The 114,133-nt window shown below is 50.4% G+C and carries 119 protein-coding genes, 11 tRNA genes and 2 pseudogenes; 44 read left to right on the plus strand and 88 right to left on the minus strand.

The window, feature by feature from the left end:
- The first annotated feature begins 295 nt into the window (after positions 1-295).
- Positions 296-1,018: a Crp/Fnr family transcriptional regulator gene (locus T458_RS44560; RefSeq protein ID WP_023557580.1), complete on the plus strand. Its 723-nt coding sequence runs from the start codon at positions 296-298 to the stop codon at positions 1,016-1,018.
- Here T458_RS44560 and T458_RS56090 read toward each other — a convergent pair.
- The 12 genes from T458_RS56090 to T458_RS44615 form a co-directional block, all read right to left on the minus strand.
- On the minus strand, positions 999-1,475 hold the full coding sequence (locus T458_RS56090; protein ID WP_023557581.1) for a DUF3830 family protein: 477 nt from the start codon (positions 1,473-1,475) through the stop codon (positions 999-1,001). The two genes, T458_RS44560 and T458_RS56090, sit on opposite strands and share 20 nt — an antisense overlap.
- Before the next feature lie 17 nt (positions 1,476-1,492).
- Positions 1,493-2,635, minus strand: a complete 1,143-nt coding sequence (locus T458_RS44570) for an NAD(P)/FAD-dependent oxidoreductase (protein WP_023558579.1) — start codon at positions 2,633-2,635, stop codon at positions 1,493-1,495.
- Between the two features lie 24 nt (positions 2,636-2,659).
- Positions 2,660-3,628: an ABC transporter ATP-binding protein gene (locus T458_RS0128985; RefSeq protein ID WP_031305943.1), complete on the minus strand. Its 969-nt coding sequence runs from the start codon at positions 3,626-3,628 to the stop codon at positions 2,660-2,662.
- 15 nt (positions 3,629-3,643) lie between these two features.
- Complete coding sequence (locus tag T458_RS44575; RefSeq protein ID WP_171819406.1) at positions 3,644-4,621, minus strand: ABC transporter ATP-binding protein; 978 nt, start codon at positions 4,619-4,621, stop codon at positions 3,644-3,646.
- Between the two features lie 27 nt (positions 4,622-4,648).
- Entirely contained in the window at positions 4,649-5,710 is a 1,062-nt protein-coding gene (locus T458_RS44580; RefSeq protein WP_171819390.1) for a M24 family metallopeptidase, read from the minus strand.
- A gap of 68 nt (positions 5,711-5,778) precedes the next feature.
- Complete coding sequence (locus tag T458_RS44585; protein ID WP_023557584.1) at positions 5,779-7,467, minus strand: peptide-binding protein; 1,689 nt, start codon at positions 7,465-7,467, stop codon at positions 5,779-5,781.
- Positions 7,468-7,479: 12 nt separating this feature from the next.
- A complete protein-coding gene (gene opp4C / locus T458_RS44590) occupies positions 7,480-8,406 on the minus strand; it encodes an oligopeptide ABC transporter permease (protein WP_023557585.1) in 927 nt (308 codons plus the stop codon).
- Between the two features lie 12 nt (positions 8,407-8,418).
- The gene (locus tag T458_RS44595; protein WP_023557586.1) at positions 8,419-9,381 is read right to left on the minus strand and encodes an ABC transporter permease; all 963 of its coding nucleotides are present in this window, start codon (positions 9,379-9,381) and stop codon (positions 8,419-8,421) included.
- Between the two features lie 31 nt (positions 9,382-9,412).
- Positions 9,413-10,588, minus strand: coding sequence for a M24 family metallopeptidase (locus tag T458_RS44600; RefSeq protein ID WP_023557587.1), 1,176 nt, complete (start codon positions 10,586-10,588; stop codon positions 9,413-9,415).
- A 13-nt stretch (positions 10,589-10,601) separates the two neighbouring features.
- Entirely contained in the window at positions 10,602-11,885 is a 1,284-nt protein-coding gene (locus tag T458_RS44605; protein WP_023557588.1) for a M20/M25/M40 family metallo-hydrolase, read from the minus strand.
- A 9-nt stretch (positions 11,886-11,894) separates the two neighbouring features.
- Complete coding sequence (locus tag T458_RS44610; RefSeq protein WP_023557589.1) at positions 11,895-13,097, minus strand: M24 family metallopeptidase; 1,203 nt, start codon at positions 13,095-13,097, stop codon at positions 11,895-11,897.
- Between the two features lie 4 nt (positions 13,098-13,101).
- Complete coding sequence (locus T458_RS44615) at positions 13,102-14,454, minus strand: M20/M25/M40 family metallo-hydrolase (protein WP_023557590.1); 1,353 nt, start codon at positions 14,452-14,454, stop codon at positions 13,102-13,104.
- 315 nt (positions 14,455-14,769) lie between these two features.
- Between T458_RS44615 and T458_RS44620 the strand changes: the two genes are divergently transcribed.
- The 4 genes from T458_RS44620 to T458_RS56965 all read left to right on the plus strand — a co-directional run bounded on the left by T458_RS44620 (position 14,770) and on the right by T458_RS56965 (position 16,889).
- Positions 14,770-14,913: a CDGSH iron-sulfur domain-containing protein gene (locus T458_RS44620; RefSeq protein ID WP_429848137.1), complete on the plus strand. Its 144-nt coding sequence runs from the start codon at positions 14,770-14,772 to the stop codon at positions 14,911-14,913.
- A gap of 49 nt (positions 14,914-14,962) precedes the next feature.
- On the plus strand, positions 14,963-15,181 hold the full coding sequence (locus tag T458_RS44625; protein ID WP_023557592.1) for a hypothetical protein: 219 nt from the start codon (positions 14,963-14,965) through the stop codon (positions 15,179-15,181).
- 1,076 nt (positions 15,182-16,257) lie between these two features.
- The gene (locus T458_RS56560; RefSeq protein ID WP_144083863.1) at positions 16,258-16,533 is read left to right on the plus strand and encodes a hypothetical protein; all 276 of its coding nucleotides are present in this window, start codon (positions 16,258-16,260) and stop codon (positions 16,531-16,533) included.
- 152 nt (positions 16,534-16,685) lie between these two features.
- Positions 16,686-16,889 (plus strand): hypothetical protein, encoded by a 204-nt coding sequence (locus tag T458_RS56965; RefSeq protein ID WP_144083895.1) that lies wholly within the window; start codon positions 16,686-16,688, stop codon positions 16,887-16,889.
- 253 nt (positions 16,890-17,142) lie between these two features.
- Here the strand turns inward: T458_RS56965 and T458_RS44640 are convergent, their stop codons facing one another.
- From T458_RS44640 to T458_RS44655, 3 genes are all read right to left on the minus strand, one after another.
- Positions 17,143-17,655 (minus strand): hypothetical protein, encoded by a 513-nt coding sequence (locus tag T458_RS44640; protein WP_023557595.1) that lies wholly within the window; start codon positions 17,653-17,655, stop codon positions 17,143-17,145.
- Between the two features lie 683 nt (positions 17,656-18,338).
- Positions 18,339-20,219, minus strand: a complete 1,881-nt coding sequence (locus T458_RS44650; RefSeq protein ID WP_023557597.1) for an FtsX-like permease family protein — start codon at positions 20,217-20,219, stop codon at positions 18,339-18,341.
- Positions 20,220-20,231: 12 nt separating this feature from the next.
- Positions 20,232-20,999 (minus strand): ABC transporter ATP-binding protein, encoded by a 768-nt coding sequence (locus tag T458_RS44655; protein ID WP_023557598.1) that lies wholly within the window; start codon positions 20,997-20,999, stop codon positions 20,232-20,234.
- A 281-nt stretch (positions 21,000-21,280) separates the two neighbouring features.
- Here T458_RS44655 and T458_RS44665 point away from each other — a divergent pair, with 281 nt between their 5' ends.
- From T458_RS44665 to T458_RS44675, 3 genes are all read left to right on the plus strand, one after another.
- Entirely contained in the window at positions 21,281-21,673 is a 393-nt protein-coding gene (locus tag T458_RS44665) for a hypothetical protein (protein ID WP_023557600.1), read from the plus strand.
- Between the two features lie 117 nt (positions 21,674-21,790).
- Positions 21,791-22,192, plus strand: a complete 402-nt coding sequence (locus tag T458_RS44670; RefSeq protein ID WP_023557601.1) for a YkvA family protein — start codon at positions 21,791-21,793, stop codon at positions 22,190-22,192.
- A gap of 81 nt (positions 22,193-22,273) precedes the next feature.
- The gene (locus T458_RS44675) at positions 22,274-22,513 is read left to right on the plus strand and encodes a hypothetical protein (RefSeq protein ID WP_023557602.1); all 240 of its coding nucleotides are present in this window, start codon (positions 22,274-22,276) and stop codon (positions 22,511-22,513) included.
- Positions 22,514-22,597: 84 nt separating this feature from the next.
- Here the strand turns inward: T458_RS44675 and T458_RS44680 are convergent, their stop codons facing one another.
- Together T458_RS44680 and T458_RS44685 are read right to left on the minus strand one after the other, a co-directional pair.
- Positions 22,598-22,840, minus strand: coding sequence for a YbaK/EbsC family protein (locus T458_RS44680; RefSeq protein ID WP_023557603.1), 243 nt, complete (start codon positions 22,838-22,840; stop codon positions 22,598-22,600).
- A 46-nt stretch (positions 22,841-22,886) separates the two neighbouring features.
- Positions 22,887-23,471: an AAA family ATPase gene (locus T458_RS44685; protein WP_023557604.1), complete on the minus strand. Its 585-nt coding sequence runs from the start codon at positions 23,469-23,471 to the stop codon at positions 22,887-22,889.
- A 31-nt stretch (positions 23,472-23,502) separates the two neighbouring features.
- Here T458_RS44685 and T458_RS57920 point away from each other — a divergent pair, with 31 nt between their 5' ends.
- The 6 genes from T458_RS57920 (at position 23,503) to lepB (T458_RS0128995) (ending at position 27,855) form a co-directional block, all read left to right on the plus strand.
- A complete protein-coding gene (locus T458_RS57920; protein WP_023557606.1) occupies positions 23,503-23,850 on the plus strand; it encodes a tetratricopeptide repeat protein in 348 nt (115 codons plus the stop codon).
- Positions 23,851-24,291: 441 nt separating this feature from the next.
- Positions 24,292-24,732, plus strand: coding sequence for a hypothetical protein (locus T458_RS44700; RefSeq protein ID WP_023557608.1), 441 nt, complete (start codon positions 24,292-24,294; stop codon positions 24,730-24,732).
- Positions 24,733-24,795: 63 nt separating this feature from the next.
- Positions 24,796-25,041: a signal peptidase I gene (lepB, locus tag T458_RS57925; protein ID WP_051410083.1), complete on the plus strand. Its 246-nt coding sequence runs from the start codon at positions 24,796-24,798 to the stop codon at positions 25,039-25,041.
- A gap of 124 nt (positions 25,042-25,165) precedes the next feature.
- Positions 25,166-26,716 (plus strand): IS21 family transposase, encoded by a 1,551-nt coding sequence (istA, locus tag T458_RS44710; protein ID WP_144083896.1) that lies wholly within the window; start codon positions 25,166-25,168, stop codon positions 26,714-26,716.
- Positions 26,717-26,718: 2 nt separating this feature from the next.
- Positions 26,719-27,486 (plus strand): IS21-like element helper ATPase IstB, encoded by a 768-nt coding sequence (gene istB / locus T458_RS44715; RefSeq protein WP_023554153.1) that lies wholly within the window; start codon positions 26,719-26,721, stop codon positions 27,484-27,486.
- A 24-nt stretch (positions 27,487-27,510) separates the two neighbouring features.
- On the plus strand, positions 27,511-27,855 hold the full coding sequence (gene lepB / locus T458_RS0128995) for a signal peptidase I (protein ID WP_023557611.1): 345 nt from the start codon (positions 27,511-27,513) through the stop codon (positions 27,853-27,855).
- Positions 27,856-27,955: 100 nt separating this feature from the next.
- Here lepB (T458_RS0128995) and T458_RS44720 read toward each other — a convergent pair whose 3' ends face one another.
- Entirely contained in the window at positions 27,956-29,173 is a 1,218-nt protein-coding gene (locus T458_RS44720) for an IS256 family transposase (RefSeq protein WP_023555140.1), read from the minus strand.
- 149 nt (positions 29,174-29,322) lie between these two features.
- On the minus strand, positions 29,323-29,700 hold the full coding sequence (locus T458_RS44725) for an ASCH domain-containing protein (RefSeq protein WP_023557612.1): 378 nt from the start codon (positions 29,698-29,700) through the stop codon (positions 29,323-29,325).
- Between the two features lie 200 nt (positions 29,701-29,900).
- Here T458_RS44725 and T458_RS44730 point away from each other — a divergent pair, with 200 nt between their 5' ends.
- From T458_RS44730 to T458_RS44740, 4 genes and pseudogenes are all read left to right on the plus strand, one after another.
- Positions 29,901-30,233, plus strand: coding sequence for a transposase (locus T458_RS44730; protein WP_023555126.1), 333 nt, complete (start codon positions 29,901-29,903; stop codon positions 30,231-30,233).
- A complete protein-coding gene (locus T458_RS44735) occupies positions 30,224-31,153 on the plus strand; it encodes an IS3 family transposase (protein WP_023555125.1) in 930 nt (309 codons plus the stop codon). The genes T458_RS44730 and T458_RS44735 overlap by 10 nt, the downstream gene beginning before the upstream one ends.
- A 632-nt stretch (positions 31,154-31,785) precedes the next feature.
- Positions 31,786-32,031: pseudogene (locus tag T458_RS57930) on the plus strand (helix-turn-helix domain-containing protein); the annotation flags it as partial.
- A gap of 242 nt (positions 32,032-32,273) precedes the next feature.
- Positions 32,274-33,368 carry a site-specific integrase gene (locus T458_RS44740; RefSeq protein WP_144083864.1) on the plus strand — a complete coding sequence of 365 codons (1,095 nt, stop codon included), beginning with the start codon at positions 32,274-32,276 and terminating at the stop codon, positions 33,366-33,368.
- 131 nt (positions 33,369-33,499) lie between these two features.
- Here the strand turns inward: T458_RS44740 and T458_RS44745 are convergent, their stop codons facing one another.
- The 4 genes from T458_RS44745 to T458_RS0129005 form a co-directional block, all read right to left on the minus strand.
- Positions 33,500-34,114 (minus strand): hypothetical protein, encoded by a 615-nt coding sequence (locus T458_RS44745; RefSeq protein WP_023557614.1) that lies wholly within the window; start codon positions 34,112-34,114, stop codon positions 33,500-33,502.
- Positions 34,115-34,248: 134 nt separating this feature from the next.
- Positions 34,249-34,324: transfer RNA gene (locus T458_RS44750), tRNA-Val, on the minus strand.
- Positions 34,325-34,368: 44 nt separating this feature from the next.
- Positions 34,369-34,445 (minus strand) — tRNA-Ile (locus T458_RS44755).
- Between the two features lie 297 nt (positions 34,446-34,742).
- A complete protein-coding gene (locus T458_RS0129005; protein ID WP_031305952.1) occupies positions 34,743-35,333 on the minus strand; it encodes a phosphatidylglycerophosphatase A family protein in 591 nt (196 codons plus the stop codon).
- Between the two features lie 205 nt (positions 35,334-35,538).
- Between T458_RS0129005 and T458_RS44760 the strand changes: the two genes are divergently transcribed.
- Entirely contained in the window at positions 35,539-36,243 is a 705-nt protein-coding gene (locus tag T458_RS44760; protein WP_023557615.1) for an alpha/beta hydrolase, read from the plus strand.
- A 2-nt stretch (positions 36,244-36,245) separates the two neighbouring features.
- Here T458_RS44760 and T458_RS57255 read toward each other — a convergent pair whose 3' ends face one another.
- A complete protein-coding gene (locus tag T458_RS57255; RefSeq protein WP_171819383.1) occupies positions 36,246-36,416 on the minus strand; it encodes a hypothetical protein in 171 nt (56 codons plus the stop codon).
- A gap of 135 nt (positions 36,417-36,551) precedes the next feature.
- Here T458_RS57255 and T458_RS44765 point away from each other — a divergent pair, with 135 nt between their 5' ends.
- Positions 36,552-37,058, plus strand: coding sequence for a 2'-5' RNA ligase family protein (locus tag T458_RS44765; RefSeq protein ID WP_023557618.1), 507 nt, complete (start codon positions 36,552-36,554; stop codon positions 37,056-37,058).
- A 76-nt stretch (positions 37,059-37,134) separates the two neighbouring features.
- Positions 37,135-37,581 (plus strand): GNAT family N-acetyltransferase, encoded by a 447-nt coding sequence (locus T458_RS44770; RefSeq protein ID WP_023557619.1) that lies wholly within the window; start codon positions 37,135-37,137, stop codon positions 37,579-37,581.
- A gap of 80 nt (positions 37,582-37,661) precedes the next feature.
- On the opposite strand, the gene T458_RS44775 is transcribed toward T458_RS44770, so the two are convergent.
- Positions 37,662-38,507, minus strand: coding sequence for a PHP domain-containing protein (locus T458_RS44775; protein ID WP_023557620.1), 846 nt, complete (start codon positions 38,505-38,507; stop codon positions 37,662-37,664).
- A 105-nt stretch (positions 38,508-38,612) separates the two neighbouring features.
- Here T458_RS44775 and T458_RS44780 point away from each other — a divergent pair, with 105 nt between their 5' ends.
- On the plus strand, positions 38,613-38,975 hold the full coding sequence (locus T458_RS44780; protein WP_023557622.1) for a hypothetical protein: 363 nt from the start codon (positions 38,613-38,615) through the stop codon (positions 38,973-38,975).
- Here T458_RS44780 and T458_RS44785 read toward each other — a convergent pair.
- Entirely contained in the window at positions 38,945-39,892 is a 948-nt protein-coding gene (locus tag T458_RS44785) for an MBL fold metallo-hydrolase (protein WP_031305954.1), read from the minus strand. The two genes, T458_RS44780 and T458_RS44785, sit on opposite strands and share 31 nt — an antisense overlap.
- A gap of 31 nt (positions 39,893-39,923) precedes the next feature.
- Positions 39,924-40,652, minus strand: a complete 729-nt coding sequence (locus T458_RS0129015; RefSeq protein ID WP_084567997.1) for a YitT family protein — start codon at positions 40,650-40,652, stop codon at positions 39,924-39,926.
- A gap of 199 nt (positions 40,653-40,851) precedes the next feature.
- Between T458_RS0129015 and T458_RS44790 the strand changes: the two are divergent.
- Positions 40,852-42,025: pseudogene (locus T458_RS44790) on the plus strand (hemolysin family protein); the annotation flags it as partial.
- 81 nt (positions 42,026-42,106) lie between these two features.
- Positions 42,107-44,440: a UvrD-helicase domain-containing protein gene (locus T458_RS44795; RefSeq protein WP_031305958.1), complete on the plus strand. Its 2,334-nt coding sequence runs from the start codon at positions 42,107-42,109 to the stop codon at positions 44,438-44,440.
- A gap of 131 nt (positions 44,441-44,571) precedes the next feature.
- On the opposite strand, the gene fabI is transcribed toward T458_RS44795, so the two are convergent.
- From fabI to T458_RS44805, 3 genes are all read right to left on the minus strand, one after another.
- The gene (gene fabI, locus T458_RS44800; protein ID WP_023557626.1) at positions 44,572-45,345 is read right to left on the minus strand and encodes an enoyl-ACP reductase FabI; all 774 of its coding nucleotides are present in this window, start codon (positions 45,343-45,345) and stop codon (positions 44,572-44,574) included.
- Positions 45,346-45,441: 96 nt separating this feature from the next.
- Positions 45,442-45,591, minus strand: coding sequence for a hypothetical protein (locus T458_RS57260; RefSeq protein ID WP_023557627.1), 150 nt, complete (start codon positions 45,589-45,591; stop codon positions 45,442-45,444).
- A 75-nt stretch (positions 45,592-45,666) separates the two neighbouring features.
- Positions 45,667-46,389 (minus strand): ZIP family metal transporter, encoded by a 723-nt coding sequence (locus T458_RS44805; RefSeq protein ID WP_023557628.1) that lies wholly within the window; start codon positions 46,387-46,389, stop codon positions 45,667-45,669.
- 230 nt (positions 46,390-46,619) lie between these two features.
- Here T458_RS44805 and T458_RS44810 point away from each other — a divergent pair, with 230 nt between their 5' ends.
- The 6 genes from T458_RS44810 to T458_RS44835 all read left to right on the plus strand — a co-directional run bounded on the left by T458_RS44810 (position 46,620) and on the right by T458_RS44835 (position 51,101).
- A complete protein-coding gene (locus tag T458_RS44810; protein WP_023557629.1) occupies positions 46,620-47,240 on the plus strand; it encodes a MerR family transcriptional regulator in 621 nt (206 codons plus the stop codon).
- Positions 47,241-47,375: 135 nt separating this feature from the next.
- The gene (locus T458_RS44815; RefSeq protein ID WP_023557630.1) at positions 47,376-47,897 is read left to right on the plus strand and encodes a hypothetical protein; all 522 of its coding nucleotides are present in this window, start codon (positions 47,376-47,378) and stop codon (positions 47,895-47,897) included.
- Between the two features lie 169 nt (positions 47,898-48,066).
- Positions 48,067-49,491: a MocR-like pyridoxine biosynthesis transcription factor PdxR gene (locus T458_RS44820; RefSeq protein ID WP_023557631.1), complete on the plus strand. Its 1,425-nt coding sequence runs from the start codon at positions 48,067-48,069 to the stop codon at positions 49,489-49,491.
- The gene (locus T458_RS44825) at positions 49,488-50,234 is read left to right on the plus strand and encodes an AzlC family ABC transporter permease (protein WP_023557632.1); all 747 of its coding nucleotides are present in this window, start codon (positions 49,488-49,490) and stop codon (positions 50,232-50,234) included. Before T458_RS44820 ends, T458_RS44825 begins: the two co-directional genes overlap by 4 nt.
- The gene (locus tag T458_RS44830; RefSeq protein ID WP_023557633.1) at positions 50,231-50,539 is read left to right on the plus strand and encodes an AzlD domain-containing protein; all 309 of its coding nucleotides are present in this window, start codon (positions 50,231-50,233) and stop codon (positions 50,537-50,539) included. The genes T458_RS44825 and T458_RS44830 overlap by 4 nt, the downstream gene beginning before the upstream one ends.
- Before the next feature lie 82 nt (positions 50,540-50,621).
- The gene (locus T458_RS44835; RefSeq protein WP_023557634.1) at positions 50,622-51,101 is read left to right on the plus strand and encodes a chemotaxis protein CheW; all 480 of its coding nucleotides are present in this window, start codon (positions 50,622-50,624) and stop codon (positions 51,099-51,101) included.
- A 44-nt stretch (positions 51,102-51,145) separates the two neighbouring features.
- Here T458_RS44835 and T458_RS44840 read toward each other — a convergent pair whose 3' ends face one another.
- From T458_RS44840 to T458_RS44865, 6 genes are all read right to left on the minus strand, one after another.
- Positions 51,146-51,814 (minus strand): hypothetical protein, encoded by a 669-nt coding sequence (locus tag T458_RS44840; protein WP_023557635.1) that lies wholly within the window; start codon positions 51,812-51,814, stop codon positions 51,146-51,148.
- Positions 51,815-51,863: 49 nt separating this feature from the next.
- A complete protein-coding gene (gene thpR, locus T458_RS44845) occupies positions 51,864-52,460 on the minus strand; it encodes an RNA 2',3'-cyclic phosphodiesterase (RefSeq protein WP_023557636.1) in 597 nt (198 codons plus the stop codon).
- A 113-nt stretch (positions 52,461-52,573) separates the two neighbouring features.
- On the minus strand, positions 52,574-53,623 hold the full coding sequence (locus tag T458_RS44850) for a hypothetical protein (RefSeq protein WP_023557637.1): 1,050 nt from the start codon (positions 53,621-53,623) through the stop codon (positions 52,574-52,576).
- Positions 53,624-53,626: 3 nt separating this feature from the next.
- The gene (gene surE / locus T458_RS44855; RefSeq protein ID WP_023557638.1) at positions 53,627-54,424 is read right to left on the minus strand and encodes a 5'/3'-nucleotidase SurE; all 798 of its coding nucleotides are present in this window, start codon (positions 54,422-54,424) and stop codon (positions 53,627-53,629) included.
- 146 nt (positions 54,425-54,570) lie between these two features.
- The gene (locus T458_RS44860; protein WP_023557639.1) at positions 54,571-54,996 is read right to left on the minus strand and encodes a tellurite resistance TerB family protein; all 426 of its coding nucleotides are present in this window, start codon (positions 54,994-54,996) and stop codon (positions 54,571-54,573) included.
- Positions 54,997-55,117: 121 nt separating this feature from the next.
- Complete coding sequence (locus T458_RS44865; protein WP_023557640.1) at positions 55,118-56,878, minus strand: SgrR family transcriptional regulator; 1,761 nt, start codon at positions 56,876-56,878, stop codon at positions 55,118-55,120.
- Positions 56,879-57,013: 135 nt separating this feature from the next.
- On the opposite strand from T458_RS44865, the gene T458_RS44870 reads away from it, so the two are divergent.
- Positions 57,014-58,225, plus strand: coding sequence for an MDR family MFS transporter (locus T458_RS44870; RefSeq protein WP_023557641.1), 1,212 nt, complete (start codon positions 57,014-57,016; stop codon positions 58,223-58,225).
- 11 nt (positions 58,226-58,236) lie between these two features.
- Here T458_RS44870 and T458_RS44875 read toward each other — a convergent pair whose 3' ends face one another.
- The 3 genes from T458_RS44875 to T458_RS44885 are packed head-to-tail and all read right to left on the minus strand — an operon-like array spanning position 58,237 to position 61,024.
- The gene (locus T458_RS44875; protein WP_023557642.1) at positions 58,237-59,034 is read right to left on the minus strand and encodes an ABC transporter ATP-binding protein; all 798 of its coding nucleotides are present in this window, start codon (positions 59,032-59,034) and stop codon (positions 58,237-58,239) included.
- Positions 59,027-59,959 (minus strand): ABC transporter permease, encoded by a 933-nt coding sequence (locus T458_RS44880; RefSeq protein ID WP_023557643.1) that lies wholly within the window; start codon positions 59,957-59,959, stop codon positions 59,027-59,029. The genes T458_RS44875 and T458_RS44880 overlap by 8 nt, the downstream gene beginning before the upstream one ends.
- Before the next feature lie 21 nt (positions 59,960-59,980).
- A complete protein-coding gene (locus T458_RS44885) occupies positions 59,981-61,024 on the minus strand; it encodes an ABC transporter substrate-binding protein (RefSeq protein WP_023557644.1) in 1,044 nt (347 codons plus the stop codon).
- A gap of 87 nt (positions 61,025-61,111) precedes the next feature.
- Between T458_RS44885 and T458_RS44895 the strand changes: the two genes are divergently transcribed.
- A protein-coding gene (locus T458_RS44895; RefSeq protein WP_144083815.1) for an IS3 family transposase occupies positions 61,112-62,262 on the plus strand; the annotation gives its coding sequence in 2 pieces (ribosomal slippage) (positions 61,112-61,373 and positions 61,373-62,262; 1,152 coding nt in all).
- A 160-nt stretch (positions 62,263-62,422) separates the two neighbouring features.
- Here T458_RS44895 and T458_RS44900 read toward each other — a convergent pair.
- Together T458_RS44900 and T458_RS44905 are read right to left on the minus strand one after the other, a co-directional pair.
- Positions 62,423-63,460 (minus strand): ABC transporter substrate-binding protein, encoded by a 1,038-nt coding sequence (locus T458_RS44900; protein WP_031305961.1) that lies wholly within the window; start codon positions 63,458-63,460, stop codon positions 62,423-62,425.
- Between the two features lie 114 nt (positions 63,461-63,574).
- The gene (locus T458_RS44905; RefSeq protein WP_023557646.1) at positions 63,575-64,903 is read right to left on the minus strand and encodes a hemolysin family protein; all 1,329 of its coding nucleotides are present in this window, start codon (positions 64,901-64,903) and stop codon (positions 63,575-63,577) included.
- Between the two features lie 138 nt (positions 64,904-65,041).
- Here T458_RS44905 and T458_RS44910 point away from each other — a divergent pair, with 138 nt between their 5' ends.
- From T458_RS44910 to T458_RS44920, 3 genes are read left to right on the plus strand one after another with little or no spacing between them, the layout of a single operon-like run.
- A complete protein-coding gene (locus T458_RS44910) occupies positions 65,042-66,727 on the plus strand; it encodes a DNA repair helicase XPB (protein WP_023557647.1) in 1,686 nt (561 codons plus the stop codon).
- Between the two features lie 52 nt (positions 66,728-66,779).
- Positions 66,780-67,349: an RNA polymerase sigma factor gene (locus T458_RS44915; protein WP_023557648.1), complete on the plus strand. Its 570-nt coding sequence runs from the start codon at positions 66,780-66,782 to the stop codon at positions 67,347-67,349.
- Positions 67,330-68,772, plus strand: a complete 1,443-nt coding sequence (locus tag T458_RS44920; protein ID WP_023557649.1) for a hypothetical protein — start codon at positions 67,330-67,332, stop codon at positions 68,770-68,772. The genes T458_RS44915 and T458_RS44920 overlap by 20 nt, the downstream gene beginning before the upstream one ends.
- Positions 68,773-68,853: 81 nt before the next feature.
- Here T458_RS44920 and T458_RS44925 read toward each other — a convergent pair whose 3' ends face one another.
- The 3 genes from T458_RS44925 to T458_RS44935 all read right to left on the minus strand — a co-directional run bounded on the left by T458_RS44925 (position 68,854) and on the right by T458_RS44935 (position 71,289).
- Complete coding sequence (locus T458_RS44925; RefSeq protein WP_252989855.1) at positions 68,854-69,276, minus strand: small multi-drug export protein; 423 nt, start codon at positions 69,274-69,276, stop codon at positions 68,854-68,856.
- An 89-nt stretch (positions 69,277-69,365) separates the two neighbouring features.
- The gene (locus T458_RS44930; protein WP_023557651.1) at positions 69,366-70,361 is read right to left on the minus strand and encodes an ABC transporter permease; all 996 of its coding nucleotides are present in this window, start codon (positions 70,359-70,361) and stop codon (positions 69,366-69,368) included.
- Positions 70,351-71,289: an ABC transporter ATP-binding protein gene (locus T458_RS44935; protein ID WP_023557652.1), complete on the minus strand. Its 939-nt coding sequence runs from the start codon at positions 71,287-71,289 to the stop codon at positions 70,351-70,353. Before T458_RS44935 ends, T458_RS44930 begins: the two co-directional genes overlap by 11 nt.
- 134 nt (positions 71,290-71,423) lie before the next feature.
- Here T458_RS44935 and T458_RS44940 point away from each other — a divergent pair, with 134 nt between their 5' ends.
- Positions 71,424-72,212: an SGNH/GDSL hydrolase family protein gene (locus tag T458_RS44940; RefSeq protein WP_023557653.1), complete on the plus strand. Its 789-nt coding sequence runs from the start codon at positions 71,424-71,426 to the stop codon at positions 72,210-72,212.
- Here T458_RS44940 and T458_RS44945 read toward each other — a convergent pair.
- From T458_RS44945 to T458_RS44975, 7 genes are all read right to left on the minus strand, one after another.
- A complete protein-coding gene (locus T458_RS44945; protein ID WP_023557654.1) occupies positions 72,204-73,439 on the minus strand; it encodes an MDR family MFS transporter in 1,236 nt (411 codons plus the stop codon). The genes T458_RS44940 and T458_RS44945 overlap by 9 nt on opposite strands.
- Positions 73,440-73,559: 120 nt before the next feature.
- Complete coding sequence (locus T458_RS44950; RefSeq protein WP_023557655.1) at positions 73,560-74,405, minus strand: YtnP family quorum-quenching lactonase; 846 nt, start codon at positions 74,403-74,405, stop codon at positions 73,560-73,562.
- Positions 74,406-74,497: 92 nt separating this feature from the next.
- On the minus strand, positions 74,498-74,794 hold the full coding sequence (locus T458_RS44955) for a hypothetical protein (RefSeq protein WP_023557656.1): 297 nt from the start codon (positions 74,792-74,794) through the stop codon (positions 74,498-74,500).
- A gap of 98 nt (positions 74,795-74,892) precedes the next feature.
- Positions 74,893-76,896, minus strand: coding sequence for an FAD-dependent oxidoreductase (locus T458_RS44960; protein WP_031305965.1), 2,004 nt, complete (start codon positions 76,894-76,896; stop codon positions 74,893-74,895).
- A gap of 193 nt (positions 76,897-77,089) precedes the next feature.
- Positions 77,090-77,626, minus strand: a complete 537-nt coding sequence (locus tag T458_RS44965) for a hypothetical protein (protein ID WP_023557658.1) — start codon at positions 77,624-77,626, stop codon at positions 77,090-77,092.
- Between the two features lie 17 nt (positions 77,627-77,643).
- Complete coding sequence (locus T458_RS44970) at positions 77,644-77,955, minus strand: hypothetical protein (RefSeq protein ID WP_023557659.1); 312 nt, start codon at positions 77,953-77,955, stop codon at positions 77,644-77,646.
- 130 nt (positions 77,956-78,085) lie between these two features.
- On the minus strand, positions 78,086-79,534 hold the full coding sequence (locus tag T458_RS44975; RefSeq protein ID WP_023557660.1) for an LCP family glycopolymer transferase: 1,449 nt from the start codon (positions 79,532-79,534) through the stop codon (positions 78,086-78,088).
- A gap of 326 nt (positions 79,535-79,860) precedes the next feature.
- Between T458_RS44975 and T458_RS44980 the strand changes: the two genes are divergently transcribed.
- Complete coding sequence (locus tag T458_RS44980) at positions 79,861-81,075, plus strand: MFS transporter (RefSeq protein WP_023557661.1); 1,215 nt, start codon at positions 79,861-79,863, stop codon at positions 81,073-81,075.
- 188 nt (positions 81,076-81,263) lie between these two features.
- The gene (locus T458_RS44985; RefSeq protein WP_023557662.1) at positions 81,264-82,466 is read left to right on the plus strand and encodes a macrolide family glycosyltransferase; all 1,203 of its coding nucleotides are present in this window, start codon (positions 81,264-81,266) and stop codon (positions 82,464-82,466) included.
- Between the two features lie 69 nt (positions 82,467-82,535).
- Here T458_RS44985 and T458_RS44990 read toward each other — a convergent pair whose 3' ends face one another.
- The 8 genes from T458_RS44990 to nadE all read right to left on the minus strand — a co-directional run bounded on the left by T458_RS44990 (position 82,536) and on the right by nadE (position 89,451).
- Complete coding sequence (locus T458_RS44990) at positions 82,536-84,605, minus strand: YecA family protein (RefSeq protein WP_023557663.1); 2,070 nt, start codon at positions 84,603-84,605, stop codon at positions 82,536-82,538.
- Between the two features lie 81 nt (positions 84,606-84,686).
- The gene (locus T458_RS44995; RefSeq protein ID WP_023557664.1) at positions 84,687-84,959 is read right to left on the minus strand and encodes a hypothetical protein; all 273 of its coding nucleotides are present in this window, start codon (positions 84,957-84,959) and stop codon (positions 84,687-84,689) included.
- Entirely contained in the window at positions 84,956-85,912 is a 957-nt protein-coding gene (locus T458_RS45000) for a hypothetical protein (protein WP_023557665.1), read from the minus strand. Before T458_RS45000 ends, T458_RS44995 begins: the two co-directional genes overlap by 4 nt.
- A 190-nt stretch (positions 85,913-86,102) precedes the next feature.
- A complete protein-coding gene (locus T458_RS45005) occupies positions 86,103-87,047 on the minus strand; it encodes a 3'-5' exoribonuclease YhaM family protein (protein ID WP_031305968.1) in 945 nt (314 codons plus the stop codon).
- A 22-nt stretch (positions 87,048-87,069) separates the two neighbouring features.
- On the minus strand, positions 87,070-87,585 hold the full coding sequence (locus T458_RS45010) for a YkvA family protein (RefSeq protein WP_023557667.1): 516 nt from the start codon (positions 87,583-87,585) through the stop codon (positions 87,070-87,072).
- Positions 87,582-88,208, minus strand: coding sequence for a DedA family protein (locus tag T458_RS45015; RefSeq protein ID WP_023557668.1), 627 nt, complete (start codon positions 88,206-88,208; stop codon positions 87,582-87,584). The genes T458_RS45010 and T458_RS45015 overlap by 4 nt, the downstream gene beginning before the upstream one ends.
- 171 nt (positions 88,209-88,379) lie before the next feature.
- A complete protein-coding gene (locus tag T458_RS45020; RefSeq protein WP_023557669.1) occupies positions 88,380-88,601 on the minus strand; it encodes a hypothetical protein in 222 nt (73 codons plus the stop codon).
- 97 nt (positions 88,602-88,698) lie between these two features.
- Entirely contained in the window at positions 88,699-89,451 is a 753-nt protein-coding gene (nadE, locus tag T458_RS45025; RefSeq protein WP_023557670.1) for an NAD(+) synthase, read from the minus strand.
- Positions 89,452-89,583: 132 nt separating this feature from the next.
- On the opposite strand from nadE, the gene map reads away from it, so the two are divergent.
- A complete protein-coding gene (map, locus tag T458_RS45030; RefSeq protein WP_023557671.1) occupies positions 89,584-90,330 on the plus strand; it encodes a type I methionyl aminopeptidase in 747 nt (248 codons plus the stop codon).
- A gap of 170 nt (positions 90,331-90,500) precedes the next feature.
- Positions 90,501-91,541 (plus strand): LLM class flavin-dependent oxidoreductase, encoded by a 1,041-nt coding sequence (locus T458_RS45035; RefSeq protein WP_031305969.1) that lies wholly within the window; start codon positions 90,501-90,503, stop codon positions 91,539-91,541.
- 57 nt (positions 91,542-91,598) lie between these two features.
- Here T458_RS45035 and T458_RS57265 read toward each other — a convergent pair whose 3' ends face one another.
- The 3 genes from T458_RS57265 to T458_RS45045 all read right to left on the minus strand — a co-directional run bounded on the left by T458_RS57265 (position 91,599) and on the right by T458_RS45045 (position 92,667).
- A complete protein-coding gene (locus T458_RS57265; RefSeq protein ID WP_023557673.1) occupies positions 91,599-91,772 on the minus strand; it encodes a hypothetical protein in 174 nt (57 codons plus the stop codon).
- 97 nt (positions 91,773-91,869) lie between these two features.
- A complete protein-coding gene (locus T458_RS45040) occupies positions 91,870-92,298 on the minus strand; it encodes an NUDIX domain-containing protein (protein ID WP_023557674.1) in 429 nt (142 codons plus the stop codon).
- Between the two features lie 12 nt (positions 92,299-92,310).
- Complete coding sequence (locus T458_RS45045) at positions 92,311-92,667, minus strand: PspC domain-containing protein (RefSeq protein WP_023557675.1); 357 nt, start codon at positions 92,665-92,667, stop codon at positions 92,311-92,313.
- A gap of 126 nt (positions 92,668-92,793) precedes the next feature.
- Between T458_RS45045 and T458_RS45050 the strand changes: the two genes are divergently transcribed.
- Entirely contained in the window at positions 92,794-93,084 is a 291-nt protein-coding gene (locus T458_RS45050) for a hypothetical protein (RefSeq protein ID WP_252989839.1), read from the plus strand.
- Between the two features lie 16 nt (positions 93,085-93,100).
- On the opposite strand, the gene T458_RS45055 is transcribed toward T458_RS45050, so the two are convergent.
- From T458_RS45055 to T458_RS45095, 9 genes are all read right to left on the minus strand, one after another.
- A complete protein-coding gene (locus T458_RS45055) occupies positions 93,101-93,727 on the minus strand; it encodes a flavin reductase family protein (RefSeq protein WP_023557677.1) in 627 nt (208 codons plus the stop codon).
- An 18-nt stretch (positions 93,728-93,745) separates the two neighbouring features.
- The gene (locus T458_RS45060; RefSeq protein ID WP_023557678.1) at positions 93,746-94,906 is read right to left on the minus strand and encodes a homogentisate 1,2-dioxygenase; all 1,161 of its coding nucleotides are present in this window, start codon (positions 94,904-94,906) and stop codon (positions 93,746-93,748) included.
- A gap of 21 nt (positions 94,907-94,927) precedes the next feature.
- On the minus strand, positions 94,928-95,860 hold the full coding sequence (locus tag T458_RS45065) for a fumarylacetoacetate hydrolase family protein (RefSeq protein WP_023557679.1): 933 nt from the start codon (positions 95,858-95,860) through the stop codon (positions 94,928-94,930).
- A 296-nt stretch (positions 95,861-96,156) separates the two neighbouring features.
- Complete coding sequence (locus T458_RS45070) at positions 96,157-97,053, minus strand: RluA family pseudouridine synthase (protein WP_023557680.1); 897 nt, start codon at positions 97,051-97,053, stop codon at positions 96,157-96,159.
- Between the two features lie 138 nt (positions 97,054-97,191).
- On the minus strand, positions 97,192-97,617 hold the full coding sequence (locus tag T458_RS45075; protein ID WP_252989840.1) for a hypothetical protein: 426 nt from the start codon (positions 97,615-97,617) through the stop codon (positions 97,192-97,194).
- A 144-nt stretch (positions 97,618-97,761) separates the two neighbouring features.
- Positions 97,762-98,454, minus strand: a complete 693-nt coding sequence (locus T458_RS45080) for an MBL fold metallo-hydrolase (RefSeq protein WP_023557682.1) — start codon at positions 98,452-98,454, stop codon at positions 97,762-97,764.
- A 33-nt stretch (positions 98,455-98,487) separates the two neighbouring features.
- Positions 98,488-99,240: a class I SAM-dependent methyltransferase gene (locus T458_RS45085; protein WP_023557683.1), complete on the minus strand. Its 753-nt coding sequence runs from the start codon at positions 99,238-99,240 to the stop codon at positions 98,488-98,490.
- A 90-nt stretch (positions 99,241-99,330) separates the two neighbouring features.
- A complete protein-coding gene (gene tpx / locus T458_RS45090) occupies positions 99,331-99,852 on the minus strand; it encodes a thiol peroxidase (protein ID WP_023557684.1) in 522 nt (173 codons plus the stop codon).
- 87 nt (positions 99,853-99,939) lie between these two features.
- Positions 99,940-100,473, minus strand: a complete 534-nt coding sequence (locus T458_RS45095; protein WP_023557685.1) for a hypothetical protein — start codon at positions 100,471-100,473, stop codon at positions 99,940-99,942.
- Between the two features lie 221 nt (positions 100,474-100,694).
- On the opposite strand from T458_RS45095, the gene pyc reads away from it, so the two are divergent.
- Positions 100,695-104,141, plus strand: a complete 3,447-nt coding sequence (pyc, locus tag T458_RS45100; RefSeq protein ID WP_023557686.1) for a pyruvate carboxylase — start codon at positions 100,695-100,697, stop codon at positions 104,139-104,141.
- 51 nt (positions 104,142-104,192) lie between these two features.
- A complete protein-coding gene (gene fliD, locus T458_RS45105; protein WP_023557687.1) occupies positions 104,193-105,452 on the plus strand; it encodes a flagellar filament capping protein FliD in 1,260 nt (419 codons plus the stop codon).
- Positions 105,453-105,529: 77 nt separating this feature from the next.
- Here fliD and ytfJ read toward each other — a convergent pair whose 3' ends face one another.
- From ytfJ to T458_RS45145, 8 genes are all read right to left on the minus strand, one after another.
- The gene (gene ytfJ, locus T458_RS45110) at positions 105,530-105,988 is read right to left on the minus strand and encodes a GerW family sporulation protein (RefSeq protein ID WP_023557688.1); all 459 of its coding nucleotides are present in this window, start codon (positions 105,986-105,988) and stop codon (positions 105,530-105,532) included.
- Positions 105,989-106,073: 85 nt separating this feature from the next.
- Positions 106,074-106,736 (minus strand): DUF2953 domain-containing protein, encoded by a 663-nt coding sequence (locus T458_RS45115; protein WP_023557689.1) that lies wholly within the window; start codon positions 106,734-106,736, stop codon positions 106,074-106,076.
- Positions 106,737-106,810: 74 nt separating this feature from the next.
- A complete protein-coding gene (locus T458_RS45120) occupies positions 106,811-107,779 on the minus strand; it encodes an S-layer homology domain-containing protein (protein ID WP_023557690.1) in 969 nt (322 codons plus the stop codon).
- A gap of 164 nt (positions 107,780-107,943) precedes the next feature.
- Positions 107,944-108,594: a spore cortex-lytic enzyme gene (gene sleB / locus T458_RS45125; RefSeq protein ID WP_023557691.1), complete on the minus strand. Its 651-nt coding sequence runs from the start codon at positions 108,592-108,594 to the stop codon at positions 107,944-107,946.
- 164 nt (positions 108,595-108,758) lie between these two features.
- Positions 108,759-108,962, minus strand: a complete 204-nt coding sequence (locus T458_RS45130; RefSeq protein ID WP_023557692.1) for an alpha/beta-type small acid-soluble spore protein — start codon at positions 108,960-108,962, stop codon at positions 108,759-108,761.
- A gap of 97 nt (positions 108,963-109,059) precedes the next feature.
- Positions 109,060-110,187: an MGDG synthase family glycosyltransferase gene (locus tag T458_RS45135; protein WP_023557693.1), complete on the minus strand. Its 1,128-nt coding sequence runs from the start codon at positions 110,185-110,187 to the stop codon at positions 109,060-109,062.
- Positions 110,187-110,774 (minus strand): YkoP family protein, encoded by a 588-nt coding sequence (locus tag T458_RS45140; protein WP_023557694.1) that lies wholly within the window; start codon positions 110,772-110,774, stop codon positions 110,187-110,189. The genes T458_RS45135 and T458_RS45140 overlap by 1 nt, the downstream gene beginning before the upstream one ends.
- Before the next feature lie 67 nt (positions 110,775-110,841).
- Positions 110,842-111,492, minus strand: coding sequence for a TerC family protein (locus tag T458_RS45145; RefSeq protein ID WP_023557695.1), 651 nt, complete (start codon positions 111,490-111,492; stop codon positions 110,842-110,844).
- Positions 111,493-111,700: 208 nt separating this feature from the next.
- Here T458_RS45145 and T458_RS45150 point away from each other — a divergent pair, with 208 nt between their 5' ends.
- Entirely contained in the window at positions 111,701-112,870 is a 1,170-nt protein-coding gene (locus T458_RS45150; RefSeq protein ID WP_031305972.1) for a sensor histidine kinase, read from the plus strand.
- A 304-nt stretch (positions 112,871-113,174) separates the two neighbouring features.
- On the opposite strand, the gene T458_RS45155 is transcribed toward T458_RS45150, so the two are convergent.
- The 9 genes from T458_RS45155 to T458_RS45195 all read right to left on the minus strand — a co-directional run bounded on the left by T458_RS45155 (position 113,175) and on the right by T458_RS45195 (position 114,095).
- Positions 113,175-113,248, minus strand: a tRNA-Gly gene (locus T458_RS45155).
- A gap of 13 nt (positions 113,249-113,261) precedes the next feature.
- Positions 113,262-113,349 (minus strand) — tRNA-Leu (locus T458_RS45160).
- 26 nt (positions 113,350-113,375) lie between these two features.
- Positions 113,376-113,452, minus strand: a tRNA-Pro gene (locus T458_RS45165).
- A gap of 29 nt (positions 113,453-113,481) precedes the next feature.
- A tRNA-Arg gene (locus T458_RS45170) sits at positions 113,482-113,555 on the minus strand.
- 6 nt (positions 113,556-113,561) lie between these two features.
- A tRNA-Gly gene (locus tag T458_RS45175) sits at positions 113,562-113,637 on the minus strand.
- A 54-nt stretch (positions 113,638-113,691) separates the two neighbouring features.
- Positions 113,692-113,778 (minus strand) — tRNA-Leu (locus tag T458_RS45180).
- Between the two features lie 64 nt (positions 113,779-113,842).
- Positions 113,843-113,918: transfer RNA gene (locus tag T458_RS45185), tRNA-Lys, on the minus strand.
- An 8-nt stretch (positions 113,919-113,926) separates the two neighbouring features.
- Positions 113,927-114,011 (minus strand) — tRNA-Tyr (locus T458_RS45190).
- Between the two features lie 8 nt (positions 114,012-114,019).
- Positions 114,020-114,095 (minus strand) — tRNA-Thr (locus tag T458_RS45195).
- Positions 114,096-114,133 lie beyond the last annotated feature (38 nt).

Genomic DNA, 114,133 nt, shown 5'->3' on the forward strand with positions numbered 1-114,133 from the left:
ATGAAGTTCGTGTTCCTCAGGCCGGAGGTTTGCCGCAGACTTCCTTCAGATTCCACCTCGCGGTGGACACCCTTGTCGTAAGCTAGTGGCTACTGTTGCCTTCGCCATTCGGGACTTTCACCCTAGAGACAACGCCCATGCCGGGCACACCACGGGAAAAAACCTCTTGGTGCCAAGAGGTTTTTGTCGTTTATTCCATTTCAAAGGGGCACTATCCCCTGTCGTTTCCAGCCTATGATATAATCCTTTTTAACAACCCTACTTTCACAATTTTCGAACAGCAGAGGTGGATACATTGCTAGAGTCCATCAGAGAAGTTTATCAGGCAACCCCGTGGCTGGAGAATCTGCCCGATCAATGGGAGCTTTTGAAGGAAGCCGGGACCCCGATAGATTGTAAAAAGGACACGATCATTTTCGAACAGGATGACGAGGCCGAGCACGTGTATCTCATCGCAAGCGGCCGGGTATGCCTGTATGCCACCACGCCAGCAGGCGAGGAGAAGGCATTAGCCTTTATCGGAAAAAACGGCTTGATCGGAGAGTACGACTCGCTTGGCAACCTGTCCCATGCCACCAGCGCCATCACGGTTTCCAAAACGGTTCTCTACAAAATCAGCACCGGCCGATTCAGGGAATTGCTGAAGCAAAACTTCCATTTGGTGGAGCAGCTGCTTCATTTTGAAAGCCGCAAATACCGCATGCTATGCGCGCAGTCCTTGCAGCTAAGCTACAGGAAGGCTCCGCACCGGATCTGTGCCACTCTCATCCAGTTGGCGCTCAATTACGGCACGCCATTGGAGCAGGATTCGATCCAGATCGCCACGACCTTTACCCATCAGGAGATGGCGAATCTGGTCGGCACGACGAGAGTCACCGTCATCAACACCCTCAAGTGGCTGGAGCGGCACCACATTTTGGAGAAGCAAAACAAATACTATGTGATAACCGATCTTCGCCGTCTTGAATCGCTTGTTCAGGATGAGACCTGGAAGCTCACTAAGCACGCTGAAGGATGATCGTCTGCTGGCCTTCCTGGATCGCCTTGGCACCCATGAGCGCAAAGGCTTCGAGATCTTCCTGGCGAATGGCTGCAAAACGGTTGCCTGGCACCCAGCCCATCGGGAAAAAGGTTCGGCAGTCCTGCCCATAAAAGCATCCCAAATCATAGATCGGTGCGGGGATGCCGTTCCAGGCATAGGGCGGCATGTACGTAAACAAGAGATCGCCGACCGCCGGAAAGCAGGTTTGATTTTCGGGTGCGACCTCATGCAACGGGGTTGTGTCGCAGCGCTCCTGTGGAAGCTGGATGGAAAGCTCTTTTCCCGTGTACATGGCATGCTTGCAGGATACCTGCAGAGGCGTTTCGAGAATCTCCCAAATCGCCTTGCACGTAATCGGTGCTTTTTCCGTCAACAGGTCTGCCCAAATCTCGATCTGATGATGGGGAAAAGACAGCTTAATCTGATTGGACATGTTCTCTCTCCCTTCCATTAGACCACCCTCGGCTCTGGAATCAGCGCATTTTGGCGGAAACGGTTAAAGTGAAGCGGCGAAATATCAACAGACGTCTTGTTTCCGATGATCGTATCCGCGATGGTCTCTCCGATGGCAGGGGCCATCATAAAGCCGTGTCCGCTCATCCCGATCGCTTGGTAGTACCCTGCCACTTCGTCCACCCCTCCAAGAATCGCCTGATGGTCTGGGGTACTGTCGTAGGTGCCGTCCACATGTGTGCGGAATTCTACTTGTTCCAAGGGCGGGAACAGCTCCATGCCTACTTCGGCGGCTTTCATCTGATAATCGAAGCTATTGTACGGCGGCTTCATATCACTGCCCAAATAGCTGAGATAGATCGTTCCGTCTGTCAATTGCTTGGCTGCGAAACCGCGCTCAAAAGAGATCAGCAGCGGCTCCAAAATCCGCTCCTCGATCCGATTGGTGTACAAAATCCGGCGAACCTCCGGCTGGATCGGAATCTCCACTCCGATGGTTGCGGCCAATTCTTTGGAGCCTAGTCCCGCGGCATTGACGACGAAGCTGCAATCAATCCTGCCCCGCCCCGTCTGCACACCCGCCACTCGATTGTTCTCCACCAGGATTTGCGGAACCTCGTCGAGAATAAACCGGACGCCTCGCCGTTTGGCCGCTGCCGCAAAGCTGGTCGTCACATGGTAGGCATCGTCAGCAAATCCATCCGTCGGGCAATAAGAAGCGGAAAGGAAGGTGTCCGTATTGACCCCCGGCACAATCTCTTTCACTTCATCCCGAGTGATAAATTTGGTGGGGATGCCCAGCCTGTTTTGCAGCTCCAGGCTCGGCTGATAGTTTTTGGCCGCCTGCTCGCTGTGAAACAGATACAGGTATCCCACCTGGCGGAACTTGATTTCATATTCCGGTTCCAGCTCGTCGTTGATCCGCTGATAAAACTCAGTCGATGCTTTGGCCATCAGACAGTTGATTTCGGTTCCCCACTGCTGCCGTACGCCCCCGGGACAAATGCCTGTGATCCCGGAAGAGATTCCCCCCTTGTCGATCACCACAATATCGGAATATCCTTTTTTTGACAAAAAATAAGCAATGGAGCAACCGATCACTCCTGCACCCACGATCACGATTTCCGCTTTTTCTCGCATGATTCTGCCTCCCTTTCCTCGTAATTATCGTAAATGACATGCGACGAGATGCCCGTTCCTCACCTCTTTTTGAGGAGGCTGAACTTCCTTGCAGATCGCTTGCGCTTCCGGACATCTGGAATAAAACCGGCAGCCCTGCGGCGGATCTACCGGACTGGTCAAATCGCCTTTCAACAGGATTCGCTCCCGCTTGATTTCCGGGCTGGACGACGGGATCGCGCTGATCAAAGCCCGCGAATACGGATGCTGCGGATTTTGAAAAAACTCTTCCTTGTCGGCCAACTCGACGATTTGCCCCAGGTACATCACGGCGATCCGATTGGAGATATGCTTGACCACACTCAAATTGTGGGTGATAAACAGATAGGTAAGCCCGTACTTTTCCTGCAAATCCTGAAACAGATTCAACACCTGCGCCTGAACAGAGACGTCGAGTGCCGATACCGCTTCGTCCATTACCACCAGCTTGGGTCTGACAGCCAAGGCCCGGGCAATCCCGATGCGCTGGCGTTGACCGCCGGAGAATTGATGGGGGAAATGGTTCAGAAAATGCTTCCCCAAGCCCACCTCGTAGAGCAGCTCTTCCATGAACGCTTCCCGCTCTTTTTCGCCTACCACCTGATGCAGCTTGATCGCTTCACCGATGATGCTGCGAATCGTCAGCCTGGGATTGAGCGAGGCATAGGGGTCCTGAAACACGATTTGCATGTCTTTTCGCTTTTCTTTGAGCGCTGCTTTATTCAAGCGATACAAATCTTGTCCTTCCAGCAACACCTCGCCCTGCGTCGCTTCGATCAAGCGGAGGATTGCTCTGCCTGTCGTCGATTTCCCGCAACCGGATTCGCCTACGAGTCCCAGCACTTCTCCCCTGGGGATGGAAAAGCTGACGTTATCCACCGCTTTCAAATAGCTGTTCGTCTTCGAAAACAAGCCCTTTTTTACGGGGAACCATTTGACGAGATTTTTCACCTCGAGAATGTTATCTTTGTGCATCAGTAGGTTCCCTCCTTATCTGGGTGACGGTTCCCAACGTTCCGTGTATTTCCAGCAGCTGACCTGACTTCCTTGGTAGTCCAGCAGCGGCGGCGCTTCCTCTACGCACAAGGGCTGCTTTTCATCGCATCTCGTACAAAAGCGGCACCCTTTTGGCATCTGCTGCAGGGTAGGTACGACACCCTTGATGACCTCCAGGCGCTCCCTGGTCTGCTCCAGAGTAGGAATCGAATTCATCAGTCCACGCGAGTAGAGATGCAGCGGTTCGCGGAAAAATTGCTTGACCTCCGCGTACTCTACCACCTGGCCCGCGTACATGACCGCCACATGGTCCGCTGTCTCCGCAATGACGCCCAAATCGTGGGTAATCAGCAAAATAGACGTCTGCAGCCGATCCTTCAGATCGCCCATCAAATCGAGAATCTGCGCCTGCGTCGTCACATCCAAGGCTGTAGTCGGTTCATCTGCAATCAACAAATCGGGCTGACAGGCCAAGGCCATCGCAATCATCACCCGCTGCCTCATCCCGCCGGAGAGCTGATGAGGATAGTCGTTCACTCTCTTCTCCGGGGCTGGGATTCCCACCAGCCGCAGCATCTCAATTGTCTTCGCCCGCGCCGTTTTTTTGTCTGCCTTTTGGTGCAGTCGGAGCACCTCCATGATTTGTTCCCCCACCGAATAGACAGGGTTTAACGAGGTCATCGGTTCCTGAAAAATCATCGAGATTTCATTGCCGCGAATCGCGCGCATCTGATCTTCGCCAAGTGCCAGCAGATTCTTGCCTTTGAACAGGATCTCGCCGCTGACTGCCCTGCCCGGGGAAGGGATCAGATTCATGACCGATAGGGAGGTTAAGCTCTTGCCGCTCCCCGACTCCCCGACTACCCCCAATGTCTCCCCTTTTTTCAATGAGAGACTGACTTTGTCCAATGCAGGAAGAAATCCATCTTCCGTGTCAAAGCCCGTACTCAGCTCTTTTATTTCCAGCAACATTTCGCTCAAGCCTACTCACCTGCTTCCTTACAGCCTGATGATGCGGGGAGATCGCGTCAGCACCCGGCATCCATCTGCCGTTGCCACGACCATATCTTCGATTCTCACGCCGCCCACGTTCGGCACATATACGCCTGGTTCCACTGTAAACAGCATCCCTGGTTCAATCCGGGCTTGGTTGTTCATCACCACACGCGGATATTCGTGAATATCCAGGCCCACTCCATGCCCGAGCCCACGCAAGCTATAGGACTCGAGATCAGCCGCCAAAAACACATCGCGCGCCAGTTTATCCACTTCGTGACACGTAGAGCCTGGCTTGATCCCCGCCACCGCTTCCTCCAACGCCTGATGCACGCAATCAAAGATTTTCTGCAACGGCGACTCCAGCTCGCCAACGATGATCGTGCGGGTGATATCCGATCGATATCCCTTCCAGGTAGCGCCAAAGTCGATTACGATCACATCATTTTCCTCGATCTTCCGGTCTGAGGGCTTGGCATGAGGAAGGGCAGAATGGGTGCCCGATGCGACGATGGTATCGAACGCAGGAGCTTCACTGCCGAGCCTTCTCATGAGGATTTCCAGTTCAATGGCGATTTCGCGTTCGCTCACACCGGGCCGGATGCTTGGCAGAAGCTTTTCCAAAGCATCCTCGGCAATTTTCAGAGACGCTTGGATGCAAGCTATCTCGCTCTCTTCTTTGACGGAACGAAGCCCGATGCAGACATCCACGAAAGGCACCCACTCCACACTGCGATTTCCTTCGCGCAAGGCTGTGATCTGGAAGTCCGTGATCTCCTTGGACTCGTAGCCGATTGTGGCAGCCCCCAGTTGGCCGATCGCTTCTGCTAATGTCGAGAACGGGTCCAATCCGTGGACGATGACCTCCCATCCCGGGGCTTCCTGCCTAGCTTGTTCCGAATAACGTTGATCGGTGACGAGCACAGCTTTCGTCGACGTTATCAAAAGATAGCCGTTGCTCCCGGTAAAGCCCGAAAAATAGGAAAGATTCTTGATCGATTGGACGAAAAATGCATCCACGCCCTTTTCCCGGATAAAATCACGGATTTTTTCCAATCTTTTCATGTTCATCTTCTTTCTGTGAAAAGGTAGTAGATCTCCCTCCCACTCCATCGGGAGGGAGACTTTCCTGCTTACTGAGTGACAGCCCAATCCTTCGCATTGAACGTAGGGCCGCGGAAATCAGGATCAAAACCAACCAATCGCTTGTTGGCCACATAAGGGGCTTCCTGCTCATAGAGAGGAATCCAGATCTCGTCCTCAGCCAGCTTTTTGCCCACTTCCCAGAAGAGGCCCTTCCGTTTTTCCATATCGACTTCGGCTACCTGCTGCTCCAAAAGCTGATCTACCTTGGGATCGGAATAGCTCACGAAATTGTAGCCGTTCGGCGGCATGTATTTGCTGCCGAAGTAGCTGCGATACTCATCCGGGTCCGCTTCTACACCGAAGCCGAGAATGTAGGCATGGTAGTCGTCAGCTGTTACCTTGCGCTGCGTGCCGTCTGCATTTTTCGGCAGCAGCTTGGTGACCAGAGTAGGGAAATCAAGCGCGCGCAGCTCCATATTCACGCCAATCTTCTCAAAATACTGTTTGATCAGAGCAGCCGTTTTTTCCCGTTCGGTTTTTCCGGTCGGCACTTCCAGCGTAAACGTCAGCTCTTTGCCGCCCTTTTCATAGATGCCTTTTCCGTTCTTCGCATATCCCGCTTCCTGGAGCAGCGCTTCCGCTTTCGCCGGATCATACGGATACTGAGGCACATCTGGATTATGGGACCAGTGATTCATGGGGAAGACGTCGAACGAAACCTTGCCGTATTCCCCTAAAATCGAGCCTACAATCGACTGCTTGTCGATCGCGTAAGCCAAGGCTTGCCGCACTTTTTTGTCCTGGAAATGCTCATTCAGCGCATTGAAGCCGATGTAGTACATGCTCAATTGATTGGCGACCTTCAGCTCTGCGTAATCAAGGGATTGGATGCTCGGAATCTCGGCGATCGGCACCGGGGCCACATCCACCTCCCGATTAATGAAAGCAGCAAGCATGGTATTGGTATCGCCGAAGCGTGCGACGATTTTGTCGAGCTTGGGCGCTCCCTTGAAGTACTCTTTGTTGGCTTTCAGCTCAATGTACTGCCCCGATTCCCATTTGACGAACTGGAACGGACCGGTGCCCACTGGATTGCGGTTGAAGTCGTGCTTCGCCCACTCCTTCGGCGAGACGTCTTTCAAGAGATGCTCCGGCACGATCCCGATAAACAGTCCCGAGAGAAACGGCGCGAATTTTTCCATTGTGGTAAAGGAAATCGTGTGATCATCGATGACTTTGATCCCCGTCACTTCCTGCGCTTTGCCCTCATGCACCTCTTCCGCTCCTACTACCGGAGACACCCGCCAGTAACCGCCTGCATCATACTCGGGCTTCGCCAGCGAAGAAAAGGTAAAGGCGACATCCTTCGCCGTGAAGGGGGTTCCATCATGCCACTTTACGTTCTTTTGCAGGTGAAAGGTATACGTATTGCCGTCTTCGGACACATCCCACTTCTCAGCGAGGCTTCCGACCATTTTCAATTCCTTGTCCGGAATGACCAGGGAATCGAAAATCATGTGCGTGACAAACGTATCGGACGATGTGGCCCAGATATGAGGATTAAGATTGCCCGGCTCGCTTTCCGAAGCGATGGTCAGACTTCCGCCTTCTGTTGGCGCAGCAGTCTCAGTCGGACTGGAAGGAGTCTGCGGCTGTGTACTGGATGAGGAAGAGCAGCCGGTCACCACGGCCAAGGCAGCCGCAAGGAGAAGAGCTAGAAAAGATCCTTTTTTCACCTGAAATACCTCCTAATTTTTTGTCTTTGGATCAAGTGCATCGCGCAGACCGTCTCCGACCAGATTGATCGAGAGAATCGTCAGCAGAATGGCGATTCCCGGCGGCGCCCAAATCCACGGTTTAAATTGAAGCACCATGATCGACGTCGCATCCTGCAGCATGTTCCCCCAGCTCGGGATCGGCTGCTGTACGCCTACACCCAAAAAGCTCAAGGCTGATTCCGTCAGGATGGCTTCCGCCGTTTGCAGCGTCGCCTGAACCGTGATCGGTGCCATGATATTTGGCAATACGTGTTTAAACACGATCACCAGATTGTTTTGTCCCAGTGCCCGAACCGCTTCGACATACTCCATCTCCCGGATCCGCAGCACCTCTCCCCGCACCAGCCGCGTCATCGTCGTCCAGCTGACCAGACCGATAATGATCATGACGTTGTAGATGCTCGGCGTCAGCATGGTAGAGACCGAGATCACGAGGAAGAGAACCGGAAAACAGATCACGATATCGGTAATGCGCATGATGATCGCGTCCACCCATTTTCCGTAGTACCCCGCCAGCAAGCCGAGGAGAACGCCGATGCAGGTAGAGATGGCGACCGCCACCAGCGCGACGCTCAAGGAAATCCGCCCTCCATAGATCAGCCGGCTGACGATATCCCGTCCCAGACTGTCCGTCCCGAGCCAATGCTCCCCGGACGGAGGCGCCATTACATTCAGCATCCCTGCCTGATTTTTTACCGATGAGTAGGGATCATAGGGAGATATCAACGGTGCGAACACGGCGGCCAGTACGAGCAGACAGAGGATGACGGCCCCGACCATCGCCAATTTGTTCTTTTTGAATCGCTTCCAGGCTTCTGCGACGATGCTGTCTTTTTTCAGGGAAGAGAGGGGCTCGGGTACGGCAGGGTTGCTTGCAAGATCTGCATGTTGGCTCATTTTCATCTCCCCTTACGAATATCGAATCCGCGGATCAGCCCACGCGTAGGAAATATCCGCGATCAAGTTCCCAAGCAGCACCAGAATCGAGGTGAACAGATTCAAGGCCATAATCACCGGATACTCGCGTCCTACGATAGCGGAGATCCCCAAGCTCCCCATGCCCGGCCAGTTAAAAATATGCTCCGTGATATAGGCGCCGCCAAACAGGAACGGAATCGAAAGGCCAAAAATGGTGATAACGGGAATAAGTGCGTTGCGCAGGGCGTGCTTGAAGATGACCACACGCTTGCTCAGACCTTTGGCATGTGCTGTCCGGATAAAATCCAGCGAGAAGACCTCCAGCAGGCTGGATCTGGTGAACCGCATGACGACGGCAACGGTAGGCAGCGCCAGAACCGCGGCCGGCAACATGATGTGTCTGGCGTAGTCGATGAACAAAGCAATCCCGGTCAAGTCTTTTCCGATCGTTTTCATACCCGAGGTTGGGAACCACCCCAGTTTCAGCGCAAAAAGGAAAATCAGGCCCAAGCCGAAGAAAAACGACGGGATTGAAATGCCCACCAGAGAAACGACCGTCAATACATAATCAGGCGTTTTGTTGCGATGCAGAGCCGAATAGACCCCTAGTGGAATCCCGATGACAAAGCTGAGCAAAAATGCCGTACAGGTAAGGAGAAGCGTCGCAGGCAATCGCTCCATAATCAATTGCGTCACTGGCTGTCCCGTCTTGATCGTGTAGCCGAGGTTTCCTTGCAAAATTTCTTTGAGCCAGTTGAAATACTGGTAGATGACCGGCTTGTTGAAGCCCAGCTCTTCTTGCACCTTTTGCATCTCGCTCAGCGGGATTTTCGGGTTGATCATGGTTTGCATGGGATTCCCCGGCGCCAGTTGCATGATGAAAAAGGTAAGCAGCGTAATCCCGATAATGATGGGAACGGCCTGCAGCAGCCGACGAATAATATAGCTAGCCACGTAAAATCACCGCCTTCTTCTTTTTGTCTGTTTAGGATGAAATCAGGATCAACTCATCCTGCCGTCCGGAGAGATATTCGATGCCTGCTTCGGTGACCAGGACATTTTCCTCCACGATGAAAGTCGGCCCGTCTTCCGGCAAAATGGTAGGCTCCAGCGTGAATACCATGCCAGGCTCGACTAACCCGTATGGCGCATTCCCGTAACGCTCCCATCTCGGTCCGAGCAATGTCCCTCCGTCATGGACATCCCGCCCGATCTGATGCCCAGTAGCGTGCGTGATCTCCGGCATCCCTCTTTTCAGCAGCAGATTGCGGGCGACCAGATCCACTTCATAGCCCTGGACACCTGGCTTCAGCGCATTCCCTGCTGCCGTGATCGCCGCGTGCGCTGCATCAAAGGCAGCCTGGATGTGCGCGGGGGCTTTGGTTTCTCCCGGCTTGAGGAAGTACACCGTCCGTGCGATATCGGAGACATAACCGTCGAAATCCACCGAAAAATCCATGATGAGCAAATCTCCGGGAACGACGATGGCTTCTCCCGGCGGGCGGTGAGCGATCCGCTCTTTCATCACGATCGGCATGGACAGGGTGCGGTCTACGCCATTGACGACCTCCCGCTTCTCCATTTCCTTGACGAAAAGCTGTCCGATCTCGATTTCCGACATTCCTGCCCGCAATTGCGCAAAGACCACGTCGTAAATCTCCTGCGTGATGACGATCGCTTGCTTGATTCGATCGATCTCCAACGGCGTCTTGATGCTGCGCAGCTTTTCCAGGAACGATTCAGAAGAGACGAATTCACCGGAAAAACAATCCTTCAGCACTTCCCGCAGCCAGCGGTAGCGCCCGGTCGTCAAACCGTCCGCCAGATTTTCCTTGCGCGAGTAATTCAGCGCGATCGTTTTGGGCTGATGCTTTGTCACGAAGGCTTGAAGAGTTTCTCCCAATTCCGTTGGGTATTTGAACACCTGATCAAACAGATTGGACTCCTCGATATCCTGCGCATCAATGCCGCTGCACATCGCGTACTTTTTGCCGTTCTTGCTGATGAGAAATGCCGCCGGCCCTACCGACTTCACGCCTGTGATCAATGGCAGGCACGGGTCGCTGCCCTCGCTGGTCAGAATCAGCCACAGGTCGATATTGCTGTCCTGCAAATAGCGTACAGCTTGGTCCATTTTTTGCTGGTTGATGACATATTTCATCTCCATTCCCCCCTTACGAATCCAAACAGATTTGTCGCAACGTTTCGGCAATCACCTTCGTGCCAAATAACAGGGAGCTGACTGGAATCGCTTCATTATGGTTGTGTACCTTTCGCAACACGTCAGCGAAGGGCAGCTGCGGCAGAAGCGGGGAAAAACCGTACACATCAGACCCTCTCGCCCCCAAAAAGCGTCCGTCAGTTCTGCCCAGTGCGAGTATCGGCAGCAGTGTAGCTTCCGGATCATGCTCACGCAATTGAGATGCAAATGCATTTACGAACTCCGAGTCCTCCAAGCTGCTCTCAAAGCCTGGTTCAAAGCTGTCGATCTGATAGCTGATGCCGAACTGCGTACACCATTCCTCAAGCAGCGCTTCCACCTCCGCCTGGCTGACATGGGGCAAAAGGCGGAATTCGATCTGCGCCTGGGCTTTGTAGGCAATGACATTGATCCGCTCTCCTCCTGCCACGGCATTGACGGTGACGCTGTTGCGCAGCACGTAATGGCGCAAATCCTTCAAGGTTGCATCCATTTCAGCTGTCCCGAGAATATCCAAAAAGCGCTTGCCCACTCCTACCATCTCTTCCGGGAACGAATAGGCGGTGGCGTGCTCGATCGCTCTGGCCAGTTTTTCGATGGCCTGCTCCTCTGGAGGACAAGATGCATGGCCGCCTTGCCCGGTGGCAAACAGCGTCGCTTTGCAAACGCCCTTTTCACCCGCTGTGATGAGCATGTAGTCTTTGTTGCCAGCCGTCAGATAGAAGCCCCCGCCTTCGTTTATCACCCATCCAGCAGGAAACCACTCAGGGTGTTGCCGGACGAGGTATTCCATGCCTTTTCGGCTGCCCTGTTCTTCATCGGCAGTGGCGATCAGATAGACATCCCGGTTCAAAGCCTTGCCCCTGGAAGCTCGCTTCAGCAGGATGAACGCCATCAGTTCCATCGTTACGAGATTTTTCGTATCCAGCGCTCCCCTTCCGTAGATCCAGCCGTCTTCTTCGACAGCGGCAAAAGGGGGATGAATCCACTGGTCCAGGCTTGCCGGCACCACATCCAAATGGCTGATCAGCAGCAGCGGGGGTTCTGGGCCGCCCTGTATTTTGGCGAGTAGATTGCCTCGTCCCGGCTCGCTCTCCACGATCTCGCTTTCGATTCCCTCAGCACTCAGTACCTTCGCGAGATAGCGCGCGCCTTCTGTCTCATTTCCGGCAGGAGCCGATGTGTTGATTCGGATCAGCTCTTTGAAGTGCTGCACCGTTTCCCTTTCCAAGTCGTGTGTCCACTCGATCGAAGACATGGCATCCTCCTATGATCCGCAAGCGATGGTGACCAGCTCCAGCTGCCTTTTGCTCAACACTTTCGCTCCCTGCTCGGTAATCAGTACGTTCTCCTCTACGAGAATGCAGGGCAGACCATCGTCTTGAATCACCGTAGGCTCGATGGCGTAAATCTCTCCGACCTGTACCGTCCCTTCGACAGCTGGCCTCGGCGGTGTGCGTCGCGGCCCCAGGATGGTCCCTCCGTCGTGCGTTTCTCTGCCGACCTGATGTCCTGTGGAGTGGCGAATGGTCGGGTAGCCAGCCGCTTCGATTCTCTGGCGTGCTGCGGCATCGACCTCCCAGCCCTGTACGCCCGGCCGGATGAATTGAATCGCTTGTGTAATCGCGTCAATGGCGGTGTCAAAGGCACGCTGGATCTCTTCCGGCGCTTTGGTCTCGTCTGGCTTGAGCAAATACACGGTCCTGGCGATATCCGATACGTAATCGTTGTACTTGAGCGAGAAATCGATGATTACGATATCTCCCGGAATCGTCTTGTGATCACCCGGCTTGCGGTGGGCCAGCCCATTCCGAACCGTACATACCAGCGGCGGATCATGCGGATTGCCCAAACCGTTGGAGAGGCCGCGCTTTTTCATCCCCTGCACGAACAGCTCGCCGATCTCGATTTCCGTCATGCCGCATTTGATTTGAGAGAATACTTCCTCGTAAATCTCGATGGTGTAATCCACCGCTTTTTGAATGCAGGCGATCTCTGCAGGAGATTTCACGCTGCGCAGCTCTTTTAGGATCGCTTCACTCGATACTTCCATTGCCTGCAAGCGCTCTTTGCCTACAAGCTCCTCCAGCCACAGGTATAAGCCAAACGTCAAGCCGTCGCACAGATGATCGTGATGAGAAATATTGAGCGCCAATTTTTGAGGGGACAGCTTTTCCAGCTCCTGCAAAAAGACCTCATCCAGGCTGGAATAATAAGGAATTACCTCAGCGAACAATCCCGTTCCCTCGTAGTTTCCTTTATCGCTCACCGTCGCTATGACCTTATGCTGACCATTGCGATTGATAAAGATGGCTGCTGTATGAAACGAACGGATGCCAAACAGCAGCGGCATGCTTGGGTCTGAGCCTTCTCTCGTCAGAACCAGCCAGGAATCCACCCCCGCCTTTTCCAGCAGGGCTGCGGCGTGGTCCAACTTTTCTTTGGCGATCTGATAGGTTCCCTGTACCACTTGATTACTCCCCTCTCGTCATGTATTGGCTGATTGATTCGTATAAAATCCTGATTCCAAAAAGCAGCGAGTCCAGCGGGATGCGCTCATTTACCCCATGCACCAGCGGAAGCACCTTTTCAAACGTGACATCGGGAAGCATCGGAGAGAAGCCGAATACACGGGAGCGATAAGGCAAGAGATGACGACCGTCACTGCTGCCAGTGGCGATGAAAGGCACTACTTTGCTGCCCTCGATCTGCGCTCGTACTCGCTGATCAAACAACTCGAACAACGGGCTTTCAAAATCCGTTTCGTACCCTTGAGAAAAGCTTTCGATCTGCCAGGAAACAGGCAGGTCTTCTACCAGCTGGGCCAGCTTCTCCTCCACCATCTCTCTTGTCACCCCGGGCAGCAGGCGGCAATCTACACAGATGACGGCCTCTCCTTGTGGCTGTCGGGCCAGCCTGCCCCCCTTCCAGATGGTCGGTGCCATCGTATTTTCGGTCATGGCGCGCAAGACATTTGCCATAAAGGGGCTTACATACGGCTGCAGAAGACGTAATTTTTCTGCAATCGGCGCTGAGATTGCCTCTTCTAGCTCGCAGCTTTGCAGCAATTGATCCAGGAGATAGACCGTGGTCTTCGGCGGTTCCGCCTCCCAGCGAAATTGCGTGATGCGTTGCACCAACTGGGCTGCGGCATGCATGGGTCGGTTGTCTACATAGTAAGGCGTCGATTGACTGTTTGCCACGTGGAAGGTAATTTGGCAGATTCCCTTTTGCCCGGTTTCGCACAAGTAGTGGGGAATGTCATTAACCAGGATTGGAAAACCGCCCCCTTCGCTGATCACATGCTTGTTGCGAAAGAGTTCGCCATGCGTATTCAACAATTCCAGGAGGCCATAGGTGCTGCCGCTTTCTTCGTCTGCAGTGGCGACGAGCAGAATGTCTTTTGCGAACGCGCGATTCTCCCGCTTTAACAGGATGAGCGCCATCAGCTCCATGATGGTCAACTGCTTGGTGTCGATCGTTCCCCGTCCCCAGAGGACATCATCTACAATCTCGCCGGAAAAGGGCCCATGCTCCCAATCCTCTGCGTCTGCCCCGACCACATCCAGGTGAGAGAGCAGAATCAGAGAGCTGCTAGCTGGGGCTTCCAAGGCCTGCGCCACAGGCTGTTGGTAGGAGATAAGAAGATTGGCCCTCCCCTCTGCCGTTTCCTTGATCTCGGTGTGAAGACCGTTCTCGCGGGCGAGTTTTGCCAGATAACGAGCTGCTTCCAACTCATTGCCCGGGGGATTCGTCGTATCGATTTGGATGAGCTTCTGCAGGTAGCTGGCTGCTTCGGCTTTTATGAGGTTCCATTGGATGGACATGGAATCATTCCTTTGTTGTTGGTGGTGCTTGAGCCTGATTTTCATTTCGTTTCTCGAATGTTTGAATTTTTCACAATCTTACCACGAGGTGAAAAAAGGGATGGGTAAAATATTTTACATATATGAAAAGTCTTTTTAGGGGGCTTGTCCAAAAAATGGCAGTAAACTTTTCTCTCGTGGGGAAATATTCTTTCCTAACGCCCTTCCGCACCTAATAAATTGGTAATGATAATAACGAAGGAGGGATACATGGTGGATCAGGAAAAGGTAACGATCAAAATCAACGACAATGGTTCGATTCGCATTACCGGTCCTGTGGATTTAGTGGACGGAGTCGGGGACAAGTATGAGGTGGGAGCATCGTTTTCACTCTGTCGCTGTGGTCAGTCCGAGAAAAAGCCTTTCTGTGATGGGACGCATAAGAAAATCGGGTTTGAGAGCTCGCCTCGGGCGAAATAGGCTTTTCGCGGATAATGGGGCAACCTATCATGGTAAAGGAGGGATATTGATGGTTCATTCAGAAGAGCCGAATAAACGAAGCGAAACAAACGAGGACTTGCAAGCAAGCAGTGACTACGCAGAAGCCTTAGAACAGTCCGGCACAGCTGAAGCAAGTGATGAATTTGGACCTGACATTGGCATTCCTTCGAATTACGAAGCGAATCAAGTTGGGCAAAAGAAGAGTATGTCTGGGTTTGAAGTCAGTAAACATATTGGCAGGTTATAATCCTCGGGTTTCGAGGATTTTTTTATGCATGCGTTTTCCTTTCGTCTTGAGCAGGTATTTTCACTTTCATGTGCAATTTTAATCGTTACCAAAAATGTAGTAGGTGATTCAATTGGCAAGAGTCCCGCCGATTCTAATTTTCTTCCTGAATTTCGTGACAGGTATCCCTGCTGTTTTCGTGTTTATCTTTTCGGGTTTGCTTATCTTTGGATTCGGGCCAATTACATTATCCCACGTGAAAGAACCGCCGATGCCCCCTTATGATTCTGCATCACAACCGATTGAGTCGCAACTAATGGGAATTTTGATTGTACTCTTGTACTGCTGTTTTATTATTTTGGGGAACAAGTGGCTGCTTTCTGACTCCCCGTATACATTTGAATACCGTTTGATTGCATACCTTGGTCTCTTCATCGGGATTTTTGTTGGTTTTAGCTTGGTTGATTAGATTTTGTTAAAGCATAGACGCAGGTTCTCTCCTAACCAGCCACGAATGACACGCCAAGGTAGATTACCCCGTTTCATAAGCCCGAAGACTAGGTAGGAATAGCCTATACTTAAAAAACTGGCTTACCTCCCTTCTTTGCTCTGCTGGAATTCCCTAGAGCATCCAGTTTGCTGAATTGGTTTAATGGTGTTGAAGATATGGAAATTTTAATTCACTAACCAGTTGTATTCTTGATTTGGTCTTGGGCTATTTAACATTTCTAATTCTCGCTGAGTCATTCATTACTACCCTTTTGGATTATTTTGGTTCTTATTAACAAGTTTATCATTTCTAAAAGAATAAAATAAAAACGCACCGTAAAGGTGCACTTTGAACTGTGACCCACAAGATGGACACTTAAAAAAGTGACCCTTTTGTGGGTCATTTGTGTTTTAATCTACCTAATTAGAAAAGAGCGGGGGAAAAATTTATGGGCAAAAAAAGGGGAAGTTCAAAGGTTTTTTCGGAGCATGAAATCAAGCAGCTGGAATCGAATCCAAATGTCTAAAATGTAACGCATAAAAGTATTACTTATGCTCCAGCATTCAAACTAGCTGCGGTTCAAGCATATCTGAGCGGACAAACGCCTATGGAAATCTTTCGTAGCGCAGGTTTTGACGTAGATATCATTGGTCAAGAGAAACCAAAACATTGTTTAAAACGTTGGCGCAAGACTTATACAACTCTTGGAGAGACAGGGCTCCTAGAGGAACAACGAGGGAAAGGGAGTACAGGCAGACCATTAGGAGAAGGGCTATCTACTGCGGAAAAGCTAAAGCGTGCTGAAGCGCGCATCAAGCTGTTAGAGGCGGGGAATGATCTTCTAAAAAAGCTCGAAAAGCAGAAGATGCAGAGGAAACATTGACGCCCTCCGAGAGCTATCAAATGATCAACCAGACGATTCGTCATCACAATCTGAAACGTCTAACACGTTATCTTATGTAAGAATTACCCTGGCTTACTTCCGAAGAGGATCGCCAACTCCGTGAGGAGGCAGATGAACACGACTTCCGACTTATCAAAGACCACTTTGATGCTCTCCGTGAAAAAGCAGGAGCACTAGTGATTAAATTGCGGCTCGAACGTATAGGGATTATTATGAACCATAAAAAGATTCGTCGTTTAATGCGTAAATATACAGCTACGATTCGACGAGCCAATCCTTATCTCAAAATGGCGAAAGCTATATACGAGAGCACCAGACATGCCCTAATCTGTTAAATCGCCAGTTTGACCAAGGGAAACCAGAGAAATTACTGCTCACGGATCTTATATGCACTACGGTAATGGTCAATGCGTCTACCTCCCGGGAGTCAAAGATGGGGCAATTAAACAGATTCTAGCCCACTATCTTTCCTCTTCCTTGGAGCTGTCATTGGTGGATCGTACTCCAGAACATCTCCTTATATGACTTGATGGTAATATCTTCTTCTGTTATAAAATAAATCATTACAACATTCTTTTGTTTATAAATTTAAAACTGCTCTTCAAGTAACTTTTGACCATTTTCATCAAATAATACTATTTTTTCAAGTGTTGAAATATTATCATTACTTTGCAACACAATCATCGCCTTATTAATATCTTCCGATTCTATAATCTCATTGTTTGTAAAGAGAAGTTGAATTTTTTTAGTCTTTTTCAACAAAACTTTCTCATGAATAATCAAGATGACATAAGCTGGTTTTTCATTAAACATTACCGAAATGGGGCCATTGTTCAGTCTGCTCGCCATCTCGGAATGAGTGCTCTTTAAATCCCCATTTTCATTTGTCCATAAAATAAAATAACCTTCTACTGTTGGTGTCTCATAAACAACCATTGTATAATTTTCAAATTGTTTAGTTTCAAGAGGAGTGATTCCATGATCTATTATAAATTCATCCACTTGTTTTTGAGTAGGTCTAAAATATTGGTTTTCCTTGCTATTAGAACACCCATGTAATATTACAATGGTAATCAAAATACTTATAATTATAAATTTCATTTTAACCTCTTCCTTCGACTACCTTACTACCATAAGATTATCTCTACATTACCTTGCCATGTCTTTCATAATCAAGGTCTATAGTATTTTTCAATAATATTTCTTTAGTATCCATTCCAGTCATTTCCTTCTCTCTTTCAAATTGAATTGCTGTTGTAATGGCTAGGGGATACTTCATTTCTCTAATGGTGATCGGATTACTTGTCCTCAGTTATTATTCTCACTGGGTCACATAAAATTACGCTCGACAAGCCCCCTATGAACGGTTTTAATCATGCATGGAAGGACATTTCCGATGGGTACTTTTCACATAGACAGGGCAGTTCGTCCGAGATAAATAAATAAACCGTGTGTTTTGCTAATCAAATACAAATGTTGTAAAATGATCAAAAACTCAATGGTGGAAATCTAATGAGAAAATTGGAAAAATTTATTATTTATTTTTTTAGCTTTATTTTCTTTCCAGCAGGATTAATTATTTGGCTCGTCTCCATGTTTAACCAAAACCAGGAATTTAAAAGTGTTGGAAGAAAAGCCTTATATTTTGCTGCTGCCTCTTTTTGCCTCCAGCTTCTGATCGGTGTCCTTAATTTTATTGTGTACACCAATATTAAATTAGCCTAGTCCTGATTTAGCACCAGCTAAAAAAAGAAAAACCGTCAGGGCAAAACCCTGACGGTTTTTCACGATTCTTTTGGCAAAACGATTCCGCGATAAAGCTGGACGGTGATGTAGTAGTAAATCGCATAGATCACGAGGAAAATCAAGGTTGGCACCCAGATGTTCACGTAAGGGTCGAGCAGAATAAACGAAAACATTTGCATGCCTACCAGGACGTGCGTTAGCCCTACCAAAGCCGGGAAGATGAAAACAAGGAAAAGTTCCTTGTAAATGGAGCCTACCAGCAGCGATTGACGCACACCAATTTTTCTCAGCATACTGTACCGGTCTTTGTCGCGAGTAGCGCCGGACAATATTTTGAACATCAGGCAACTCGCCATCATTGCCAGAAAGGCAATTCCCAAAAAGAAGCCCATGAACATGGTGCCGCTGGTAAAGGCGTACACCCCTTCGTACGTGCTGTATTTGGTAGACAGATATACTTCCCGTTCTTCATCCTGATGCGCTGTTTTGATCCACTGTTCTTGCCGCTGATCCATGGCTTTTAGTTCTGGTTTGTATTTCAAATAATCATCTACTTGGGCAAGCAGCACCTGATGCTCGCTTCCAGAAATCCCCTCATAAGTTGCCCGATCCACGATTTGGACAACTTTCCCTCTCAGCATATCATAGCTGATGATAATATCGCTGGAAATGGCTTGATCCCATTCTTCCGGAACCGCCTCCAAGTTCGGATTCTCATCCGGACGGTCATACATGATGTACGCAGGATGAGGAAGCGGCTCTGTTACTCTTTTTGGCTTGTTTTCAGACGAATAGTTCTCGATGCTGTTGGTCGATATCAATGGCGGATGTGCAAGCAGATCATCCTTTGTGAAGTAGAGCCCTTTCTCGTCCATCTTGTAGCGGTACGTATTCTGCTCGATCACCGTCATTTTGTTCAGCGCCTGATAATCCTCTTCTGCCGGATCATGCAGGGTGATGTCATAGACGTGCTGCGCACTGGAAATCAGATCTACGTTCTGCTGGAAAGCCAATCCCCCTGCCATCGCCCCGACACCGAGTGCTATCAGCATCGCGACCGTGCCAAGCACTTTGGTCAGGTTGTTCACGCGAAAACGAAGCTGGGCAAAGGTAAACGCATTTAATTGACGATCGTTGAGCTTCTGGTTTTTCTTCAGCGCCTGTACAAACACAGGCAGCAGCGACATGAAAATCAGGTACGTTCCGATCGTGGTGGCAAAGGCTCCAACCATCAATCCAAGCACCTGGAGGGCCAAGATCTCAATGAGTGCGAAATAGCCTACAGCGATTAGGAACACTCCGATCAGAGCAACGATAATAGCGCCGATTCCTCTGCGTTTGATTCTATCGTTTTGCTGCTCGGCTCGAATGAGATCCAGTTCTGTTGCCCGTGCCAAGCGGATGGCGTTGATGGTAGAGGTGATCAGGAACAGCACCAGGAAAAATCCCCAGGTCATCCAGAGCGCCGGCACATAAAAAGGGTGATACCCCTCTGGAGAAATCTCCAATAGATTCATCAGCAATTTGCCGATCCCGCTGGACAGAACGACGCCGACGACACTTCCGATACATAAGGAAGCAATCCCCATCATCAATGTATCCCAGAACAGGATCTGGCTGATCTTCCCTTTCTTGGCCCCTAGCACCATGTACATGCCGAGCTCTTTGCGGCGCAGCGACAACAGGAAAGAGTTGGCGTAAATAATATAGAACACGGTGATGAACGCAAGCAGAAATGCCCCAACGTTGAACACGATCTGAATGGATGAAATCACCGAGTTGCCTTTAGTGAAATCCGAATTGAGGGCGAGCGTTTGGAACATATAGAAAATCGAAATAGAGATGACCAGGCCCACCAATAGAACCAGGTAATCCTTCATCATCTTTCGCATACTGGACAACGATAGCTTGAAAAGCATGAAACGTACCTCCTAGTGCACATCTTGTGATGCACCCAGCTCGGCCAGTACATCCAGAATTTGTTTGAAAAAGGATTGACGATCCCCAGTCCTTTGAATCTCGCTATACAGCTTTCCGTCCTGAATGAACAGGATTCGCTTGCAATAACTGGCGGAAAATGCGTCATGCGTCACCATCATGATGGATACCTGATGATTTTCGTTCAGGTCCGTCATCGTTTCGAGCAAGCTTTTGGCATTTTTGGAATCCAACGCGCCAGTCGGCTCATCTGCCAGCAAAATGGCTGGATCATGCACCAACGCACGTGCAGCTGCGGCCCGTTGCTTTTGTCCCCCGGATATTTGCACCGGATACTTTTGTAAAATCTCATCGATTCCGAGTGTTTGTGCCACCCTGTTCACCTTGTTACCGATCTCTTTGGAAGGTACACCCTGGAGAGAAAGTGGCAGCGCGATGTTCTCATAAACCGTCAAGTTTTCCAGCAGGTTGAAGTCCTGAAAAATAAAACCCAGCTTTTGAGAGCGAAAATCCGCCAGTTGGTTCTGTTTCATCTGGGTAATGTTTGTTCCAGCGATTTCAATCAAGCCTTCCGTTGGCCGATCCAGTGTGGAAATGACGTTCAGCAAGGTCGTTTTCCCCGAACCGGACGGTCCCATGATTCCGACGAATTCTCCTTTTCCGATCGTCAGCGATACACCTTTTAGTGCATGCGACTGACTCTCCCCTTTTTTTCCGTATATTTTTTGAACGTTTTTCACATCTAGTACGGACGCACTCATTGATAATCCTCCATTCTATTTCCATGCATTTGACTGTGGTTCTCGTAACGCCTCGTTATTACTGTAACGAAGTTCCAATTCAGTAGCCATTGATCTTCCTTACAGTTTGCTTTCGGTTTTGTAAGGAAAGAAAAAAATAGAAAAGCCATCAGGTGTAATCCTGACGGCTCATCCACACTTATCCTCCATTGCTAGTCAATATACCATTTCATCAAAATTGTAGTAATGCCCTTGTCCCCCTTCAATCTTCCTGCATATTTTGTAAAAGGAGGTGGATAAATATGGCAACAAACCGACCAATTTTTATTGGAGCAAATAGTATTGCCAGGATCGGAGACCGTTTTTTTCTGATTGTTGAGGTTGAAGCAAAAGTACCTGGCGTTGAGATTGACCCGGTATTTGCGGTCCGTATCACCCGTGAACAAGCGCGTAGACTCAGAAATGCAGGTGTGATGCGGACCATTATTCAAAACACACGCCCGCAACCTCGGCCAGGCCTCGATGTTGAATTTAAAGGCGTGCTGTCCGCTAATGGACGTTTTTTCTCAGTCTTTGACGTTGAAAACGCAACCGATATTTCCGTCCTTGTCAGAATCAACAGAGAGCAAGCGCGCAGGCTTATCCGTAATGGAGCACGGATCATCAGAGTTGTCAGAAGACCTTTTACGAATTGACCAAAAGGATGTTAACGTTGACCTGCCAAGATCTTCTCGATCTTGCTGCAGGTTTTTTTATGCAGTTGAATTGAATGCTGCTATACCGTCTGTTACATTACTCTGGAGGTGATTGATTTGAGTGAAGCATCGGCCTTTCAAGTGATAAAAGATAAAGCCAGGAAATTAAAAGTAGAGGCATATGTCTTATATTTCGCCTATAAGGACTCCAGGGTTTCTTGGTATGCCAAACTCTTCGCTATTCTCGTGGTTGCCTATGCTTTCAGCCCGATCGATTTGATACCTGACTTTATCCCGATTCTGGGTTACGTAGATGACATCATTATCGTTCCACTGGGTATATGGTTCGCCCTGAAGCTTATACCGAAAGAGGTGATTCATGATTGCCGAGAAAAAGCTCAAGCGCTTCTCGAGAAAGGCAAGCCGAAGAATTGGATCATGGGTGCAATCTTCATTATCATTTGGATACTCCTGGGCATATGGGTCAGTTGGTACCTCTATACATGGCTTTTTACATAATGGGTGATCTATTTGACTCGTATCCCTACTTTCTTGTCCCGCTCCGATGTGATATGTTCTGACAAAGGAGTGGTTTTTGGTATGGAAAAGCCGGCATACAATAAATCTTTCTATTACACGGTGCCAGAAAGAAATGTCAGTTACATAAAAGACTCGCTAGACATTATGTACATTCCATATTGGATCGAGCAATCTTCCGATACATTGGAACTCGACGAAGGTGTAGTTGCGTTTGTCTTCCCGGACTTACATGGGCGTGTGTACAACTACATAGTCGAGCTTTTTGACGGTCATGGCCGTGAGCTGCCCTACCCCGAGTAGGGGTAGCCCTTAGGATTCCGCTTCCGCTCCCGCTAACCATTAAAAAAACCTCACCGATATAGATGAGGTCAAAGGAGTAAAGTTCTATTTTCTTACGCGAACAACAGTCCCTTGATTAACTTTTAGTAGCTCGTCGACTCTTATTCTCACTAATGAATAAGGTGAGCCTCCGCCCGTATATACAAAATCTAATTCGGTAACTTTTGGGTCAACTACAGCTTCGGCAGCCTCTTCGACGGAATGACAAGACTTGTCCAGACTGAGATGTTCTGCTTTGATATTATTCGAGGCTATATAATCTTTTAATTTCCATTCGAAGTTTTCCATTGTGCTCCCGCTTTCCCTTGGCTTATCTGCTATGTAGGTACGCAATTTAGTCGAAGAAACGAATTTGCTTTATCTGCGTGGTGAGACGATCCTTTATCTTTCTAATCCTCCCTCTATGATCCGGCTGAAGAGTGATAGATAACTTCGAAGCGATTGTTTCTACTACAGCTCCAACCTCCAAGTTATCTGTATCAAGATGATGTCGAAAAACATCGTTAGATAGACCTTCTATACATCGATCGATCTGTTGTGCCGCCCAAGAATTTCTTCCTTCTCCTCTTGTACGTAATCTTTTCAGTAAAACGTCCTTTGAAGCACATAACGTGAAATGGTGAACAGTGACTCCTTCATTCCTGAGCTTGCCCACAATTTCACTGAAGTACTGAGGTTGAACCAGGGTCATCGGTACAATAATGGTGCCGTTGTATTCACTGTTTATGTATTTCAGCATCGAGTAATTCATCTCGCGCCACATCGTGTAATCTTGAAAATCACCTTTGGAAACTTCTTTTGGGATGTTCTTTCTGATATAAAAACCTGCATTTTCGGGATCAAACACAAATGAATGTGGAAGTCTTCTGTGCAATTCAAACGATGTCTGCGTTTTCCCGGAACCAAAAGAGAACTCCAAAATCCTCTATGAATGTGCATCCATTCATGACATGCTCGGCCTGGAAAGAGAGGCTGTTCCCTTTTATGAGAAGGCCATAGCTTTACACACTCTCGAAACAGAAGATCTTCGTGGAGCATATCTGGGACTGGGAAGCACATATCGTTGTATAGGTGAGATTGAGAAATCCATAGCCCTTCTCTGCCAGGGGATATCCTTATTTCCTGACGACTATTCCCTGAAAGTTTTTTTAGCACTTGCGAAATATAACGCAAAGGATTTTGAAGGGTCCGTTCAAATCCTGTTAGACAGCCTAGTAGAAACCTCTAGCTGTAAACATATCCAAAAATACAGCCGTGCGATCCGCTTCTATCGTGACCATTTAGATGAGAAATGGTGATGGAGAAACCACACGATTGATTTTCCAATGATTTGTTAGAATCACCCTATCCGTAAGTAAAGAAGGTTTCCTAAAATGACAAAACAACCTATTTGGGCATGGATCGTAATCGGAATAACGGGCCTGTTCATTCTAAAGTATGGCCTTGCCGTGTTAGCCCTTCCTATCCTCCCCATCCTTTTAGCTGGGTTCGCCACTGATTCCCCTGGCACTCCAGGTTATGTGCCGATTGTAGTCATGATTGTCAGTTACCTCATATTGTTAGGATGGTTATTGCTGCTTATATTCGCAATCCGGTCTGTTGTCAGAGCTAACAAAAAGTAAACGTACTTCGGCATTTATTGCGATTCCTTCACCGTTCAGAACGTCCAACATCGCTTGTTTTTCCTCCTTACATGTTGATTGCATGACCCAATTGGGAATGATTTGGAGGGGTAGGGTTTGAATAAATGGTTGCCACTTGGATTGCTCGTCGTTTTTATCTTCATTTTTTTCACATGGCTGACTCTTCCAACTCCAACAGAAGAGATTGATCTGCAAGATTTCCTTCACACCGATTTTTCCGGGATTAACAAAATGGAAGTCCGTTTCGGTGATGGTAATCGTATGGCAATCGAAGAAGCTTCAACCATCAACACGATTGTAGCTACGTTAAAAGGGATAAGATTGAAAAAGCTACACTCACAATCACCTGAATCTGTTGGTTATTTATACTATATGGATATATCCAGCGATTCCCAAACTGTTCGGTATAGCAAATTCGTTCATGATGAACATGCGACATACCAATCAATTGGCCCCAAATCTAAAGAACTCGATGAACTCATCGTAAAAATGGGTCGAGAAAAAATACCAGGACTATTATCTGGAATCGAGTTTTAGGAACTAGTCACTATTTTAAAGCAACCTTCCATTAGCTTGGAAAAAAACGATAAGGTGATACGAATGAAAACAATCTTCCTCCTGTTATCTGTCTTTTTTGCAAGTCTTGCTTCTGTCCAGCCTGAACATTCCAAGAGTGTCTTTATTTCTGAAGGTGAGAGTATGGCGCCTACCTTGAAAAATAATGATCGTTTTCTTGTTGACAAAACCTACTACGATTCTCATCCTATCCAGCGTGGAGATGTCGTTGTTATTCAGTTAGCAAACAATCGACAGTTCGTGAAAAGGGTCATTGCGTGTAACTGCTAAACTAAATTCAACAGTATCCGCCAAATAGAAATGAACACTTTTTTCTTTCACTTGGTAACCCAGTTAAGCTATGATTACTTGTTCAACATAGCTTGGCTGGGGGATGGGAAAGGTGGAAAAATTACTGTTGTATCTTCAGGTTCATCAATTAAAAGAGCAAGGATTTAAGGTGGCAGCCATCGCAAGGAAATTGGATCTGTCGAGGAACACGGTCTATAAATATCTAGATATGACTTTTGAGGAGGCATCAGATTGGGTCAATTCCCTTGGTAACAGAAGCAAAAAGTTGAATCCCTACCGGGATAGGATTCTCAGTTGGTTACATGAACATCCAGATCTGTCTTCTTCTCAGGTCGAGGACTGGTTAAAGGAGAAATATCCTTCCATTAAGATTGGAGGAAGCACAGTTCGATCCTATGTTAGTGAGCTAAGGGAAATATACCATATTCCGAAAATTGTACATATTCGTGATCACGAAGCAGTGGAGGAGTTGCCAATGGGCCAACAGGCTCAAGTGGATTGGGGAGAAGTCACGGTTAAAAATATGGAAAAAAAGGACGTGAGATTATACTTCATCACTTTTGTTCTCTCCCACTCCCGTTTCAAGTATGTAGAGTGGCAAAGCAGACCCTTTACCACAAGGGATGCAATCAGATGCCATGAAAACGCATTCGTATTTTTCGGAGGAATGCCAGAGGAATTGGTTTATGACCAAGATCACCTGATCACCGTAAGTGAAAATGCAGGAGACATTATCCTGACGAGTGAATTTCAGTCTTATAAGCAAGAACGTGGATTTCGCCTTTATTTATGCCGCAAGGCAGATCCGCAAAGTAAGGGCAAGATAGAAAACGTAGTGAAATTCGTGAAAAGAAACTTTGCCAAACACAGGGTTTTCTCCAATATCGATGCATGGAACGAACGGTCTCTGGCCTGGCTATCACGGACAGGCAATTACAATGTGCACCATACAACAAAAAAGAGACCGGTTGAAGTGCACGCCCTCGAAAAGCAACACTTGAAGCCAGTCTCTCCCCTGCTCTCTTTCGAGAGCAACCGTGGATCCAGTATAACAAGAACTGTCCATAAGGACAATGTGATTAAATATAAATCCAATCGGTACTCCCTTCCTTTAGGGACATACCGTCCAAGGGGAGAGAATCAAGTATTTATCGAGATTCATGAAGAGGAACTGATTGTCAGAGCAACTCCGCAAGGAGAAGTTCTTGCACGACATCGGCTTTGCCACGGAAAAGGAGAGCTTATAAAAAGTAGACAGCACTCACGTGATCGATCTAAAGGGATTCATGCTTATAAGGAGACCATTATCCGCCAATTTCACGATCAAGAAAAAGCAATGCTGTTTATTCATGAGATAAGCGTTCGGTATCCGAGGTATGTACGTGATCATTTGCAAATCGTTCAATATGCCATCACCCATTTCCAACCTGATATTGAGGAAGCCTTGGATGTATGTGTAAAAGACCATTTATGGAGTGCAAATGACCTCCGGGATGTTGCACAGCACCTTTCCCGACTAAAAGATACCAAGCCCTCCTCAGAACCTCGTTTCGATCAAGCAATACCAAGCAACTTCCGCAACCTCTCCGCATTACAAGCCACTTCACCAACGAGGGAAATGGATAAATATTTAAAAATACTAGGGGGCATTTGACGTTGAACAGCACCGTACAGACCATGCAAAATTACTTCCGCCATCTTCGGATGGCGGAGACAGCCAATGAACTGCCTGAATTCCTTCGTAAAGCTGAAAAATTCTCTTGGACCTATCAGGAATTTCTAGAAGAACTCTTAACCTATGAATTGAAACGGAGAGAAGCAAAAAATGCGGAGAGGAGATTGAAATGGGCCAAGTTTCCCTATCAAAAGACCTTGGATGAATTTCAGATCGATGAGCAAAAGTCAATCAGTTCCCGCCAAATCAAACAGTTGAAGGAACTGAATTGGCTAGAACAACAGTACAATCTGATCCTTCTTGGTCCTCCAGGAGTGGGCAAAACCCACATTGCAATTGGACTTGGGTTAGAAGCGATACAAAAGGGTTTTCAAGTTACCTTTTCAACCATGGGAGAGTTGATCCATCTATTGAAAACCCAAGAGTACCTCACAAAATCACAAACGCAGCTTAAAAGAATAAACGAATCCGATTTGGTCATTATTGATGATCTCATGTATATGGCAATGGATCAAAGGGAGGCAAACCTATTTTTCCACCTCATAAACAACCTGTATGAACGAAGTTCAATCATATTAACATCCAACAAAGGACCCGAACAGTGGGGAGAATTAATAGGTGATCAAGGAATTACGACGGCTATATTAGATCGATTGCTTCACAGAGTGGAAGTGATCCAACTAAACGAAGACAGCTACAGAATCAAATACAGGAGCTCTATTTTCGGAGAAAAAAGTGTTCAATCTTAATGAGCAAAAAGTGTTCAAAACTACTTGACGGTTACAATTGCGTTGCCGGGAGAGACAATTGAATATAAAGATGATGTTCTCTACATCAATAAGGAAGCGGTTGACGAACCTTACCTAATCACAGCAAAAAATGAAAGCCAAAAAGAAAATCTCTATCTGACTGAGGATTTCGGCCCTATAACCATCCCCGAAGAAACCATCTTCGTTTTAGGTGATAATCGTCAAAATAGTTTAGACAGCAGAATGATCGGTCCAATTCCTATCGATCAAATAGTTGGCAAGATGAGGGATTGTAAATTATTTTGTGTAAATGGGTTTTTAAGAAATAAAAAGTCACATCGAAGGCTTTACATGGAGGGGCGGGCATGATAGGCTCGTTTGCCATGCGATGCATGTTTTTACAGGGATCGCCCAATCGCAAGATCTCATGCCCGCAGAGGCTCCATGTCAAGCCGGCTCAACCGATGGATCAGGCGGACAGTTCCGCTTGCAATCTGTCTCCAAAATGGATAGCAAGCTGCGATATACATTCTTTCCAACTCCTGACTGGCATAGTCCACTTCTTCGAAGCCTCAATCGTTGCAAGATAGATGATCTTCCGTAGGGCGTCGTCGGTTGGATAGGCAGTTTTCGTTTTGGTTACTTTGCGGAGTTGACGGTGGTATCCCTCAATAATATTTGTGGTATAGATCATCTTACGAATTTCAGCAGGATAGTTAAAATAGGCGGTCAACTCAATCCAGTTATTTTCCCAGGAGCGAATGATAATGGGATATTTTTTCTCCCATCTCTCTTTAAACGTAGCGAAAGCCACCTCGGCTTCTTCTAATGTAAGAGCTTGATAGACTTTCTTTAAGTCTGCCAAGACTAGCTTCTCTTCTTTGAAGGGAACATATTTCATTGAATTACGTATCTGGTGGATGACGCATAGTTGAATCTGGGTTCTCGGGAACGCAGCATTAATTGCCTCTGAAAATCCTGAGAGTCCGTCCTTACACGCGATCAGGATATCTTCTACCCCGCGACTTTTCAACTCCGTACACACATTTAGCCAAAAGCTAGCACTCTCGTGCTCGCCAATCCAGATACCCAAAATGTCCTTATGTCCTGATACTGTAATGCCTAGAACGCTGTATGCTGCTTTATTGATGATCCGATTATCCTGGCGAACTTTAAAATGAATAGCGTCAAGGAATACAATGGGATAAACGCGGTCAAGAGGCCTACATTGCCATTCCGCCACCATTGGCATGATCTTATCCGTTACTTTACTGACCATCGCCGCTGACACTTCAATCCCATATAAATCCTTCATGTGTTCCTCGATGTCTCGCGTAGACATTCCTTTCGCATAGAGAGCAATGATTTGCTCTTCTAAACCATTTGCGGTAGTCTCGTGTTTTTTCACAATATGAGGTTCAAATTCGCCGTTGCGATCGCGAGGCACACGAAGTTCTGTGTTACCAAACTTCGTTTTCACTGTCTTTTTGCTGTAGCCATTTCGACTATTTCCTGTATGGTCACCGTCGGAACTATGCTTGTTGTAGCCTAAGTGATCATCCATTTCGGCTTCAAACAACTGCTGGATCGTGTCACGAAACAGGTCCTTCAGCATCACATGGACGTCCTCGATGGTGCGGCAATCCTTTGCTAATTCTTTGATCGTAAGATCTCTTTTGTCTTGCATAAATGATCATCTCCTTAATGGAAAGTTTAACCATTTACACAAAACTTTTTACGCTCTCCAAGATGACTAACACGTTACCCGCAAATTAATCTGGTCTATATGCATCCACGCTCCGTTTAAAGAGCGTGGATTTTCGTTCCTAATACGAATCACTTTATAAGTCGAAAATGCTCTACAACAATCATTGTGTGGTCGTTTAATTCTACCCCGTCCTTTTTCAGATCATCTTCCCATGCAAAGATATGATCCTTGCGAAAATCTTCATAAGATGAACAGTTTTCGCCTCTTACCGTTTCATCATCAATTTGACCAAATGGAAGTTCATATTTTTTTGTTATTTCAATGGTACACATGTACTTTCCCTTTTTACTAAAAACCTCTATCATTTCTCCTACTTCTGTCGCTTCCGCTGGTAGAGCGTCGTACCAGCATTTCGGTGTGCAGGTTGCTGTTTTCTTTCCCTCCATTATTTGTTCAACCAAGCGTTCATCGTTCTCATCTCGTCCCCAAAATGTTGTTCGTTTCATTTTTTATGCCTCCCCATATGTCTTGTAGCTTCTTCGCTATCTATCATTAATGTACAGTTTCTCTTTTGTTAAAAACAGTGAAACCTTACTACTCCCAGTTGCGTAGACTTCTTAGGTACCTCTTAAGCCCCAAAATTGGATTTGAGTCTCCCCCCCTTATCTTGTTAAGCTGGTATCAGAAGAACAGAGGGGGATTTTTTATGCAACGAAAACGCTATCCAATCGAGTTTAAACAACAGCTGGTTCAAGAAGCCCAAGATGCAGGAAATGCAAGCCAAGTTGCCAGACGGCATGGGATCGATGCGAAAATGTTGTATCGTTGGATACGTGATTCGAAACATGCGGATTGGAAAAACACTCCTGCCGAAGCCAAAGCGGTAACGAGTTATACTCCGAGCCCGGGAGAATTTCGTGAATTGGAAACCGAGAATGATCAACTGAAGAAACTACTTGGAGAAAAGGATTTGGAAATCGCGATCCTCCGTGATCTTGTAAAAAAGGTGAACCCAGCTTATCGGACAAAGTGGAAATAGCCGACAAGTGGATACAGCTGGGGTATACAGCCAAATTGGTGCTACGTATTGTCGGCATCCTTGAAGCAACCTACTACTATCGGAAAAATAAGGCCTCTCAAAAGCCACGGGTTTACCATGGAGGGCGGCCGATCCCTGGTTATTCATTGTCAACGGACGGACAACCTGTCAGTGACGAGCAAATTAAAGAATGGATATCGGAACTGATTGCGGATGAAGAATCTGCTTATGGCTATCGAAAGCTTACGGTCTGCCTGCGGCGAGATCACCAGTTGATCATCAACAAGAAAAAAGTGTACCGCCTGCTGAAAGAAGAAGGACTTTTACAACCACAACGAAAAAAGAATAGTCATCATCCCCGGAGGCTTGCCAATAACCGAGAGATCACCGCTCCGAATCAATTGTGGGAGATGGACGTAAAATACGGATTTATCGCCGGGGAACATCGTTTCTTTTTCCTGATGAGTCTCATTGACGTCTATGATCGAGCGATCGTAGACTATCATTTTGGTTTGTCATGCGAAGGAAAACATGCATCTCAGATTCTTCAAAGAGCTTTGTGGAAACGGCAACAATTCGACAACGAGAATCCCCCTGTTATCCGTACGGATAACGGTCCGCAGTTTATTAGTCATGTATTCGAGGAGGCCTGTCAAAGCTTCCGAACCGTTCACGAACGAATTCCTCCAAAGACGCCAAACAAAAACGCTCACATTGAGTCCTTTCACAGCGTTTTGGAGAAAGAATGTTTGCAGCGGAATGAATTTCAGAGCTATCAAGAAGCCTATGAAACCGTGACAAACTATCTGCTCTTTTACAATCAGCGCCGGATTCACGGAAGCTTGTACGATTTATCACCTGTAGAATTTGGTAAAGCTTTTACCCTGCAACGCATTACACCATTTGTTGTGAAAGTGTAGTGTGGCAAAGGATTGCAGAACGATCCCTACTTCAACCTAGCTGACAAGCAGAAAGGAAACCGTCTGGGGTCAAGTGATCTCCTTGACGCTAGACGGTTTCCTTTCTAGACTCCGACTCCAAGGTGGTTGAAGTAGGGAAGAAGGAAGAATCATATGAAAATGCGAGAATAAGGGAGAAAGACTCTAATTTTGAGGGGTTAAACCGCTCTTTTGTTATGTTTTTGTCGATTAACATTTTCCACAGTGGGTTAAATGTAAACACTATTGTATACCTCCCTATTATTAAGCAAACCTTGTCGGTGTAAATGTTTGATAGTCATTCCTGCTAGTCTACGATGTTATCTGCTCTGCCTTGGGGTGGGCTGATAATACGGCCCTGAACTTAGGAGAAATAGGTCAGCAGAAACGACATATTACCTAGCAAGAATCCCGCTGATCATGAAAGTTTCAGCGGGATTCTCTGGGTATCAGCGTTAAGTAAACTTGTGCTTGCTCATCATATGGGAACCTAGCATCTTTAATGCCTCAATCATAGCAGCGCCCCCATTTCTGCGTTGCCCAGTACTTCGTCAGCCTTTTGTAACCTCTCATAAAGCAGTTGCAAAAGTTCCTCTAAAGCACTTACAACCAGAAACTTAGTTGCTTTGTCCGGCATATCTCAGTCTTATATATCTCATGTCGAGAGTGGCAGAAAAGGCATACCCTCCCCAGACATACTGAAAAAACTCTCTACAGCACTCGAAGTACCCTATATTGAAATGATGGATATGGCAGGGTTACTACCTGAAGAAATTAAAGAAAGTGAGGAATACAAAAGGGTTACCCATTTAAAGAAACTCTCAGAAGATTATATTGAAGCAACCGTACGACTGGACTAGATCAGCAGCTAGAAGAAAGCAATAAGGCAGTAGAAGAATCGCAATTTGAAATACAATCACTTGAAGCGTATTACAAGAACCCAGCACTTGATCTACTTGATTTCCTTAACTTCCCATTCATTACTTACAAAGATTAACAGCTTACTGCGGAAGACCGACAGCGAATTATGGACATGCTCCGATTAATGTTTCCTGATCGCAAATAGAAGCTACAGATCAATTAATAATGGGAGGTTCTATATATGGCGAGTGTTCAAAAACGTGGCGAAAATTCGTGGCTTCTTGTCGTGGAAGCGGGCTGCGATGCTAACGGCAAACGAATAAAAAAGACTAAGACTGTAAAGGGCATGGGCAAACGGGAAGCAGAAAAGGAATTGGCCAAGTTCGTTACAGAAGTCGAAGTAGGACAGTATATCGCCCCAGAAAAAATGACATTCTCGGCTTTCGTGGACGAATGGCTAGAGAAATATGCCAGAAATGAACTAAGCCCCAAGACCCTGGAGAATTACATCATTCAAATTAACAATAGGCTGATTCCTGAGTTTGGACATTTGCGACTTGATCAAATCAAACCGCTGCACATTGTTACTTTTCTAAAGAACTTACAGCAAGTCGGAGGGAGGAAAGACGGGAAAGAAGGAAAGCTATCATCTGGAATGATCGAATACATCCATAGGGTATTAAAAAACGTATTCAACAGGGCTGTAGATTGGAAGGTTATCAAAACAAGCCCAATGGAGGGGATAAAGAAACCGAAAGTAGAACAGGCTGAAATGTCTGTATTCGATGATGAAGAAGTACAGCGACTGTTTCTAGCATTGGAAAAAGAAAAAATAATGTGGCGTGTCATGATTACTTTGGCCCTGACAACGGGCTTACGCCGTGGCGAACTTCTAGGCCTTGAGTGGAAGCATATTGACCTAGAAACTGGAACAATCGACGTGAAGCAATCATTATCTTTTGTGAAAGAAATCGGATATCAGATTAAAGAACCAAAAACAAAAAATTCAGTACGGAAGGTTGCAATGCCGCCTTCGGTAATCCACGAAGTAAAGGCGTTAAAAATACAATCAGCAAAAGAACGTATGCAATCAGGTGAATTATGGCAAGGCGGGGAACACTTTTTTGTATTTTCCTCATGGAACGGTAAACCGCTATATCCATCCAGTGTAAAAACGTGGTGGAGTAGATTCATTAAGCGAAATTCCCTGCGGTACATCCGTTTTCACGATCTTCGGCATACATCAGCCACAGTTCTGATTAACAAAGGGGTTCACGCAAAAATCATTTCGGAACGTCTTGGCCATGCCAATATCCTAACTACAATGAATATTTAAGGGCACGCCCTACGGTCAGCTGACCAGGAGGCGGCAAAGCATTTTGATTCCCTTTTTGACACTTCTTCAAAGAATATGAAGGCTTAAGCAGTAAAACGGCAGCATAGAACCCCCCGTTCTAGGCTGCCTTTTTAGTTTGTATCTCGAAGTTGATTTGTTAATTCTCTTCTTGCTTGTCCTCGCACAATTCGCTTTACCTTATCAACAGTCTTATAAAACTTTTCCTTACTTCTTTTTTTAAAACCGCATCCAACACAGTACCAAACATATTTTCCCCACAATGCAGTTCCCCAGAAATCGCTCTTTTCATACAGTTCAGTATCACATTTTGGACAGAGCGGTGGCGATTGGACGTCAATTTTAGATATGCTACTCTCGGCTGTTTCCTCTGAAATCCCTCTGCTAAAAAGATTCTTGGCATACCTGACACGCCAATTAACTCCAAAATGCTCTTCACTACCTACGTCTGTCCATGCCCTTGCTGGCCTCACTACAGCAAATAAGGTAGTACTAAAATTTTCCTCTTCAAGAGACCTAGCCCGCTTGACGATAATCCAGGAAATTCCTATCATAGCCAGTAATAAACCAGAAACCCACCAAGCCCACACTGGGATTTCCCATTCTCCGTTTTGTAAATATATAATTAAGCCGGCTACAGGAGGTAGTGCTAATATTACCGGAATAAAAATCTTTGCCAATAACCCTGTAGCTATGCTCGTCAATAATTTAATGGCCCATTCTTTCATTTGTTTCTCCAATCTAATTATTTTCGTCAACAATCCGTCAACAACACCCTAATAAGCATCCTGTACCAACAGCTTTTGAATGTCTGTTTCATCAAAAAACCCCTTGATTATCAAGGGGTTTTTATACGCTGTTATGGTGATCCGGACTGGGTTCGAACCAGCGACCCCCACCCTGTCAAGATGGTGCTCTCCCAACTGAGCTACCGGATCATGGGATATGTATGTGACCTTTAACCATCTATGTACTCGTTAAATGGTGGGCCCTGTAGGACTCGAACCTACGACCAATCGGTTATGAGCCGACCGCTCTGACCAACTGAGCTAAGGGCCCGAATCGCACCGGACGTCGATCACATGTATTACTATACATGATCCAAAAAACGATTTCAAGAGGAAAAAACGATTTTTTGTAAATTTTTTCACTCCCACCAAAAGAACCGCTTTCCACCTCTCATTTTTCCTAGAAACCTGCACGCAAGTGCAGCAAAAAAGGAGCCATCTTGCAAGTCTCCCCATCCCGAACCACCACATAAGCGATGCCCCGAATAAAGCCCCTTGCAAAATAACTCCCTCTTATCTTCTTTCCCTACCTAACTTAGCACGCAAGTGCTGTCGCTACCTACTCACCCTACCCAGCCTGCTCCCCCCCACCCTTCTTCCCTTCCACCCGAATCTCCGCCAACGCTTCGGCCTCAGCCCTAGCCACCGCAGCCTCCTGCTCATCCCTCATCCGATGCGCCATCCGGCTGGACGCATTGGCCGCCACACTCGCCACCAGATCATCTAAAAAGGTATGCACCTGACCATCCTCGGCCAGCGTCGTATCCAGCTTATTAATAACCCCGATCTTATGCTTATCCAAATGACCGAAGGTCGTCACCGCAATACTTCCATAGGCAAACACCGACCCGATCGCGAGCGTCTCGTCACACCCAAACAATCCTTCATCCTGCGCGATAATCGACTGAAGCGGCTCAGACAGCATTCCCTTCTCCGCCAACGTATCCAACTCGATACCGACGAGAATGGCATGCTGCATCTCCCGCTTTTCCAATACAGCCTTCACGCTCTCGATGCACGGTTCCAGCGTCAGCTCAGGGTGATACGGCGCTTGCATCTCATATACAATCTCAGCTATATCCTTTATGGTCACTCCCCTCTCCTCCAGACGAGCGAGGGCAGCGTTTCGAACTTCTATACTGTGTACTTGTTTTTTCATGACGGGACAACCCCTTCCAAAACCATACTTGTGAAGTCGTTCTTTACCATATTATCATACGATAGTAAAATTGCGACAAATTTGAACAAATCATCTCCGCACGTCCCCAACTCCCAGGTGACTCCATACAAAAGGTATGGAAACGCTGATTGCTCCTGTATAATAAGCACCAAAAGCAGAAACATCCCGAAGGGAGGACATCATCTTGCCGCTTGAGGAAATTGTCTTGGACAGCCGGCATCTTGGAACGCCGGAGACCCTGATCGCCTATACACCGCAGCGCTATTCGCCGCTCTACTCCTATCCCGTCCTCTACGTCCAGGATGGGGCCGATTACCTTTCTTTGGGCAAAATGGCCACCATGCTGGACGAACTAATTTTGCAAAAAGAACTGCCCGATCTCATCGCGGTCTTTTTGCCAGTAACAAAAGAAAAACGAACTTCCCGCTACCATCCCGACGGTGCCGAACATATTGCCTACCGCCGCTTTTTGGCTGAAGAAGTCGTCCGATACATCGACAGCCGCTACTCGACGCATCCGCTTGGGAATGGCAGGACATTGGTCGGGGCTTCCCTCGGGGGTGTCGTTTCCCTATTTACCGCCCTGGCGTATCCCCATACGTTTGGGCAGGTAGCCAGCCAATCCATTGCCATGGACCCAAATTTGAACCAACGCGTGTCCCAAGCCGACCTGACCGTTCCTCTCTCCTTGTATTTGCAGATCGGCACCGACGAGACCGCAGTAGAAAGCTCGAGAGGACCACTCGACCTGGTCGCTTCCAATGAGGAGCTTCGCGCTATTTTGCAAACAAAAATGGTCACCCTGGTCTATGAGACCTTTGAGGGCGACCACACGTGGGGCCACTGGCAAGCCCATCTTCCCCGTATGCTGCAGAAGCTTTTAGGGTAAACTTACCGTGTCTGCTCTTCTTGCGGACTTTTCTCTTTGACGGGTGTGACCAGAACCTCTTCGAACTCTACCTTGCGAATAATGGACAAGATGGTGAAGGTAAGTACGGACAACAGGAGCAGGACGAGAAAAATGAAAGTGATCATCATGGCTACATGCAAAACGAACGCCACCTCCTTACCTTCTCAGTCTCTCCTGCCGACCGCATTCTATACGGACCCAAGCGTAACATTACACAAATGACGAATTTTCTGTTAAAATACAGGCATGCTAGAAGCTCATGAGAGAGCAAAGGAGGAGTGGTTCTGATGAAATACAGTATTGTCGTTTTCCCATCCAGCAAAGTTCAGGAAGTAGCCAACTCATACCGGAAACGTTACGACCCTGCGTATTCATTGATACCGCCATACATCCGGCTGAAAGAAGCCTTCGAATTGGACGAATCCAAGCTGCCCTTGCTGGTTGAACACCTGGAACAGGTAGCCGCTTCTACCCATCCCTTTACCGCTCAATTCCACCGTGTCTCTACCTTCCACCCGACGAATAATGTCATCTTTCTAGCGGTGCAAAACAAGGAGCCTTTCACCGAGCTGCACCAAAAGATCGTGAAAAATGTCAATGAAAAAGAAACCTATGCATTCGTTCCGCATCTGACCATCGGGCGCGATCTGTCCGACGATGAGCTGCGTGACGTAACAGGGCAATTGAGCATGGTCAAGTTTGATCTCACCGCAGAAGTGGATCGCTTCCACCTGGTCTACCAGCTCGAAGATGGTATTTGGAGTGTCTACCAGACCTTCCTTCTGAAAAAATAAGTGAATCCCGCAACTGCCCCTCCCCGCAGTCCACGCAGGGAGGGGCTTTTGATCGCATAAAGGACGTGTTATTTTGATGAAATCCCTCTACCAGATCCAAACCGTACAATCTGAAAAAGAAATGGCGGACGCCATGTCTGTCCGCAAAATCGTCTTCATCGAGGAACAGGAAGTGCCGGAAGACCTTGAGATCGACGAGCATGACACACCAGAGAGCGGTACGATTCATTTTGTCGCCTATCGGGGGGAGGAGCCCGTGGGAGCGAGCCGCCTTCGTCCATATGCTCCTGGAGTCGGAAAAGTAGAGCGTGTCGCCGTCAGCAAAACAGAGCGCGGGACAGGCTTGGGCCGACAAATCATGTTGGCTATGGAAGAATCCGCAAAAAAACATGGCTTTCACACCCTCAAGCTCAATGCGCAAACGCATGCCCAACGCTTTTATGAAAAGCTTGGCTATGAGCCCCACGGAGATGTGTTTGACGAAGCCGGTATTGAACACATTGCAATGGTAAAATCATTGTAGGCCATATTCTTGCATACAAAACCCCCGTCGCTGCCGTGATCCCTGGCGACGGGGGTTTTCCTTTCCCACCAAAAACAACGTTATTTGCGGCGCCGATTTGCAATCTCCCGCATGCTATCCACGACATCTGCATGTACCGTATGCGATCCCAGCATGGCGTGAAAAGGCTCTTCTCCGCGCCAACCGTGAAAATCCGACCCTCCGGTTACGAGCAGATCAAACTCCTCCGCCCATTTTCGGTACACCTCACGTTGATTCTGCGAATTGTCCGGATGGAATACCTCAATCCCGTCCAGCCCGAATTCGATCAACTCCTTGACCAGCTCGTCATCGTCATAGAGTCCGGGGTGAGCCAGCACCGCCACGCCTCCCGCTTCCCGAATCAGCGTGATCGCCTCCTGGGGGGTGATGCGCGGCGGATTCACATACGCAGCCCCTCCTTTGCCCAGATACTTGTCGAAGGCTTCCTCGATCGAATTGACGACACCCAGCTCCATGAGCTCTTCTGCGATATGCGGACGACCGATGTTCTTATCCGTTCCCTGTTTGCGCTTGTACACATCCTCCAGCTTGATCGCGATACCCAGCTCTTGAAGCTTGTTGATCAGTAGCTTGTTCCGCTCGTGCCGCGTCTCGCGCAAGCCGACCAGCTTTTCCTGGAACGAAGCATCCTCATACGGTACAAAAAAGCCAAGCACATGAATATCCTGCCCGCGAGCCACAGAGCTGATCTCCACTCCCGGTATCACTTCGATTCCAAGCACAGCTCCGGCTTCCTTCGCCTCTGCGATGCCGGCCACAGTATCGTGATCCGTGATCGCGAGCGCAGCCAGCCCCGCTTCCTTGGCGATCCGCACATTTTCCTTCGGCTCACAAGTGCCGTCTGACGCTGTCGTATGGGTATGCAGATCCGCGTTTTGCTGCATGATTTCGTCCACTCCTTCTTTTCTTTTTCTCAAGTCTGAATCATGAAGCCCCTACATAGGATGGTAGCAAACCCGTTTGATAAGGGAAAGTCAAGGAGGATGACCATGCGGTTAAAAAACAAAACCCTGACCGGTGTCGTGCAGCCACTCTCCTATGTCGACAAGATGTTGAGGCAGCAGGGCTTTCAACGATCAGGGGGCGACAGTATGCCCACGTATGATGTCGTCATTTACGACTCCGCAAGCAGCAGCACCTATTTTCTCCGCATTCCCACGAATTTCTCCAGTCAAGACACAGGCAAAGGAGAGCAGACTGTCAAATTGGGTCATCCCTATCTGGAAGCAGAGTTCATGATGAGCATCGAGACCGAGGAATTTTTCTTTATTCCAAAATCCGTCCGAGAAGCTGCTGAACACAAGCTGGCTGAGATCGCCGATTATCTGTCGTCCCCGTCTGCTTCCGTCTGAGGCAAGTCTTTTTTGCCCCATAACCACCTGTTTTCTGCAATTCGGTACGTTACCCTTTCTTCACGGAACAACCCGACCAAATAACCCATTAAGGCAGTTCGCAACAACACATAGTTGGAAGCGTTTTCGATGCTGATCTCCAGATGCTCGCACAAAGCAGCCAAGGCATCCTCAAGCGTGCGTTCCTTTGTCAAGATCCCTTCGAGAACGCTGCAGATTCGCTCGTGCCACTCCATGTTTTTTCTCAGCACATCCTGAATCTCTTGGGAGGTGGTGGTATAAGGTCCGTGACCCGGCAAGTACCCGTCATATCGGGTCTGCGTCAGCTTGACCAGGCTGAGAATCGTCTCATGCACGTCTACGAGAAACGGAAGCTTATGTTTTTCCAATACGGATTCACCCAAATAACTGTCGGCGGCAAAGCAAATCTCGTCGCACACCACTCCGACCTGCTGCCAGCTATGCCCCGGCAGAGAAAGGATGGTCATACCGACACCGTCAATTTCTACTTCACCCTCTATGGGAAGGAGGTGATCCACCCGCGAAGCAGGAGCCAGAAGGAATTTGTTGCGCAGCTCATCGAGTGGTTCAGCCCCCATGCTCAAATAAATCGGTTCGAGTATGGGGTAACGAATGACCGCCTCTTCCAAAGGCGGAGCGTACACTTTTGCCTCAGGCCAACAACTGAGCAGGTAGGCATTGCCGCCGAAATGATCGGCATGGGCATGTGTTTGCAGGATCGCGTACAAGGGCTGGGCGATAGTCTCCAGCCCTTTTTTGATTTTCTTGGCCGTCTGGGTATCCAGACCGGAATCGATCAGGATCGCCCCGCTATTGCCAAGAACCAGACCAATATTGACGTGACCGGGAAAATATCCGACTCGATCCCGTACCATGACAGGAGTATGGGTTGCCATTCTGTCGTCCTTCTTTCCTCGCTTTTCCTATTTAGTTTCTCCACTTTTCGCCCCATCCCTTTTCCGCTCTCGAAGTTGACTTTCTCGGATTCGGGTCGAGCGCATCGCGTTCTGTCGGGGCAATCGTGCAGAGAGTTCGCTTGGCCCGAACGGAATGAAGCGGACCGATGATCGTATAGGGCTTTATAGGTTGGCGAATCCTGCTGAATCGATGCGTCGTCGCTGCGACGGCCAAGATCGTGAAAAAGGAAAAGACCATCCGCTCTACCCCGACGGCCTGCAGCGAACTGCCTACAATGATGCCATCGATCCCGAGAATGACGAATGCGACCGGAAGCTTGTACCTTCGGGCAATAAATTGCGCCAAAAGATCAGTCCCTCCCGTATTCGTCTCGTAAGCGAGCATGAGGCCAACGCCTGTGCCGATCAAGCTTCCTCCGATCACCGCAGAGCTGGCGGTCGACCAGACGTTAAAGGGTCTGAGAAACGAAAAAACATCAATAAACCAGGACGAGATCATCATGCCAAGAAAACTGTGATAAAACAGCCGGCGGTCAAAAGCAAATACGAGGATAAAGACCGGGATGCTTGCCCCGATGATCACCAAACCTGCGGGAAGCTGCAGATAGTACGTCGCCAACAAGCCAATCCCGATCATTCCGCCTTCCAAAAGCCTGTGGGGGACGAGAAAGAGATTGACTCCGAGTGCGACCAGCAGACTGCCAGCCAAGATCGCTGTTGTTTTAGGCAGCCAATACATACCCTCCCCTCCCCAGAATGTCCTCCTCTATGTGTATGATTCGATAGAAATGGGTAGTCCTCTGGATGTTTCTCTAATGGCATCCTTATCCCGCTAGAACCACCGTTGTCGAATGTTTTGTTCATGAGAACGTATATATGAAAGTACATTCCTGCTCACGGAGGTGAGATCTCCACGCTTCCCAAGACGGAAGCTGGAGCTGATCTTGGAGAGTCCGATCGGGGAATTTGCCCTGTATCTGCTGCTTGTCGTCTTCCTTGTGCTTCTTAACGCTTTTTTCGTCGCGGCAGAATACGCATTGGTCAAAGTCCGCCAAACACGTCTCACACAACTCGTAAAAGAAGGAAAACACAAGCGAGCCCAAAACGCGCAAAAAGTGACACGGCAATTGGACGCTTACTTGTCCGTTTGCCAGCTTGGCATTACCATCGCTTCGCTTGGACTGGGGTGGATGGGTGAACCTGTCATCTCCTCCTTCATCCGGCCCCTGCTTGCCTGGTTGCAGGTGCCGCTTCCGCTTGCAGAACCCGTCTCCTTGGTACTTGCCTTTGCCTTGATTGCGTATATGCATATCGTCTTCGGAGAGCTCGCCCCGAAAACCCTCGCGATTCAAAATTCGGAACACACTTCGATGTCGGTGGCCGCGCCATTGATTTGGTCATATAGGCTTGTTTCGCCTGTCATCCGCCTCCTGAACGGTGCCGCCTCCCTCCTTATGCGCCTGGCCGGAATTGGACCTGTGACCAAGAATGAGTCGGCTCACACGGAAGATGAAATTCGCCAGCTCATCAGCCAAAGCCACCAGAGCGGTCACATCGACCAGACTGAGTTGGCTCTCGTGGATAACATTTTTTCCTTCTCAGAGCGTCTTGCCCGGGAAATCATGGTCCCGCGCCCCGATATGATCTGCCTCTACGACCAAGATCCCTATGAAAAAAATTTGCAGGTTATCCGCACCTTTCGCCACTCCCGTTTTCCCGTGGCACGCGGAGACAAGGATCGCTTGATTGGCTTCGTCCACGCATCTGACTTTTACCTGCAGGCGATGTCAACAGATCACCGCGACCTCCTGACCATTCTCCGTCCGTTGCTGACAGTACCCGTGACGATGGAAATCAGCCATATTCTGCGTCTGATGCAAAAAAAACGCAGCCAAATGGCGATAGTGATTGATGAGAACGGCGGGGCCTGCGGCCTGTTGACAATGGAAGACATCCTCGAAGAGCTCGTGGGGGAGATTCAAGACGAATTCGACCCGAACGAGCGATCCGAAACAGGTATCTATTCGCCTAATACAGGAGCACCTCGCCAGCGCAGTCTTGTCTGACGAGGTAGACACCGCCGCCAGATGGCTTTACAATCAGTTGATGGAGTGATCGCATCTGGCAAGTGCCTCCAGCATCTGGAGGCACTTGATCATGTACATAATAAGGAGGCCCAGCGGATCTGTCATGATGAAACACGCTATACTAGACAACCACCCGATCCTGTTGCAGCCCGAGACTTATCATCGCATCCCGGCCTGGCGCATTGCCGCCCAGCAGGGGAAGGTGAGATGTCCAGCCTGCTCCTCCGCTTTATCCCTGAAGGCAGGCATCAGCTTTGAACCCTTCTTTGCCCATCCGCCTGGGGTCGACTGCCCGGCAGAATCCGCTGATTCAGCTACCGAATGGCTTCCTGCTGTCGAACAGACAGCTGCGGCCAGTGCTTTGGAGGAAACCGTGCATACGACGCCTGATGAGGATGAGGAGAAGACGATCGGTTCTTTCCGCTTGCCCAAGAAACGAACAATCGGAGGCAGTGTGACGCCCCCTCCTTCTGCGCCCAAGCCGCCAGTCTACCGCAAACGGCTGAAACCGAAAAAAACGATCCAGCAGATGGCACGAAGCCGCCAGGACGTCCGGCTGCATCCCAACCAGGAAAAGGCCGTCCATACAACGGAAGGGCCTGTGCTCATTCTCGCAGGTGCTGGCAGTGGAAAAACGCGGGTGATGACAGCACGAACCATTCACCTGATCCAGGATCATGGAGTAGACCCGCGCCAGATCATGGTCGTCACCTTTACGACCAAGGCGGCCGATGAGATCCGCCAACGCATTTCTCGTGAGCTTCCTGCCAGACAAGCCCGTGAGCTGGTGGCAGGTACCTTTCACAGCATCTTTTACCGCATGCTGCTGCATCATCAGCCCGAGCGCTGGAATCCGCAGCGCCTGTTGAAAAAAGACTGGCAGAAATGGAGATTGCTGCGCGAGTCAGGCATCCTCTTGGGCCACGATGACCTGCTGGCTTTAAAAGAGAATGAGATGCTGGAAGCATTGTCCATCATCAGTCGCTGGAAAAATGAATACATCCTTCCGCACGAAGCGAGCAACCGAGAAGGAGCCAACGATGATGAGCGGCTTGCGTGGCAGCTATACCCGCTCTATGAGTCTGCCAAACAGAAGCACAACTGGTTCGATTTCGATGATATGCTGATCGGCTGTTACGAGATGATGCGGGAACAGCCCGAGCTGCTCGCACGCTACCAGCAGCGCCTCACCCACGTGATGATCGACGAGTTCCAGGATATCAACAAAATTCAGTACGAGATGGTCAAACTGCTGGCCGCACCGCAAAACAATCTGTGTGTGATCGGTGACGATGACCAGTCCATCTACGGATTTCGCGGCAGCGATCCGCATTACATCCTGGGCTTCACCAAGGATTTTCCGCAGGCAAAATCCATCACGCTGGAAGTCAATTACCGTTCGCACACCTCAATCGTCGGGCTTAGCTACTCCTTGATCGGACACAATCGCTCACGCTGGGAAAAGGAGTGCCTCACCTTCCATCACGAAGAAGGAGAGACGTATCTGTTCGAGACCGAAGATGAAGAAGAACAGGCTTCGCGCATCGTTGACGAAATACTCCATCGCAAAGAGCAAGGCGTCTCGCTCGGGGATTGTGCGATCCTATTTCGTACCAATGAGTCGGCACGTCCGATTCTGGAGCGGATGAGCGAAGCAGGCATCCCGTTTCACTACTCGCAGGAGGAAGAGTCCTTCTACCAGCGGCAGACCATTCGCTGGACGCTCCACTACCTGCGTCTCGCCCTGAACCCGGATGATACGGATGCCCTCAAGGAGATTTTGCCCACTCTCTACATCTCGGCAGATTTATGGAATGTGGTCAGAAGTCAGGCGATTCTGGAGGATGAACCGATTCTGCATACTCTTCCCCGCTTGCCGCAGTTAAAGCCGTACCAACGCAAGCATCTGCAAGCGATTGCCGACATCCTGGCAGACTGTCGCCACGCTACCCCTGCCCAAGCGCTCGAGTTGATCTACGAGGATGGGAAGCTGCGCGATTATCTGCGAAAACGGGCAAAGGAGCGGGAAAATGGCCGGGAACGCTGGAGCGATGAACTTCAGCAGTTGGTCAGCGCAGCCAAGCGGCATGCGACGATCTCGGATTTTCTGCTGTATATCGATAAAATGAGCCAACAGGAAAAAGAGTGGCGCACAAATCGTCCACTCCCGGATGAAGCTGTTTCGATTCTGAGTATCCATCGGGCAAAAGGGCTGGAATATGACCACGTCTTCCTGCCCGATCTCGTCGAAGGCGCGCTGCCCCACGAGTACACCTTGGACGAGCTGCGCAAAGGCAGTCAAGCCGCACTTGAAGAAGAACGCAGGCTGTTATACGTGGCGATTACCCGTGCCCGGCTCAGCTTGAGCATCGGCATCCCCCGCGAGCGTTTCGGGCGCAAGACCCGCCCCTCCCGCTTCATCGCTGAAATGGGACGGTAGATAGTGAAAGCCGCTTCCCATGTAGATCATGAACTCTTCCATATTGGAAATGAATGGCAAATACATGAAAAGACCCCCTTCCTCGCACATTTTCCCTAGTGTGCGCAGAAAGGGGGTTTTTCATTCATATCTTAGCTTCCCATGATGCTGTAGCCTGCATCCACGTGCAAAATCTCTCCGGTGATGCCTCTGGAGAGGTGGCTCATCAGGAACAGTGCGGTATCGCCTACCTCGGATTGATCGATCGTACGGCGCAGAGGCGCTTTTTCCTCGATCTCCTTCAACACGGAGTTGAAGTTTTTGATTCCCTTCGCTGCCAGCGTACGAATTGGACCTGCAGAAATCGCGTTGACGCGGATGTTCTCCTTGCCCAGATCGCTAGCCAAATAACGTACAGAAGCATCCAGCGCTGCTTTGGCCACGCCCATGACATTGTAGTTCGGGATGACACGCTCGCCGCCCAGGTACGTCATGGTAACGATGCTGCCGCCTTCTGTCATCAGCGGACGTGCCGCGCGAGCGATTGCTACGAGCGAGAAGGCACTGATGTCCTGCGCCAGCGCGTAGCCGTCGCGAGAGGTATTGATGAATTCGCCTTCCAGTTCTTCTGTTTTGGCAAACGCGATGCAGTGAGCCAGGCCGTGAATCACGCCAACCTTCTCGCGGATTACGCCAAATGCCGCTTCCACATCCTCATCCTTGGTTACGTCGCAGCTGACCAGGAGAGATTCTCCTCCCAGCTTGGCAGCCAGCTCAGCTACATTTTCACGCAAGCGCTCGCCCTGGTAGGTAAAGATCAGATTCGCTCCTGCTTTATGCAGCGACTGCGCGATGCCCCAGGCGATGCTGCGGTGGTTGGCTACACCCATGACTACGATATTTTTACCCTGTAACAATGAATTCATTATGTATGCGCCCCTTTCCAGCAATCTCCCGCCATTATACCTGATCTTGTCCGCGGTTTCGAGAGAGAACTGGGAAGGGAATTCACAAGATACGAATTATTCGCTGTCACCTGGCTCGGATAAAAGCTCTCCGTCAGCAAACATCCAGCCATCTGCCAATGGATTTATCGGTGTGCCGACGGCCGGAAACTCAGCCTGCGACTGCAACACATCATCCGCCAAACGCGATTCCTCACGATTCTTCATGGTGGCCACTTCTCCTTTTCTGCGAAAGACTCGCCTGCTTTTTTCATGATTTAGATTGGCAGGCGAAAGGAAGGATTATACATGTGTATGTGACCCATGCAGATACAGTGACAGCAATAAATACGCGATGATGGCCGCAAAAAAGGTGATCCCTGGCTGCATGCTGCGCGCCTTCTGAATATAAGGCACCAGGTGACTGGCGGATAGATAGAGAAAAATTCCCGTCGTGATCGCCAGCATGACCGCAGACCAATTGGCGGGAAAAATCTCTCCGACTGCCCCCATGCTCAAAGCCCCCACCCAAGTGGCAATGCCGAGCGAAGCCGCTCCCCAGACAGCCTTGCGCCGCGAATGTGTGACGGCCAACACGAGGGAAGCCACTGCGATTCCATCCGGAATTTTGTGCAGCAGCAGCGCAAATAAAATCGAATAGCCCACCTCTGCGTCCAGGCGAAAGCTCGTGATCAGCGATACACCCTCAATAAAGGCGTGAAGCAAAAAAACCGTCATGATTCCTACCATGCCTGGCGTTCCCCGTTCTTTCCCGGTGGGCGAGAACATCTCCAGCACGTAGACCAATGAAAATCCTACCAAAACAAACGGCATCATCTGCTCGCCTTTTTCCCGCCATACATGCGGCATCAAATCGAGAAAGGTAATCGCCAAAAGCAAACCAGCCCCCGCGCTGATCATCACCAGCATGGCCTGCTTGGACCAGTCTCTCAGACACAATAAAAGCCCGCCAATACTGCTGGCTGCTGCGGCAGACAACAGGACAATCCAGATCATCGATGGCATCGCCAGCCCTCACCCCATCTGCTCCTGACTCCTCCATTCCTTCCATCCTACGCGCCTGTCCCGGTCATTATGAGTGGACTCCCCCGTTTTGACAAAAAGTGCGCTTCTGTCCAAAAGCCGCGAACGGACACTAGTTTTTAGAACCTTTGTCGATTTCCTCTTTCCCGGTAAAAAATGGTGCTATAATGAGCCCACCGGGAATACGAGAGGAAAAAACGGGAGTGATTCGGATGGATATACAAGTATGGATGGCTTCAAAAGAAGTGGCTGACCGCCTGGATGTACACGTTCGTACCTTGCGCAACTGGTTGGACCTGTTCGTACCGGCAAATGAGCGGCTGAAAAATCCGCAGGGTCATTACCTGATCAGTGAAGCCGGTTTTGCATTGTTGAAGGAAGTAAAAGAAAGAAAAGATAACGGCAACAGCTCCCTGCGGGAAATTCAGCGCCAGATGATCGAAGAAGGCTTGATTCAAGAAGAGATGCTGATCGCTTCTGAATTGAGCGGTACGGAAGAAGTCGCTGTCACTGCGGCATCCTCCAGCTTGGAGACCCAGAGCTCTCGGCGCGACGTCGAGTTCGCCTTCCAGGAAGCATTGGTTTCTTTCCAGCAAGAGCTGACGCAGCTTCGGTCCATGAACCAGATGCAGACCACGATTTTAGAAAAGATTGCCGAGATTGAGGAGAAGCAGGAGTTTTTGCGATTGGAGATGCGCCGGGTGACGTTTGAAATGGATTTGATGCAGCAGCGACTCACTCGCCGCAAGGAACGCTTTGCCAAGCACCAGCCGCGCTGGTCACTCAATCCGTTCCGCTGGTTTTCACGTTCCAACCAGGCTGCAGAACACTAATACGGACTGGACTGACCAAGTCCAACACTAAATAGGAAACCTTCATGCCGAGGCACCAGCCTCGGCTATTAGGACGTCTGCGGGGTTGTTGTCCCATCATAATTTCAGTATGATGGTTACGAGGAGGGTTGTCGCATGTCGAAACCATTCGTTATCGAAGCGATCATGCTCGCCATCTACGGGGAATTGATGGCACCGTCGCAACCGGTAGAATACTTGATACCCGCATCGACAATCTATGAATTGGACGAGTTCATCCAAAGCCCGGAACCGATCATGCCACTCGCTGGAGACGATCAATACGTTCGTAAGGTAATGCAGGAAATGAGCAAGTTCTTCTCCGATCCGTTCAATCGCAAGCGTCTGGAAAAAGGCTTGATCGCCCCTTGGTCCAAGGTGCCCTTTACCTTTCCAAACGGTGTAACCCTGACGATTGTAAACGGAGAAGACAACGCTATGTGGGGAGAAATTTTTGATCCTGTCGAGACACAGCTTCTGCTTACATCCATTCGTTTTGAGGTACCGATGATCACGGATCAGCCGGACTTTCAGGATCGGATATTGGAATATGTCGTACCCGTTCAATTTTATGATGTGGAAGATTTCGAGTTTGCCCTGGAACAAGGAATTTCCTTGAAAGAACTTCAGGAGCCTTAGAGCATCAAGCCATTGTTTCAAATGAGAACAGACCGACCGATGAGGGAAGTCTGTTTTTTCATGCCATCTTGCAAAGGTGGCTTTTTTGTTTTGATGAATTGGCTCTTTTATTCCTTGTCTATTATCCGTATATTGAGAAAATAACGATTTCGCAAAGGATGTTGTTTTCATGGGGAGAAATCCGATCTACACAAAGGTGTACAATGAGCTCCGCTATAAAATTTTGAGCGGCGATCTGCCAATTGGCTCCCTTTTGCCCCCGGAGCGCAAACTGGCGGACCAGCTAGGAGTAAGCCGTAATACGGTCGTGAGGGCGTATACCGAGCTGGAGGCAGAAGGATTGATTGCCGGCAAGATGGGAAGCGGCCGTTATGTAGAGCCCCTGCCGCCATTGCCTGCCTTTTCCCGGGTGGATTGGAGAAGCCAACACTATGAGTATCTTCACGCTTCCCCCTCTCATATGGAAGAGCTTTTGTCTGTTACGGACCGATACCCGGACACGATCAATTTCGCACATGGCGACGGCGGCCGCCACACGATTTTCGAGTCCGGATTGATGGAGCATGTAAAACGGGCTGCCGAGCGATCCCCATCTTATTTTTTCACCTCTGTACAAGGTTTGCCGGAGCTGCGGGAGCATCTCATCAAGTGGATGGCGTTCGCACAGATTTCTTCCCCTGATCAGGTATGTGTAACCAGCGGCTCGCAGGAGGGACTTTATCTCATCACCACCCTTTTGGCGCGTCAGGGCGATTGTATTGTCACTGAAATGCCGACGTATTTTGGTTCGCTACAACTCTTTCAATCGCTGGGGATGCAGATCATCCCCGTCCCAGTGGATCGGGATGGCATGCGAATAGACGTACTGGAGGGCATCCTGGCCCGTTCCCGCCCGCGCTTCATTTATACAGTCCCTACCTTTCACAATCCGACAGGCAGCACCTTGTCCCTTGTCCGGCGCAAGCAGCTTCTCTCCATCAGCGAAAAGTACGGCATCCCGATCGTCGAGGACGACGCCTATCGTCACCTCCATTTGGACAAAGAAGCACCGCCAGCGCTCAAGGAATTGGACCTTTGCGGGAACGTCATTTATCTGAATACCTTCTCCAAAATGCTGTTTCCCGGCTTGCGCATCGGATGGGTCGCCGCCAGCAGGCCCTTTATCCAAAGAATGGCGCGGTTGCGGGAGTTGACCATCTCCACCTCTACACTCAACCAGTACGCCCTGGCCAGCTTTCTGCATGACGGCGCCTTGCGTCCACATCTGGCTCGCGTCACCAGGCAGTACGCAAATCAGGCTGAGCGGATGGAAAGCCATCTGCGTCCCTTGCGTGCTTTGGGTCTCAACTACGAAAAGCCGGACGGCGGATTTTACTTCTGGATCTCCTTGCCTGAAGGGATGAAGGTTCGGTCGCTGATGCAGACCTGCCATGAGGCGGGCGTGTCGATCACTTCCGGGGATATGTTCTTGCTCCGTGAAGCTGAACAGCCCTTTATCCGTCTTTGCTACACCCATGAAGACATCGATCAGATTGATGCGGGGATGAGCATTCTGACGCGCATCCTCTCTTCACAAAAGGAGGTCTCCCGATGAATCGGACCCAATCATCTCTTTCTTTATTTCGTGTCGGCTTCTGGGACGCGCTCCCGATCACAGCCAGCTATATCTTGTTTGGCGCTATCTTTGGGATGATGGCCTTGCAAACCGGGCTCACATCGTGGGAGAGCGTCGCCATGTCGATTTTCGTCTATTCGGGCGCTGCCCAGTTTAGCGCCATCTCCATGCTCGCAGACAATGCCGGCATGTGGGCGATACTCATCACGACCGTCTTGCTGAATACACGCCATTTTTTGATGGGACTCTCCCTGTCTCCCTACTATCAACGCTTTTCATTTGGTCAGGTGACTGGGCTTGCCTTTTATATGACGGATGAGCAATACGCCGTTACGCTGAACCGCTTTCGACATTATCCAAGTCAATTGCCCTACATTTTGGGTGTAAGTCTGTCCCTTCATGCTGCCTGGGTCTTCGGTACCTGGATCGGGACCGTGGCTGGACAATGGATTCCTGATCCTGCCTCGCTTGGGCTTGGATTTAGTTTTACTGCCATGTTTTTAGCTCTGGCCTACTACCAATTAACCTCCTGGCTACGCATTCTGACTTTCATCCTGTGCGGCGCGCTGGCTGTCTATCTCTCCTTGCTGCTGCCGAATGGCTTGCATTTGCTGATCGCCGGGTTGGTCGCTTTTGGGGTCGGTTATCTGCTGCCTGACCAAAAAGCAACTGCCCCTCCCCATTCTGATGACGCCGCGGCAAAGGGGGTCGAAAGCGCATGAATCTGTTCTGGCTGTATCTTCTAATGAGCGTTTTGACGTATGCATCACGACGAGCGTTTTTGCAGATGCCGGATCATTGGCTGTCCCCTCGTATGCGCAACGGTCTGAGCTTTATTCCGGTAGGGATCTTCGCTGCACTGATTTTCCCCTCTTTGTTTGCCTCCGAGCAGCAATGGGTCTTTCAGCCGGTCCCGCTCGTCGCCAGTGCCGTCTGTTTGTTGGTGATGGCGTTCAGCAAAAACGTTTTTCTCAGCTTCGGCGTCAGTTTGGGCCTTGTCGTTCTGGTAACCGCAGGCATCCTATAAAAATATTCCCCACCCCGAATGGTTTGTCCATGCTACAATATGGGTAAAGATGGTGTAGTGCTTTCGGGGAGGGACATTTGTCATGGAAACAACCAATCAGACACTCGGGATGGACTGGGAGAACGGACAATCAAGCGTGCAGAACATCCTGTTCAAGATGGGGGAAGAATACTACGGGCTCTCCATCTCGCTCGTACGCGAAATCATCAAGCCCCTGCCCGTGACCCGTTTTCCCAAATCGCCCGTTTTTGTAGAAGGCGTTATCGATTTGCGCGGCAAGATTTTGCCGATTATCAACTTGCGCAAAATGTTTGGGCTGGCTCCGCTGGAGATTACAGAGGACACGCGCTTTGTCGATTTGCAACTGGATGGTTTGGCTCTCGGAATTATCGTGGATGCCGTATCCGAAGTCATGCACATCCCGCAAAACCTGATCGAGCCTGCTCCACCGATTATCGCAGGTGTAGAAGGCAAATACCTGCAGGGAATCGCCCGCATGGACGACAAGCTGATCATGCTGCTCGACATCGATGAAATTTTTGGACAATGGAAAAAACCGTAAACACAAAAACGGGCGGATCGTCACCGCCCGTTTTTGCCTGTTCTCTACTCACGCCCTCCGCTCGCCAAGTAAGAGTAATTCACCCAAACCATTTCTTCAATCCCCAAAATCTCCTTGAAGAGATCGACAGAGTCGTATAGAAGGGAGGCCCCGGTCTCGTCGTCCACATCCGTGAGCAGATGCAAATCAAACAGCGACCTGAGCTGCTGCACTTGCTTGGGACCCACGATCCGGTTGAAGGATTGCGGCTTGATCCGGGTAATGCCTTTGCCCACCTCTCGCCGATACAGCTCCGAGCGTACCACCCGGTCCAGGATTTCCTCGTACTTTTTCCGCACGTCGTCACAGGTCAGAATCTCTTCCTGCAAATCCACCTGGGGGTACAGGCGGGCAAATTCCTCTTCCGCCATCTCCTCATCAAGCGAATAGCTGATCGTCCCAGACGACACCTCGCAGCCCGCATCAAACAAGCGAAATCCCCAGCCGCTATCCTCTGCATCGTGAAACCAGAGCAATGGCAGCGGCTGCATGGAGAGCTGCAGCAAGAACGACAATGTCTTCGAGGTTTCCAACCATTCGTCTTCCAGGAAAAATGCATTCCATTCGTTGTTCACGTTTCTGTGGAAGTACGGCTGCTCTGTCCTGGACAAGGCGTTTCGTACTTTCGGTTCGTATTTGCGTGGATAAAGAATGCCGGTTGTAAACTCACCCATCCGTTTTCCACCGCCTTTTGGAAGGCTTCCCTAATCCCTACTTCCCAGTCTATTCAAGCACCGCTTGTTTTTTGCTGTGATCTTTCTCAAACGTGCTGGTGTGGATAATCGTGTGTACCGCTCCTTCCCGTTTCAGCTCGGATTGGTACAGATGGATGTGGTTCACCTGCCAATGCGGCGGTTCATCTTGAAGCAACCGCTCGTCCCAGTCGGCTAACGGGAGTCCTTCTCTACCGCTCTTAGGTCCCCTCGCCAAGGTGATATGCGGGCTGTACTCCCTGCGATCAAAGGCAAGACCTGGATGCAGCTCAAACCGTCTGCCGAGCAGCAAGTGAAGCTGCTTTAAGGCTTCTGTATGCCCACGCAGGCCCAACCAGAGGACGCGAGGGCGATGTTCATTGGGAAACGCCCCGAGATTGCCCATCCGCAGCCGAAACGGCTTCGTAATCGCGCTCACGATATCCATGTCCTCTTGAATCGCCGGAATCAGCGCTTCCTTTACCTCTCCGAGAAAATGCAAGGTCAGGTGCAGATTATGAAGAGATTGCCAGCGGTCAGCTTTTACCTCCTGTCGCAAGCTGCTTTGCACCTGCTCCAGATAGGAAGCAGCTTCTTCTGGTATATCCAAGGCTACGAATAAACGCATCGCTTATCCCTCTCCTTTGATTTTCAGTATTGCGATGAAAAAAAGCTCTCCAGTCTGGTGGAGAGCCTGCTTGATCCTGTTATTCCCAAAAGCGCTTCGCCTTATGAACCCACCTACGTGTATGGATTTCTCGCTTCGCTTCCTGTCTGTGTGAACAGCCGGGCCAGATGCTCCTGGGTGTGGCCATCGATCTCGAGGTGGTAGAGTCTGCCGCCTTCATAGCGCAAGATCGGGAAAGCCCCCAGAGCAAGCGGAGCCGCCTCTTCACTGTGCAGGAATTCGGGCAAGGTCAACAAAAAGCGGGCGAATGGATTCAGTTCCTCATCCGAATAATGAACAACCTCGAAAAGCTGGGCAAGCGAAGGCGTCACGACCAGGTAGAGCAAATCTCCCCTCTCCGCCGCCCAGATGGTAAACGAGCACTCGCGCACGTCGCTGCGAGAATGGCGTCTCATCACCCACACGGCCTGCTGTACCGTACTCATCAAGAGATGATGAGCGGCTTCCTCTCCCCGCGACCTCACCATCTGATCATGCGAGAACACATACGCGATGCCCGTTTCCGCCAGTACGGCATCCGGCAGGCAGATCGCCGGGATCGTCTTGGCCTCTTCTTCGCTGACTTCCGCATCTTCGGGGAGAGCATCGTGTTTGCCTTCATACAAGGAACGAATCATCTGCTGCACTCGTGTCCCTTCTGCCGCAGACAGATCAATCTCCTCCGTGTAGATATGCATCAGGACCCCTTCCTCGTAAGCGAGGTAGTGAAGCCGTGTAGACGGCTGCTCCAGCATCTTCAAAGCCATGTAGCGATCTTCTGCCTTCTGAATGTCGAAGGAGAGCGGGAATCCAAGCGGCTGCATCGGGTCGGACAACGTCCAGATGACGGCGAGCAGCTTTCCACGGTATGTTTTAAACTCCAGTGAGACCGCATCTCTCGTCTGCTCGCTGAACGCCTCTACGCTTTCAAAGACGAGGAACAGCTCGACATTCCCATCTGCGTCCAATCTAGCAAAATACGGAAGCCCCTGCGCTTCTGACAGCTCGTACAAGTGGGGAAAACGCTCCCGTTCGAGGACCTCTCCCTGCGTCTGAGCATCCGGTGAAGCGACAGCAGCATCCGGGCTGATCTGCGGAAAAAAATCATCCTGCCTCTCCTGCATCGCTTACCCTCGCTCTCCCCATGCTTTCACCAGCGGCCATTCTTCCATCTCGCGCAGCAAGGCCTTGTCTGTCGCATCGATATGAACAGGCGTCACCGCGATGTAGCCATGCTTGAGCAGATGGTAGTCCTGCGGTTCTGCAAGCGGAATGCCGTCCGGATAGGTCCTCGTCAAAAAGTAACCCTCTGCTTCCTGGTGGTAGCGGTCCTCATAGTGATGAAGAGAGAGCGCGGCAGGCAGAATTCCCTTTACCTCCTTCAGCGGCAGATGCGGGATGTTCACATTCCAGAAAACTTCCGGTGGCAGCGTGTCCCGCTTTGCCTTCTCGCAAAAGGCTTGAATCAACGGACGGATCATCTCTACAACATCCCCGTAATTCTCCTGATCCTCCCAGTTGTCGTAAGAGAGCGCCACACCCGGCATGCCCAGAATGACAGCTTCACGCGCTCCGCTGCATGTGCCGGAATAGTATATATCTCGTCCCAGATTCGTCCCCACATTGATCCCGGACAGAACAATATCCGGCTTCTGATTTTCCTCGAAGAGCAGATGGTACGCTGCCTTCACGCAATCTGCCGGGTTTCCGTTGATCGCCCATGCTTTGACGGGCATTCCGTAGAAATCCCGTTCCTCTGGAGACAAGGCACTTCGATACGTGAGACCGTGTCCAACCCCGCTTTTCTCTTCCGACGGAGCCACGACATAAATTTCCGCTTCCTCCAGGGTCAAAGCAGCTTCTGCCAATTTTTTAATCCCCAATGCATCAATGCCATCATCGTTTGTAATCAAGATCCGCAACATGGAACTCCTCCTCTGGTCAAAAGCCCTTCAGCCCAATTTCTCCTTATTGTACCATAGTGTCTCCCGCCGTTTGCCACCTTGTCCCAACTTCCAAGGAAAACGGCTGAAAAATGAAGAAAAGGACCCCGTGTCAGACGGGGCCCTCCCTATTCTTCTACGATGTCCTTCCAGCTTTCACGCCATCTGATGCCTTCCTTGACCCATTCTTCCACCTGAAGCTGTTTTTCGGCCGGAATGCCCAGCATGCAGGCAATGCGCCGTATGGCATCTGATTCCGGCATGGACAGCTTCTGGTCAAGCAATGCCATATGATAGAGCTTGCGCATCATCGTCAGCTTTTCTACCGGAGTCAAATCCACCATGTCTTCCAGGATGACCTCTGGCCGTTTGGGATAGTCCATGTCATCCATCAGGATTTGCCTTTCCTTTAATGTGAAATGCTCGGTATTCACCAGCTCCTGAATCCGGCTCATCTCTTTATTGCCAATGTACCCATCTGCATGACCGACACAAATCATCAAGCGAATGGACGCAAAGGATATATGTTTATCTTTTTCCGTTTTGGTATACACGTAATCTTCCTCCCCGGACACCTGCTCATACCATCATCTATTCTGTTTCAACAGGTAAAATACCTTCTACCCTATTATACGTGAAAAAGAGAAAGCGGTTTCATTAGAATATATGTCTTTTTTATGTTTCCATGCGAAAAATCAGCCTCGAAAAATCAATCCATCCATGCGCATCCAGGTGAACATGGGCCAGACGCGGATGCGCCAGCATGTTGACGCGATTTTGGTAAAGCGGGACAAACGTACACGCTTCCAGCAACTCCCGCATGATTTTCGCTGCAATCCGCTTTCTCTGCCGATCCGTTTTCGCATGCAGCATGCCAGCCACCTCTCTGGCGATCCGTTCTTTTGTACCCGTGGCGAGATGATGGCTCATGCTCAAGGCACCCGCCTGCAAAAACTCCAGCAAGGAGACCTCCTCGCGCTCATCCACATTGGCACTATCAACAACCAGATCGGCCTTTTGCATGACTTCCGGCCGAGCCAGCTCCTCGGGTGTCGCGTACACGATCTCGATACGGATGCCTGCCTGCGCGCAGCGGTCGCGAATCCACTCCGCGTCCTCTGCGTGATCTTCATCCGGATAGGTATACAAGGATAAGGCCACACCCGCATGCTCTTCTGCTGGCGATGATAAAGGCATGTCCAGCCATCCTTCCATCCCCTCTCTCGTCCCGCCTAAATCTGCGCGCATCTGCACGGGATCGATCAATCCCGCGAGGTATTGGCGAAAAGCATCCGAACGAAGCGGCCCCTTCTTGGCGGCATTGAAGCTGACGTATTGAAAGCAGCTCTCCAAGCGCGCGATCTCCTGCCAGGCTGACCCGCTTTCCTCCCCTTGCTTGCGTTCGTCCTGAGCAGACTTGAGCCATGGGGTCCCGTCTTCCATACCGGCACCCTCCAACTGCGGCACGCACCAGATTTCCACACGATCGAGAAACGGCCTTCCCGCAAAATACGGCTCAAACGCTTCCAAAACCAGCATCGAATCGTCATTACGCAAAAGCCGAAAAGCCCCGGTCCCCACCGGCATCTGTGCAAATGACGCTCCCATCTGTTCGGCGTAATCGCGCGGGACGATGGACAAATACTCCTTGCTTACAAGCTGCAAAAACAGTTCATTCGGCTCCTTCAGACGGAATTGTACGACGGAATCCCCGAGCGCCTCGACAGCTTCGACCGAGGAGACCAGCCATTGATGAGGGGTTGGGCCACGCATCAGTCTCTGGATCGAGTAACAGACATCATCCGCCACAAGCTTGCGTCCATGATGGAACAGCACGCCTTTTCGCAGGGTAAAGGTCCACAGGCGTCCCGATTCGTCCCGCTCCCAGTCGTAGACGAGATGAGGCTTCACCGTTTTTGTCCCTTCATCAAACCGGACCAGAGGATCGAAAAGCTGCTTTACCAGATGGGTCTGCGAACGCAACAAGACCTGGATCGGATCGAGATTCGCAAAAGGCCTGTCCACAGACAGACGCAAAATGTCGACGGTTCCTGTCTCTTCCGCTCGATGGACGCCAAAATGACTGCTCATCCAGCGCGCATACGCTTCCCACAGGCCTGGCATATCAGCTTTATATTCAGCAATGACGGCTTCAGCAGGGCGGATCTCTCCTCTTTGCACCCATTCCTTTGCAATGGACAGCACCAGATCGTCCGGTCGAATCACACAGATCAGAATCGAGCGGTTTCCCCGTCCTCTGCCGGGCTGCCAGCTTAGCCAGCCGTACTTTTGCATTTTATTCAACGTCAACGTCGCATTACGTGGCGTACAAAACAGTATTTGTGCCACTTCTGCCAAAGTGATGATATGAGGTTGGCCGATGACCAGCCCCTGACAGCCATTGCACAAACGGATGTATTGTTCCAGTACCAGCATCCCGCCTACCTCCTTCGCCTGATAAAAAGATGAAATCTAAACTCGTTTAATCGTACGCTTTTTCCAACAGATCTTCCAGCTTACAATGCTAAAAAGCTCGTATACCTTCACGCTGCAAAGAAAGGACTAACTGCCATGAACCAGTTCAAACGACTGACAGCGGCCTACCCGCCCCTGTTGTGGGTTCGCTTGTTTGGCGAGACCTTGACCACCTTATCCAATACGATGATCGCCCCCTTTCTCGTCCTGTATCTCAGCGAGAACATCGGCAGCTCGGTTATCATGACCATGCTCGTCATCGGTCTGCAGCCATTCAGCGAAATTCTGCTGACGCTCTTTGCCGGCGGGGTGACGGATCGCTATCGCCGCAAAACCGTCATGCTGATCTCCCTGCTGATCCAGGGCGTCGCGATGCTTGGAATGGCCTTCTCGGACTCCATGCTGCTGTTTGCCCTCTCCTATGTCGCGAATGGCGCAGGACGCTCTTTGTTCATACCGGCCAGCCGAGCTATGTTGGCGGATGCGATTGAACCCAAACAGCTCTCCTCGGCCTTTGCGTTGCTGAATACAGCGAGCAGTATCGGCGCTGCAATCGGACCGCTCGTCGGGGTGCTCATCTATCAGCAGAACCCGGCGCTTGCTTTTCTTTTTACGGCCATTTCCTTGCTCCTTTACGCTTTGGCTGTCTGGTGGAAGATCCCGCATTCTGAGCAGCCTGCTGCCACCCTGGAAACGTTGGACACGCCGAGCGCATCGTTGCGTCTGCACACGTATCGCCCTGCCTTCGCCATTATGCTGCTCGCGCTGCCAATCAGTCTGTTTTACGCCCAGACCGAAACCAATCTGCAGCTTCACTTCAAAGACATGCTTCCGAACTACCTGCAGACACTGGCTTTGCTGGCTACGGTAAAAGGGGTATTGCTGCTGCTCTTTGAATTTTTGCTCATTCGTTGGACAAGAAATCTGCCGCCACGTCTCTTGATTACCGGGTCGTACTTTTGCTTTGCTGGAGTCGGGCTGGGATACGCGTTTCTCGACCATGTGCCGTCCTTGCTCGCTCTGCAAATGCTGCTCGTATTGGGAGAGAGCATCGGGCTTACCCATCTGTTGACCTTCGTTTCCCGGATCGCGCCCCCGTCCATGCGCGGACGCTATTACGCCATCACGGGAACGCACTGGGACATCTCCCGGATGTGCGGCCCATTCCTCGGCAGCCTCGTCCTGCTCCATTATGGCGGCGCTATGCTGTTCACCATTTCTGCCCTTGTCTTATTGCTGGGTGGAATCGCCATGAACCTGTACCTGAGCAAAAAAGAATCAGCCTTCCCACTCGAGCAGGAAGGCTGAATCATACCCTATCAGGTCAACAAGAAACGGTCTTCGCTAAACGTCTCGCCGCCACGAGCCGTCTCGAAAGCTTTTAGCAAATCCTGGGGCTTCATGGTGCGCTTTTTCTCATCGGGAATATCCAGGATGATGCCGCCGTCATGAAGCATCAGCAAGCGATTCCCCATGTTGAGCGCCTGATCCATGTTATGCGTCACCATGATCGTCGTCAGCTTGTGGCGTTCTACGATCTTCTCGGTTAGATCCACGATCAGTTGCGCCCGTTTGGGGTCCAGCGCTGCCGTATGCTCATCAAGCAAAAGAATCTTCGGCTCCGTAAAGGTCGCCATCAAAAGACTCAAAGCCTGGCGTTGACCGCCGGAGAGAAAGCCAACTTTGGTTTTGAGGCGGTTCTCCAGCCCTTGGTCCAGAAGCTTCAACTGTTCGCGGAACAGCTCGCGCTTCTGGTTGTTTACACCAAAAGAGAGCTTGCGCTTTTCTCCCCGGGCCAATGCAATAGCCAAATTTTCTTCGATGGTCATATTGGGAGCGGTGCCCGCCATGGGGTCCTGGAACACGCGGCCGATCAAGCCAGCGCGTTGATGCTCTCCCCAACGGGTGACATCTTTTCCATCGATGCTGATGCTTCCTGTATCGGGGAGCATGCCCCCGGAGATGATGTTCATCAGCGTCGATTTCCCTGCACCATTACTCCCGATAACCGTGATAAATTCGCCACTTTTCACCTGCAGCCGGACGTTGTTCAAGGCAATTTTTTCATTTACTGTTCCAGCGTTAAAAACTTTGTGTACTCCTGCGATATTAAGCACCGTCAGTACCTCCCTTCACCGTACGGACCACTTGTTTCTTCCAGATGCCTTTGGCAAATGTCGGTACGGTGAGTGCCACAATCACGATCAACGCCGTGATCAGCTTCAAGTCGGACGGATCGAGCCCCGCCTGCAAGGCCAATGCAATAACCAATCGATAGACGATGGAGCCGCCAATTACGGCCAGCGTCACACGGAAAATAGACGAGCTACCAAACAGGACTTCTCCGACAATGACTGAGGCAAGACCAATCACGATCATCCCGATCCCCATACCTACATCGGCAAACCCCTGGAACTGGGCAAGCCAAGCGCCCGATACTGCGACGAGTCCATTGGACAGTGACAGACCGATGATAGTCGTAGAATCTGTATTGACGCCAAAGCTGCGAATCATCTTCGGATTGTCGCCGGTAGCACGCAGATCAAGACCTAAATCGGTATGGAGGAACCAGTCGATGATCAGCTTGAGGATCAAAACCCCCACAGCGAAAACGATGGCCACCCCTGTCAACAGTGTCACGCCGCTAATAACGAGATTCGGAATTCCCAAAGCCTTGGTATACGTAAGCAGCGTCTCTTCCCGCAAGAGAGGCAGATTTGCTTTGCCCATGATGCGCAAATTGACGGAATACAGCGCGATCATGGTCAGAATCCCTGCAAGCAACGCGTTTACTTTCCCTTTGGTATGCAGGACTCCGGTAAAAGCCCCGGCCAAGCAGCCGACAACGAAAGCGACTGCTGTAGCCAAAAATGGATTGGAGCCGCCGATGATCAGCTTGGCTGCTACCGCTCCGCCGAGGGCAAAGCTGCCGTCTACAGTAAGGTCAGGTACATTTAGGATGCGAAAGGTCAGGTACACGCCAAGGGCCAGTATGCCGAACAACAGGCCCTGTTCGATTGCACCCATTAATGCCAGATTCATGAAGGAGTCCCCCTGTTGCTTTTATTGCTCAAATACTTCCCCAGCTCGGTCGAGCATGCTTTGTGGAAGCGTAACACCCATTTTTTCTGCTGCTTTTTTATTGATGACGAGTTTCATTTCAGCTTGCATCTCTACTGGCATATCCCCTGGCTTCGCTTCGCCTTTCAGGATTTTGGTTGCCATATCAGCTGTTTGCGCACCCAATTTGGTGTAATCGATACCGTATGTTGCAATCGCCCCGCTCTTCACGGAGTTTTCTTCACCCGCGATGACCGGAATTTTTTGGTCTTCCCCTACACTAAGTACGGCCGCGATGGAGGACACAACCAGGTTGTCAGTCGGTACGTAGAATGCATCTACCTTGCCGATCATCGATTCAGCCGCCTGTTTCACTTCTGTCGCGCTGGATACCGCTGCTTCACGGATGGTCAGGCCTACCTTGTCTGCTACAGCCTTGGCTGCGTCTACTTGTACCTTGGAGTTTACTTCACCGGAGCTATAGATAATTCCTACAGAAGCCGCATTCGGATTGATTTCCTTGATCAGCTTCAGTTGTTCTTCCACCGGGTTCATGTCGGAAGTACCTGTTACGTTCCCCTCAGGCTTTTCCATGGCTTTAACCAGACCTGCTTCGACAGGATCTGTCACCGCTGTAAAAACAATCGGAATTTCCTTACTAGTCTGAACTGCAGCCTGAGCGGTTGGTGTCGCGATGGCGAGAATCAAATCCACCTTGTCCGTCTCGAATTTCTGTGCGATGGAAATCGCTGTGTCCATGCTTGCTTGTGCAGATTTGTGATCAAATACAACCTGCTTGTCCTGCTCATAACCATTTTTCGCCATTTGCGCAATGAATCCTTCTCGCGCTGCATCCAAGGCTGGATGTTCTACAAACTGTGCGATCCCAATGGTAAGCTTCTTCTCTTCTGGAGCAGGTGCCGGAGCGTTGGCTGCTGGCGTCTCAGGCTGTTGCGAATTGGTGTTCGCTGGAGCGCTGCTTTGCTGTCCACATGCGGTAACGGACAAAAGTAAGAGAGGAATAAAAAAACGCCCAACCATTTTCATCGGATGGTATTATCCCCTCATGGTAGACAGTGAAAAAAGAGTTCATGGTATCATGGACTCATCATTGTTGACCGGAGGGGATTTTTTATGCCGCCAAAGAAGGGACAAGCCTTTAATCGCTATGACGAGGATACGAAGAAAGAGGCTGTTCGCTTACGTGTTGAAGAACAGTGGAGCTACCCAATGATAAGGGAAAAACTCGGAATTAAAAGCGATGCGCAGATCATCAGTTGGGTACGTAAGTACCAGAGTGGAGAATCGTTTGAGGATTATCGTGGGCGTTGGACAAAGAAGCATTTTAGTAGTGTAGAAGAGGAAAATACCTACTTGAAAGCGCAGGTCGAATACCTAAAAAAGCTCAATCCGAATCTACATGGGGAGGGAAGTTGGATAAGCAAGCCCGGTTTAGGACCATCGAAAAAATGAAGAAGAAGTATCCCATCGTCATGCTTTGCAAGATCGCCGAAATATCGCGGGCTGGTTACTACAAGTGGAAAACAACCGTTGGAAACCGTGAAGCTCGGATTGAGCAAGATACCGATCTAAAAGAACACATTCTCGCGATTAATCGGCTGAGACCTTATTTTGGATACAAACGTATGCGTACGGCTCTACGCAAAGAAGGGCTTCACATTAACCATAAAAAGGTACGTAGGCTCATGCGAGAACTGGGTATTCGCTCGGTTATCCGTAAGAAACGCCCCTTTGCGGGGCGGAAACCATCTGTTGTCTTCCCGAATGTTCTCAACCGTGAATTTACAGCAGATACTATTTTGAAGAAATTTGTGACGGACATTACTTATGTCCGAGTTGAACATGATTTTGTCTATTTGTCAGTTATTTTAGATCTTTGTAACAACGAAGTCGTAGCCTGGGAAATATCTACGCGAAACGATTTACAGCTCGTATTGGATACCGTAAAGCAGTTGGACGCCAAAGACGCCATTCTTCACTCAGATCAAGGATTTCAATACACAACCAAATCGTACAGTAATCTTCTCGAGGAGAAAAAACTCATTGGAAGCCATTCAAGACGTGGGAACTGCTTTGATAACGCCTGTATAGAGTCGTTCTTTTCCCACCTGAAAACAGAAAAGCTTTACCTTGAGAAGCCAAATAGCGAAGTTGCAGCACGTAAAATGATTGCCGAATACATCAATTACTATAACCATGAACGCTTTCAGAAAAAACTTGGCGACCTCTCCCCGATAGAATATCGAGAAGCGATCGCCGCCTAAGTTAATCACTCTTTTTTAGTTGTCTACTTGACGGGGCTACGACCAGGATTTTTTCTCTTTTTTACCATCTTTCATAACCCCCACTTCTCAAATTTAGTTAATCGTATCATGATAAAAACGATTTTAAAAGATGTAAAAAAAAGAGAGCACGAGGCTCTCTTTACTTGATGAGTTCTTTCGCTTGTTGTTTAAGCGCGTCCGTGACAGTAAGTCCGAATTTTTCCACTGCCGATTCATTAATGTAGAGATCTGCGGTTTTGGAAATCTCGACAGGTGTTTCGGCAACCGCCTGCCCTTTGAGGACGCGAGCCGCCATCTCACCTGTTTGTACGCCCATTTTGTAGTAATCAATTCCGTATGTCGCGACTGCGCCGCGTTTGACTGTATCTGTATCAGAGGCGAAGACCGGAACTTTGTTCGCTTCGGCAGCACCAAGCACAGCTTCAAAGGAAGAAACCACTGAGTTGTCGATCGGAATGAAAATCGCGTCTACCTTCCCTACCAATCCCTGGGCTGCGATCTGAATTTCGGACATTTGCGAGGTTCCGGCCTTGACCAGCTCTACCCCGGCCTTTTTGGTCGCTTCCTCCAGATCCTGCACCTGCACTTCAGCGTTTACCTCTGAAGTGGTGTAGATGACGCCCAGCTTTTTCAGCTCAGGCAGGAATGTCTTGATCAATTCAAGCTGCTGTTCCATCGACACTTTGTCGGATGTTCCGGTCACATTGCCTTCAGGCTTCTCCAGACTGCTCACCAGCTGTGCGGAGAGCGGATCTGTCACCGCGCTGAATACGACTGGCTTGTCAGTAATCGCTTTGGCTGCCGCTTGTGCGGATGGCGTCGCAATCGCGATCACAATATCTTTATGATCACCCGCGTACTTCTGGGCAATCGTTACGGCATTGTTCATATCGGCATGCGCGTTTTGGTAATCGACGGCCAAGTTCTTGCCGTCCTCATAGCCTGATTCCTTCAATCCGTCCAGAATTCCCTGACGAATGCTATCCAAGGCCGGATGCTCGACAAATTGGGTCAAGCCCAGCTTAACAGTCTTTGTCTCTCCTGCTGCAGGTGTTTCTGTTTGCGATGGCGTTTGCGGTTGGGCTGCCGGCTGTGATCCACCGTTCGATCCCGCTCCACATGCTGCCAAAGTCAGCGACAGCAATGCTGCCATAACAAAACTGCTTGCTCTTCTCATCTCTGGTTCCTCCTCTAGTCTCTGCTCCACTCTTTTATCTACAAAATCTTTGTCCTATTATAGCACACTGTGCAACTTTGAAAAGAATTTTTGCAAACTTTCTTCTCTCGTACCCTACGGCTCCTCGCTCGCTTCTGCGGTATCCGGCTTCGGTGCCAAACGTGTGACCTGAACGCGTGTAATCCGGTAGTGATCGACTTCCTCGACCATAAACTGCCAATTCCCTTCGCGGATCAGATCGCCTACCTTCGGCGTATGATCAATCTGCGTGTAGATCCAACCAGCAAGCGTATCCACTTCGTTGGAGGTCAGCTCGATGTCCAGATAATCGCTTACTTCCTCCAGCAGCATCCGCCCGTCCAGGGAGAGAATCCCATCTTTTCTTTCCACTTCCGGACGCTCATTGTCGAATTCATCCTGGATGTCTCCTACGATCTCTTCCATTATATCCTCCAACGTGACGAGTCCGGCAGTTCCCCCGTATTCATCAATGATGATCGCCATCTGACCGCGCTGCTTTTGCAGCATCGTCAGCAGCCGGCTGATGGAAATCGTCCCAGGGACGCTTAAGATCGGGCGCATGAGCGCTTGGATATCCTTTTTCTCCCCCTGCAGCACTCCTGTCAGCAGATCTTTGATATGGAGGCTTCCGACCACATGATCCTTGTCTCCGTCTACCACCGGGTAGCGGGTGAAATGCCCGGTCTGCACCAGCTGGACATTTTCCTCAAAGGAATCGTGGATATTCAGAACGATCATATCGGTGCGCGGAACCATGATCTCCCTGGCCATCGTTTCCGAGAAGTCGAAAATATTATCCACCAGCATCAGCTCAGTTTGATCGATCAAGCCGCTTTTATGGCTTTCGTTGACCAGAATTCGGATTTCTTCCTCTGTATGCGCCTCCTGATGGGGCTCCATTGAAATATGAAAGAGAGCGAGAAAGCGAAAGGCTGACCAGTTCAGAAAAGCAATGAACGGATACATCACCTTGTGAAAAATCTGGATGGGCCTTGCTACATTCATAGCAACCCATTCGGTCCGCTGAATGGCAAAGGTTTTGGGCGCCAGCTCGCCCAAGACAATATGTAAAAAAGTAATGACAGAAAACGCGAGTATAAAGGAAATGCTGCCAACCAAGGTCTCGTTCAACTCAAAGTAGCGAAAGACCGGATGCAGCAGGTGAGCGACAGCCGGTTCCCCCAGCCAGCCTAGTCCCAGCGACGCGAGTGTAATCCCCAATTGGCAGGCAGACAGATAAGCATCCAGATTTTGGAGAACCTGCTCAACGCTGCGAGCGCGGCTCTCTCCCTCTGCCACTAACTGGGCGATCCTCGACTCCCGCACCTTGACGATCGCGAATTCTGTGGCGACAAAAAAGCCGTTGAGAAGCACGAGGACTATCACCATGAAGAGATTGAACACTGTCCCCCACCATTCCATGATCTGCCTCCTCCTTTCCACGGGACTTTGGTTATTGTTTCCCACCATGGGACAAATGTTACCGCTTCGTTTTTCTTTCTTTTCCCGATTGTGTTACCATCAAACTGAGCATATATGTCCTTTTTTGAGGTGAGTCACTTGTCTTACCGTCCCGATTTGCCCATGATCGTGCAAAGTGACCGTACTATCCTGCTGGAAGCACAGCATCCTGCCTATGAGGAAGCGAAGCAGGCGATCAGCGGTTTTGCGGAGTTGATCAAAAGTCCTGAATACATCCATACCTATCGCATTACGCCGCTCTCCCTGTGGAATGCAGCCGCAAGCGGAGGTTCCTCTGAAGAGGTCTGTGCTGTGCTTGGAAAGTACAGCAAATACGGGGTACCCCCCACGATCATCAGTGAAATTACGGAAACTATGCGGCGCTATGGCTTGATCCGCCTGGAAAAGTCCGGTGATGATCTGCTTTTAACCTCTGAGGAAACATGGCTGCTGGAGGAGTTGACTGGCTACAAAGCCATTCGGCAGCTGCTGACCGAGGAAATCGATGAAAACAAAAAAAGCTTTGTGGTGAAGCCCTTTTACCGCGGGTTGATCAAGCAGGAGCTGATCCGCCTCGGCTATCCTGTAGAAGATCTGGCCGGCTATGCTCCCGGGGAGCCTTGTCCAGTCAGTCTGCTCGAGACGACGCGGCAAAATAAGCCCTTTTCGCTCCGTTCCTATCAAAAAGAAGCCGTCGACGCTTTTTATGCAGACGGGAGTCCGACTGGAGGCAGCGGGGTGCTGGTTCTCCCCTGCGGGGCAGGAAAAACGGTGATCGGATTGGGGGCCATCCATCAGCTTCAGACGGCTACTCTCATCTTGACTACCAATACGACATCTGTCCGACAGTGGATTGCCGAAATTTTGGACAAAACAAGTCTTGATCCTTCGCTGATTGGCGAATACACTGGTGATCGCAAGGAAGTGAAACCGATCACGGTCGCAACCTATCAAATTTTGACCTATCGACCCAACGCCAGCGAAGATTTCCCCCACCTGACACTCTTTTCTAAGCGCGATTGGGGGCTTATTATATACGATGAGGTGCATTTGCTGCCCGCGCCTATTTTTCGTGTCACCTCCGGAATTCAAGCGACTCGGCGTCTGGGTTTGACTGCCACGCTGGTACGCGAGGATGGCCGGGAAGAAGATGTCTTTACTTTGATTGGGCCAAAAAAATACGAGGTTCCCTGGAAGGAACTAGAGAAAAAAGGCTGGATTGCCGAAGCATGCTGCCGAGAAATCCGGCTGCCTTTTGAACCCAAGTGGCGGGAAGCCTATGCACGCGCCACAGCCCGGCAAAAGTTCCGGATTGCGGCAGAAAATCCCCGCAAATTGGAGGTGGTTCGCCACTTGCTGGAACAACATGCTGACGACCAGGTGCTGATCATCGGACAATACGTGGACCAGCTGCATGAAATGGCGGACGCGCTCTCTCTGCCGCTGATCACCGGGAAGGTTCCGGAAAAAGAGCGAATCCTCTTGTACGAGCAATTTAAAAAAAGGGAATTGAAGCGTCTCATCGTCTCCAAGGTAGCCAATTTCGCTGTAGACTTGCCGGATGCCAACGTCGCGATCCAGATATCCGGTACGTTTGGCTCCAGGCAAGAGGAGGCGCAAAGATTGGGGCGAATCCTGCGTCCCAAGGCGGAAGCCAACCAGGCTCACTTTTACACGCTGGTGACCCGCAATACAAGGGAGCAGGAATTTTCCATGCACCGTCAGCTTTTTCTCGCTGAACAAGGATATCCATATGAAATTATAGAAATGGAAACGCTGGTATGAAACGTTTGATAGCTGCCAGCGTCTCATAGAGGGAAGGGAGGCCGGAGATTCAATGCAATCCGACGCCGAAATCATTCAACGGATTCTGCAAGGCGACATCGAGGGGTATCGGGATCTAATCCAGCGGTACCAGCATATGATCTACGTGTTTATCTACAAAATGGTGAATAACCGCACGGATGCGGAAGATCTCACGCAGGAAGTGTTTGTCAAGGCGTATGAAAAGCTTTCAACCTTCCGCGGCGACAGCCAGTTCTCTTCCTGGCTGCATACACTCGCTCGCAACAAGAGCATCGACTTTCTGCGCCGCCGCAAATTCCATGACTCTGATGAGCAATTGGCATTCGTCCCTTCACAGACCCGTGATGAATCTCCACAAGAGTCATTGATGAACAAGGAACAGCGGCGAGAGATCGAAGAAGCGTTTGCCCTTTTGTCAGATTCCTATCGTGAGGTGATCGTGCTTCGTTGTACGCATGAATATCCGTTTGAAAAGATTGCTTCACTGCTCGGCATTGCCGAGTCTACCGCCCGTGTTCGCTATTTGCGTGCTCGCCAGGAACTAGCAAAATTGTTAACCCGCAAGGAAGGGGGGCTCGTACATGAACTGCCAGGCATTTAGAAACGCATGGATACATGATACAGACAACGACGACTTGTTTTTGCATATCGAAACTTGTGAGGCGTGCATCGCGTGGATTGAAACGCAGATGGCAAGCGACGAGGAGGTGCAGTTCTTGAAAGAGGTACCGTCACCGCCTGCGAACCTGGAAGAGAGGATCATGCAAGCGATCTATCAGGCCTCCGAGCAAACTGCGCCACCATTAGCGGCAACCATACCGCTCCCAACGGCACCCCCGGCTGCCCAAGCAAAAGGCAATAAGCGCACAAAAGGCTTCCCTTCTTACGCCTGGGTGAGCGCTGCAGCCGTCCTGCTCGCGGTCGGCGTGGTCGGCTACCAGCAATTGTCTGTGCCCGAACAGTTCCAGACTGCGTCGGAACCGATCAACAATCAGGCTGGAAGCAATGCCCAAATCGCGATGAATTCTCCACAAGCCAGCCCCGCTGCAGAGACAGCGCCGGAAAATACAGAGACTCAAGCAAGCGGAAGCAGTGAGCCGCAGCAACAAGTCCAAGAAACAATTGAGGCATATGGAGATCAACCACCTGAAGCAGCAGCATCAGTCGAGATTGCAGCTGCCCCTCCTGTACAAGAGAAGCAGGCGGAAGCTCCAGCAGCAGCCAAAAACGGCCTGGAAGCCAGCATCGCGATGGCTGATCCCGCACGAAGCACGCCAAAAGAAAGCCGCGGCTTGATGGCACGAAACGGAACGCCGAAACCAGTTTCAGACCCTGTCGTCAAAAAAGAGACAGCACCAACTGAAAGTGAAACTGGCACGGCCCAAAAGGAAGACAGACAAGCCACAATGGACCATGCGGATATGAGCCTGGCTGCTACTGCTTTCGTCCATGAGCCCGTATATGCACGGACGGTCGATCCTGAGGCGGACATGAGCATGATGATGGAAGCAGATACAGGGACAGCAAAAAGCGCTTTGGTCGGCCCTCCTCTTCCAGCTGCGGAAAGCTCTCCGATCACGCTGTCCACTTTTAATGACGTGGAGACAGCCGTACAAGCATCGGATATGCCGGTTCCCGTCCTGGCAAAGGTACCAGACGGATTTGCCATGAGCGGCATCTCCATCCGCTACGAAACGGAAACGAGTCAGCATGTAGCGCTTCTTCTGGCAGACTATCAGCGCGATCAGGATTGGATCAAGATCGAAGTGGTCCGAAATAAGGATGGGAAGCGAAGCCTCTCCATTCCAGGAACCTTCACTGCTACACACCTGTTCTCTGTGAACAACGAGCAGGCCATCGGGGTCTCGTTTGAAAAACAGCCAAAGCAAGAATCAACAGCACAACACGCTGTTCACTTCAACGCTTCGGCTGGAGAACAATCGCTGTATGTCGTCTTGACTGCAAACGGCATTTCTCTGGACGAATTGATGGAGTTGTCGAAAGAGATAACCTGGAAGCCGTAAACGTGGAAAAATACACAAAGGACACGCTCTGCTTGTGAATCAAGCAGTACGTGTCCTTCTTTTTTCATGATGACGCAGGCGTTAAGGCATGAGGGTCAGCAGGCCGTATGCGACGGCAGCAGTCAAGATCGCACTCCAGATGATGATTCCGATCGCCATCCAAAGCATCAGCTTGCCTGTCGGCGCTCCCAGGGAAATCCCGATGGCAGCCCCCAATGGTGCTCCTGTCAACAGCGGCGATAACAGCCCCAGCCCGATCACTCCGTATTTTTCCCAAATACGGGCCATGCGACCTTTTTGTCCTTCCTTTTGTGCGACTCGCTTAAGCAGCCAAGCTCGCAGCGAGCCTCCCAGATAGATGACGATCGCCCCGCTGGCAATCGCTCCCGCTCCACTCAATACCCCGGTTGTGACAGGGGATAATTGCAGGACAAACCCTAGCGGTATGCCTGCCCACAACTCGAGCATCCCCGTCCCGAAGACACTTCCCCACTTCCAAAGCATATCCAACAAAACAGCGCTCTCCTCCCGTTGCCGATTCCCAGCCCTACCTTAGAGAGTACGAATCAAAGAGAAAAGAGTTTCCCTTTTCGCTAGGAAGTGACGTCCCGGCGGATAAACACCGTATAGGCTACGACTAGCGAGGCAATGGCCCATACACTAAGAACGGTCAGTGAAAAGGGGAGTGTCATGCCTGCAATCGGGGGCAATGTACCATTGAGATAGTCGGTCAACTCCAAATTGACGATAAACAGGTATTTGGACGCCTCCCAGGACGAGGCCATCTGCGTCAAGATCATTCCACTGATTAAGGCAGCCATCATGATGCCCATCCCAGCGGCGGCGCTTCTCACCAGCACGGAGACCATGAAAGTCACTGTTCCAACGACCACGCAGACAAACCAGCCAAGCCCGTATTGCAGCAGCAGGAACTGCCATTGGGGTAGCATAAACACATTGGAGGTATCCAGCTCGCTTCCCTGCACCTGAAAACCGGTCAGAATCGGCAGGCTCCACCCCGAGTACCCAAAGACGGTTCCCGAGATCAAATACGCCAGAATCAAGGTCATCAGGACCGTCAGAGAAGTGAACAGGACCATGGTGATATATTTGCTGGTCAACACCTTCCAGCGCCGCACCGGACGGGTCAGCAGCAGCTTGATCGTCCCTTCGCTGAATTCAGCCGAAACGAGGTCCACAGCCAGGACGACGATAATCATCGGCAAAAACATGGTGATGGCCTGATCCATGAATCCTCTGGCGAAGGTCGGCCCACCCGGAGCCATCGGATCGATGTCGTGATCGAGATAATATTGCTGCTGCTGGATTCGTATCTTGATCAGGTCCCGCCATTCCTCGGGCAAACGGCTGGAGGCCAGACGGTTTTGCATATCCACAATCTGCTGGGTCAGCAAGGGCCGCCAATCGCTCGTGCCCATCCGCTCCTGCGCTGTTACCACAGAGCGGTACTGAGCATAGGTAAAGATCGGGATGAGGATGACCAGAATCAGCACGACAACCAGGAAACGGCGGCGTCGCAGCAATTTGACCGTCTCGTTTTGCACGAGGCCCAGCATGCTAGGATTCATCCGCTCCACCTCCTCCCGTGACCGTCAAGAACAGATCCTCGAGTGACATGGTTTTGGTCGCGATCCCCCGAACAGGGACGCCCGCTTCGACGAGAGCCTGATTTACTTCACTGACCCGCTCCGTCTGCATGCGGCATTTCAGCCTCTCTTCACCAATCTGCCAAACCTGTGAGACGGCCGGCAAGCCACGCAGGACCTCCATCCCTTTATCCAAAAAGTCTGGTGAGATCGTCCAGTCCACCTGATCCGCAAACTGTGCCATCAGCTCTGTTACCAGGCCGACAGAAATGACCTTTCCCTGATTGATAATGGCTACGCGGTCGCACATCATCTCGATTTCACTCAGCAGATGGCTGGAAATAAATACAGCCAGCCCTTCTTCCTCTGCGAGACGTCGGATGAACTGGCGCAATTCGCGGATGCCCGCCGGGTCCAATCCATTGGTCGGCTCGTCCAGAATAAGGATCTTGGGCTGATGCAGCAGGGCTTGGGCGATTCCCAGCCGTTGCCGCATGCCGAGGGAGTAGGTTTTCACCTTGTCGTCGATCGCTCGCTCCAGATCGACGAAGCGGATGATCTCCTCGATCCGCTCCATGGGAATACCGCCGCTCATACGGGCGAATTGCTCCAGATTTTCTCTTCCCGTCAAAAACTTGTACAGCTCCGGATTTTCGACAATGCAGCCTACCTTTGCGATCGCTTGCGGGAACTGGTCGCGGATGGAAATGCCGCCGATGCGTATATCGCCTCCATCGGCTGATGCCAGTCCGACGAGCATCCGGATCGTTGTCGTTTTTCCCGCTCCATTAGGCCCGAGAAACCCGAACACCTCACCCGCATAGACATCAAAGGTCATATCGTGAATGATCGGTTTGCCTCCGATCTTCTTATGCAAATGTTTGACGGATAGCACTACCTCAGCCAACATGCGTCCTCCTGTCCAGGCTGTATCCGGGTCCACTGCCGCCAGAAAGCCTGTTTGTGGTACACTGAAAGAAAGTAGATGTCCACCCATATTATAACATGTACAATCAGCAAATACGTGAAACAGGAGGTTACCTGATGCGCATATCCGGACAGCTTCTGTGGCGTACAGCAGGCTTTTTTTCGCTCCTCGCCTTCCTGCTGTTGGCCACGGGCTTTTTCCTCGCGCTCCAGCCGCAAGTCCTGGCACCGTCCAAAGCCCCCTCGCCCTCACAAGCTGTCATTCCGGCTGCTCCGCCAGCAGTCGAAGGCATACAGAAAGTCGTGGCGCTCGGGGATTCCCTCACGCGCGGAGCTGGCGATGCCAATGGTCTAGGCTATGCCGGTCTGGTTCGACAAGCTCTGGAGAAGAAAAGCAAGCATCCGATCACGTTTACCAATCTGGCGATCAACGGACAAGAATCCCCTGACCTGCTCAAGCAACTCAACACAGAGCAGGTAAAATCTCTGCTCGCAGAAGCAGATCTGATCCTGTTTACCATCGGCGGCAATGATCTCTTCAAGCAAACAGGCGGTCTATACATGATGGAGAAAGAAAAATTGGCCGCAGCTACGAAGGAGCTCACGGCCAACTATCAAGAAATTCTCCGGCAGATTCGCGCCCTGAATAAAAAGGCGCCGATCATCTACACATCTTTGTACAATCCGTTTGGCAATACAGAAGCTGCTGCCGAGACGATTATGCCCGTACTTGACTGGAATGCTGCGGCGCTACAGATCTCGGCTGACTATTCACAAGTCTTTGTAGTCCCGACCTACGACCTTTTCCAGAACAAGGAGAGTGAATACCTGTTTACCGACCATTTCCATCCGAACGCCGCCGGATACGCGCGCATCGCGGAGCGGATCATGCAAGCACTAGAGTGATTCGGTGCGGGTGTAATTAATCGATTTCCCGGTACTCAGAAGATAGGCGCGCTGTCCCGCCCAGTGAAACACGCTGCTGACCAGCGAGAAGGCAGCGACGACCAGGAAAAGCACAGTGCCGTCATAGGTGGCAAGCAGCAGACCGCCAAGCCACGGCCCGATGAACTGCCCGAGATTGCTGAAGCTTTTGGCTCCGTAGTAGCTGCCGCGCATCGCCTCCGGTGCCATCCGGTCGATCAGAACGTCACCCGAGGTAAAGGTCAAAATCTCTCCAAAGGTAAACAGAATCATCGCGATAATAAAGATCCACCCTGTGGCGGCAAATGCAAAGCCAAGGTCTCCAAGCGCGTACATGATGTTCCCCACCACGATTGCTGTGAGTGGGGTTCGTTTTTCAGCCCACGTAGTCAGCGGCATTTGCAGCAGCACTACTACAATGGCATTGACGCTCATTAAAATGGCAAACAGCTCGACGCCGTTCGGAATGCTGAGTTCAACGTACTTGGCGAGAGTCGTGGACATCTGCGAATACCCGATGGCCCCGAGCACTCCGGCAATCATGTAGAAACGGAATGCCTTGTCATGAACGACGACCCGAAACGCGTGTCCAAATGTGACATGCTCTTTCTTTTGCCCTTCAATGGTCTTGATGCCGAAGCGATTGAGCAAGCCCTGCAGGCTGATCACATAGATCAAATAGATCACAGCAGTACACAGGAAAGGCAAGGCTACCGAGGATTTTGCCAGCACTGCGCCTGCAATCGGTCCTACTGCCACTCCAACATTGATCGCTGTATAACGCAGGCCGAATACACGATAGCGTTTTTCTTGCGGCGTCACATCAGCCATCAACGCCTGAGAGACAGGCTCATAGAAAGAGCGGCAAAGTCCTCCCGCCATGTTGAACAGAAGCAGCAAAAGCGGATTTTTCGTCACCGCAAAGCCGATAAAGACGAGTGTCCAGACATAGAGCGCGCCGATCATGACGCGTCTGCGGCCGATCCTGTCTGACAAGGTTCCCGCGATAAAGCCCCCTACGGTTCCCGCCAAAGCCCCGGCACCGATCATCATGCCAATCGTCGCCAGGTCCAAATCTGTATTGTTGGACAGGTATAAAAATAAAAACGGCATGCTCATCGAGCTGGCCGCCCGGACAAAAACAGTTCCGACTACGAGCGACCAGACAATGGGGTGGAACTCCTGAATCATATCTTTGATCTTGCGCATGGAATCTCTCTCCTCACAACTGTACTGCCGAATGCTCCCAGCAGAACAGATGCTCTGCATTTTACCCATTGTAGTGAGGCGAGAAGAATTCGTCAATCACCATTCAAACTTTTTTGAATGTTAAATATCGATTTTTTCGATTAACTCTCCCTGTGCATTCCATTTGACTGCCCGGTAGCAGTTGTCATGGTAAAACGTAAACCAGGCTCCTTGCTGCATCCCTTCCTTGATCCACTTCTCTTTGGCGAAGATGGAGTCCATTGGATAGTCGTCGTAGGCCATCACCCAGAGCGGATTTTGATGGGCATGCGTCGGCATGATGTCCGCCAAATGCAAGATCAACTGCCCCTCGCTCTCCATCCGCACGATGGCATGTCCCTGACTGTGGCCGCCTGTATGGATCAGTGTAATTATGCCGGGAATCAACTCGTGGCTATCCCCGTATGTTTTCACCTGGTGTTCAATGGGACGCCAGTTCTCCTCCCAGTAGGTGTTGCGCGAGCGAATATTGGGCTCCCGCATCTCCGCCCACTCCAGCTCCTGCACGTAGATCTCGGCATTCGGGAAGGTAGAGACCAGCTTGTCCTCCTGCCGTTTGACCAAGCCGTTAACATGGTCGTAGTGCATATGGGTCATGATCACGATGTCGATGTCTTCCGGACTTAATCCCTTCTCATCGAGACCTTCCGCCACCTGGGATTCCTCGAGCAATCCGAAGTTCCGTTTTTGCTTTTCGGTCAATCTGTCATTGCCCAGCCCCGCTTCGATCAGGATTCGCTTTCCATCCACCTCGAGCAAAATCGGGTCCGCACGCAACGGAATCTGGTTCAGTTCGTTGGCAGGATAGCGCTTGCTCCACAATGGTTTTGGCACAACTCCAAACATCGCTCCGCCATCGAGTTGAGTCAAGCCGCCATTCAGCCAGGTAAATTTCAGCTTGCCTGCTTGCCATTCTGTCAATTTCATCTTCTTCCCCTCGCTTTTTCTCTTTTTCTATTTTCTCATTATGGTTGTCCAGCGTGAAAGCTTCAATAGAAAAAAGCACCCCGGATGAGGTGCTACCCTTTTTCTTCCACACATACCCTTCTTGCGGCCGGGGCGATTTCCAGCAAAAGGTCGCTTGATACAGCCTGCACGGTCACATCTGAATCGGATTTCCTGTGGTGCAAATATAGTTGTGCCACCTTTTCACTCTCACGATATATGCTGATCAGGGTTTTCAATGGGTCTGCGCTTCCACCAGCGATGATTTTAAAGCCTGGGGCAATTGAAAACGTCCAGCCCTCCACCTCAACCACTGAAGCAGTCGAGTACAGGAAGTGGCGTTTTCCCAAAAGTATGCCGTTATGATTCATCAAGGCGAGTGCCCCCAATCACATGATTTTTCATGATACTCATCTCCTATATTGCAAGAATCAAAGGAAGATGAAAAGTCTTTCGACAAAAGATCTTATTAAATGACACGACCTATGGCTGATCCTTCCCAAATGGCTCGTTTGGCATCCAATTCTCCTGCTTCTTTCGCCCCACCGATCAGATGGACCGGGAGTCGCCCACTTAATTCGTGAAACAATTGATCATTGGGGGTTGCGCCTGCCGCGATCACGACGGTGTCTGCAGGTATGAGTCTCTCCTCTTCCCCCTGCTGGATGACCACGCCATCACGTGTAATTTCACGATATGCGATCTGTGTCAGCATTTCTACTCCATGCCGCTTCAGATTGGCCAATACAGCCCAGCGCGTGGTTTTTCCCAGCCCGGTGCCGACGTGTTTCCCACGACGCAGCATGAATACCTGGCGTCCGCTCAGCTGCATTCGCTGTAATGCGCGGGCGTCGAGAATGCGGTAGTCCAACAGGTATTGCGCTGCTTGCGGGCTGATGGATTCGTCCTGAACGAGCAAATGGGACAGATCACAGGCAATTCCTCCAGCACCGACGATCACTACACGCTTGCCTGCCTTGGCTTGCTTTTCAAATACCTGCGCATAGCTGACCACATGCGGCAGATCGATTCCGGAGATGTCGGGACGTCGTGGAATAACCCCCGTCGCGATGACAGCTTCATCAAATCCTTCAGCGAGAAGAGCATCAGCCGAGGCCTTAACCCCAAGGCGCAATTCTACGCCCAGCCGGGCAAGCTGCGTCCGGTAATAGCGCAAGGTCTCGTTGAATTCCTCCTTGCCCGGGACCTGCCTGGCGTAGTTGAGCTGACCGCCGACCTCTTGCTGCTTTTCGAAGACCACCACCTGATGCCCTCGCTCCGCAAGCACCCGCGCCGCCTCCAGTCCTGCTGGGCCTGCGCCTACCACTGCCACCTTTTTCTGTACTCCTGCTGGTACCAGGGCCCACTCCTTCTCCCGGCCTACCGCGGGATTGACCAGACAGGAAGCTACTCTGCCATCAAAGATATGGTCGAGACAAGCCTGATTGCACGCGATGCAAGTATTGACCTCATCAAAACGTCCCTCGGCGCTCTTGCTCACGATTTGCGGGTCGGCAAGAAACGGACGTGCCATCGATACCAGATCACAGCGTCCTTCCTCGAGAATCTCCTCTGCTTGCCGCAGGTCGTTTATCCGGTTGCTCGCAATCACAGGAATGGTTACGGCCTGCTTCACCTGCTGGGCCACCCAGACATATGCGCCGCGCGGAACCATCATGGCAATCGTCGGAACCTTGGACTCATGCCAGCCGATTCCGACATTCAGCGCATCCATGCCCGCCTCCTCAAGCATCGCGGCGAATCGCAGCGTCTCCTCCATGGACGTGCTCTCCGGCATCAAATCGAGACCCGACATGCGAAAAATGACGGGATACTCTTCGCCAACAGCTTGCCGTACTCGTCTAGCTACCTCCAACCCAAAGCGGGATCGGCGCTCGAAATCTCCGCCCCAGGCATCTTGGCGATGGTTGGTGACCGGAGATAAAAACTGATTGATCAGATAACCCTCCGAGCCCATAATCTCCACGGCGTCAAAACCAGCCTTTTGCGCTCGAACGGCACCGTCTGCAAATGCCTGAATCGTCATTTCGATCTCATCTGCTGTCAATTCGCGAGGAGCCCAGCGGTTGATGGGCGCTTGCAAGGGAGAGGGGGCCACCGGATCCAGGCCCGTCGCATCTTTGTACGCGTAGCGGCCTGCGTGGAAGAGCTGCAGCGCAATCTTGCCGCCCTCCTGGTGGACCGCCTTGGTAATCAGCGCCCATGAAGGAATTTGCTCATCCCCACAGACATGGCAATACTCGTCGCCCATTCCCCCTTCCGGTAGCACCGCTGCCCCGCCCGTAACAATCAAACCAGCACCGCCTCGCGCCCGCTGCGCGTAAAAGGCTGCCAATCTTTCTACTCCTGCCTCCAATTTTTCCATTCCAACGTGCATCGAGCCCATCATAATGCGATTTCGCAGCTCCATGCTTCCCAGTTGGACGGGTTCCAATGCCTTTGCAAGTTTCATCGCTTTGACCCCCATTACGAATGAATGCTCATTCATTTCACTTTCCTTTCTTTTTCTCTGCATCCCGCTGAAATTCCTTCCCCCCTTTGTTCCTTATCATGAAATAAACGACGCTTTCCGTATCTTTATACATAAACACACAAAAAAAGCCGAGAATTCTTTCACCGGCTTTTTCCCCCTCAATCTTCCCTATTCAAGCATGCAATCGAATCAATTTCCCCAGGTCTTGCGAGAAGCGATCAAGCAGGCCATTCCACTCCTGTATCGCTTCTTCGGACTCGGTCGCTGGCATTTCTACAAGAAAGTGATAGTCCAACACGATCGATTGTTCTACCGCATACTCCTGTTCCAGGAAGCGCTTTTTTTCATGTAGGGCAATTTCAGGAACGACGACCTTCGCTTGCTCCCAGATGTGAAGCTTCGCCTCGTCAGACAACGCACCGCTCCATTCAATCTCCACTTCTACCTCGCAGCTTTCCTCATCCGGCATGAGAAATAGGTGGATCGTCGCCACTGGCTTGCCTTCCGTTTCTTCTTCCATAAAAGTCAGCGTAATTTCCCGCGTCTCCGTTTCCTCCACCAGGGAGCGCTCCGAGCGCAGCACGATATCGGTAATGATACCCTGCTCGGACAAGAGACCGTTTAGTTGCTCAGTCAGGTATTGCAGCATGCATGAATCCGCCTCTCTTTGTTCCTTCGCCCCCCAGTATACCATGACCAGGGTCAGCATGCAGGAAAAAACCCCTTTCAGGAAGGGGTTGGCGTATTATTGACATTCTTCTTGTTCATAAATTCAGACAGCCAGGCACGGCGCACTTCTTTATTCGGACAGTATCCGAGGACATAGCTTTCTCCCCGCATATATTTTTCCTTGATCCATTCTTTGTGTTTTCTAAAAAAGGCGTGCTGGAAATCGATTGGCATCTGCTGATATTCTTCCAATGCTGAGGGATTCTGGAGAAAGAACTCTTCGTCATATACGAATTCTTCATTGTGCTGGCGGCTGATGAGATACACAAAGGCTATCACCAGGAACAGATTCACCAAAAAAATCGTCATCCTAATCCCTCCAGTCAGATAAACAGTTGTCAGATTAATCTGTCTTGTCGTTATAGTATTATTGTATCACGTCTTTTGTGTTTTCTAAACCTCTCATTCACATGAAACAAGACAAAAAAACACCCGTTCCTTAGAAACGGGTGTCTGTCTGTGCCTTGTCTTGGTTAGGCGTCGGTGTTTGGGTAATATCCTGGCCCACCGGAGAAATAATATCCGGCGGCGGCAATACTTCGCCTTGTGGTGCCGTAGTTCCTGGCGGGGCTGTCTGTTCTTGAGCAGGGTCGGTCTGCTCAGGTTGCCCCTCCACATCTGGAGGTGGAGCCTGTTCATTGGTCTCAACTTCAGTCGGCGGATTCGCTTGATTCGGATCTTGTTGTGGAATCTCGGCCGTATTATTCTTTTCTTGTTTCGGTTCTTGTGACACGGGCTGTTTCTTAGGAGGTGTCGTCTTATTCTTGGAGGATGCAGCTACTGCTTCTTCATTTTTGCCCAGTATCGGAGAATTGTTCAATGTCGCCACGATCTTGCCCGACACGCCCATCTCCGCTTGCAATGAATCGCGGACGGATTCCAGCTTTTCTTTTTCAAGGTATGTATATCCGCCGCTCCAGAAAGCACCATTATCAAGAGCAGTGACGGTATTGGCATTGAATCCTTTGAAGTCGTACGCCAACCCTTTGATCTGATCCTTGGAGAGGTCTGTATGGATATGCTTGGCACCTACATCCATCACAGTGAATACCTTCGTCAACCCTTCCAAAGATCCTACCTTGTCCACAATGGCACGGATGACTTCTTGCTGGCGTCGATTGCGGTCAAAGTCGCTGGAGTAGTATTTCGTCCCGCGATTGTCATGGCGATGGCGCACATAGCCCAGCGCCTGCTCCCCGTTCAATGTCTGAACGCCTGGGTTGAGGTTGATATGAGTGTTGTCTGTCGGGTCGTCATAGACCAGCTTGCGGTCGACGTTGACCTCTACCCCGCCCAGCTCATCGATGACAGCTTTGAAACCATCAAAGTCGATAGCGACATAGTGATCGATCGGAATCCCCAATATCTCGCTCAATGTCTTTTTGGTCAAGGAAACGCCGTCTTCGGTAGGAATCTTGTTGTTTCGCTCAGCTTTGCGACGATCAGCCTCGCCATTTGCATACACGGAGTTGATCTTGTGATAATCGCGATATCCCGGGATCTTTACCCGCGTATCGCGCGGAATGGAGACCATCGTGACCTTTTTTGTCTCCGGGTTCGCTACTGCCACGATCATAACATCCGTGTTCATGGAGCCAGTCTCCGGGCGCGAGTCCATCCCGAGAACGACAAATGACAAAGGCTTCGTAGAGGAGTATGTCGGATCGACATTATTCGATACAGGAGAAGTAAACTGATCATTCGGTTTTGTCACGGTATCCAGTGTGTTGTCAATTTTCCAATAAACAGCTCCGGCCACACCACCGACCAGAAGCAGAACAAACAAGCTTAAAAATACAAACCATCTGCGCAGCTTTCCACTGCGTCCCCTTTTCTTTTTTGGGGGAGCGGAAGCGCGTGTTCGTGTCATTCCTTGAGGTTGAGGCATGTGTATCAGTCTCCTTGTTCACGACGCTTTATCACCAAAAGAGTGGTAGGCACAAACGATTTGCAAGGTTGCCAATCGACAGGAAGTACTAATTTTTTCTTCTGATGGTAAAACTCTGACTCCGGTATTGTACCACATGATTGTCTTCATTTGTAGAAAAATGTTCCTCCTGTACCCAAAATCCCGCGAAATTTTGGAGAACCACAGATGAAATGTCGCTCTTTAAATACGTTATGAATAAACGATATATTTCGGAATTACAGGGATGACGTTATGCTTTTCTAATGCTAGAGTAAGGGAAAAAACAGATACGGAGATGAAACGAGATGAGCGCCCCTGCTGCCAACGCAACCCCCATAGCAAGCGCAGCTCCAACTGTATACAGGATGTTGTTCGCAATCAGCCTCGCTCACTTGCTGAATGACGCGCTGCAAGCAGTTGTTCCTGCCCTTTTGCCCATTTTGGAGAAAAATCTCACGCTTTCTTTTACACAGATTGGCGTAATTATGCTTGTCATGAATTTTACAGCTTCTGTTTTGCAACCAATCGTCGGTTATTTTACAGACCGAAAACCCCAGCCCTTTTTGACCCCAATTGCCCTATTGGTCTCCGGTCTGGGAATGTTCTGCCTTGCTTTTGCCGGCCATTACAGCCTGGTTCTGCTGGCAGTCGCATGTGTGGGAATCGGTTCGGCTGTATTTCACCCTGAAGCTTCACGCTTCGCGCACAAAGCCTCCGGTCCCCGCAGAGGTTTGGGTCAGTCGATTTTTCAGGTTGGCGGCAATGCCGGGCAAGCACTTGCACCACTGATGACCATCCTCATCTTCGCCAATCTCGGCCAGACTGGCGCTTCTTGGTTTTTGGTCCCGGCAGGGTTGGCCAGCATCATTCTCTTTTATGTCGCTACCTGGTACCGCGGCCAGGAACGCTTGGTCAAAACGACTGCCGCTCCTGCCAAGTACAGCTATGGCAACAAGCGCATGCTTGCACTTGGCTTGCTGGTCCTGATCGTCAGTGTTCGTTCCTGGATGCATGTGGGGTATCAAAGTTTTTATCAGTTTTATCTGATGGATTTGAAAAATATGGAATACGCGCAGGCACAATTAGTCCTTTTCGGTTTTTTGCTCGCTGGGGCAATCGGTACATTTCTCGGAGGACCGCTCGCCGACCGTTTTGGAAAGCGGAATGTCCTGATCTTCTCCATGCTGGGTTCCTTGCCGCTGACGCTTCTGACACCGTATGTGAACGGCATCTGGACGTTTCCGCTGCTCTTTCTTACCGGTTTCATCATGCTCTCCAGCTTTTCGGTTGCGGTGGTCTATGCCCAAGAGCTGCTTCCAGGCCGAATCGGGATGGTGTCCGGGCTGATTATCGGTCTCGCCTTTGGGATGGGAGGAATGGGAGCCCTCGCCTTAGGGTATCTTGCCGATTACTCCGGCATCAGCACCGTTATCACCCTCTGCTCCCTGCTTCCATTGGTAGGACTGCTGGGCTTGATGCTTCCTTCTGATCAGACTGTACGCAATTGGACGAAGGAATAAACGGTTGGTCTAAAGAGAACGTTCTGTACAACAGGCGTTCTCTTTTTTGGATCTCCCCTCATTTCTTGATAGGATGGGGAGGTCTTCGTCCGATATGAGGAAGAATAGGTAAAGGATAGGCCCAGCAGCGAGACGAGGATTCGGTTTTCAATCCATAATTAGCGACACGCTCATGGAAGGTGATGGCGATGGCGAAAGTTTTGTTTATCAATGCGGGTTCCGAAGGACACATCAATCCAACCCTAGGTGTGGTTCAAGAACTTATCCGTCGTGGGGAAGAGGTGGTTTACTTTGCAGCGGATCAATATCGTGATCGTGTCGAGTCCACAGGCGCAGAGGTAATCACGTTTGATGTCAACACATTTATCGAGGCGTTCCTTGCCGGAGGAAGAAGCTTTTGGGGGCGTGTAGGTGGACTTTTACGCACCGCCGACATCGTCATTCCCAGTGTCCTGGAGCAAACAAACGGAAAACGTTTTGATTACATGATTCATGACTCGATGTTTGGCTGCGGGCGTATGCTCGCACAACTACTCGACCTGCCGGCAATCAACTCGTGCAGCAGTTTTGCCATGCAACAAAACCTCTTCGGCAGTATGCGGGATTCCCTATCACGTGATGTATCAGCAGACGAGAATGAACGAGCTCAGCAGGAGTTCCAAAAGCTAGTTCATCATGTACAAGCGAAATATCATGTGCAGGTTGGCGGGCCGTTCGAGATTTTCTGCAATCCCGCGCCTTTGACCATCGTCTACACGTCGAAACAATTCCAACCCGACGGAGAAAGCTTCGACAAGTCGTATCAATTTGTTGGACCGTCTATAGCACCGCGCACAAACGGATCATTTGATTTCTCTCGTGTGGACACAGATCAGCTCGTTTACATATCTCTAGGCACCGTTTTCAATCACGCGGTGGATTTTTACAAGCTCTGTTTTGCGGCCTTTGCCGATACACCGTACACCGTGATTCTTTCCATCGGCAACCAAACCCAAATTCAGGAATTAGGAGAAATTCCAGCGAACTTTATCGTTCGGAACTATGTACCACAACTCGAAGTGCTGCAACACGCCAAATTGTTTATCACACATGGTGGCATGAACAGCGCCAGTGAAGGGCTTTATTATGGTGTGCCATTGATTGTACTTCCCCAAGGCTCTGACCAACCTATTGTGGCGCGACGTGTGGCTGAACTCGGTGCAGGCATCCACCTCAATCAGGAAGGATTGGCTGCAGATCATCTCAGGGAGGCGGCGGAATTCGTGTTGAAGGATTCGTCCATTCAAAAGGCATCCTTGGAGATCGGGGAATCGTTTCAAGCGGCAGGCGGGTATCCTCGAGCCGTCGAGGAAATCTTCGCGTATAAGCAAAGTCTTGGCATAACGAAATAATATTCATTCGATAAAAAAGGAAGCTGGAGAAAAACGAAATGTTTTTCCCAGCTTCCTTACTTTTAACCATTAGATCAGGACTGCGACGGGCGCTCCCAGCAATTGCGCCACGACAGGCGGGTAAAATTCTGCAGAGCTGAATAGGCGCCAGCTTCCATCTTCTGTTTGGCCAAACAGACCGAAAATGACCCAATCTGCTCCCAGCGCCTGATTTGCATCCGCATCAAGAGTCAGCTTGATCTTCTCGCCATTTTGCCTTCTCGCCACCCAGCCATCCTGGTCGGTTCCGAGCAAGAGCAGGCCTTCCTCACGAACGTCCGCAAGTCCCGGAGATGGAGTCGCATACAGATGCTGATACGCTTCTTTCTCCAGATGTCCCCGCAAGCGGTAAGCCTCCGGCAACGACTCTTTCAGCTCTGTAAACAAAGGCTGCATCGTCGCTGAGAGCGAAGTTCCATTTTGCTTGTCCAGCCACTTGAAGAAGGCAGACAGGACCGACAAGAGATTGGTCGCCAACGTCTTAGTAACGGCGTCGGTACGGGAGTAAATATCATGGACGAGGAAGAAAGACAGATCCTCGCGTCGCAAGTGTTCCCATTCAAAAGAAGGTCCAAATGCTCCTCTTACAAATGAACGGAAATTGTTCATCACTTCATCGTACTTTTTGACAGTAGCTTCCGACTTGCCTTCTGTCATTTCGTGAACAAAACGGTTCATCTCCGCCAGCCGCTCAGGAAGAATGGTATAGACGCTTTCCGGCAGCCCCTCGATCAATGGACGGCGCAGCAGATTGAATACATGCAGGCTGTCATTTTTCATGGTCAAACGAGGTCGCAGCAGATCCATCCGCATATAACGGGCGATTCCTTGCCCCAATTTGCTGTCTTGCTCCATTTGGGACAGGAGGGAGTCAAGCATCCCCTTCAGTTCCTGATTATCGGATGCCGCTACAAGAACAGGAGGAAGTTCATCCAATGCATCATGGGCGGTGACCAGCCATTTTTCTGCAAAATAGGTTTGCACAGCCCACTGCAGCACTTTCGGCGGCAGCGTTGGTTCACTGGTGATAAACAGGGTTCCTTGTGTCAGCTTGGAACCTGTCGAGGTCAATACCGAGATTGCTTTTTCCTCCACCAGCCCGTGAAGCTGCAACAGACCTGCGATCTCCTCCAGTTCCTCCGGATACCCTTCCAGAAGCACCTGCCCATCCTGCACGAGAACTTCTGCCTGAACTTCATACAACTCCAGCAAGGCATCCCTCAGCCCACGGAACAAATGCTCTTCCTTGCGACTGGCATACACCCAGATTTCCTTGCCGCCATCGCGCTTTTTCAATTCAAAGCTGCGCTTGGACTCAATCATTTTACGAAACTCCTCTGCATCCGCCAAAGGAAAACGGCGCTGCAGCAAGCTATTGGAGCTATGTTCCTGGCGATCGGCTTCATTGCCGAACTGGACAATAAAACGGTATAGAGCCGGAGTGTAGACCCGTTTGGAGGTATCATCAGCAGCTTCCTGCACTTCGGGATGCTGACGCAGCCACTCCATCAACGGCTCTTTGATATGCGGCTGCAAAATGATGCTGCCCGAGAACAGCATATTCCGAAGACCGAGATTCAGCAGACGGCCTACGACAATTTGCCCAGGCTGAACCTGCAAATTGTTGGAGCGCAACAGGTAATGAACTTCTCCGCTCTGTGGCTGACGCACAGTCAGGACGTCACGGTCTACTTCGATAATTTCATACGTATTCAGATGCAGACCGGCAAAGGCACGCCGCAGATCAGGCTCCATTCGACGTCCGTGCTGCTTGATGTAATTCTCAAGCAACGTCGTGTTGCCCGTTTTTTCATCGAGTACAAACCAGTTGAAGAAATGGGCAGCCCATTCGGGACGCATTACACTTTCTTCCGGCAGCCCAATCTCTTCGGCAAAACGGTTCCGCGCCTCGGAAATCGCTTCATTGGTCACATGACCGCCGACAAAATGATTGAGTCGCTCGACCCAGCTCGCGTACTCTTTTTGCAGCTTTTGCTCGTGGCGGCTACGCAGCTCGGTAATGGGCGTGACGACACCGCAGCATTTTTTGTATTTTTTTCCGCTCCCGCAGGGGCATAGTTCATTTCTACCAACAGACATAAGGGAATTGGATCTCCTTTCCAGCCCACGCGGCATGCGCGGGGAATCCTGCACAATCCCCCAATTTTACCGCATTTTTCGTCAGGTGTTCAAGTATTCACGTTTATTTTCATGAGTGATTCCTACATCACCGGGACGTTCCCACTGTTCAATAAAGGTCTCCAGTCGGTTGATCCGCGTCTGAATGCGCTGTTTTTCACTCATGCATGCAGATATTGCGGTGAGCTGGTTCGCAGTGAAGAGTTCCACCACTTCCTGCTCCATAACTTCAAGGCGAATCCGATAGCATGCGACAATCTCCCGCAGCAAGGCAAATCTTTGCTCCAACCGGATCGTAGCGCCCTGGTTACTCATTGCTGTTCACTTGCAGCCAGCACTTGTCGAATGCCAAGCGCGATTTGTTCGTTCTTATGTTTCTCTTTCATCAGGACTTCTATAGCCTGCATATTGCTTTGCTGAAAATGAGCGACTACTTCCTGGGACATTTCTGTATGGCGCAGCTCCAGGCGATTGATCGCTTCCTCCAACAGTTGTTGTACCTCCTGAAATACGGATTGGCTTTGAACATTATTCATGGTATGATCCTCCTTCATCTCTTTTAATACCTGGTGATTTTTCTCATGCTGATTCATTTCCTCTGCAGAAATCATGTCAGGAACCACAGCAGCCGCAACCTCCTGAACAGCTAGGTCTGATTCTGCTTCGTTGCCCGTGACCATGATGTACAATGTGTCTCCATCGATTCGGAAGCGATCATCCAATCCTGGCAGAAAGGCAGCGTCAGCAGCCACCCTTACTTCTTGTTCCAAAAAATGGACGAGTGAGCGTGACGTCACCTGAGTGATGCCATTTTTTTCACAAAAGGCGAAAACCTGATCATTCGCCAGCGTCCATTCCGCCAAAAACCAGCGAGAGTCCCCTTGGAACTGAACAAATCTGGGATCCCGCTCCAACTGTAACAACCGCAACGTCTGATTCCAGCCAAACTGGGTATGTCTGCGAAGCTCTGCAACAATCTGCTCGACAAGCTTCGGAGTTTGGGATTCACGCAAGAAGCGGTACGCCAAATCGTACAATTGGTGGGGCTGGTATGTAAGTTCTACGATTGCCTCTGAGCTTCCAACCCGCACTGGTGTCTGTTCCATCTTCAGCACTGTATCAAGCAATGACCCGCTATCCAGATCTGTATAAGCCACTAGCTCATTCTCTTCCATCCGGGCGCAAATCTCCATGCGGGGAAGGGAGCGTTCGCCGGACCGGAATACCTTCTTGACAATACTTGGTAGGGTATAGGTTGGACGTTTCATGAACTTCTCCTTCTTGTGATCGGCATATTTGGGGGCCAATCAAATGGGAATCAAATGTTGTTATTCTACAAAAAGAGCAAAAATCCTACCAGATGAAAAGTGTTAGGCAATTCCGATAAATGGGGCAGACCAACAGGCTGCGTCACTCTCCCAGCCGTGTTGACCTGCCCCGCTCCAAGACGCTTGATTTCTAGTACCCTCTCCACACCTTGCGCCTGAGGACATTGGCGTACGCCCATTCCTCTTCTCCCATATCGGACAAGGTTTGGCCTATGGCATTCATCTTGCTGTCAATCTGATCGAGGTAGTGGAACAAGACAGCGGTAGGCGTTTTTCCGGATACTGCGCTCCCCCATCCGTTCTCGACTTCACCATGATGGCTAAGAATACAATGCTTCAAGTGCAAGACCTCTGCATCCCCGAGCGGGATCCCCAGCTTGCGGCAGATTCCCGTGACGATCTCCACGCCCATTACCAGGTGGCCGATGAGTTGGCCCGGCGTGGTATAATCGGGCGCGATCGGGTCAGACAGCTCGTATAGCTTGCCGATGTCGTGCAGGATGCAGGTGGCGTACAAGACGTCCCGGTCCACCTGCGGATAGAGCGGCAACAAGCGCTCCGCTGCCGTCAGCAGGGACACGATATGTTCCAGCAGGCCATGATAGTAGTTGTGATGCATTTTAACACCTGCGGGATATTGACGCAGACGCTCGCCGATTTCGCTGTCGCTGATCGCCTCAAGCAGAATGGCCTGCAGCGTCTTGCTCTGCAGGCTGTGGATCACCGACTCCAGCTTCCCCCATAGCTCCTCTGGAGGAATCGGGGAAATGGGGATCAGTGACTCCATCACTACTTCATCTGCTGGCGAGGCTAGCCGGATCCGCTGGATGACCAATTGCTTTTTCCCCCGGTAGCTTTGTACGACGGCATCAATCTTGACCACCGCTTTGACCTGGATCGCCTCTTTGATCTCCGCATTCACATCCCATAATTTTGCCATGATTGTCCCGGAGCGATCACCCAGCTCCAGGTTAAGGTACTCGCTTTGGTTGCTTGCTACGCCTGCTTCCTTGCTTTTGACCAGACAAAACCCGACAACCCGTTCTCCCTCTTGGTAATCCAGTAAATATCTCATCTTTTTTCCCATCCCATATGCCTTATTTGCGGCGAAGTATATCTTTCAATTTCGCGACGATTTTCTGTCCGACCAAATTATCTGCTTCTGTGATGACCTTGGTAATGACTCCCAATACATCCTCTTCTCCGTTCCAATGCTCGCGCACGATCGACTCGTCCACATCAGCCAGAATCCGCCGCAATGCGTACACAGAGAGGATAACGTCATCGAGCAATCCCACCCCGCCAATAAATGCCTCTGGAAGAAAATCGACTGGCGAGATGAAGTAGGCAACCGCCAGACCCGCTACGGCCTTGGATTGTACGCCAACCCTCTTGTCCAGCATCAACCGGGCGAGCAGGACAAACAAGTCTGGAGCCAGAAGGATGTAGCCTGCTGTTTTCTCATTGACCCCTTTTTCCCGAATGAAAGCCTCAATTTTTGCCCGCAGTTTGTCATAGAAGCGCTGATGTTTTTCCGGAAGCTCAATCGCAATCACTTCCGTCACAGGACGAACGACAGGCAGATTGTCTTGTTTTTGTTCTTCTTCCTTCATGATGTTTCCTCCCCTTTTCCTTTTTTCATCCAACTTTTTTGGTACAAATATAAACCCAGCAACAGGAAAAATACGGCGCTCAGGGCAAACAGAGCGAGATTGTGAGAGATCCAGGTGAACACGACCTCCCATCGCTCTCCCAACTGCCAACCCAGGGTTACAAACAGCAAGCTCCATACGAGACCGCCTGTATAGGTGTACAGAATGAAGGTCGGAAATGGGAGGCGGGTAATTCCGGCAAAATACGCAGTGAATTGTCGCACTCCGGTTATGAAATAACCAATCGGCAACGCCCATTTACCGAAGCGATCAAACCAGCTTCTGGTCTTCTGATAGACCTGATAGACGATTTCGAAGCGTTTTCCCACCCGTTCAATCAGGGAATGCCCCAGTGTACGCCCGATCCAATAGGCAATGGTCATCGCCAGAATCGAACCAGAAAAGCAAACCAGAAAAGTAGGCCAAAAATCCAATTTCCCAGTCGATACAAGAAAACCTGAAAAAACGAGCAGTGTCTCTTCCGGCAGCGGCATCCCCAGTATGCCGAGAAAAAACAAGCCAAACAAGGCGAAATATCCATAGTTGCTGATGTACGTGCCAAATACAGAAGAGATCTCTTCCAAAATGGAGTCACCACATTTCCCGCATTTGTCATCTGCCTTTTATTATGCCAAAAGAACTTCCTGACAACAAACCGACTCCAGTCGGAGAAATGCTCCGCCGCTTGGTGTAGTAAAAAAGACCGGATGCGACTTCAGAAGTCACACCGGTCTTTTTTGGCAACATTTCACAAATTAGGCAAAAAAGCCTTTATCGCGCAGTTGCTCCATGATTTCAGCAACAGTCAGGTCTTGTTTCAGCAGATCCATGGTAACCTCTACTTGCTCCGGGGACAGGCCGTTCGCACCCAAGCTTTCTTGAACCAATACCATGTTGGGACGTCGGAAGTATGTTTGCAGAGTGCGCTTCACACGTCCTTCCAGACTTGTTTTCAGCATCAATTCAGTCGTCGACATCTGTACCACCTCTTTCTTCCGTAAGGTCTATGTGCATAACCTTTATTATCATACAAAAACGTCCAAGAATCAACCTTTGCCGGCAAAGACTTCCTGATTAAATTCCGGGCATCAGGTTTCTCTTGTGCTCGGAGATCCGGTGCAGATATTCAATGCGCTCCATCGCCTCTGGCCGCGTCTCCCCTGTGATCAGGAGGCGATCCAGATCTTCATAGGTGAAGCCCATTTCCTGCTCGTCGGTCTGACCTTCCCATAAATCTGCGGACGGCGCCTTTGTAATGATGGAATCCGGAATGCCCAGTTCTTTTGCCAGAATTCTCATTTCGTGCTTGGTGAGGCTCTCTACAGGATTAAAGTCCGCGAGTCCATCTCCGCCTTTCGTCATGTAGCCGACATACACCTCGCTACGGTTGCAGGTATCTGCGACGAGACAGCCTTTTTGGTTGGCGACCGCATACAGTACCGTCATGCGTAGTCGTGCTTTGGTGTTGCCCTTCGTCTTGTCGTCAAGGGGAAGAACGCTCTGGATAGCGGGAACCAGTGCGTCGAAAGCTGGGCCGACGTCTACCGTAACCAGGTTAAGCCCAATCGCTTCTGCCAGCTGCTTGGCATCCGCTTCATGGACTGGCTGGGAATAGGCTGGCATCCATACCCCAATGACTCGCTCGCGCCCCAGTGCGCGCACGCACAAGGCCGCTGTCACCGCGCTGTCGATGCCTCCCGAGATTCCGACTACTACCCCGTTCAATCCAGGTCCGTCGATTTGCTCTCGGATAAACGCCAACCGTTTCTCCACGTCTTTTTTTATCTGTGCCTGGTAATTTGCAAGATGCTCATGAAACTTGTCCACGCTACCTACCCCCAGTAGATTTTTTCCTCCTCATCCTACCATGCGTTTTTGACGGTGGCAATTGGCCCTAAACCAGTCTACACTATATACTATACCGTGTAGCGAACCTATGCGAGAACAAGGAGAGAGACCATGATCATCCTCAAAACACCTGAAGAGATTGAATTAATGCGGGCGGCGGGAAAGATCCTGGCTGCCTGCCACCGCGAGATCGCCAAGATGATTCGTCCCGGTATCTCCACATGGGAGATCGACCAGTTTGTAGAAGCGTTTTTGGCCAAACACGGCGCGACACCGGAGCAAAAAGGTTATTCGGGTTATCCTTATGCCACATGCGGCTCCGTCAACGACGTCATCTGTCACGGCTTCCCGAAAAAGGAACCGTTGCAGGATGGAGATATCGTCACGATTGATATGGTCGTCCGAAAAGACGGCTGGCTAGCAGACTCCGCTTGGTCCTATGCTGTGGGGAATATTTCCGCCGAAGCGAAAAGACTGTTGGAAGTGACCGAAAAAGCACTCTATCTGGGAATTGAACAAGCCGTCGTGGGCAACCGGGTCGGTGACATTTCCCACGCGATCCAGTCGTACGCCGAAGCGGAAGGATATTCGGTCGTACGCGATTTTACCGGCCACGGGATCGGACAGAAAATGCATGAAGAGCCGTATGTTCCCCACTTCGGTCCTCCAGGCCGCGGCCCTCGTCTGAAAGAAGGCATGGTCCTGACAATCGAACCGATGCTCAATATCGGCACCTACCATGCCAAGATCGACGAAGACGGTTGGACAGCTCGCACGCGCGACGGCAAGTTGTCGGCGCAGTATGAGCATACATTGGCGATTACGGCGGATGGACCAGTGATTTTGACCAAACAATAAGTCCGGCAGGGATTGGTGAAAAGGCCCTGACCGGGCTTTTTTCTATGGAAGTGCAGAGTCAAAACATCGAAGCATTGACACAAAATCGCGTCAACTTTACCATGCAAAGTACCAACTATTACACAAAACGTACATTTCAAGTCCGCTTTTCAACAAAGGAGGAAGCAAAGATGGCTCATTCGAACATAGATCAAGGCTCAAGCAAGCAATTGCGCGATATTCCCCTCTCCGTGCTGGATCTTTCCCCGATTGTCGAGGGAAGTACGCCTGCGGAATCATTTCGCAAAAGTCTCGATCTCGCCCAGCATGTGGAGAAATGGGGATTTTTGCGCTACTGGGTGGCAGAGCATCACGGAATGCCCAGCGTCGCCAGTTCCGCCACCTCGGTTTTGATCGGGTACATCGCGGCTGGCACCTCCACGATCCGGGTTGGATCAGGCGGTATCATGCTGCCCAATCACGCTCCACTTGTCATCGCAGAGCAGTTCGGTACGCTTGAATCGCTTTATCCGGGGCGCATCGACCTCGGATTGGGACGTGCGCCCGGTACCGATCAACGGACAGCCCGTGCCTTGCGACGCCATCAAAACGTCGGCGGAGCTGACTTCCCGGAACTGCTGACTGAGCTGCGCGGGTACTTCAAGCCCGCTTCCGAGGGGTCTGCCTCAGGAATTCGCGCCATCCCGGGGGAGGGCCTGTCCATCCCGATCTGGCTGCTGGGATCCAGTGATTTCAGCGCTCAATTAGCCGGAATGCTGGGTCTGCCCTTTGCCTTTGCAGGGCACTTTTCACCCAACTACATCCTGCCGGCCCTGGACGTCTACCGCCATCACTTCCGTCCCTCAGAGGTGCTGGAGGAGCCGTATGCCATGGTAGGGGTAAACGTCATGGCTGCTGACACGGACGAGCGTGCGCAATACCTGTCTACCTCGCATTATCAGTCGTTTTTGCAAATTATTCGCGATGACCGAAAGCCAGTCCAGCCACCGGTAGAAAATATGGATGAGCTGTGGTCAGAGTTCGAGAAGCTCACTGTACTCTCTCAGCTTGGTTCTTCGATCATCGGCAGCCCTCAGACAGTCAAACGGAAGCTGCAAGAGCTGCTCGATGCCACACAAGCCGACGAGCTGATGATCACCACTTCCATGTACGATCACGCGGATCGGCTCCGTTCATTTGAGATCGTGGCGGATATTTGGAAATCGGAATAGCTATAAATTGGAAAGTGGCAGCTGGAATCAACACCAGTCTGCCACTTTTTTTACATGTTATGACCGCTGCAAGGTAGGCTGACATTGGTTCAAAATTTCTTCCAAGTCCTGCACGTCCCGTTCCAGCTCGCGGATATCTTCTTCGATCAGCTTTTTCAGGTGCTGCTTCTCGCGCAGGATTTTGCGGGTCTTTTCCAAGCGCTGATTCATATCGAACACGCCGACATACACTCTCTTTCCCTCCCTATGTAGGTTTTCCACCTTACATGATATGCAGGAGGTTCCATATGTTTCCTGTTTCTTCGCCTGATCTCCTCGTACTTTCCGCTTATTCCTCTAATCTGCGGATCAAGTCATACGGTCTGACTCGAAATGCTTCATAAGGAACGCATCGAGAGTTCCGGGCATCAAGCAAACGGACGCGCAAATGGGGCCTGGTGATGTAGTACTCCAGATTCTCCTCGGTAATTTGAGCAAAAGCCGCCTCGGTCGTTTCACCTTCCGCTGTCTGCAATTGACCCGAAGCGTACTCACCGCGAAACATGACACAAATGCCACCGCTCGTCATGTTTTGATAGACACCTGTAACGCCAAACACTTTCACTGCGATCCCGGTCTCTTCGAATATTTCCCGTATAACAGCCTCTTCCAGGTTCTCCCCCTCTTCCACCATCCCTCCTGGCAGCTCCATCGTGTCTGAGCGATGAAGATTGCGGACTCCTTTCCATACAAAAAAGGACGGCACAGAAATCGCCATCCTTCTTCATTCCTATATCCCTTTATATTTCAGCAATTCTTCCCGCAAGCGCTGTACTTCCATGACCAATGCCCGCTTTTCCAGACGTTCAAGCTGGCTGTCCACATCCGGCTCGGTATGGTAATCGTAGAAGTCGGCTTCGCGGTCATATCTGCCATATTTCTTGTACTCATGGGACCAGTGCGGCTCTTTGGGCATGATTAAAGCGAGCAGGAAATAGATCAGAATCGGAATACCGGTACAAACGGTCAAAATGACTACGCCGATCCGTACCAGCGTCGCATCGATTCGTAAAAATTCAGCGATTCCGCCACACACCCCAAACAAACGCCGATCTGTGCGCGAACGATATAAACGATTTTCTCTCATGACTTCCCTTCCTCTCTACGGTTCCGTGTTTTCCTTGTATCCTCAGGATACCCGACGAACAGAGCCTGCAAAATGGCCCGTAGAGGGATTTGTCCTCCGCCCCTGGACGGAGATTGTTCCAGATGCATGAATAAAGCCGTTTGGGTTCACGCTACCGTTGAGGTGATTTCCATGCCATTCCTGCTCGCGCTCCTCGCCGTCTCCCTGTGGATTGGCGGATGCTCCGCGAAAACCGTACAAGATGAAAGCCTTATCCAGGACCAGCAGCAGTACTACTACCAGCAAAACGTTGTTCGACCGAACGGATCGGAGCCGAATGTAACGCCCTACGGCCCTCCGATCAACGCTACAATCTCTTCGGAGTACGACCGCTGGATTCGTCCAGACGCCGTTTCACGCTACCCCGGGCTGGAATAATCCAGCCCATCTCCTGTTATTTGTCCGCGAGCGGGGCCTTGTATTCGGGACGAGGGCGGTCGAACATCTCGCCCAGGGTAGCATAGGTGTGCCCTGCCAGCCTGCTGACAGGCGAGAAAGCGGCAGCATCGATGCGTCCAGCCTCATAGAGTTCGTCTGCGACATGGACGTGCACGACTTCGCCGATGATCAGATCTGAAGTCACAGGGGAGCCCAATTCGACGATCTGGTGCAGCCTGCATTCAAAATGGATGCGTGATGCCGTCAGTCGCGGGACCTCAAGCCTCGTGGATGGCGATGTCTGAAGCCCCAATGCCTCTACTTCGCTCACATCAGCAGGATAATCTGCAGAAGTCTGGTTTACCGCATCTACATTGTGGACATCTACCATGTTTACGACGAACTGTCCGTTCGCCGCAATGTTGCGAGCGGTATCTTTTGGTACGCTGCCCGGTTTGCGCATGACGGCGACAGACACCATCATCGGCTCGATGCTCGCCACGTTGAAATAGCTGAAGGGTGCGGCATTTACCTTTCCATTTTCCCCGAGCGATGTGACCCAGGCGATCGGACGCGGCACGATGCACCCGATCAACAGCTTGTATTTTTCCTGTCTGGCTAATTCGCTTACCTGCAACTCCATGCAAACACCTCCTGTTCTCTACTCGCGCGGCGGCAGCCAGCTCGCCATATACTCCTCGTCCTCGACCTGCAAAGCCTGGCGTGTCACACGCAACGGCTGGAAGGTATCCAGCATGACAGCAAGCTCCTTCGTCTCCGTCTTGCCGATGCTCGCCTCGATCTTGCCGGGATGCGGTCCGTGGGGGATCCCCATGGGATGCAGCGTGATCGAGCCTTCGAAGACTCCTTTGCGGCTCATAAAATTGCCATCGACATAGTACAGCACCTCGTCGCTCTCGACATTGCTGTGGAAATACGGTGCCGGAATCGATTGCGGATGGTAATCGTACATTCGCGGCACAAAGGAGCAGATGACGAAGTTTTGTCCGGCAAAGGTCTGGTGGACTGGCGGCGGCTGATGAACCCGGCCGGTAATCGGTTCAAAATCATGTATGCTCAGTGCATATGGGTAAAGATAACCGTCCCAGCCCACGACGTCAAATGGATGGAAGTCAAAAAAGTAACTGTACACGACAGACTGCCTTTTGACGCGCACTTCAAAATTGCCTGACTCTACATGGGTGTCCAACCGCTCCGGCAAACGAATATCCCGTTCGCAAAAAGGGGAATGCTCCAGCAATTGACCATGCTCATTGCGATAGCGCTTTGGCGGCACGATTTCGTTTTGGGACTCGATCACAAGAAAGCGGCTTTGCTCGGCAGGAACGATCCGATACGTCGTCCCGATCGGAATCACGAGATAATCCCCCGGCTGATAGGTCAATGTGCCGAAAATACTCTGCAGCTCACCTGTCCCCTGATGCACGAACAACACTTCATCGCCGTCCGCATTGCGATAAAAGTAGTTCATTGGGTCTGTCGGAGCGCAAACGCCCAACACGACATCACTGTTTCCGAGCAGATACTGGCGGCCAAACACCGGGTCCCCGCCCTCTTTGAGATCAAATGTCTTAAAGTGCTGATGCTTGAGATCCTCCTGCTCCACAAATTCCAGACGAACATCTGCGTACTTGCGCGTCTCGCGTACTTGTGTCGGGGGATTGTGGTGATACAGAATCGATTGAATACCGGAAAACCCTTTGGTGCCCATAACCTGCTCGCGGTACAATCCGCCATTCGGCTTGTAGAAGGTAGTATGCCTTTTATGCGGAATTTCTCCCATGCGATGATAGAATGCCATTGATTTCCCCTCTTTTCCGTTTTATTTTTTGATCGAATTGCGCAACACGCCGAGCCGTTCTACTTCCAGCTCGACCACATCCCCCGGCTGGAGCCAGCCGCCCTTTTCCTCACCCAGCTCCAAGATGCAGCCCGTCCCCACGGTACCCGAGCCGATCACATCCCCCGGATAGAGGGGACAATCTGCCGAAGCGCGAGCGATCATCTCGGCAAAGGTATAGTGAATATCGCGGAAATTGCCCCGTGAGTATTCCACGCCATTCACCCGAGCGACCATCGTCATATCGTAGCGATCCCCTTTTGCCCCCGGAATCTTGACGCCCTCCAGCTCATCGGGTGTGACCAGCCATGGCCCCATCGAGGTTGCGAAATCCTTTCCTTTCGCCGGTCCGAGTCCGACTTTTACTTCCTCGAGCTGCAGGTCGCGAGCGCTCCAGTCATTGAGGATCGCGAAGCCTGCGATATGCTCGGCTGCCCGTTCTACCGGAATATCCACACCCGCTTTTCCGATCACACAAGCGATTTCCAGCTCGTAGTCTAGCCGAACAGTAGCTTTGGGCATGTGTATCTCAGCCTTGTGCCCCGAGAACGCTGCCGCATTGGAAAAGTAAAAGACAGGAAAGTCGTACCACTCCGGGATCATTGCCAAGCCCCGTCGGGAGCGCGCCGTTTTGACATGCTCTTCAAAAGCGTAGAAATCCCGAAAACTTCGGGGTCTGGGAATGGGAGGGCCGAGCAGCAAGCTCTCCAGCTTTAGGCCGGCGTGGCTGTTCAGCTTCTTCTCCTGCTCCATCTTGTGCAGCAGAGCCCGCCAATGCTCCCAGTTCTCCATTAGCCCTTCCATCGTGTCGGGGGCATCGGGCATAAGCTGGGCCACATCCCATACCCATTCCCCATCAGTAAGCCCAGCCCGATACTGTTCTTCCTCTCGATGCCGATACGATAGCAACTTCATCTGATTTTCTCCTCCATTTCCTGGCCCTCCTTATCGCAGACGAATGCAAAAAGCCCAGCTTACCCCCAAGCTTGCATCGGAGGCATGACAAATCAGGGGTACCCCCATTGTCAATCGTTCCGAAACAAAGCCTCAGGCGCAAGCTGGGCCAAGTCTGCTAACATGAAGAAGATCCTTGCGGGATTTCCCCCACAGACAGCCAGCTATTGTCGAGTGTTTCATTCGTTATGGTCTATAGTTATGATCTTATCGAAAACGCTTCCATTTTTCCAGAGGGAAAATGGCATTCGGGCTTATCAGGAAAAAAATCGTTTCAACAGGTGCTGCATATCAGCAGGCAACGGTTCGCTCCACTTCATTTCCATGCCAGTGCGAGGGTGGACAAAAGCGAGCTGGGCTGCATGTAGCGCTTGTCTGCCGATATAGGTCCTCGCCCCTCCATAGAGATCATCTCCTGCCAAAGGATGCCCTTCATGGCTCATATGCACCCGGATCTGATGCGTCCGTCCTGTCTCCAGTCTCAGCTCGACATGGCTCATGCCGTCACCCCGCGCCAATACGCGAAAATGCGTGACCGCTGTCTGGCCATCCTCCCGCACCTGCCGCGTGATGAACGAATTCTCTGCCAGACCGATTGGGTGATCCAACACACCTGCATCCGTTCTGACAATCCCCTCGGCAATCGCCTGATAAATCCGCGTGAGGCGGCGCTCTTGCTGCATGCGGCTGAACTGCTCATGCGCCCACTGATTTTTCGCGACGATCAGCAAGCCAGAGGTATCCTTGTCCAGTCGGTTGACGGCCCTGAATCTGCGTTTCTCCCCGCGCTTTTGCCAGTATGCGACCACACCATTGGCGAGAGTGCCTGCAGGATGATTTCCTGTCGGGTGGACGACGAGCCCTGCCGGCTTGGCAATTACCATCAGGTCCTCATCTTCATAGCGTATCGTGAGCGGCATCTCCTCCGGCAGCACCGCTTCCGTCTCTTCTTCATCGACCAGTACGGCGATCTCATCCCCGGTCTGGACCTGTTCATTGACAAAAACAAGCGCTCCGTTGCGCGTGATCAATCCGTTGAATTTCGCGCGAACCAACAGACGCCTCGAGACCCCGTAACGCTTTTGCAGGACGTCACGGACTGTCTGTCCCGCATCCGCATCATCTGCCGTAAAACGTATCAATTCTTCCCGCATGCTGTCTCTCCTTTACGGTCATCCCTGAACCTCAGTATAGTAAAGAAAACCTGGCTATGCCAAGTCTTGGCGGGCCAGGTTGCGTTTTCACAAACGTGAAAGATTCTGATGGTACAAAAAAGCAGCCTATCGTCTCCTTTACAGGAGCTGGCTGCTGGCGTTGCTTTTCACTTCAATGACAAAGGCATGACCGGCGTCCCCCTGGTCCCACTGGGCACGTACGTCATACAAATACCATCCCGGCTGATCGGGAGCCTTCCATTGGTTTCCGTTTTCTACCGCTTGCTCAATTTGACTGGAACCGACCCACTGATAGATGCTTAAGGATTTTTCTACCGGGGGGAGATCATACGAAATGGTGATGACAGCGCCTGGCTTCACTTGCATCGCTGCAGGTTTCTTTTCTGCTATGACCTCCGGGGGAGCGGCGGTATCCACACAGGTTCCCGTATTTTCATAGGTCCAGCAATAAGACGTCGGAACGGAAACAGCCGACTTGTCTTTCCACGAAATCAAAGGTGTCGGTGGTGTGGAGAAAGCCTGCTGGGTTGGTTTATTTTCCAAAATCTGACATCCCACTAAAAGAAGAACAGATGCCAGAAAAACACAAAGCGCCGACTGAATTCTGTACATGCCATCACCTCTATCGTAAGACGCAAAAAAGGTCGAATTCGTTTCATTCGACCCGATCCCTTTTTCTTACTTTCCTTACATGTTTGTGGAGATTGAGGATGATGCTCCCATCTTTTCCAGGTAAGCGTCCAATTGCTCTCCCGGATTTTTCACAGGCTTGCCGTGGCATACCTCCAGATGCAATACATGCAATTCCCTCAGGATTTCACTGCTTCTCAAGGCTTCTCCCATATCGGCGGTAAACATCGGCATCGGCCTGTGCAGCTTCCCGGCTTTTGACGTGAATAAATCACCGCCAAGCAAGACGCGATCCTGTTCATGGTAGTAGACGACGTGCCCTGGGGAATGACCCGGTGTAAAATAAGGACGCAATGCCCCAAAAGCGGTCAACTCACCCAGTTCGCTCTGCGGCAGTGGACGCGCTAATCCCTGTTCGACGTTTTGTTCCGCCTTTTTTCGCCGTGGATAGATTCGCTCTCCTACCATATAGGGAATCTCGATCTCATGAGCATAGACCGGGACTTGACGCTGCTCCAGAATGCGCTTGATCGAGCCGACATGGTCGCTGTGTCCATGGGTCAGGAGAATTTGCTTCAGTCTCCCCAGTTGCAGCCTTTCGAGATTTGCAAGAATTCCTTTTGCCATAAAAGGCATTCCCGCATCGACCAGCGTCACTCCATCCGGCTCAGCCACAAGCCAGACTCGGCATGGCAACAACAGCCAGGATTGAAGACTCCAGATATGCTCCGACACTTGTTCTGCTTTCAAATACGCTTCCACCTCCCTGAATAAATACTCCAGCTAAAACGAATCGTTTCGCTGCATAATGAAGAACGTGTAGCCATAATACGCGGAGTATTTGCGGTACATATCTATTTCCTGTTCAGTCTGATCCAGGCATTCGGCCATCAACTGAGTAATCGGGGTCCTTGTCCTCAATTCAGCTACCCTTGCCTCCAGCGGCGTATAGTAATGGGTCCACCAATCCGCTTCCGGGAGAGTAAAGCTATGGAGCAGGGTATACCCCTCGTCTTGTGCGACTTGCTCGGATTCTCGCACACTTTTCATCGCTGGATAATGATTTGCCCAAAATTGTGCGATCTCTTCAGGCGGATCATCCTTCAGCCAGGTCAGCTCCGATACGACCAGGTATCCATTTGGCTTCAGGAAAGCCTTCCACTCGCGCAAGCCTCGTTCAAACCCGATGATGTAGATCGCCCCTTCAGACCAGATCAAATCAAAGCTCTCTCGCGCAAACGGCAACGCAAACATGTCCCCGCTCACCGTAAGGATTTTCTCGCCAATCCCTGCAGCCTGCTTCCTCTTTTCCAACTCTTGCAAAAATGCCTCTGTCTTGTCGAGCGCCGTGATCTTCCCCTCTGTCAGCTCCGCGATTTGCAGTGTTTGCATGCCGGGTCCACAGCCGATATCCAGAATCTGCGGAAAAGCCGGAAGCTCTGTCAGCAGGCGGAATGCTTTAGACGTGCTCTCATTGCTGCCTGGCGCTTCGCGTGGCAGATCCTGATGGATTACAAAAAATGGATGTTGACTCAATGCAACTCCCCCCACTATCATGGCGAACCGAAAAAGAACCCTCTTCGCTCGCTTTTGAAGAGGGTTCTTATGGATCGATATGGTTTTGCCTTACTTCGCTGCTTTTGCAGCCTCGATCGCAGCTTCGTAGTTCGGATGCTCACCAGCAGCCGGTACGTACTCGGCATATACTACTTTGTCGTTTGCATCTACTACGAATACAGCACGGGACAGCAGACGGAATTCCTTGATCGCTACGCCGTAAGCCGTACCGAAGGAGAGGTCCTTGTGGTCGGACAGGGTTTTTACCTTGTCGATACCAGCAGCGCCGCACCAGCGGTTTTGGGCAAATGGCAGGTCCACGGATACAGTCAGGACAGTTACGCCATCCAGTTTCGCTGCTTCTTCATTAAAACGGCGAGTTTGTGCATCGCACACGCCAGTATCCAGGGAAGGAACGACGGAGATGATGCGCACGCTTCCTTTGGTATCTGCAAATGTTACAGGAGACAGGTCGCCGCCTACTACTGTGAAATCTGGAGCTGTATCTCCAACCTTGATTTCAGGACCCAGCAGCGTTACAGGACCGCCTTTGAAAGTAAATGCACCTTGACGTTCTACTACAGTTGACATGATTTCTTCCTCCTCGCCAATCGTTTCATATGTACTCATTTATCATACCCTATAAAACACAATTTTTCACTATGCCAATAGGTGAAATTACAGATTTGCTTGCAGTTTGTCGGAGCTTTGCGGTTCTACCTTCACAATCCGTTTTACTTCATGCTCGTGCTCCCAGTCGGTTTTCTCATTCAGCTTGTGGCAGCGCATCAATGCATGATAGAGCGCGAAAACAAACTGGACATTTTTCAATTCGTACCGGTGACCATGTGCTTTGGGCAGGACCGTATTGACAATCTCGATTTGGTAGGTTGCCCGTTCCCGCTTTTTGCGCGTAGGAACCACATACCCCATTTGCTTGAGGACAAAACCGATATCAAACGCGCCCTCATCATCAAAATCTATCGTATCGTCGGATGTAGCCAGATATTCCAGCAAGGTGCCCAAATCCAGCAGATCGTAGCAAACAGGCTTCGGCATCGCCAGCACAGATCCGTCATGATTGACGAAGTAGATATGGTCGCGGTAGTGGAAGATCAATTCGTCTTCCGGCACTTCAGAGGCAAACATCCAAGATGCCGACGGGATCAGCAAGCGCCAGATCTGAGCAGGGGGCATTTGCAAGATTTCCATGACAGGCACCACTCCTTTCCCCTACCAGTCTTGGCATCTTCCTCCTTCCCTATTCAGATCGACTTTGATGGCAATCACACGAAAAATGAGGCGCTTTGTTACATCGTTAACACCTTCGCGATGAAATTTTGAAAAGGACTGTCTTCTGTAACCTTTATTTTGTATATTTACACTATATAAAAAATTCAAAAGTATTTGGGGAGAAGAAAGGAGAGAAATACATGCTTGCCAAAAAGATCAATCGTTTGCTTGTAGCCAACCGCGGCGAGATCGCCATCCGCATTTTCCGTGCGGCTACAGAATTGGGAATACGCACCGTTGCTGTTTATTCGGAGCAGGACAATGTATCGATCCATCGCTTCAAAGCTGATGAGTCATATTTGGTAGGAGCCGGAAAAGGTCCGATCGAAGCTTATCTGGACATTGACAGCATCATCGAGATCGCCAAACGCAACGACATCGACGCGATCCATCCCGGCTATGGCTTCCTGGCTGAAAATGCGGAGTTCGCCAAGCGCTGTCAAGAAGAAGGAATCATTTTTATCGGGCCCTCTCCCGATCTGATTGACAAATTTGGGGACAAGGTAGAAGCGCGTGCCATGGCAGTAGAAGCCGGCATCCCGGTCATCCCCGGCACACCTGAACCGATCGAAAGCTTGCAGGAAGCCCTGCTTTTTGCCAAAGAATACGGGTATCCGATCATCATCAAAGGGGTATCGGGCGGCGGCGGACGCGGCATGCGGATCGTGCGCGGCCAGGAGGAGCTGCAGGATGCTCTGGATCGGGCCCGCTCGGAAGCACGCTCTTCTTTTGGCAATGCCAAAGTCTATCTGGAGCGTTACCTGGAGCAGCCCAAGCATATCGAGGTACAGATCCTCGGCGATCAGCACGGCCAGATCGTCCATTTGTTCGAGCGCGACTGCTCGGTGCAAAGACGCCACCAAAAAGTGGTCGAAGTAGCGCCTAGCCTCTCCCTCGATGACAAGCTGCGCGAAGAGATTTGTCAGGCAGCCTTGACCTTGATGAGCAAGGCGGGCTACGCCAACGCAGGAACAGTCGAATTCCTGCTGACACCGGATAAGAAATTTTATTTTATCGAAGTGAATCCGCGCATTCAGGTGGAGCATACCATTACAGAGCTGATCACGGGCATCGACATCGTTCAGGCACAGATTCGCGTGGCGGAAGGGCATCGCCTCTCAGATCCGGAGATCGGCATCGCCTCGCAAGCAGACATTCACATGAGCGGCTACGCCATCCAGTGCCGCGTCACTACGGAAGATGCCGAAAACAACTTCCTGCCTGATGCCGGCCGTCTCTCTGCGTGGCGTTCGGGCGGAGGCTTCGGTGTTCGTCTGGATGGCGGCAATGGTTATCCCGGCGCAATCATTACGCCGTTCTACGATTCCTTGCTGGTGAAAATTTCAACCTACGGCAACAGCTTTGATCAGGCAGCGCGCAAAATGCTGCGCACCTTGCGGGAATTCCGCATCCGCGGCGTCAAAACCAACCTGCCCTTCCTGGAAAATGTAGTGACGCATCCCGATTTTCTGAGCGGAGAATACGATACCTCCTTTATCGATACAAAGCCGGAGCTGTTCGTCTTCCCAGGACGTCAGGATCGCGGAACCAAGCTGCTCTCCTACATCGGGGACACCATCGTCAACGGCTATCCCGGTCTTGGCAACCCAGGGAAAAAGCCGCACTTTGATTCGCCACGCATTCCGCGAACACCGTTTGCCCAGCCTTACCCAGAGGGCACCAAACAAATTCTGGATCAACAAGGAGCAGATGGTCTGGTCCGCTGGATTCAGGAGCAAAAGCAAGTCCTGTTGACCGATACCACGTTCCGTGATGCGCATCAATCCTTGTTTGCTACCCGGGTGCGTACGTATGATCTGGCCTCTGTGGCCGAAGCGACCGGAAAACTGGGAGCAGGTCTGTTCTCCCTGGAGATGTGGGGCGGCGCGACATTTGATACCTCGATGCGCTTTTTGCAGGAGTCGCCATGGGAGAGATTACAGATCCTGCGCGAGCGCATCCCGAATATTTTGTTCCAGATGCTGCTGCGCGGTGCAAACGGGGTCGGCTACACCAACTACCCGGACAATGTGATTCACGCGTTCGTCAAAGCCTCGGCGGAAAATGGCATCGACGTCTTCCGCATCTTTGACAGCCTGAATTGGCTGCCCGGTATGCAAACAGCCATTGAAGCGGTTCGCAACACAGGTAAAATCGCCGAAGCCGCCATCTGCTACACCGGAGATATTCTCGATCCGTCGAAGACCAAATACAACCTGGCGTACTATGTCAATCTCGCCAAGGAACTCGAAAAAGCAGGCGCACACATCCTGGCGATCAAGGATATGGCCGGACTGCTGAAGCCGTATGCCGCCTACGAGCTGGTCAGCGCATTGAAACAGGAGATCAGCATCCCGATCCATCTGCACACGCACGATACCTCTGGCAACGGTTCGGCCATGCTTCTCAAAGCCATCGAAGCAGGCGTAGACATCGTGGATGCGTGCGTCAGCTCCATGTCGGGGCTCACTTCCCAACCGAGCCTCAACGGGCTGATTGCCAGCCTCGCGCATACGAAGAGAGACACCGGGCTTCCCCTCGATGCCTTCAACAAGCTGTCGGATTACTGGGAAGATATTCGCCCTTACTACCAAGGCTTCGAGAGCGGCATGAAAGCGAGCAATACCGAAGTCTATGTGCACGAAATGCCCGGCGGACAGTACACCAATCTGGAGCAGCAGGCCAAGGCGGTGGGACTGGAGGGGCGCTGGGATGAGGTCAAACAGATGTACGCTGTGGTCAACCAAATGTGCGGAGACATCGTAAAAGTAACGCCTTCGTCCAAGGTCGTTGGCGACCTGGCATTGTTTATGGTGCAAAACAACCTGACGGAAGAAAATATCTGGGAAAAAGGGGAGCGGCTCGATTTCCCGGACTCCGTGATTCAGTTCTTCCAGGGTTACCTGGGACAGCCGCCGGGAGGATTCCCCAAGCGTCTGCAGGATTTGGTGCTCAAAGGCCGTGATGCCTTTACGGCCCGTCCAGGCGAATTGCTGCCCCCTGTCGACTTCGAGAAGGTGGCACTGGAATTGGAAGAGAAAATCGGCCGCGCGCCAAGCGAGCTGGATGTGCTCTCTTACATTATGTACCCGCAGGTCTACCTGCAGTTCGAGCAGCGTGCCAAGGAATACGGCGACCTGTCCGTCTTGAATACCCCTACTTTCTTCTACGGTCTGCGACCAGGCGAAGAAACCGCGATCACGATCGAGCGAGGCAAAACCTTGATCATCAAGCTGGTCGCCGTAGGAGAACTGCATCCGGACGGCAGACGGATCATCTATTTTGAATTGAACGGTCAGCCCCGCGAAGTATTCATCCGCGATCACGCCGCCAAGGTATCTGACAAAATCCGCCGCAAAGCAGATGCCCAAGAAGCTGGTCATCTGGGCGCCTCCATGCCAGGTAAGGTACTGAAGGTGCTGGTGGCTGCAGGAGACAAGGTGCGACGAGGCGAGCATCTGCTGGTCAGCGAAGCCATGAAAATGGAGACGACCATTCAGGCTCCGATGGATGGAAAGATCAAAACCGTCCATGTCAAAGCCGGTGATGCAATCGAGACCGGAGATTTGCTCATTGAAATGGAATAACTTTCTTCTATAATGGATAGTAACCATTTATCCGTTTAGGAGGTGACTGGTATGCGATTCACCCGGGTCACTCATACCCCTTTCAGCCATCGCGTAGGCCGCTATCATTTTCAAATGGCGCAGGCGAAGCTGAATACGCCCGTACAACCCGTCTTTACGTACAGTCTGCAATCTTTTTACGCCAGACAACAGGAATGGGTGACCGAGCTTTCGCACTCGCTTTCACGTCTTTACCGTTTTTCTGCGGAATTGGATCAGAGCGCTCGAGAGTTTGATCCCGATCGGAAAAACAGTGCTATTAACGGGAGGATCGCAACCAGCTCACATCCTGAAGTCGTTCTGGCGGAAGCTTTGCCTGGTGCCGAGCCTGCTCGCTGTGAACTGACGGTTTACAGCTTGGCATCCGGTCAATCCAATCGGAGTCTTGGAGCACTGCCAGGCGAGCCTTCCCCGGTTCGTGCGGGTCAGCACATCTTTACGCTATCCATTGGTGACCAGGAAAAAGAGTTACAGTTCTACTCTGACCCGAACGACACCTTTGTCGATTCCTTACGCCGGATGGCCGGAGTGATAAATCGAAGCAGGCTGGGTGTGTCAGCACGCATGGAAACGTCTGGGGAACATTCTCCCTGGTCTCTGGTGATAGAAAGCATTCGTACCGGGGCCAAACAGGCCTTCACCCTGCGTGATACCTCAGGACACAGTATTCGCGCCTTGGGCCTTGATCAGACAAAGACAGAAGCAAGAGATGCAGAGCTGCTGCTAAATCACGAGCATGTACGTTTGGAGCAAAACCAGCTCCTCGTAGACAATAGCGGGGTGAAGCTCACTCTTCTCCAAGCAGATCGGAGCCAATCCATTCTCATTGAGGTTGCGAAGGATACCGAGCGCCTGTTGGACCAAACCAAAACACTTGTTCATCGTTACAACAGGCTCTTCGCTTTTTTGCGTGAACATCAAGATGTGCTCAGCACGCAAAAGCTCGAGACCTTTGACCGCATTGCCCGGGCTGCGGATCAGGAGCTTATTTCTTTCGGCATAGAGCGATCTGGCAACGGAGAATTGCTACTGGACGAATCTCATTGGCGAACGGTAGTTGACACCGATTTTTCAGCTTTTGCAGATGCCATGAAGGGACTGGGAAGGCAATTTCGCGAGGAAATGACAAAAATCCAGACCACCCCGCTCGGCAGTTTTTCTCACTCTTACTCAGAATCTCAAAGTGCAAATCCGTATATAGCCCTGTCGTGGTCCAGCTTTCAATACAACTATGCGACGGCTGCAGGGATGTTCGTCGATATGCGCTTTTAACGGAATGATAAAAACAGGTAAGCCACGATCATTGCGGCCTACCTGTTTTTTCTTTTCTGTGATTCGTTGCCGGTGAATCAACTTCGCTCGATCAATTCTTCCAGATCCTGATCATCCATCTTCGTCACGACTGTGGTAGTGGAAACAGTCGGTTCTTCCTTCTTTCCAAACACGCCCTGCATTTTTTCAACAAACTGCGGGACTGAATCGAGAATGCGGTCATACAGATGAGTCGTGTTTTCCAGAGGGATGGAGCGGATTCCCTGCTTTCCAACCACCAGAAAAGCGACAGGTGTAATCGAAACCCCTCCGCCGCTACCTCCGCCAAACGGATAGCCAATCGACGCAGGATGATTCTGTTCGTATTGAAACTCGCTTCCACCTGCTGCAAAACCAAATCCCACTTTGGAAATGGGAAGTATGACACTGCCGTCCGGTGTCTCTACCGGGTCTCCGATGATGGTATTCACATCAATCATCTGCTTGATGTTTTCCATCGCGGTTCGCATCAAGCCCTGGATGGGATGATCTGCCATATACCGTGCCCTCCTTTTTGTGCAGCGCAAAAGACCTATCCTGCTTTCTTTACGTTGCCCCAAACGATCATGGAGTATGTAGGGTTTATGCTTTGCCAGCCGCCGTCTGCCATTTGCGCCCTCTTTTTAACTGGGTGCGAAGCAGAAGCTTTATCCCCGCGAGAAGCGCGTCCCCGACGTAAAGCCTGAGGTTGCACTGTATCTGGGTGCGCAGCAACGGCTGATTCCATACCGGCTGCACGCTCATCCGAGGCATGGTTCGAAACGACAGAGTGTGGGAGACGACACCCACAATCATGCTTTTGATACTCCAGATGATCCCCGTCAAAGCACCTGTTTCATCCGCCTGCCCTGTCCCCATCGTTGTATGCCACTCCAGCTTCGTACAGCGAATGCGTTTGAAGAAATGCTTCATTACGGGCTGGACGTCCCTGAAGCGCTTCAAGAGGCTCTGGTAGAGGTGATACCAGGTCTGGACTTGCCGGTGCGTCACATCGTCGACCTCTTCCTTTGTTTTTCTTTTTTGCTGGACGGTCTCCATTTTATACATCATTTCTGGCCCTTTTTCGGTTGGCTTGATTGCCAGAATCGGAATCTCATATTTCCGACGGATCAAACGAAACCAGGCTGTCAGCTCCACGACAAGGTGGTCATTCGCTTCGACCCGGCCATAAAATACTGAAATATGCACCGGGGTAAAAATAATGACAAGAAGCAGCAAGAACAAGGAGAATAAGAACCAGCCCACAAAAAGATCCCACCCTTTCCACCTTAGTATGAGTGGAACGAGTGGGAATTATGACCATTTCCAAATGTTTTGGCTCAATCCAGGATGTATACTTTCACATCTTGCTGAATGCCGTGCTCTTTCGCCTGATCCAGCGAAGAGAGGAACAAATCGAGGTGATTTTCTTTTACAGCTCCCCCTATATCTGCCGCCACCGCATAGCCATAGCCTTCGATATACATGTGAGTTCCCAGTGGAATCACATTTGGATCTACCGCTACGATGCCCTCATGCAGCGGATACTCGATATAGGTGAGACCCTCGTTCTGATGATAGCTGTACGCCGTTGTCTTGACAGTCATCACCTGACTGTACGGCGTTCCATTGTCACTTAGCTTTTGCTTGTCTGAACGGTCCGCCAGAAGGTGAAGGGAAGCGTACGTCGCTGCCTCCGCTCTTGTCATCTGCTGTTGTGGGCGCAGGGTACCGTCCTCGTACGCACTGACCAGCCCATGCTGTAACGCGTAGACCATCGGACGCTGGTAGTGCTGTTGGACATTGTTGCCATCCTTGTATGCAGCCAGCGTGTGGACTGTCGTCGACCAAGGAAACTGATTGACGGCTCCACTCTCCCCCCTAGCCCTGATCAGGATAGAAACAAGTTCTTCGCGGCTGATGGTGTCATCGGGGTGGAAGTAGACTTGTCCATCCCTGTTTTGACCGTGGATCAGTCCGAGTCTGTACGCTGTCTCAGCATACGGCACGAGCCAGCTGTCATTCGGAATATCCGCGAACGAGAAAGAGTTGTCAGCAATAGGCTGAATGTGTTTGGCCTGGATAAACATGGTAATCAATTCCTGGCGTGTCACCAGATCGTTGGGGCGATAAGCTTCTGCGGGTTCGAGCGCCCCGCCTATGTATAGTTGTTCGATTTCTTTTTTTGCCCAATGTCCAGAAATATCAGTGAAAGGGGTGGGTACTTCTGCTGTCGTATTCGCCTCTGCTTTCGGCGTACCTGTCAGTAGCAGGATTGCCATTGAAGCTAGAATGAGCAACTTCTTCATCATCATCCTCCATGTTGTTCGAATAGTGGAAAAACCTTTTCTCTTCATTGTAAAGGATTGTCCCCGGAAAACAACCATCAAAATTTCCTAGTTCTGTTCCTTCACGGCTGTGTAAAAAATCCCTGAACACAAGAATTTCTTCCTGCCGTCCAGGGTTGTGAGATCTACATTGAAAAAATATGACTCCCGATTTTTTTGATTTGCGGTCTCGACCAAATCCATTTTGATGTCGCTGTATCTGGATTGAAATAATAAAGCGCGTTATTGGTCGGGTCCCATCCGCGAACAGCATCCCAGGCTGCCATGTATGCCGTTTTGTCAGGGGTCAACCAGTATTGGCCATCATCGATCGCTGTAAAAGCACGCGGCTCGAAAATAATGCCTCTGACCGTATCGGGAAACAAATTGGACTGCAGACGGTTCATGACGACTGCCGCTACCGCTACTTGTCCGATATATGGCTCACCGCGAGCTTCGGAATATACAAGTTGTGCGAGCATTTGCATTTCCGTCCGGTTCACCGAGACCTTTTTCAACTTCTTCCAGGTATACTGACCTACGATTCCATCAGCAGCCAGTCCGTAATCCTTCTGAAATTTCTTAACTGCCTGGACTGTATTTGCCCCATAGCGACCATCCAGGGTCTTGTTGTAATACCCTAATACTTGCAAACGATACTGCAAGTCCCACACATCTCCGTTGCTGCTCCCCCATTTCAGGAGCGGAGCGGCCATCGTTTGTGCAGGCAGCGCCACAGTGAGGAAGAGCATCAGGAACGCTATCAGCAGGGTTCGAGTTTTTTGCTGCAATAACATGTACTTCCCCTCCTGATTCCTCATTTTACTGAATCGGGAAGCACAGGTTCAATTTAAGCTTTTTGGCAGTTCTTCCAGTAGATACATCTTGGAAAAAAGAAAAACAAAGTGAGAGCCCCTGGTTTATTCCAGAGGCCCTCTTCATCCAGCTATTCATTTCTCCATTAGCCGCGACCAGCCAATTGCTGTTCAGCAAAGGAGACGAGACGCTTCGTAATCTCTCCCCCAACAGAACCGTTTTGGCGGGAAGTAGTGTCAGCACCAAGGTTAACACCGAATTCGGCAGCGATCTCGTATTTCAGTTGGTCCAATGCTTGGTTCGCTTGAGGAACCAGAAGGTTGTTGGATCCGCTGTTGTTGTTTGCCATCTTATTTCACCCCCTCGTTTGTTGGTAGACTTAATATGTGTGAAGCATAGTCAATTCATTCTTTTTTGCTGCTGATTTTCACTTCCAATTTATAGCCTTACAGCCCGAGCAGATATTCAACGGTTTGCTGCGTAGAAAAAGGCCGCCGGATTGCCTCCATCCTCTGCACGGTGCTTGTCCATTTTTGTTTGTCCCTGCTGTGTTGGATCAGGTCGCTGATCTGTCTTGGGTGATCTGCCAGGGTGCCTGCCCCATGCTGGAGCAAGAAAGTCGTGTTGTGCCGTTCTTGTCCTGGCAAGGGCTGATAGACGATGAGGGGGGTGGAGACGGCCAAGGCTTCCGCACAGCTAATCCCGCCTGGCTTGGTGACGTATACGTCTGCTGCGGCAATCCATTTCCACATACGCTCCTCGTAGCCTTTTACCTGTATTGTGTGGGGAGAGCTTGTCCTTGACAATTGATGCTCCAGCTGCTGGCGCAAGGCATGATTGTTGCCGGTGACGACAATGATTTGCAACGGCTCCTCGCATCCCAAAAGCTCGTCCACTACGACATCCATCTGGCCGTAGCCGCCCTCCCCCCCGCTGATCAGAACGGTAAACTGGTCCGGATTCAGACCGAGCTGTTTCCTTTCCTCGATACGGTTCCTTCGAGCAGCTGTTTGGGCAAAGGCTTTCCGTATCGGGATGCCGAACACATGAATTTGGCTCTCTTTCACTCCGTACTGCTGAACCAGCCTGTTCGCAACGCTCTCATGTCCTACGATGTACGTATCAATCAACGGGTGTACCCAAAAGCGATTGACATGGTAATCCGTGGGGATGCTTACCAAATGAAAGGGATGCTTGCGCTTTCGTTTTGCTTCAGCCAATGCGGTCAGACAATAGGCGTGTGTCGCGATCACCACGTCCGGATTTCCAGCCTTGAGAAGCCCATGTTCCAAGCGCTTGGACAACCACTTTCCCACCGGTTTTTTCAGGGTAGTCCCCCATAGCCGTTCTTGTTCGTACATATGCTGCCAGATGGACTGTCCATACCGAAGCATGTTCCGATAAAAAAAACAAGACAGTTCCCGCAATGCAGGACTAGCTGTCTCCAAACCTCCCACCACTTTTACCCATTCTACTTCTTTTCTCTCCAACAGGGCTTCTTCCAAAGCGATCGCCGCCATTTTATGTCCGCTGCCTGCCCACTCTTCTGTGACCAATAAAAACCGTTTTGCCATTAGAGGCCCTCTCCTGTCGGTTGATGTGCCCCTGAACCGTATCGGTATAATAATTGCTCTTTTGACATGTAAACGCGTTTTAGGGGCATATCCTGTTTCAAACGCTGGACCCTACCCTTCCCATCTGGATGTATGATACGCAGCATGAGGCGCAAATACCAACGTTTATAACGGAAAAACCAGTTCATTGGCACATCTGATATGGAGAAGCCTAATGGTTCTACGCCCTTGTGCAGCATGGTGGTTCCCACGATCCCTTTGACTTCCTCCCAGCGCTCCAGCTTTTCCAGGTAAGCAGTCATTTTGGGCATGGACTGCATAATGTGTCGCCGCAGCAGCAGGACCAACCGCAGCTCATCCTTTACTCCCTTGCACAAGGTGGCAAAATAGTAATTATGGATGTGAAGCTTTACGATTAGATCGCCTGGACAAATCATATGCTCGTCGGAGGTGACAAGCGGTTCACCCCGGTATCGCAATAGCACGATACGAAAAATGTTGTTTCCCTTATCCACATACTGCAACCGGGTGCAACGCTGATAGATCGAATCCCAGTGTCCCCATAGCCACAGAAGGCTTGCATTCATTTGCCATCGGATCCTTTCCTATCCTGTTTTCTATGTAGTATTCCCCAGTCTGTCACCATCTCATTACCTAGACTTGCTTTAAGCGCCCCCATGCCACCACACTGACCGCGATCATAATCGCTAGCCACGTATGATTCAGCAGGAGCGGATTCACCCACTTCCAAATGTACGGATCATCTAGACACATATCTACCGCCGTGTAGACCAATATTCCTCCGCCGATCAGCACCAGACTTGGAAAGCGGTTCATCAGTCGGGCCACTCCAGCGCTTCCCCACATCAACAGCGGAATGCTCATCAAAAGCCCCAAAACCACCAGCAAGAGATCGCCATGAGCAGCTCCTCCTACGGCCAAAACGTTGTCCAAGCTCATGATCAAATCAGCCACGAGTATGGTTTTAATGGCTTGCCCTACGTTGCGGCCTTGTGACACCTGATGGATCTCGCTATCTTTTGCAAACATCAATTTCACGGCAATCCATAATAAAAAGAATCCCCCGATTGCTTTTACCAATGGAATTTCCAGCATCCAGGTGGTCATTCCTGTCAAAGCTACCCTAAGCCCGATAGCCCCCATCGTGCCGTATAGAATCGCCTTGCCCCTCTCTTTGGCTGGCAAGCCTTTGCAAGCCATTCCAATGACGACAGCATTGTCACTGCTCAGGACCAAATCAATGAAAAAAATATGAATCAGGCCCAACCAAAAGTGGTCCTCCATTGCCTCCTCCTCGTCCGTGAAACGTGTCCATTCTACCTTATGCGACTCAATTCGGACTCATGCTCGATAAAATTACCGAATTTAGGCGTTTTTTAGCGAATTTTGGTGACAAAAAATGCTCATAAAATACATTTTAATGCGAAATTAGGAGAAAAATACCTTGTCTTTTCTTGCCTTCATCCCTTACGATTTGATATGGGGTGGTTCTATGGTGGAGACTGTAACCTATAACTTTCAAGAAGTTTCTCGAAGAATTTTAGATTTGGCACCCAGTATCACAACCTTGTGGCTACAAGAAATTGTCTCTAGCATGGAGACCGCCGTTACAATCCCCCGCGATTTCGCGGAAAAAAGAACGGTTCTTCTTGCTCGTTACTTAGTCGAAGACGTAAATATGGATATGCAGACTTATGCACTCGATCTGGGCGAATGGCTGCGTTCACAGGAATTTCCTTTTTCCTCGATCCTGCGTACGTACCAGTTGTACCGCAATGTTTTTTGGCGCATCCTCAAACCAGAGATTCAGAAGTGGTCTCTTTCGAAGGATGATATACACAAGATCGAATTAGAGCTAGGCAAAGCGATGGATGAAAGTGTATTTTGGGCTGTTTACCATTTTGAGCAAACCATGAACCGGGAATTGGTACAAAAGGAAGAGACGATCTCCTATCTGCACAACGACAAATTAACCATGCTCGGCAAAATTGCGGCCAACATGGCGCATGAATTGCGAAATCCGCTGTGTGCGATTGAAGGATTCCTCAAGCTGATTGGTGAATCTACGCGCGACCAGGAAAAGCTGCAGTCCTATATCCAGGTGGTCATGCATGAATTTGAGAGTCTGCACAGGCAGCTTACGGGTTTTCTTAGTTTTTCGAAAAAGCCGATTTTGGATGAAATTTTCAAGGAAGTGCAGCTGGAGAATTTGCTCGCTGAAGTCGAACTGTTAATCACTCCCCGCTTGTTGGGAGAAAACGTCCTCTTTGAAAAACACATAGAGCCCTGCAACATCACCTGCTATGAGGAGGGATTGAAGCAGGTCTTGGTTAATCTTTTGAACAACGCGATCGACGCCGTCCAAAATAATGGAGGCGATAAATTGATTCGCATCACCTCCACCATCTCCGAGAACAAACTATTGCTAAGTGTTGAAAACAACGGGGAAATGATTCCTGCGGAAATTGTCGAGAATTTGTTTCAGCCCTTTTTTACCACCAAACAAAATGGGACGGGCATTGGGCTGTCCATCTGCAAGAACCTGATCGAGAAGCATAATGGCAGCATTCAGTGCGAATCTAATGAACGAAGGACACGCTTTCTGATCTCGCTACCTCTGGATTTTTCCGGGGAGCCGCTCGCTGTGTTACACGGGAAATGAATGAATCGCGTATTGTGGAATGTACCTGAAGATGGACCATGTTTGTTCCTTCGTAAAAAGCGGAATTTTCCGCTTTTTCTTTTTTTTGCAACTAACCTCCATACAAAAAACGCCTCCTGATCAGCAGGAGGCAACGCAAGAGATTCTTTACCTCGGGGTAAGGGATCCTATGTTCTACTCTACACGAAAACATATGCTTCTACTACTTATAAAATCAGACATGATTCGACATTCCTACAGCCCTTTTTACAGGTATGTTGGTACGAAAAAAGGCAGTAGATCTCTCGGATCTCTGCCTCTTCTATGGAGCGGGTGATGGGAATCGAACCCACGCGACCAGCTTGGAAGGCTGGGGTTCTACCATTGAACTACACCCGCATATGGGAATGGTTGGTGCCGAGGACCGGACTTGAACCGGTACGGGAGAAACTCCCGACAGATTTTAAGTCTGTTGCGTCTGCCCATTCCGCCACCCCGGCAAATACGGTCTCACATGGGCTTTTCATGGTCGGGAAGACAGGATTCGAACCTGCGACCCCTTGGTCCCAAGCCAAGTACTCTACCAAGCTGAGCTACTTCCCGATTTTTCTTCACTTTTTGAGGTAAAGAAGCGTGCCCTGAGAGATTCGAACTCCCGACCTTTTGATTCGTAGTCAAACGCTCTATCCAGCTGAGCTAAGGGCACATGATATGGAGCGGACGACGGGTCTCGAACCCGCGACCTTCGCCTTGGCAAGGCGACGCTCTACCAATTGAGCTACATCCGCATGTAGATTATTGTACTGTGGGGCTTCTGCCCACTTCACTTTTTAAGGAAGTTTTGGTGCGGTCGAGAGGACTTGAACCTCCACGGTGTTGCCACCACTAGAACCTGAATCTAGCGCGTCTGCCAATTCCGCCACGACCGCATTATTTCATTCACCTGCAAGCTCTGTTGCTGTTCGCTTCCTTCGCTCTTTGGTGGGTAAAAACTGGTGAGCCATGAAGGACTCGAACCTTCGACCCTCTGATTAAAAGTCAGATGCTCTACCAACTGAGCTAATGGCTCATACATACTGGTGGGGAGAGACGGATTCGAACCGCCGAACCCAGAGGGAGCAGATTTACAGTCTGCCGCGTTTAGCCACTTCGCTATCTCCCCAGTATTCGTGGTGCCGGCGATAGGAATCGAACCCACAACCCCCTGATTACAAGTCAGGTGCTCTACCAATTGAGCTACACCGGCATATTATCTTATTTTACCAAATGTTTCACGATAAATCA

The sequence above is a fragment of the Brevibacillus panacihumi W25 genome (assembly GCF_000503775.1).
Classification (GTDB): Bacteria; Bacillota; Bacilli; order Brevibacillales; family Brevibacillaceae; genus Brevibacillus; species Brevibacillus panacihumi_A.

Bases quoted from the DNA above. Each gene is read 5' to 3' on its own strand.
- T458_RS56090 (WP_023557581.1), bottom strand. From the start codon at position 1,475: ATGTCCAATCAGATTAAGCTGTCTTTTCCCCATCATCAGATCGAGATT.
- T458_RS44570 (WP_023558579.1), bottom strand. From the start codon at position 2,635: ATGCGAGAAAAAGCGGAAATCGTGATCGTGGGTGCAGGAGTGATCGGT.
- T458_RS0128985 (WP_031305943.1), bottom strand. From the start codon at position 3,628: ATGCACAAAGATAACATTCTCGAGGTGAAAAATCTCGTCAAATGGTTC.
- T458_RS44575 (WP_171819406.1), bottom strand. From the start codon at position 4,621: ATGTTGCTGGAAATAAAAGAGCTGAGTACGGGCTTTGACACGGAAGAT.
- T458_RS44580 (WP_171819390.1), bottom strand. From the start codon at position 5,710: ATGAAAAGATTGGAAAAAATCCGTGATTTTATCCGGGAAAAGGGCGTG.
- opp4C (WP_023557585.1), bottom strand. From the start codon at position 8,406: ATGAGCCAACATGCAGATCTTGCAAGCAACCCTGCCGTACCCGAGCCC.
- T458_RS44600 (WP_023557587.1), bottom strand. From the start codon at position 10,588: ATGAAATATGTCATCAACCAGCAAAAAATGGACCAAGCTGTACGCTAT.
- T458_RS44605 (WP_023557588.1), bottom strand. From the start codon at position 11,885: ATGTCTTCGATCGAGTGGACACACGACTTGGAAAGGGAAACGGTGCAG.
- T458_RS44615 (WP_023557590.1), bottom strand. From the start codon at position 14,454: ATGTCCATCCAATGGAACCTCATAAAAGCCGAAGCAGCCAGCTACCTG.
- T458_RS44625 (WP_023557592.1), top strand. From the start codon at position 14,963: ATGGTTCATTCAGAAGAGCCGAATAAACGAAGCGAAACAAACGAGGAC.
- T458_RS56560 (WP_144083863.1), top strand. From the start codon at position 16,258: ATGGAAATCTTTCGTAGCGCAGGTTTTGACGTAGATATCATTGGTCAA.
- T458_RS44640 (WP_023557595.1), bottom strand. From the start codon at position 17,655: ATGAAATTTATAATTATAAGTATTTTGATTACCATTGTAATATTACAT.
- T458_RS44650 (WP_023557597.1), bottom strand. From the start codon at position 20,219: ATGCTTTTCAAGCTATCGTTGTCCAGTATGCGAAAGATGATGAAGGAT.
- T458_RS44655 (WP_023557598.1), bottom strand. From the start codon at position 20,999: ATGAGTGCGTCCGTACTAGATGTGAAAAACGTTCAAAAAATATACGGA.
- T458_RS44665 (WP_023557600.1), top strand. From the start codon at position 21,281: ATGGCAACAAACCGACCAATTTTTATTGGAGCAAATAGTATTGCCAGG.
- T458_RS44675 (WP_023557602.1), top strand. From the start codon at position 22,274: ATGGAAAAGCCGGCATACAATAAATCTTTCTATTACACGGTGCCAGAA.
- T458_RS44680 (WP_023557603.1), bottom strand. From the start codon at position 22,840: ATGGAAAACTTCGAATGGAAATTAAAAGATTATATAGCCTCGAATAAT.
- T458_RS57920 (WP_023557606.1), top strand. From the start codon at position 23,503: ATGCTCGGCCTGGAAAGAGAGGCTGTTCCCTTTTATGAGAAGGCCATA.
- lepB (WP_051410083.1), top strand. From the start codon at position 24,796: ATGAAAACAATCTTCCTCCTGTTATCTGTCTTTTTTGCAAGTCTTGCT.
- T458_RS44720 (WP_023555140.1), bottom strand. From the start codon at position 29,173: ATGCAAGACAAAAGAGATCTTACGATCAAAGAATTAGCAAAGGATTGC.
- T458_RS44725 (WP_023557612.1), bottom strand. From the start codon at position 29,700: ATGAAACGAACAACATTTTGGGGACGAGATGAGAACGATGAACGCTTG.
- T458_RS44730 (WP_023555126.1), top strand. From the start codon at position 29,901: ATGCAACGAAAACGCTATCCAATCGAGTTTAAACAACAGCTGGTTCAA.
- T458_RS44740 (WP_144083864.1), top strand. From the start codon at position 32,274: ATGGCGAGTGTTCAAAAACGTGGCGAAAATTCGTGGCTTCTTGTCGTG.
- T458_RS44745 (WP_023557614.1), bottom strand. From the start codon at position 34,114: ATGAAAGAATGGGCCATTAAATTATTGACGAGCATAGCTACAGGGTTA.
- T458_RS0129005 (WP_031305952.1), bottom strand. From the start codon at position 35,333: ATGAAAAAACAAGTACACAGTATAGAAGTTCGAAACGCTGCCCTCGCT.
- T458_RS44765 (WP_023557618.1), top strand. From the start codon at position 36,552: ATGAAATACAGTATTGTCGTTTTCCCATCCAGCAAAGTTCAGGAAGTA.
- T458_RS44770 (WP_023557619.1), top strand. From the start codon at position 37,135: ATGAAATCCCTCTACCAGATCCAAACCGTACAATCTGAAAAAGAAATG.
- T458_RS44775 (WP_023557620.1), bottom strand. From the start codon at position 38,507: ATGCAGCAAAACGCGGATCTGCATACCCATACGACAGCGTCAGACGGC.
- T458_RS44780 (WP_023557622.1), top strand. From the start codon at position 38,613: ATGCGGTTAAAAAACAAAACCCTGACCGGTGTCGTGCAGCCACTCTCC.
- T458_RS44785 (WP_031305954.1), bottom strand. From the start codon at position 39,892: ATGGCAACCCATACTCCTGTCATGGTACGGGATCGAGTCGGATATTTT.
- T458_RS0129015 (WP_084567997.1), bottom strand. From the start codon at position 40,652: ATGTATTGGCTGCCTAAAACAACAGCGATCTTGGCTGGCAGTCTGCTG.
- T458_RS44795 (WP_031305958.1), top strand. From the start codon at position 42,107: ATGAAACACGCTATACTAGACAACCACCCGATCCTGTTGCAGCCCGAG.
- fabI (WP_023557626.1), bottom strand. From the start codon at position 45,345: ATGAATTCATTGTTACAGGGTAAAAATATCGTAGTCATGGGTGTAGCC.
- T458_RS57260 (WP_023557627.1), bottom strand. From the start codon at position 45,591: ATGAAGAATCGTGAGGAATCGCGTTTGGCGGATGATGTGTTGCAGTCG.
- T458_RS44805 (WP_023557628.1), bottom strand. From the start codon at position 46,389: ATGCCATCGATGATCTGGATTGTCCTGTTGTCTGCCGCAGCAGCCAGC.
- T458_RS44810 (WP_023557629.1), top strand. From the start codon at position 46,620: ATGGATATACAAGTATGGATGGCTTCAAAAGAAGTGGCTGACCGCCTG.
- T458_RS44815 (WP_023557630.1), top strand. From the start codon at position 47,376: ATGTCGAAACCATTCGTTATCGAAGCGATCATGCTCGCCATCTACGGG.
- T458_RS44820 (WP_023557631.1), top strand. From the start codon at position 48,067: ATGGGGAGAAATCCGATCTACACAAAGGTGTACAATGAGCTCCGCTAT.
- T458_RS44825 (WP_023557632.1), top strand. From the start codon at position 49,488: ATGAATCGGACCCAATCATCTCTTTCTTTATTTCGTGTCGGCTTCTGG.
- T458_RS44830 (WP_023557633.1), top strand. From the start codon at position 50,231: ATGAATCTGTTCTGGCTGTATCTTCTAATGAGCGTTTTGACGTATGCA.
- T458_RS44835 (WP_023557634.1), top strand. From the start codon at position 50,622: ATGGAAACAACCAATCAGACACTCGGGATGGACTGGGAGAACGGACAA.
- T458_RS44840 (WP_023557635.1), bottom strand. From the start codon at position 51,814: ATGGGTGAGTTTACAACCGGCATTCTTTATCCACGCAAATACGAACCG.
- thpR (WP_023557636.1), bottom strand. From the start codon at position 52,460: ATGCGTTTATTCGTAGCCTTGGATATACCAGAAGAAGCTGCTTCCTAT.
- T458_RS44850 (WP_023557637.1), bottom strand. From the start codon at position 53,623: ATGCAGGAGAGGCAGGATGATTTTTTTCCGCAGATCAGCCCGGATGCT.
- surE (WP_023557638.1), bottom strand. From the start codon at position 54,424: ATGTTGCGGATCTTGATTACAAACGATGATGGCATTGATGCATTGGGG.
- T458_RS44865 (WP_023557640.1), bottom strand. From the start codon at position 56,878: ATGCTGGTACTGGAACAATACATCCGTTTGTGCAATGGCTGTCAGGGG.
- T458_RS44870 (WP_023557641.1), top strand. From the start codon at position 57,014: ATGAACCAGTTCAAACGACTGACAGCGGCCTACCCGCCCCTGTTGTGG.
- T458_RS44880 (WP_023557643.1), bottom strand. From the start codon at position 59,959: ATGAATCTGGCATTAATGGGTGCAATCGAACAGGGCCTGTTGTTCGGC.
- T458_RS44885 (WP_023557644.1), bottom strand. From the start codon at position 61,024: ATGAAAATGGTTGGGCGTTTTTTTATTCCTCTCTTACTTTTGTCCGTT.
- T458_RS44900 (WP_031305961.1), bottom strand. From the start codon at position 63,460: ATGAGAAGAGCAAGCAGTTTTGTTATGGCAGCATTGCTGTCGCTGACT.
- T458_RS44905 (WP_023557646.1), bottom strand. From the start codon at position 64,903: ATGGAATGGTGGGGGACAGTGTTCAATCTCTTCATGGTGATAGTCCTC.
- T458_RS44915 (WP_023557648.1), top strand. From the start codon at position 66,780: ATGCAATCCGACGCCGAAATCATTCAACGGATTCTGCAAGGCGACATC.
- T458_RS44920 (WP_023557649.1), top strand. From the start codon at position 67,330: ATGAACTGCCAGGCATTTAGAAACGCATGGATACATGATACAGACAAC.
- T458_RS44925 (WP_252989855.1), bottom strand. From the start codon at position 69,276: ATGCTTTGGAAGTGGGGAAGTGTCTTCGGGACGGGGATGCTCGAGTTG.
- T458_RS44930 (WP_023557651.1), bottom strand. From the start codon at position 70,361: ATGAATCCTAGCATGCTGGGCCTCGTGCAAAACGAGACGGTCAAATTG.
- T458_RS44935 (WP_023557652.1), bottom strand. From the start codon at position 71,289: ATGTTGGCTGAGGTAGTGCTATCCGTCAAACATTTGCATAAGAAGATC.
- T458_RS44940 (WP_023557653.1), top strand. From the start codon at position 71,424: ATGCGCATATCCGGACAGCTTCTGTGGCGTACAGCAGGCTTTTTTTCG.
- T458_RS44945 (WP_023557654.1), bottom strand. From the start codon at position 73,439: ATGCGCAAGATCAAAGATATGATTCAGGAGTTCCACCCCATTGTCTGG.
- T458_RS44950 (WP_023557655.1), bottom strand. From the start codon at position 74,405: ATGAAATTGACAGAATGGCAAGCAGGCAAGCTGAAATTTACCTGGCTG.
- T458_RS44955 (WP_023557656.1), bottom strand. From the start codon at position 74,794: ATGAATCATAACGGCATACTTTTGGGAAAACGCCACTTCCTGTACTCG.
- T458_RS44960 (WP_031305965.1), bottom strand. From the start codon at position 76,896: ATGAAACTTGCAAAGGCATTGGAACCCGTCCAACTGGGAAGCATGGAG.
- T458_RS44965 (WP_023557658.1), bottom strand. From the start codon at position 77,626: ATGCTGACCCTGGTCATGGTATACTGGGGGGCGAAGGAACAAAGAGAG.
- T458_RS44970 (WP_023557659.1), bottom strand. From the start codon at position 77,955: ATGACGATTTTTTTGGTGAATCTGTTCCTGGTGATAGCCTTTGTGTAT.
- T458_RS44975 (WP_023557660.1), bottom strand. From the start codon at position 79,534: ATGCCTCAACCTCAAGGAATGACACGAACACGCGCTTCCGCTCCCCCA.
- T458_RS44980 (WP_023557661.1), top strand. From the start codon at position 79,861: ATGAGCGCCCCTGCTGCCAACGCAACCCCCATAGCAAGCGCAGCTCCA.
- T458_RS44985 (WP_023557662.1), top strand. From the start codon at position 81,264: ATGGCGAAAGTTTTGTTTATCAATGCGGGTTCCGAAGGACACATCAAT.
- T458_RS44990 (WP_023557663.1), bottom strand. From the start codon at position 84,605: ATGTCTGTTGGTAGAAATGAACTATGCCCCTGCGGGAGCGGAAAAAAA.
- T458_RS44995 (WP_023557664.1), bottom strand. From the start codon at position 84,959: ATGAGTAACCAGGGCGCTACGATCCGGTTGGAGCAAAGATTTGCCTTG.
- T458_RS45000 (WP_023557665.1), bottom strand. From the start codon at position 85,912: ATGAAACGTCCAACCTATACCCTACCAAGTATTGTCAAGAAGGTATTC.
- T458_RS45005 (WP_031305968.1), bottom strand. From the start codon at position 87,047: ATGAGATATTTACTGGATTACCAAGAGGGAGAACGGGTTGTCGGGTTT.
- T458_RS45010 (WP_023557667.1), bottom strand. From the start codon at position 87,585: ATGAAGGAAGAAGAACAAAAACAAGACAATCTGCCTGTCGTTCGTCCT.
- T458_RS45020 (WP_023557669.1), bottom strand. From the start codon at position 88,601: ATGTCGACGACTGAATTGATGCTGAAAACAAGTCTGGAAGGACGTGTG.
- map (WP_023557671.1), top strand. From the start codon at position 89,584: ATGATCATCCTCAAAACACCTGAAGAGATTGAATTAATGCGGGCGGCG.
- T458_RS45035 (WP_031305969.1), top strand. From the start codon at position 90,501: ATGGCTCATTCGAACATAGATCAAGGCTCAAGCAAGCAATTGCGCGAT.
- T458_RS45040 (WP_023557674.1), bottom strand. From the start codon at position 92,298: ATGGCGATTTCTGTGCCGTCCTTTTTTGTATGGAAAGGAGTCCGCAAT.
- T458_RS45045 (WP_023557675.1), bottom strand. From the start codon at position 92,667: ATGAGAGAAAATCGTTTATATCGTTCGCGCACAGATCGGCGTTTGTTT.
- T458_RS45050 (WP_252989839.1), top strand. From the start codon at position 92,794: ATGAATAAAGCCGTTTGGGTTCACGCTACCGTTGAGGTGATTTCCATG.
- T458_RS45055 (WP_023557677.1), bottom strand. From the start codon at position 93,727: ATGGAGTTGCAGGTAAGCGAATTAGCCAGACAGGAAAAATACAAGCTG.
- T458_RS45060 (WP_023557678.1), bottom strand. From the start codon at position 94,906: ATGGCATTCTATCATCGCATGGGAGAAATTCCGCATAAAAGGCATACT.
- T458_RS45065 (WP_023557679.1), bottom strand. From the start codon at position 95,860: ATGAAGTTGCTATCGTATCGGCATCGAGAGGAAGAACAGTATCGGGCT.
- T458_RS45070 (WP_023557680.1), bottom strand. From the start codon at position 97,053: ATGCGGGAAGAATTGATACGTTTTACGGCAGATGATGCGGATGCGGGA.
- tpx (WP_023557684.1), bottom strand. From the start codon at position 99,852: ATGTCAACTGTAGTAGAACGTCAAGGTGCATTTACTTTCAAAGGCGGT.
- T458_RS45095 (WP_023557685.1), bottom strand. From the start codon at position 100,473: ATGGAAATCTTGCAAATGCCCCCTGCTCAGATCTGGCGCTTGCTGATC.
- pyc (WP_023557686.1), top strand. From the start codon at position 100,695: ATGCTTGCCAAAAAGATCAATCGTTTGCTTGTAGCCAACCGCGGCGAG.
- fliD (WP_023557687.1), top strand. From the start codon at position 104,193: ATGCGATTCACCCGGGTCACTCATACCCCTTTCAGCCATCGCGTAGGC.
- ytfJ (WP_023557688.1), bottom strand. From the start codon at position 105,988: ATGGCAGATCATCCCATCCAGGGCTTGATGCGAACCGCGATGGAAAAC.
- T458_RS45120 (WP_023557690.1), bottom strand. From the start codon at position 107,779: ATGAAGAAGTTGCTCATTCTAGCTTCAATGGCAATCCTGCTACTGACA.
- sleB (WP_023557691.1), bottom strand. From the start codon at position 108,594: ATGTTATTGCAGCAAAAAACTCGAACCCTGCTGATAGCGTTCCTGATG.
- T458_RS45130 (WP_023557692.1), bottom strand. From the start codon at position 108,962: ATGGCAAACAACAACAGCGGATCCAACAACCTTCTGGTTCCTCAAGCG.
- T458_RS45135 (WP_023557693.1), bottom strand. From the start codon at position 110,187: ATGGCAAAACGGTTTTTATTGGTCACAGAAGAGTGGGCAGGCAGCGGA.
- T458_RS45140 (WP_023557694.1), bottom strand. From the start codon at position 110,774: ATGAATGCAAGCCTTCTGTGGCTATGGGGACACTGGGATTCGATCTAT.
- T458_RS45145 (WP_023557695.1), bottom strand. From the start codon at position 111,492: ATGGAGGACCACTTTTGGTTGGGCCTGATTCATATTTTTTTCATTGAT.
- T458_RS45150 (WP_031305972.1), top strand. From the start codon at position 111,701: ATGGTGGAGACTGTAACCTATAACTTTCAAGAAGTTTCTCGAAGAATT.